The 111,589-nt window shown below is 64.9% G+C and carries 115 protein-coding genes and 3 tRNA genes (1 of these 118 only partly in view); 82 read left to right on the top strand and 36 right to left on the bottom strand.

The features are described 5' to 3' along the window. Positions 1–14: 14 nt before the first annotated feature. From pyrF to A0J57_RS10000, 7 genes are read right to left on the bottom strand one after another with little or no spacing between them, the layout of a single operon-like run. Positions 15–689, bottom strand: coding sequence for an orotidine-5'-phosphate decarboxylase (gene pyrF / locus A0J57_RS10030; RefSeq protein WP_044662571.1), 675 nt, complete (start codon positions 687–689; stop codon positions 15–17). Continuing rightward, positions 686–1,021 carry a lipopolysaccharide assembly protein LapA domain-containing protein gene (locus A0J57_RS10025; RefSeq protein WP_048575898.1) on the bottom strand — a complete coding sequence of 112 codons (336 nt, stop codon included), beginning with the start codon at positions 1,019–1,021 and terminating at the stop codon, positions 686–688. The genes pyrF and A0J57_RS10025 overlap by 4 nt, the downstream gene beginning before the upstream one ends. 30 nt (positions 1,022–1,051) lie before the next feature. Continuing rightward, entirely contained in the window at positions 1,052–1,924 is an 873-nt protein-coding gene (locus A0J57_RS10020; RefSeq protein ID WP_061935415.1) for an aldose 1-epimerase, read from the bottom strand. 14 nt (positions 1,925–1,938) lie between these two features. Beyond that, on the bottom strand, positions 1,939–3,351 hold the full coding sequence (locus tag A0J57_RS10015; RefSeq protein WP_048575896.1) for a sugar porter family MFS transporter: 1,413 nt from the start codon (positions 3,349–3,351) through the stop codon (positions 1,939–1,941). Between the two features lie 22 nt (positions 3,352–3,373). Beyond that, entirely contained in the window at positions 3,374–4,246 is an 873-nt protein-coding gene (locus A0J57_RS10010) for an SMP-30/gluconolactonase/LRE family protein (RefSeq protein WP_061935509.1), read from the bottom strand. A gap of 4 nt (positions 4,247–4,250) precedes the next feature. Then, a complete protein-coding gene (locus tag A0J57_RS10005) occupies positions 4,251–5,009 on the bottom strand; it encodes an SDR family NAD(P)-dependent oxidoreductase (protein WP_044662567.1) in 759 nt (252 codons plus the stop codon). Then, positions 5,006–6,130, bottom strand: coding sequence for a fumarylacetoacetate hydrolase family protein (locus tag A0J57_RS10000; RefSeq protein WP_061935511.1), 1,125 nt, complete (start codon positions 6,128–6,130; stop codon positions 5,006–5,008). The genes A0J57_RS10005 and A0J57_RS10000 overlap by 4 nt, the downstream gene beginning before the upstream one ends. 138 nt (positions 6,131–6,268) lie before the next feature. On the opposite strand from A0J57_RS10000, the gene A0J57_RS09995 reads away from it, so the two are divergent. The 3 genes from A0J57_RS09995 to A0J57_RS09985 all read left to right on the top strand — a co-directional run bounded on the left by A0J57_RS09995 (position 6,269) and on the right by A0J57_RS09985 (position 10,021). Continuing rightward, positions 6,269–7,171, top strand: a complete 903-nt coding sequence (locus tag A0J57_RS09995; RefSeq protein ID WP_025548903.1) for a Ku protein — start codon at positions 6,269–6,271, stop codon at positions 7,169–7,171. 3 nt (positions 7,172–7,174) lie between these two features. Next, positions 7,175–9,670: a DNA ligase D gene (gene ligD, locus A0J57_RS09990; protein WP_061935412.1), complete on the top strand. Its 2,496-nt coding sequence runs from the start codon at positions 7,175–7,177 to the stop codon at positions 9,668–9,670. Positions 9,671–9,832: 162 nt separating this feature from the next. Further along, positions 9,833–10,021: a hypothetical protein gene (locus A0J57_RS09985; RefSeq protein WP_025550946.1), complete on the top strand. Its 189-nt coding sequence runs from the start codon at positions 9,833–9,835 to the stop codon at positions 10,019–10,021. Between the two features lie 109 nt (positions 10,022–10,130). On the opposite strand, the gene A0J57_RS09980 is transcribed toward A0J57_RS09985, so the two are convergent. Further along, positions 10,131–10,520, bottom strand: a complete 390-nt coding sequence (locus A0J57_RS09980; RefSeq protein ID WP_061935507.1) for an EF-hand domain-containing protein — start codon at positions 10,518–10,520, stop codon at positions 10,131–10,133. A 255-nt stretch (positions 10,521–10,775) separates the two neighbouring features. Here A0J57_RS09980 and purB point away from each other — a divergent pair, with 255 nt between their 5' ends. Further along, the gene (purB, locus tag A0J57_RS09975) at positions 10,776–12,089 is read left to right on the top strand and encodes an adenylosuccinate lyase (RefSeq protein WP_061935409.1); all 1,314 of its coding nucleotides are present in this window, start codon (positions 10,776–10,778) and stop codon (positions 12,087–12,089) included. A 125-nt stretch (positions 12,090–12,214) separates the two neighbouring features. On the opposite strand, the gene A0J57_RS09970 is transcribed toward purB, so the two are convergent. The 4 genes from A0J57_RS09970 to A0J57_RS09955 all read right to left on the bottom strand — a co-directional run bounded on the left by A0J57_RS09970 (position 12,215) and on the right by A0J57_RS09955 (position 14,355). Beyond that, positions 12,215–13,261: a LacI family DNA-binding transcriptional regulator gene (locus tag A0J57_RS09970; protein ID WP_025550940.1), complete on the bottom strand. Its 1,047-nt coding sequence runs from the start codon at positions 13,259–13,261 to the stop codon at positions 12,215–12,217. Positions 13,262–13,327: 66 nt separating this feature from the next. Beyond that, entirely contained in the window at positions 13,328–13,822 is a 495-nt protein-coding gene (locus A0J57_RS09965) for an Lrp/AsnC family transcriptional regulator (RefSeq protein ID WP_061935406.1), read from the bottom strand. Between the two features lie 58 nt (positions 13,823–13,880). Then, a tRNA-Pro gene (locus tag A0J57_RS09960) sits at positions 13,881–13,957 on the bottom strand. Between the two features lie 104 nt (positions 13,958–14,061). Further along, positions 14,062–14,355 (bottom strand): JAB domain-containing protein, encoded by a 294-nt coding sequence (locus tag A0J57_RS09955; protein WP_048575889.1) that lies wholly within the window; start codon positions 14,353–14,355, stop codon positions 14,062–14,064. 156 nt (positions 14,356–14,511) lie between these two features. Between A0J57_RS09955 and thyA the strand changes: the two genes are divergently transcribed. From thyA to A0J57_RS09935, 4 genes are all read left to right on the top strand, one after another. Further along, the gene (gene thyA, locus A0J57_RS09950; protein WP_061935402.1) at positions 14,512–15,447 is read left to right on the top strand and encodes a thymidylate synthase; all 936 of its coding nucleotides are present in this window, start codon (positions 14,512–14,514) and stop codon (positions 15,445–15,447) included. Between the two features lie 107 nt (positions 15,448–15,554). Further along, entirely contained in the window at positions 15,555–16,850 is a 1,296-nt protein-coding gene (locus tag A0J57_RS09945) for a 3-methyl-2-oxobutanoate dehydrogenase (2-methylpropanoyl-transferring) subunit alpha (RefSeq protein ID WP_025550933.1), read from the top strand. Between the two features lie 50 nt (positions 16,851–16,900). Further along, positions 16,901–17,905, top strand: coding sequence for an alpha-ketoacid dehydrogenase subunit beta (locus A0J57_RS09940; protein WP_025550931.1), 1,005 nt, complete (start codon positions 16,901–16,903; stop codon positions 17,903–17,905). Positions 17,906–17,914: 9 nt separating this feature from the next. Beyond that, positions 17,915–19,201 (top strand): dihydrolipoamide acetyltransferase family protein, encoded by a 1,287-nt coding sequence (locus A0J57_RS09935; protein ID WP_061935399.1) that lies wholly within the window; start codon positions 17,915–17,917, stop codon positions 19,199–19,201. Positions 19,202–19,258: 57 nt separating this feature from the next. Here A0J57_RS09935 and A0J57_RS09930 read toward each other — a convergent pair whose 3' ends face one another. Next, entirely contained in the window at positions 19,259–19,954 is a 696-nt protein-coding gene (locus A0J57_RS09930) for a hypothetical protein (RefSeq protein ID WP_048575886.1), read from the bottom strand. Positions 19,955–20,114: 160 nt separating this feature from the next. Here A0J57_RS09930 and A0J57_RS09925 point away from each other — a divergent pair, with 160 nt between their 5' ends. After that, positions 20,115–20,336, top strand: a complete 222-nt coding sequence (locus A0J57_RS09925; protein ID WP_025550926.1) for a hypothetical protein — start codon at positions 20,115–20,117, stop codon at positions 20,334–20,336. Between the two features lie 41 nt (positions 20,337–20,377). After that, positions 20,378–21,244 (top strand): EamA family transporter RarD, encoded by an 867-nt coding sequence (rarD, locus tag A0J57_RS09920; RefSeq protein WP_076605722.1) that lies wholly within the window; start codon positions 20,378–20,380, stop codon positions 21,242–21,244. On the opposite strand, the gene A0J57_RS09915 is transcribed toward rarD, so the two are convergent. Further along, the gene (locus A0J57_RS09915; RefSeq protein ID WP_061935379.1) at positions 21,241–22,566 is read right to left on the bottom strand and encodes a dihydroorotase; all 1,326 of its coding nucleotides are present in this window, start codon (positions 22,564–22,566) and stop codon (positions 21,241–21,243) included. The two genes, rarD and A0J57_RS09915, sit on opposite strands and share 4 nt — an antisense overlap. Before the next feature lie 62 nt (positions 22,567–22,628). Here A0J57_RS09915 and A0J57_RS09910 point away from each other — a divergent pair, with 62 nt between their 5' ends. Both A0J57_RS09910 and A0J57_RS09905 read left to right on the top strand, forming a co-directional pair. Continuing rightward, a complete protein-coding gene (locus A0J57_RS09910; RefSeq protein WP_061935377.1) occupies positions 22,629–23,366 on the top strand; it encodes a folate-binding protein YgfZ in 738 nt (245 codons plus the stop codon). Then, on the top strand, positions 23,363–24,109 hold the full coding sequence (locus tag A0J57_RS09905) for a glutaminyl-peptide cyclotransferase (RefSeq protein WP_061935374.1): 747 nt from the start codon (positions 23,363–23,365) through the stop codon (positions 24,107–24,109). The genes A0J57_RS09910 and A0J57_RS09905 overlap by 4 nt, the downstream gene beginning before the upstream one ends. A gap of 122 nt (positions 24,110–24,231) precedes the next feature. On the opposite strand, the gene A0J57_RS09900 is transcribed toward A0J57_RS09905, so the two are convergent. The 4 genes from A0J57_RS09900 to A0J57_RS09885 form a co-directional block, all read right to left on the bottom strand. Next, positions 24,232–24,474: a DUF2842 domain-containing protein gene (locus tag A0J57_RS09900; protein ID WP_025552055.1), complete on the bottom strand. Its 243-nt coding sequence runs from the start codon at positions 24,472–24,474 to the stop codon at positions 24,232–24,234. Further along, a complete protein-coding gene (locus tag A0J57_RS09895) occupies positions 24,471–25,049 on the bottom strand; it encodes a 5-formyltetrahydrofolate cyclo-ligase (RefSeq protein WP_025552056.1) in 579 nt (192 codons plus the stop codon). Before A0J57_RS09895 ends, A0J57_RS09900 begins: the two co-directional genes overlap by 4 nt. A gap of 197 nt (positions 25,050–25,246) precedes the next feature. After that, positions 25,247–25,582 carry a cell division protein ZapA gene (locus A0J57_RS09890; protein ID WP_061935372.1) on the bottom strand — a complete coding sequence of 112 codons (336 nt, stop codon included), beginning with the start codon at positions 25,580–25,582 and terminating at the stop codon, positions 25,247–25,249. After that, positions 25,575–25,781: a hypothetical protein gene (locus A0J57_RS09885; protein ID WP_235600832.1), complete on the bottom strand. Its 207-nt coding sequence runs from the start codon at positions 25,779–25,781 to the stop codon at positions 25,575–25,577. The genes A0J57_RS09890 and A0J57_RS09885 overlap by 8 nt, the downstream gene beginning before the upstream one ends. Positions 25,782–25,954: 173 nt before the next feature. On the opposite strand from A0J57_RS09885, the gene tkt reads away from it, so the two are divergent. The 4 genes from tkt (at position 25,955) to A0J57_RS09865 (ending at position 31,261) form a co-directional block, all read left to right on the top strand. Beyond that, the gene (tkt, locus tag A0J57_RS09880; RefSeq protein ID WP_061935365.1) at positions 25,955–27,922 is read left to right on the top strand and encodes a transketolase; all 1,968 of its coding nucleotides are present in this window, start codon (positions 25,955–25,957) and stop codon (positions 27,920–27,922) included. 28 nt (positions 27,923–27,950) lie between these two features. Continuing rightward, complete coding sequence (gap, locus tag A0J57_RS09875; RefSeq protein WP_025552063.1) at positions 27,951–28,961, top strand: type I glyceraldehyde-3-phosphate dehydrogenase; 1,011 nt, start codon at positions 27,951–27,953, stop codon at positions 28,959–28,961. A gap of 75 nt (positions 28,962–29,036) precedes the next feature. After that, positions 29,037–30,239 carry a phosphoglycerate kinase gene (gene pgk, locus A0J57_RS09870; protein ID WP_061935362.1) on the top strand — a complete coding sequence of 401 codons (1,203 nt, stop codon included), beginning with the start codon at positions 29,037–29,039 and terminating at the stop codon, positions 30,237–30,239. A gap of 125 nt (positions 30,240–30,364) precedes the next feature. Further along, positions 30,365–31,261, top strand: coding sequence for a fructose bisphosphate aldolase (locus A0J57_RS09865; RefSeq protein ID WP_061935359.1), 897 nt, complete (start codon positions 30,365–30,367; stop codon positions 31,259–31,261). Between the two features lie 97 nt (positions 31,262–31,358). Here A0J57_RS09865 and A0J57_RS09860 read toward each other — a convergent pair whose 3' ends face one another. Next, positions 31,359–32,081, bottom strand: a complete 723-nt coding sequence (locus A0J57_RS09860) for a DUF72 domain-containing protein (RefSeq protein WP_061935356.1) — start codon at positions 32,079–32,081, stop codon at positions 31,359–31,361. A gap of 75 nt (positions 32,082–32,156) precedes the next feature. Here A0J57_RS09860 and thiE point away from each other — a divergent pair, with 75 nt between their 5' ends. The 23 genes from thiE (at position 32,157) to A0J57_RS09745 (ending at position 54,277) form a co-directional block, all read left to right on the top strand. Beyond that, a complete protein-coding gene (gene thiE / locus A0J57_RS09855; RefSeq protein WP_061935353.1) occupies positions 32,157–32,852 on the top strand; it encodes a thiamine phosphate synthase in 696 nt (231 codons plus the stop codon). Positions 32,853–32,922: 70 nt separating this feature from the next. After that, positions 32,923–34,002: a L,D-transpeptidase gene (locus A0J57_RS09850; RefSeq protein WP_061935350.1), complete on the top strand. Its 1,080-nt coding sequence runs from the start codon at positions 32,923–32,925 to the stop codon at positions 34,000–34,002. Next, complete coding sequence (locus tag A0J57_RS09845; protein ID WP_044662544.1) at positions 33,999–34,559, top strand: M23 family metallopeptidase; 561 nt, start codon at positions 33,999–34,001, stop codon at positions 34,557–34,559. The genes A0J57_RS09850 and A0J57_RS09845 overlap by 4 nt, the downstream gene beginning before the upstream one ends. A gap of 99 nt (positions 34,560–34,658) precedes the next feature. Beyond that, complete coding sequence (efp, locus tag A0J57_RS09840; protein WP_025549544.1) at positions 34,659–35,222, top strand: elongation factor P; 564 nt, start codon at positions 34,659–34,661, stop codon at positions 35,220–35,222. A gap of 151 nt (positions 35,223–35,373) precedes the next feature. Then, complete coding sequence (locus A0J57_RS09835) at positions 35,374–36,186, top strand: inositol monophosphatase family protein (protein WP_025549543.1); 813 nt, start codon at positions 35,374–35,376, stop codon at positions 36,184–36,186. Between the two features lie 130 nt (positions 36,187–36,316). Continuing rightward, a complete protein-coding gene (locus A0J57_RS09830) occupies positions 36,317–36,691 on the top strand; it encodes an NADH-quinone oxidoreductase subunit A (RefSeq protein ID WP_025549542.1) in 375 nt (124 codons plus the stop codon). Then, positions 36,682–37,236 (top strand): NADH-quinone oxidoreductase subunit B family protein, encoded by a 555-nt coding sequence (locus A0J57_RS09825; RefSeq protein ID WP_013847137.1) that lies wholly within the window; start codon positions 36,682–36,684, stop codon positions 37,234–37,236. The genes A0J57_RS09830 and A0J57_RS09825 overlap by 10 nt, the downstream gene beginning before the upstream one ends. Before the next feature lies 1 nt (position 37,237). Further along, the gene (locus tag A0J57_RS09820) at positions 37,238–38,074 is read left to right on the top strand and encodes an NADH-quinone oxidoreductase subunit C (protein WP_061935347.1); all 837 of its coding nucleotides are present in this window, start codon (positions 37,238–37,240) and stop codon (positions 38,072–38,074) included. Continuing rightward, positions 38,074–39,309 carry an NADH-quinone oxidoreductase subunit D gene (locus tag A0J57_RS09815; RefSeq protein WP_025549540.1) on the top strand — a complete coding sequence of 412 codons (1,236 nt, stop codon included), beginning with the start codon at positions 38,074–38,076 and terminating at the stop codon, positions 39,307–39,309. The genes A0J57_RS09820 and A0J57_RS09815 overlap by 1 nt, the downstream gene beginning before the upstream one ends. Then, a complete protein-coding gene (gene nuoE / locus A0J57_RS09810) occupies positions 39,309–39,977 on the top strand; it encodes an NADH-quinone oxidoreductase subunit NuoE (RefSeq protein ID WP_061935344.1) in 669 nt (222 codons plus the stop codon). The genes A0J57_RS09815 and nuoE overlap by 1 nt, the downstream gene beginning before the upstream one ends. Beyond that, a complete protein-coding gene (gene nuoF, locus A0J57_RS09805) occupies positions 39,974–41,290 on the top strand; it encodes an NADH-quinone oxidoreductase subunit NuoF (protein ID WP_025549538.1) in 1,317 nt (438 codons plus the stop codon). Before nuoE ends, nuoF begins: the two co-directional genes overlap by 4 nt. Before the next feature lie 2 nt (positions 41,291–41,292). Beyond that, positions 41,293–43,299, top strand: a complete 2,007-nt coding sequence (gene nuoG, locus A0J57_RS09800) for an NADH-quinone oxidoreductase subunit NuoG (RefSeq protein ID WP_061935341.1) — start codon at positions 41,293–41,295, stop codon at positions 43,297–43,299. Further along, positions 43,296–44,345 carry an NADH-quinone oxidoreductase subunit NuoH gene (gene nuoH / locus A0J57_RS09795; protein WP_025549536.1) on the top strand — a complete coding sequence of 350 codons (1,050 nt, stop codon included), beginning with the start codon at positions 43,296–43,298 and terminating at the stop codon, positions 44,343–44,345. The genes nuoG and nuoH overlap by 4 nt, the downstream gene beginning before the upstream one ends. After that, positions 44,342–44,827, top strand: a complete 486-nt coding sequence (nuoI, locus tag A0J57_RS09790) for an NADH-quinone oxidoreductase subunit NuoI (protein WP_007684868.1) — start codon at positions 44,342–44,344, stop codon at positions 44,825–44,827. Before nuoH ends, nuoI begins: the two co-directional genes overlap by 4 nt. 30 nt (positions 44,828–44,857) lie before the next feature. Further along, positions 44,858–45,469 (top strand): NADH-quinone oxidoreductase subunit J, encoded by a 612-nt coding sequence (locus tag A0J57_RS09785; RefSeq protein WP_025549535.1) that lies wholly within the window; start codon positions 44,858–44,860, stop codon positions 45,467–45,469. After that, entirely contained in the window at positions 45,466–45,771 is a 306-nt protein-coding gene (gene nuoK, locus A0J57_RS09780) for an NADH-quinone oxidoreductase subunit NuoK (protein ID WP_004211745.1), read from the top strand. Before A0J57_RS09785 ends, nuoK begins: the two co-directional genes overlap by 4 nt. A 6-nt stretch (positions 45,772–45,777) precedes the next feature. Beyond that, positions 45,778–47,877: an NADH-quinone oxidoreductase subunit L gene (gene nuoL / locus A0J57_RS09775; RefSeq protein ID WP_061935338.1), complete on the top strand. Its 2,100-nt coding sequence runs from the start codon at positions 45,778–45,780 to the stop codon at positions 47,875–47,877. Next, positions 47,877–49,433 (top strand): NADH-quinone oxidoreductase subunit M, encoded by a 1,557-nt coding sequence (locus A0J57_RS09770; protein WP_061935335.1) that lies wholly within the window; start codon positions 47,877–47,879, stop codon positions 49,431–49,433. The genes nuoL and A0J57_RS09770 overlap by 1 nt, the downstream gene beginning before the upstream one ends. Further along, complete coding sequence (gene nuoN / locus A0J57_RS09765; protein ID WP_025549532.1) at positions 49,433–50,869, top strand: NADH-quinone oxidoreductase subunit NuoN; 1,437 nt, start codon at positions 49,433–49,435, stop codon at positions 50,867–50,869. Before A0J57_RS09770 ends, nuoN begins: the two co-directional genes overlap by 1 nt. Further along, on the top strand, positions 50,866–51,573 hold the full coding sequence (locus A0J57_RS09760; RefSeq protein WP_268873884.1) for a biotin--[acetyl-CoA-carboxylase] ligase: 708 nt from the start codon (positions 50,866–50,868) through the stop codon (positions 51,571–51,573). Before nuoN ends, A0J57_RS09760 begins: the two co-directional genes overlap by 4 nt. Positions 51,574–51,588: 15 nt before the next feature. Beyond that, positions 51,589–52,371 carry a type III pantothenate kinase gene (locus tag A0J57_RS09755; RefSeq protein WP_044662537.1) on the top strand — a complete coding sequence of 261 codons (783 nt, stop codon included), beginning with the start codon at positions 51,589–51,591 and terminating at the stop codon, positions 52,369–52,371. Then, the gene (locus tag A0J57_RS09750) at positions 52,368–54,005 is read left to right on the top strand and encodes a ribonuclease J (RefSeq protein WP_061935329.1); all 1,638 of its coding nucleotides are present in this window, start codon (positions 52,368–52,370) and stop codon (positions 54,003–54,005) included. The genes A0J57_RS09755 and A0J57_RS09750 overlap by 4 nt, the downstream gene beginning before the upstream one ends. 11 nt (positions 54,006–54,016) lie before the next feature. Further along, entirely contained in the window at positions 54,017–54,277 is a 261-nt protein-coding gene (locus tag A0J57_RS09745; RefSeq protein ID WP_025549528.1) for a DUF1467 family protein, read from the top strand. A gap of 259 nt (positions 54,278–54,536) precedes the next feature. Here the strand turns inward: A0J57_RS09745 and A0J57_RS09740 are convergent, their stop codons facing one another. Then, the gene (locus A0J57_RS09740) at positions 54,537–55,217 is read right to left on the bottom strand and encodes a GNAT family N-acetyltransferase (RefSeq protein WP_061935326.1); all 681 of its coding nucleotides are present in this window, start codon (positions 55,215–55,217) and stop codon (positions 54,537–54,539) included. A gap of 215 nt (positions 55,218–55,432) precedes the next feature. On the opposite strand from A0J57_RS09740, the gene A0J57_RS09735 reads away from it, so the two are divergent. Further along, a complete protein-coding gene (locus tag A0J57_RS09735) occupies positions 55,433–57,376 on the top strand; it encodes a bifunctional diguanylate cyclase/phosphodiesterase (protein WP_025549526.1) in 1,944 nt (647 codons plus the stop codon). A 2-nt stretch (positions 57,377–57,378) separates the two neighbouring features. Here the strand turns inward: A0J57_RS09735 and A0J57_RS09730 are convergent, their stop codons facing one another. After that, on the bottom strand, positions 57,379–58,296 hold the full coding sequence (locus A0J57_RS09730) for a crotonase/enoyl-CoA hydratase family protein (protein WP_099185718.1): 918 nt from the start codon (positions 58,294–58,296) through the stop codon (positions 57,379–57,381). Between the two features lie 277 nt (positions 58,297–58,573). Here A0J57_RS09730 and A0J57_RS09725 point away from each other — a divergent pair, with 277 nt between their 5' ends. After that, on the top strand, positions 58,574–58,753 hold the full coding sequence (locus A0J57_RS09725) for a hypothetical protein (protein ID WP_025549524.1): 180 nt from the start codon (positions 58,574–58,576) through the stop codon (positions 58,751–58,753). A 53-nt stretch (positions 58,754–58,806) separates the two neighbouring features. Then, positions 58,807–59,937: a tRNA guanosine(34) transglycosylase Tgt gene (tgt, locus tag A0J57_RS09720; protein WP_061935323.1), complete on the top strand. Its 1,131-nt coding sequence runs from the start codon at positions 58,807–58,809 to the stop codon at positions 59,935–59,937. 21 nt (positions 59,938–59,958) lie between these two features. On the opposite strand, the gene A0J57_RS09715 is transcribed toward tgt, so the two are convergent. From A0J57_RS09715 to A0J57_RS25940, 3 genes are all read right to left on the bottom strand, one after another. After that, entirely contained in the window at positions 59,959–61,467 is a 1,509-nt protein-coding gene (locus A0J57_RS09715; protein WP_061935505.1) for a sensor histidine kinase, read from the bottom strand. Positions 61,468–61,697: 230 nt separating this feature from the next. Next, entirely contained in the window at positions 61,698–61,952 is a 255-nt protein-coding gene (locus A0J57_RS26855; protein ID WP_044662533.1) for a NepR family anti-sigma factor, read from the bottom strand. Positions 61,953–61,988: 36 nt separating this feature from the next. Beyond that, positions 61,989–62,210: a hypothetical protein gene (locus tag A0J57_RS25940; RefSeq protein ID WP_130030177.1), complete on the bottom strand. Its 222-nt coding sequence runs from the start codon at positions 62,208–62,210 to the stop codon at positions 61,989–61,991. A gap of 95 nt (positions 62,211–62,305) precedes the next feature. Here A0J57_RS25940 and A0J57_RS09705 point away from each other — a divergent pair, with 95 nt between their 5' ends. The 7 genes from A0J57_RS09705 to prsR all read left to right on the top strand — a co-directional run bounded on the left by A0J57_RS09705 (position 62,306) and on the right by prsR (position 69,380). Further along, complete coding sequence (locus A0J57_RS09705) at positions 62,306–63,100, top strand: response regulator (RefSeq protein ID WP_025549521.1); 795 nt, start codon at positions 62,306–62,308, stop codon at positions 63,098–63,100. Between the two features lie 92 nt (positions 63,101–63,192). Beyond that, positions 63,193–63,327, top strand: coding sequence for a hypothetical protein (locus A0J57_RS27150; RefSeq protein ID WP_025549520.1), 135 nt, complete (start codon positions 63,193–63,195; stop codon positions 63,325–63,327). Positions 63,328–63,443: 116 nt separating this feature from the next. Beyond that, positions 63,444–64,100 carry a sigma-70 family RNA polymerase sigma factor gene (locus A0J57_RS09700; protein WP_025549519.1) on the top strand — a complete coding sequence of 219 codons (657 nt, stop codon included), beginning with the start codon at positions 63,444–63,446 and terminating at the stop codon, positions 64,098–64,100. A gap of 48 nt (positions 64,101–64,148) precedes the next feature. Beyond that, a complete protein-coding gene (locus A0J57_RS09695; RefSeq protein WP_025549518.1) occupies positions 64,149–64,400 on the top strand; it encodes a hypothetical protein in 252 nt (83 codons plus the stop codon). Positions 64,401–64,561: 161 nt separating this feature from the next. Beyond that, entirely contained in the window at positions 64,562–65,950 is a 1,389-nt protein-coding gene (locus A0J57_RS09690; RefSeq protein WP_044662531.1) for a TIGR03013 family XrtA/PEP-CTERM system glycosyltransferase, read from the top strand. Next, a complete protein-coding gene (gene prsK, locus A0J57_RS09685) occupies positions 65,947–68,016 on the top strand; it encodes an XrtA/PEP-CTERM system histidine kinase PrsK (protein ID WP_061935320.1) in 2,070 nt (689 codons plus the stop codon). Before A0J57_RS09690 ends, prsK begins: the two co-directional genes overlap by 4 nt. Then, positions 68,016–69,380: a PEP-CTERM-box response regulator transcription factor gene (gene prsR / locus A0J57_RS09680; RefSeq protein WP_044662529.1), complete on the top strand. Its 1,365-nt coding sequence runs from the start codon at positions 68,016–68,018 to the stop codon at positions 69,378–69,380. Before prsK ends, prsR begins: the two co-directional genes overlap by 1 nt. Positions 69,381–69,507: 127 nt before the next feature. Here the strand turns inward: prsR and A0J57_RS09675 are convergent, their stop codons facing one another. Beyond that, positions 69,508–69,975: a hypothetical protein gene (locus A0J57_RS09675; protein ID WP_061935317.1), complete on the bottom strand. Its 468-nt coding sequence runs from the start codon at positions 69,973–69,975 to the stop codon at positions 69,508–69,510. Positions 69,976–70,148: 173 nt separating this feature from the next. On the opposite strand from A0J57_RS09675, the gene A0J57_RS09670 reads away from it, so the two are divergent. From A0J57_RS09670 to A0J57_RS09660, 3 genes are all read left to right on the top strand, one after another. Beyond that, positions 70,149–71,303, top strand: coding sequence for an AI-2E family transporter (locus tag A0J57_RS09670; protein WP_044662553.1), 1,155 nt, complete (start codon positions 70,149–70,151; stop codon positions 71,301–71,303). Positions 71,304–71,344: 41 nt separating this feature from the next. Then, positions 71,345–71,421, top strand: a tRNA-Asp gene (locus tag A0J57_RS09665). 80 nt (positions 71,422–71,501) lie between these two features. Next, positions 71,502–71,578 (top strand) — tRNA-Asp (locus tag A0J57_RS09660). 270 nt (positions 71,579–71,848) lie between these two features. Here A0J57_RS09660 and A0J57_RS09655 read toward each other — a convergent pair. Together A0J57_RS09655 and A0J57_RS09650 are read right to left on the bottom strand one after the other, a co-directional pair. Beyond that, a complete protein-coding gene (locus tag A0J57_RS09655; RefSeq protein ID WP_061935314.1) occupies positions 71,849–72,193 on the bottom strand; it encodes a GntR family transcriptional regulator in 345 nt (114 codons plus the stop codon). 72 nt (positions 72,194–72,265) lie between these two features. Further along, positions 72,266–72,844 carry a nitroreductase gene (locus A0J57_RS09650; protein WP_061935503.1) on the bottom strand — a complete coding sequence of 193 codons (579 nt, stop codon included), beginning with the start codon at positions 72,842–72,844 and terminating at the stop codon, positions 72,266–72,268. Between the two features lie 138 nt (positions 72,845–72,982). On the opposite strand from A0J57_RS09650, the gene A0J57_RS09645 reads away from it, so the two are divergent. Next, complete coding sequence (locus A0J57_RS09645; RefSeq protein WP_044662527.1) at positions 72,983–74,503, top strand: peptide MFS transporter; 1,521 nt, start codon at positions 72,983–72,985, stop codon at positions 74,501–74,503. A 6-nt stretch (positions 74,504–74,509) separates the two neighbouring features. Here the strand turns inward: A0J57_RS09645 and A0J57_RS09640 are convergent, their stop codons facing one another. Further along, the gene (locus A0J57_RS09640; protein WP_061935501.1) at positions 74,510–74,980 is read right to left on the bottom strand and encodes an SH3 domain-containing protein; all 471 of its coding nucleotides are present in this window, start codon (positions 74,978–74,980) and stop codon (positions 74,510–74,512) included. Between the two features lie 118 nt (positions 74,981–75,098). Here A0J57_RS09640 and A0J57_RS09635 point away from each other — a divergent pair, with 118 nt between their 5' ends. Then, positions 75,099–76,097 (top strand): D-glycerate dehydrogenase, encoded by a 999-nt coding sequence (locus tag A0J57_RS09635; protein WP_061935311.1) that lies wholly within the window; start codon positions 75,099–75,101, stop codon positions 76,095–76,097. 275 nt (positions 76,098–76,372) lie between these two features. On the opposite strand, the gene copD is transcribed toward A0J57_RS09635, so the two are convergent. Together copD and copC are read right to left on the bottom strand one after the other, a co-directional pair. After that, a complete protein-coding gene (gene copD, locus A0J57_RS09630) occupies positions 76,373–77,221 on the bottom strand; it encodes a copper homeostasis membrane protein CopD (protein WP_061935309.1) in 849 nt (282 codons plus the stop codon). Positions 77,222–77,226: 5 nt separating this feature from the next. Further along, entirely contained in the window at positions 77,227–77,619 is a 393-nt protein-coding gene (gene copC, locus A0J57_RS09625; RefSeq protein ID WP_044662524.1) for a copper homeostasis periplasmic binding protein CopC, read from the bottom strand. Between the two features lie 201 nt (positions 77,620–77,820). Here copC and A0J57_RS09620 point away from each other — a divergent pair, with 201 nt between their 5' ends. The 7 genes from A0J57_RS09620 (at position 77,821) to A0J57_RS09590 (ending at position 82,334) form a co-directional block, all read left to right on the top strand. Beyond that, positions 77,821–78,099 (top strand): hypothetical protein, encoded by a 279-nt coding sequence (locus A0J57_RS09620; RefSeq protein ID WP_044663174.1) that lies wholly within the window; start codon positions 77,821–77,823, stop codon positions 78,097–78,099. Between the two features lie 20 nt (positions 78,100–78,119). Continuing rightward, a complete protein-coding gene (locus A0J57_RS09615) occupies positions 78,120–78,575 on the top strand; it encodes a periplasmic heavy metal sensor (RefSeq protein ID WP_025551831.1) in 456 nt (151 codons plus the stop codon). Next, positions 78,572–79,153 carry an RNA polymerase sigma factor gene (locus A0J57_RS09610; protein ID WP_061935307.1) on the top strand — a complete coding sequence of 194 codons (582 nt, stop codon included), beginning with the start codon at positions 78,572–78,574 and terminating at the stop codon, positions 79,151–79,153. Before A0J57_RS09615 ends, A0J57_RS09610 begins: the two co-directional genes overlap by 4 nt. Before the next feature lie 30 nt (positions 79,154–79,183). Beyond that, the gene (locus tag A0J57_RS09605) at positions 79,184–80,950 is read left to right on the top strand and encodes a copper resistance system multicopper oxidase (RefSeq protein WP_061935304.1); all 1,767 of its coding nucleotides are present in this window, start codon (positions 79,184–79,186) and stop codon (positions 80,948–80,950) included. Continuing rightward, positions 80,947–81,861 (top strand): copper resistance protein B, encoded by a 915-nt coding sequence (locus A0J57_RS09600; protein WP_061935301.1) that lies wholly within the window; start codon positions 80,947–80,949, stop codon positions 81,859–81,861. The genes A0J57_RS09605 and A0J57_RS09600 overlap by 4 nt, the downstream gene beginning before the upstream one ends. A 77-nt stretch (positions 81,862–81,938) precedes the next feature. After that, complete coding sequence (locus A0J57_RS09595) at positions 81,939–82,127, top strand: DUF1328 domain-containing protein (RefSeq protein WP_025551823.1); 189 nt, start codon at positions 81,939–81,941, stop codon at positions 82,125–82,127. A gap of 3 nt (positions 82,128–82,130) precedes the next feature. Continuing rightward, complete coding sequence (locus A0J57_RS09590; RefSeq protein ID WP_044662521.1) at positions 82,131–82,334, top strand: DUF5818 domain-containing protein; 204 nt, start codon at positions 82,131–82,133, stop codon at positions 82,332–82,334. A gap of 21 nt (positions 82,335–82,355) precedes the next feature. On the opposite strand, the gene A0J57_RS09585 is transcribed toward A0J57_RS09590, so the two are convergent. Beyond that, positions 82,356–82,622, bottom strand: coding sequence for a hypothetical protein (locus tag A0J57_RS09585; protein WP_044662520.1), 267 nt, complete (start codon positions 82,620–82,622; stop codon positions 82,356–82,358). A gap of 415 nt (positions 82,623–83,037) precedes the next feature. On the opposite strand from A0J57_RS09585, the gene acnA reads away from it, so the two are divergent. From acnA to A0J57_RS09560, 5 genes are all read left to right on the top strand, one after another. Further along, entirely contained in the window at positions 83,038–85,707 is a 2,670-nt protein-coding gene (acnA, locus tag A0J57_RS09580) for an aconitate hydratase AcnA (protein ID WP_025551821.1), read from the top strand. A gap of 229 nt (positions 85,708–85,936) precedes the next feature. Beyond that, positions 85,937–86,275, top strand: coding sequence for a hypothetical protein (locus A0J57_RS09575; protein WP_025551820.1), 339 nt, complete (start codon positions 85,937–85,939; stop codon positions 86,273–86,275). 38 nt (positions 86,276–86,313) lie between these two features. After that, positions 86,314–86,979, top strand: a complete 666-nt coding sequence (locus tag A0J57_RS09570; protein ID WP_044662519.1) for a response regulator transcription factor — start codon at positions 86,314–86,316, stop codon at positions 86,977–86,979. 102 nt (positions 86,980–87,081) lie between these two features. Continuing rightward, positions 87,082–88,386: a HAMP domain-containing sensor histidine kinase gene (locus A0J57_RS09565; protein ID WP_061935298.1), complete on the top strand. Its 1,305-nt coding sequence runs from the start codon at positions 87,082–87,084 to the stop codon at positions 88,384–88,386. Beyond that, positions 88,386–88,739 (top strand): YbaN family protein, encoded by a 354-nt coding sequence (locus A0J57_RS09560; RefSeq protein ID WP_025551412.1) that lies wholly within the window; start codon positions 88,386–88,388, stop codon positions 88,737–88,739. The genes A0J57_RS09565 and A0J57_RS09560 overlap by 1 nt, the downstream gene beginning before the upstream one ends. A 213-nt stretch (positions 88,740–88,952) precedes the next feature. On the opposite strand, the gene A0J57_RS09555 is transcribed toward A0J57_RS09560, so the two are convergent. Beyond that, positions 88,953–90,218, bottom strand: a complete 1,266-nt coding sequence (locus A0J57_RS09555) for a DUF445 domain-containing protein (RefSeq protein WP_044662516.1) — start codon at positions 90,216–90,218, stop codon at positions 88,953–88,955. Between the two features lie 100 nt (positions 90,219–90,318). Continuing rightward, positions 90,319–91,059, bottom strand: coding sequence for an SIMPL domain-containing protein (locus tag A0J57_RS09550; RefSeq protein ID WP_061935295.1), 741 nt, complete (start codon positions 91,057–91,059; stop codon positions 90,319–90,321). Between the two features lie 139 nt (positions 91,060–91,198). Here A0J57_RS09550 and A0J57_RS09545 point away from each other — a divergent pair, with 139 nt between their 5' ends. Genes A0J57_RS09545 through A0J57_RS09530 form a run of 4 tightly spaced genes read left to right on the top strand, consistent with a single transcriptional unit; the run spans position 91,199 to position 94,985 of the window. Continuing rightward, positions 91,199–92,977, top strand: coding sequence for an ABC-F family ATP-binding cassette domain-containing protein (locus tag A0J57_RS09545; protein WP_061935292.1), 1,779 nt, complete (start codon positions 91,199–91,201; stop codon positions 92,975–92,977). A 58-nt stretch (positions 92,978–93,035) separates the two neighbouring features. Next, on the top strand, positions 93,036–93,761 hold the full coding sequence (locus A0J57_RS09540) for a VIT family protein (RefSeq protein ID WP_044662513.1): 726 nt from the start codon (positions 93,036–93,038) through the stop codon (positions 93,759–93,761). A gap of 35 nt (positions 93,762–93,796) precedes the next feature. Continuing rightward, positions 93,797–94,336 (top strand): glutathione peroxidase, encoded by a 540-nt coding sequence (locus A0J57_RS09535; RefSeq protein ID WP_044662512.1) that lies wholly within the window; start codon positions 93,797–93,799, stop codon positions 94,334–94,336. 16 nt (positions 94,337–94,352) lie between these two features. After that, positions 94,353–94,985 carry a trimeric intracellular cation channel family protein gene (locus A0J57_RS09530; RefSeq protein WP_044662511.1) on the top strand — a complete coding sequence of 211 codons (633 nt, stop codon included), beginning with the start codon at positions 94,353–94,355 and terminating at the stop codon, positions 94,983–94,985. Positions 94,986–95,012: 27 nt separating this feature from the next. On the opposite strand, the gene A0J57_RS09525 is transcribed toward A0J57_RS09530, so the two are convergent. After that, positions 95,013–95,318: a hypothetical protein gene (locus A0J57_RS09525; protein ID WP_048578772.1), complete on the bottom strand. Its 306-nt coding sequence runs from the start codon at positions 95,316–95,318 to the stop codon at positions 95,013–95,015. A gap of 132 nt (positions 95,319–95,450) precedes the next feature. Between A0J57_RS09525 and A0J57_RS09520 the strand changes: the two genes are divergently transcribed. The 5 genes from A0J57_RS09520 (at position 95,451) to A0J57_RS09500 (ending at position 98,887) form a co-directional block, all read left to right on the top strand. Further along, positions 95,451–95,792: a hypothetical protein gene (locus A0J57_RS09520; protein WP_048578038.1), complete on the top strand. Its 342-nt coding sequence runs from the start codon at positions 95,451–95,453 to the stop codon at positions 95,790–95,792. After that, positions 95,789–96,037: a hypothetical protein gene (locus A0J57_RS09515; protein WP_061935289.1), complete on the top strand. Its 249-nt coding sequence runs from the start codon at positions 95,789–95,791 to the stop codon at positions 96,035–96,037. The genes A0J57_RS09520 and A0J57_RS09515 overlap by 4 nt, the downstream gene beginning before the upstream one ends. Positions 96,038–96,155: 118 nt before the next feature. Next, positions 96,156–97,085, top strand: a complete 930-nt coding sequence (locus tag A0J57_RS09510) for a DUF808 domain-containing protein (RefSeq protein WP_061935287.1) — start codon at positions 96,156–96,158, stop codon at positions 97,083–97,085. A gap of 3 nt (positions 97,086–97,088) precedes the next feature. Beyond that, positions 97,089–98,465: an MATE family efflux transporter gene (locus tag A0J57_RS09505; RefSeq protein ID WP_025551397.1), complete on the top strand. Its 1,377-nt coding sequence runs from the start codon at positions 97,089–97,091 to the stop codon at positions 98,463–98,465. 101 nt (positions 98,466–98,566) lie between these two features. Beyond that, positions 98,567–98,887: a hypothetical protein gene (locus A0J57_RS09500; RefSeq protein ID WP_025551395.1), complete on the top strand. Its 321-nt coding sequence runs from the start codon at positions 98,567–98,569 to the stop codon at positions 98,885–98,887. 156 nt (positions 98,888–99,043) lie between these two features. Here the strand turns inward: A0J57_RS09500 and rnr are convergent, their stop codons facing one another. Both rnr and sppA read right to left on the bottom strand, forming a co-directional pair. Further along, a complete protein-coding gene (gene rnr, locus A0J57_RS09495) occupies positions 99,044–101,353 on the bottom strand; it encodes a ribonuclease R (RefSeq protein WP_061935284.1) in 2,310 nt (769 codons plus the stop codon). A 462-nt stretch (positions 101,354–101,815) separates the two neighbouring features. Further along, positions 101,816–103,717, bottom strand: a complete 1,902-nt coding sequence (gene sppA, locus A0J57_RS09490) for a signal peptide peptidase SppA (protein WP_061935281.1) — start codon at positions 103,715–103,717, stop codon at positions 101,816–101,818. A 155-nt stretch (positions 103,718–103,872) separates the two neighbouring features. Between sppA and gpmA the strand changes: the two genes are divergently transcribed. The 7 genes from gpmA to lspA all read left to right on the top strand — a co-directional run. After that, on the top strand, positions 103,873–104,559 hold the full coding sequence (gpmA, locus tag A0J57_RS09485) for a 2,3-diphosphoglycerate-dependent phosphoglycerate mutase (protein ID WP_048578042.1): 687 nt from the start codon (positions 103,873–103,875) through the stop codon (positions 104,557–104,559). A gap of 100 nt (positions 104,560–104,659) precedes the next feature. Continuing rightward, on the top strand, positions 104,660–105,154 hold the full coding sequence (purE, locus tag A0J57_RS09480) for a 5-(carboxyamino)imidazole ribonucleotide mutase (protein ID WP_044662505.1): 495 nt from the start codon (positions 104,660–104,662) through the stop codon (positions 105,152–105,154). 1 nt (position 105,155) lies between these two features. Further along, positions 105,156–106,226: a 5-(carboxyamino)imidazole ribonucleotide synthase gene (locus A0J57_RS09475; protein ID WP_061935279.1), complete on the top strand. Its 1,071-nt coding sequence runs from the start codon at positions 105,156–105,158 to the stop codon at positions 106,224–106,226. 122 nt (positions 106,227–106,348) lie between these two features. Further along, a complete protein-coding gene (locus A0J57_RS09470; RefSeq protein ID WP_062017073.1) occupies positions 106,349–106,999 on the top strand; it encodes a dihydrofolate reductase in 651 nt (216 codons plus the stop codon). 60 nt (positions 107,000–107,059) lie between these two features. Continuing rightward, entirely contained in the window at positions 107,060–107,998 is a 939-nt protein-coding gene (locus tag A0J57_RS09465; protein ID WP_044662502.1) for a bifunctional riboflavin kinase/FAD synthetase, read from the top strand. Positions 107,999–108,120: 122 nt separating this feature from the next. Continuing rightward, entirely contained in the window at positions 108,121–111,018 is a 2,898-nt protein-coding gene (gene ileS / locus A0J57_RS09460) for an isoleucine--tRNA ligase (RefSeq protein ID WP_061935278.1), read from the top strand. Positions 111,019–111,076: 58 nt separating this feature from the next. Further along, on the top strand, positions 111,077–111,589 hold the 5' portion of the coding sequence (lspA, locus tag A0J57_RS09455; protein WP_061935276.1) for a signal peptidase II. The gene runs 3 nt beyond the window's last position; the window shows 513 of its 516 coding nt (coding positions 1–513); it begins with the start codon at positions 111,077–111,079; its stop codon lies off the right edge, out of view.

Here is a 111,589-nt window from a genome sequence, read left to right as displayed (position 1 = left end):
CCTGAACGGGCCGCCTAAAGCGTCGCCTCTATCTCCCGCGCTGCAATATCCGGCTTTTCCGCCAGGCTGATCGGCCGTCCGACCACCAGGATCGAGGCGCCCCGGTCCAGCGCCTCGCGCGGCGTCACCGCGCGCTTCTGGTCGCCCATCGCGCCGCCTGCCGGCCGCACGCCCGGAACCACGAAGAACCCGTCAGGCCACGCCTTCTTCGCCAGCGCGACCTCCTCGCCGGAGCAGACGATCCCGTCCAGCCCCGCGCTGCGCGCCAGATCGGCCAGTCGCGCCACCTGATCCTCGGCCTTGCCGCCCACGCCGATGTCGAGCAGGTCGCCGTCGTCCAGGCTGGTCAGCACGGTCACGGCGACCACCCGGGTCTTGGCCCCTGCCGCCGCCTTCGCGTCCTCCAGCATGGCGCGCCCGCCGGCGGCATGGACGGTCAGGATCGCAGGCTCCAGCACATGCAGCGCCTGCACCGCCTTGGCGACCGTGTTGGGAATGTCGTGCAGCTTCAGATCGAGGAAGACCGGCAGCCCGAACTTCATCATTTCATGCACGCCATGATGGCCGTGGGCGCAGAAGAATTCGAGGCCCAGCTTCAGCCCGCCCACATGATGACGCACCTGCTGCGCAAGGTCCTGGGCCTTGCGCAGGTCGGGCGTATCGATGGCGACATATATGGGGCTGGTCATGCTGGTCCTGTGGTGGAGAGGGTAGGGGTCGCGGCCTTGTTGTCCGCGACGGCGAGGGATGGAGGGGCGGAAGACGAGGGGGCGGCGGTCGCCGCGACGAGCGCGCGCTCGGTGCTCTCCAGCTTGCGCTTCATGCGCCAGCGGGTTGCCCGCGCCATGATCCAGAAGGGCAGCGCACCCAGCAAATAGGCGCCGATCAGCAGGACCGGCAGTTTCGTTTCCATGACCAGGTCGCCCCAGAGATTCACTTCTACGCGCGTGTAATTGGCGACGCAGAATAGCGCGAGGGCGACGGCGATGACGACCCAGAAGGCAGTCCGCAGAAATTGCATCAACGCTCCTATAGCTGCTGAGCGGGCAGCTTAGGCGATTTTGTCGCGCTGCGGAAGCGCTTCGTCGGACGGAGGGAAGGCGATGCGCAGGGAAAGCGTCTTTTCCGCGCCCGGTTCGATGCTGTCCATGCCCGCCGGACGATTGACGGCATCGGGCATGTGGGTGACAGGTTCCAGGCAGAAATCCGGGGAAAGGGGCGGGCGATAGACATGGAACCATGACGCGCCCACGGCGCTGAGCACGACCCGCGTCCCATCCCCTCGCCGGACGGTGGCGCTGCCGTCCCAGCCGCCATAGGCATTGTCGATCAGGCTGTTTCCCCGCACCCGCGCGCCCGCCGACCAGTCGCCGAGCGCATCCGCCGCCACCTGCCGCACGGGCAGCATGTCGGCTGTCGCAAGCCACAGCCGGTCCGCCCGGAACTGGAGCGACGTGTCTTCGTCCGCCTGGAAATAGGGGTGGAAGCCAAGGCCCGCTGGCATGGCCTCATCGCTGATGTTGCGCAGCGTCAGGCTCATTTCGATGGCATGGTCGGACAGGGTGAAATGCTGCTGCGCTTCATAGGCCCATGGCCAGCCGCCATCGCCGTCATATCGGTGCGTGAGGTGCGCGCTGTCCTGCGCCGCCGCCGCGACGCTCCATGCCGAGGTCCAGCCGATGCCGTGGAGGCTGTGCGGATGGTCCCCGAAGTTGAGCGGCATCCGCACGTCGCGCCCGGCGAAACGAAAGCGGCCATGGGCGATCCGGTTGGTATAGGGCACCAACGGGAAGCTCGCCATCTGCAACGGATCGCTGCTGTCGGCCGGAGCGGTCCGCAATATGTCCGTCCCCGCGAAGCGAAGCGCCGCCAGCGATCCGCCGACGGCGGGGGCGAGCACGGCCTCCACCGCGCCCGCCTTCAGGGCGATCAGGCCGCTCAGCCGACCATGTCCTCAAGCTCGCGGCCTTTCGTCTCATGCACCAGGGCGCGAACGAAGAAGAAGGAGACGGCGGCGAAGAAGGCATAGCCGGTATAGGTGATCGCCAGGCCGGGCGACACCGCCAGCGCCGGGAAGCTGACGGAGATCAGCGCATTGGCGATCCACTGCGCGAAGCCGGACACGGCAAGCCCCGATCCCCGGATCTGGTTCGGGAACATCTCGCCCAGCATCACCCACATGATCGGACCCCAGCTCATGTTGAAGAAGATCACGTAGAGATTGGCGGCCACCAGCGCGATCACGCCGTTATTGCCGGGCAGCGATACGGAGCCGTCAGCCGCCGTGACCGCCGTGGAGAAGGCATAGGCGACGGTCGCCAGCGTCACCGCCATGCCCGCCGATCCGATCAGCAGCAGCGGCTTGCGCCCGATCCGGTCGACCAGCGCGATGGTGGCAAGGCAGGCGCCGATCGACAGCACGCCCGACAGGATGTTGGTCTGGAGCGCATAATCCTCCGAGAAGCCGACCGCTTCCCACAGGGTAGCGCCATAATAGAAGACGACGTTGATGCCGACGAGCTGCTGGAACACGGCCAGGCCGATGCCGGTCCAGACGATGGGCCGGATCTTGCCGCTGGCCTTGTCGATCAGGTCGCTGAGCTTGGGCCGGTGATGATCGGCGGCCAGACTGTTGCGGATTTCGACCACCTTGCGCGATGCGGCTTCGGCGCCGAACAGGCGGGTGAGCACGGCCTGGGCGCGCTCCTCCTGCCCGCGCGCCACCAGATAGCGGGGGCTTTCCGGGATCACCAGCAGCGCCAGGAAGTAGATCGCGGCCGGAATGGCCTGGAGCCAGAACATCCAGCGCCAGGCGGGAAAGCCCAGCCACAGCTGCGCCGTCGATCCGCCGGCATAGCGCGCCAGCACGAAATTGGCGACGAACGCGCCGGTCAGGCCGGAGATGATCATCACCTGCTGCACGCTGGAGAGACGGCCGCGCACCGCCGCCGGAGTGACTTCGGAAATATAGACCGGGGAGATCACGCTCGCCGCGCCGACCCCCAGGCCGCCGACGATGCGCGCGACGATGAAGATGACGGACGATCCCGCCGCCCCCGCCAATATCGCGCTGACGAGGAACAGCGCGGCCGACAGCATCATCACCCCGCGCCGTCCGATCAGGTCGGCCATGCGCCCCGCCAGGAACGCGCCGATGGAGGAGCCCACCAGGATGGCGCCGACATTGACGCCGATGCCCAGCTTGCCGAGGTCGAAGGCGCTTTCCAGCCCCTTTTGCGTGCCGTTGATGACGCCGCTGTCATAACCGAACATGAACCCGCCGATGGTCGCCACGGCGACGATGGCGGCGATGAAGGCCATATTGACCTTATCGGCACTCCCTTCGGACATTCCTGCTCCTCCGATTTATATTCTAGATGGCTGCAATATAGGATGTTTGCCCGCGCGCGCCGGGATCGAAAGCGAAAAGATCACCGGCACAGGGCTGCGCGAGAAGCTGGTCCCTCGTCAAGCCCTTGCGTGCGGTGGTGGCATAGGCGACCGACAGGTCCGGTCCGCCAAAGGCGATCTTGGTGACATTGGCGACGGGAAAGCGGACCTCCGTCATCAGCCCGCCCGCCGGATCGTACCGCCGCGCGGCCCAGCCGGCGAACAGCCCGGTCCACAGGCAGCCTTCCGCATCGACGGTCGGTCCATCGGGATAGCCGGCGCCATCCTCGATCTCCGCGAACAACGCCGTATCATGCAGCGTGCCGTCCGCCGCGATCCGCGTGCGCCAGATCCGCCTGCCCAGCGTGTCGGTGTGATAGAGCAGCGTGCCGTCCGGCGAGACGGCAGGACCATTGGTGATCGAGACCGGAGGCAGACCGCTTTCAGTCAGCCGGCCCTGGTGCAGCCTGTAGAAGCGCCCGCTATCGGCCTCCTCCCCATCGTCCATCGACCCGAACCACAGGCCGCCCGCCGGATCGACAGTGGCGTCGTTCAACCGGTTGCCGGGCCGGTCGGCCTCCGGCGCGTGCAGCAGCGTGAAGCCGGCGGCATCGGGATCGAAGCGGTGCACGCCGGACTGGAGCCCGACGGCGAACGATCCGTCCTGCGCCGGAACGATCCAGCCGACCTGGCCCGGCGCGTCCCAACTGCGCGCGACGCCCAGATCGGGGTCGAAGCGGTGGATGCGCTTCTCCTTGATGTCGACGAACCAGAGCGCTGCATCCCGCGCCACCCAGACGGGCCCTTCGCCCAGGGTCGCGCCGACGCTGAGGACGCTTTCCGGAACCGGGGCCATGGCCTCAGCGCCAGCCCGCATCGATGAAATAATCATGCCCCGTGCACATGCGCGCGTCGTCGGACGCCAGGAACATGGCCAGCGCGGCCACGTCCGCCGGCATGATCCGTCCGTCCAGGCATTGCGCGGCGACGATCTCCGCCTCGCCTTCGGGCGTGTACCATTTCATCTGCCGCGGCGTCTTCACATTGCCGGGGATGATCGTGTTGACGCGGATATTGTCGCGCCCCAGATCGCGGGCCAGGCTGCGCGTCAGCCCCTCGATCGCCGCCTTGGCGGTCTGGTACAGCACCAGATCGGGCAGGGCGAGGTGCCAGCTTATCGACCCGAAGTTCAGGATCACCCCGCCGCCCGCGCGCTTCATCGCCGGGGCCACCGCCTGCGCCGCGAAGAAGAGGTGGCGCAGGTTCACCGCCATGCGCTCGTCCCAATAGGCGGGCGTGACATCCTCGATGCCGTGGCGGTCGTCATTGGCCGCATTGTTGATCAATATGTCGACGCCGCCAAGCTGCGCTTCCACCGTGGCGATCATGGCCTGCACGGCTTCGATGTCCCTGAGGTCGCAGGGGTGGAAGACGGGCGCGAAATCCGCGTCCTTCAGCCGTTCCGCGACGGCCCGGCCTTCTTCCTGCGCAATGTCGCAAAAGGCGACCCTGGCTCCCTGCGCGGCAAAGGCTTCGACCAGCCCTTCACCGATTCCGCTGCCGCCGCCGCTGATGAAGACGCGCTTGCCCTTCAGGCTGGGATAGATGGCGCCGCTCATGCGAGCAGGCCCCGCTTGGCGAGATTGGCCATCAGCGCGGCAAGTCCGAATTTCCACGGCGCCGCCTGCTTCGACGTCACGACCCGGTTCACCAGCCGTCCCAGGCGCGGGGTGGAGATGGCGACGATGTCGCCCACCTTGTGGGTGAAGCCGCGTCCCGGTTCGTCGCGATCCTGGACGGGTGCGAACAGCGTGCCCAGGAACAGGGCCAGACCGTCGGGATATTGATGCTCGGAAAGCGTCTGACGCACCAGTTCCAGCGGATCGCGGCTGATCTGGTTCATGCTGCTGGTGCCTTCCAGCCTGTAGCCTTCCGGGCCGTCGATGGTGAGTTCGACCACAGCGTTGCGCACGTCATCGATGGTGAAATCATTGTCGAACAGCCGGACGAGCGGCCCCAGCGAACAGGATGCATTATTGTCCTTGGCCTTGCCCAGCAGCAGGGCGGAACGACCCTCCAGATCGCGCAGATTGACGTCGTTGCCCAACGTCGCGCCGACGGTCCGGCCGCCGGCATCGACGATCAGCACGATCTCCGGCTCCGGATTGTTCCAGTTGGAATCGGAACGGATGCCGATCTCCGCGCCCGCGCCCACCGTCGAGAGCACCGGCGCCTTGGTGAACACTTCGGCATCCGGGCCGATGGCGACCTCCAGATATTGCGACCAGAGCCCGTCTTCGATCAGCGCCTGCTTGAGCGCCGCCGCCTCGGCCGAACCCGGCACGACGGCGCGGATCGACCCGCCGACCCGCTCCTCAAGCCGCGCCCGGATTTCCGCCGCCGCGCCTGCTTCGCCGCGCGCCTGTTCCTCGATCACCCGTTCGATGGCGGAAAAGGCGAAGGTCACGCCGCAGGCCTTGACGCATTGCAGGTCGACCGGGCTCAGCAGCGGCAGGTCCAGCCTATCCAGCACGCCCAGCGCCACGCCATTGGCGGTCCTGGCGGCAGGCAGCATTTCGGCCAGTTGCGCGACAGTGGGGGCGACGCGGCTCATGTCATAGGCGATGCCGCCTTCGACCAATATGGGGGTTGGGCCCTCCGCTGTTTCCACGCGGCCAAGGAACAGGCCAGACCGCCAGTCGGCGGGAAGGCAATCGAGCAAAGTGGAGACCCCCGGCATCATCGACTCCTAAGAACGTCCGTTATTGATAGCGCTACCACCACGACTGGCGGTCGAAGTCAAGGGTGCTGGGAGTCGTAGCCGCGGAACCGCCCCATCGCCCGCGCATTTCCTCCTGAAAAAGGAGGCAGCACGCTCATGGCCGCTCGCGCATATTGGCAGGGGCAGATTCGTCTGGCGCTGGTATCCATTCCGGTGGAGATCTATGCCGCCACCAAGTCCGGCGCGCAGATCGCCTTCCACCAGATACACCAGCCCAGCGGCAAGCGCGTCCGGTATGAAAAGACCGTTCCGGGCCTGGGTCCGGTCGATCCGGAGGACATCGTCAAGGGCTATGAGCTGTCCAAGGGCGACTATGTGCTGCTTCAGCCCGACGAGATCGACGCGGTGAAGCTGGAGAGCAAGAAGACGCTCGAACTCACCCAGTTCGTCGACGCCAGCGAGATCGATGTCCTCTATTATGAGCGGCCCTATTATGTCGTGCCCGCGGACGATCTGGCGGAGGAAGCCTTCATCGTCCTGCGGGAGGCGCTGCGGCGGACGAAGAAGGTCGGGCTGGGCCAGCTTGCCATGCGGGGCCGGGAATATATCGTCTCGCTGAAGCCTTGCGGCCGGGGCATGGTTCTGGAAACGCTGCGCTATGCCGATGAGGTGAACCGCGCCCAGAGCTATTTCCGCGACATAGAGGATGCGAAGCCCGACGCGGAGCTGCTCGACCTTGCCGAGACGCTGATCGAGAAGAAGACCGCGCCCTTCAAGCCCGACAGCTTCCACGACCGCTATGTGGACGCGCTGGAAAGGCTGATCGAAAAGAAGAAGAAGTCGAAGGGCCGCCGCGTCATAGAGGAGGAAGAGGAGGGCGCGGCTCCGCGCGGCAGCAATGTGATCGACCTGATGGCGGCGCTCAAGAAGTCGGTCGGTTCCGGCGCGGCTTCTTCCGCCGCGAAACCGGCGGCGAAGAAGGCGCCTGCCGCCAAGGCGCCCGCCAAGGCCACGACGCGAAAGACCCCCGCCAAGCCGGCCAGCCGAAAACGGGCCTGACCCATGGCCGATGCCGATCCGCTCAGCACCTATAACCGCAAGCGCGATTTCACCCGCACCCGCGAGCCGGCGGGCAAGCGCGCACGCAGCCACGGCAACGGCAACGGCTTCATCGTGCAGAAGCACGATGCGACCCGCCTGCATTATGACTTCCGCCTGGAAATGGATGGCGTGCTCAAGAGCTGGGCAGTGACGCGCGGCCCCAGCATCGATCCCGCGGACAAGCGGCTGGCCGTCCGCACGGAGGATCATCCGCTGTCCTATGCGACGTTCGAGGGGACCATTCCCAAGGGGGAATATGGCGGCGGCACCGTGATGCTCTGGGACGAGGGCACATGGGAACCCGTTTCGGGCAAGAGCGCGAGCGACATCGAAAAAGGGCATCTCCATTTCATCCTGCACGGGCAGCGGATGCGGGGCGAATGGCTGCTGATCCGACTTAAGCCGCGGGGCAGGGAAAAGGGAGAAAACTGGCTGCTGCGCAAGATCGAGGATGCCCATGCCGGCAGCGCGGACGAACTGACCGCGCGTGAGCTGACGAGCATCAGGAGCGGTCGCACCATGGCGGAAATCGCCGCCGGCACGCCGCCCATGTCGCTGAAGGGAAAGAGGGGAAAAGCCTTTGACGCGGCGATGGCGCAGGCCGACCGCGCCGTCCCGGCGAAAAGGCGCGCCAGGGCAGGGACGGGCCGCATGCCGGCCTTCCAGCCGCCGCAACTGGCGACGCTGGTCGATGCCGTGCCCACGGGCAATGGCTGGATGCACGAGATCAAATATGACGGCTATCGCTGTCTGGTTTCCGTATCGGGCGGGAAGGTCAAGATCTTTACGCGGTCGGGCCTCGACTGGACGGACCGGTTTGCGCCGTTGCCGGCGGAAATCGGGGCGATGAACCTGCCCGCCGCCCTGATCGATGGGGAAATCGTCGCCCCCGGCAGCGATGGGAATCCGGATTTCTCCACGCTTCAGCAGGTGTTGAAGGGAGAGGGAAAGGCGGCGCTGCACCTGTTCGCCTTCGACCTGCTGCATCTGGACGGGCAGGATCTGACCGCCATGCCCAATATCGGCCGCAAGGAAAAGCTGGCGGGCCTGTTGGGGGAGGGTTCCGCCCATGTCCATGTCGGCGATCACGTCGTCGGCGCCGGGGAAAAGCTGTTCCACGCCATGTGCGGCGCAGGGCAGGAGGGGATTATTTCCAAGCGCGCCGACGCCGCCTATCGCGGTGCGCGCACGAAGAACTGGCTGAAGGTCAAATGCACCCGCCGTCAGGAATTCGTCATCGTCGGCTGGACCCCCAGCAGCGCCAGCGGCCGGTCCATCCGCAACCTGCTGCTTGGCCAACGGGAAGGGGATGGCCTGGTCTATGCGGGAAAGGTCGGCACGGGCTTCAACGCGGCCAACAGCGCCGGACTGATCGCCGCCCTGGGCAAGCGCGGGCGCAAGGCCGCCGCGCTCAGCGTGCCGCGCAGCGAAAGCAAAGGCGCCCAATGGGTTCGCCCCGATCTGGTCGCTGAAATCGCCTTTGCCGAATTCACGGCGGAGAATATCGTCCGCCATGCCAGCTTCCTTGGCCTGCGCGAGGACAAGGCAGCCAGCGACGTTCGACGCGAGGAAGCCATGCCGACGCCCGAAGCCCATAGCTCGATCCGGATCAGCAATCCCGACCGGCTGATCTTTCCGGAGGCGAAGATCACCAAGGGCGAACTGGCCGATTATTACGCCCGCATGGGCGCGGCGATGCTGCCCTGGATCGCCCGCCGGCCGATCAGCCTGGTCCGCTGTCCGCAGGGCCGGGCGAAGAAATGCTTCTTCCAGAAGCATGACAGCGGCAGCTTTGGCGATCATGTCAAACATGTCCCGATCCGCGAGAAGGAAGGGAATGAGGAGGATTATCTCTATATCGAGGATAGCGAGGGATTATTGGCCTGCGTCCAGATGGGCGCGATCGAATTTCATGGCTGGGGGGCCAGTGTTGCGGATGTCGAGCGGCCGGATCGCATGATCTTCGACCTCGATCCCGACGAGGGGCTGGACTTCGAGGATGTGAAGATGGCCGCGCGGGACATCCGGCGGGCGCTGGAGGATCTGGGCCTCACCAGCTTCGCCATGCTGTCCGGCGGCAAGGGCATCCACGTCGTCGTGCCGCTGACGCCGCAGGCGCAATGGCCGGAGGTCAAGGATTTCGCGGACCGCTTCGCCCGCGCCCTCGCCACCCAGGAACCGGACCGCTTCACCGCAACGATGAGCAAGGCGAAGCGCAAGGGCCGCATCTTCATCGACTGGCTGCGCAACCAGCGCGGCGCCACGGCTGTGCTGCCCTATGTGGTGCGTGCCCGCGAGCCGGCTTCCGTCGCCGCCCCCGTCACCTGGGAAGAGCTGGACGGGATCGACAGCGCCGCGCATTTCACGGTGAAGGATGCTGCCGTCCTGCTGGACCGCGCCTCTTCGCGGGACCTGCGCGGCTGGGGCGAGGCGCATCAGCCGCTGCCGGCGCATTAGGACGGCCTGCGTCAAATCCGACGGGGACCTTACGCTCCGGATTTTTGCTGTCGCATCGGTGCGAAGGGAGAGCGGGTTCCCGCGTCCCACACGGCGCTTGGGCGGATTTTTGCCGCATTCGCCTTTTCTGCGCCTGTGCTTTGTTGCATATCGGGAATCACCATGACGAAGCCGACCGAAGAAGCGCCCGATAGCGGCGCCGCCGCCCCTGCCTCCACCGCCGAGACGTCCGACATGGCCTCCGCAGCGCGCAAATCGGCGGGCAAGGCGGTCTGGATGGGAACGGCCGTCGGCATAGGATCGGCCGCCATCGTCGCGGCGTTGCTCTACGCGAACAAGAAACGGGGCTGAAGCTCCCTCCGGGAAAGCGGAAAAAAAGGAGGCGGCATGGCCTTCGCTCCATGCCGCCTCATGATGCGACCCTTCCAGGGCTCTGTCCCCGCTCGGACGGGGAATTATCCTATGCCGCGCTGCCGCTCAGATAGGCGATCAGTTCCGGCTTGCTGACCGACATGCTCTTGTCCGCGTCGGCGGTGACGAAGGCGCCGTCGGCCCAGGCGGTCACTTCGGCGGGCGGAAGGGACTGGCCCGTCGCCTTCAGCTCCTGATCCTTGAGCGCCACCATCCAGCGCGAAAATTCCGCCTTGTCGAGCTGCCCGTCATGATTCTGGTCATAGGCCGGAAATTCCGTATCGACGATGGATGCGACCGCATCGCCCGACGCGGCGGGCTGGGCCTCATTCCCCTGCGGCGAGGCCGGAGCGGCTTCCTGCGGCGCGGCTGCCCCCGCCTGCGCAAGGGCGGGCGTTGCGGCCAGGAAGGCGCCCGTCAGAAGAAATGCGCGGATCATCATCTGCTCCAGAACCGATCGTCCGTATTTCACATGGGGTAATAGCCAGATAAAACATGTGGTTCCTGACTTTTTGTTCATGCCGCTCCACTCATCTTCCGATTCGCGTCGTTTCGCCGCCCGATCCTGCCATTAATGGGATGAAGTACGGGAAAGCGGCGCTTCCTGCCCCGCTCTCGCGGTCGATTTGCCCCGGAAAGGCGGTGCTGCTAGGCGGCGCAGCGACATTCAACTCATGCACGCAGGATTCGCCCGATGGTCCCCCGTTACGCCCGCCCGCAAATGACCGCCCTCTGGGAGCCGGAAGCCCGCTTTAAAATCTGGTTCGAGATTGAGGCGCATGCGACCGAAAAGCTGGGCGAACTGGGCGTCGTGCCGGAATCCGCGGCCAAGGCGCTCTGGGACTGGTGGGCGACCGAGCCCGCGATCGACGTGCCGGCCATCGACGCGATCGAGGCCGTGACCAAGCATGACGTCATCGCCTTCCTGACCTGGGTTGCGGAGCAGGTGGGCGACGAAGCCCGCTTCATGCATCAGGGCATGACGTCCAGCGATGTGCTCGATACCTGCCTTGCCGTGCAGTTGAGCCGCGCCGCCGACCTGTTGATCGAGGATCTCGACAAGCTGCTGGAGGTCATCAAGCGCCGGGCCTATGAGCATAAGCTGACCCCGACCATCGGCCGCAGCCATGGCATCCATGCGGAGCCGGTGACCTTCGGCCTTAAAATGGCAGAGGCCTATGCGGAGTTCAGCCGCTGCAAGGCGCGCCTGATCGCCGCCCGTGCCGAAGTCGCGACCTGCGCCATTTCCGGCGCGGTCGGCACCTTCGCCAATATCGACCCCCGCGTCGAGGAACATGTCGCGGAAAAGCTGGGCCTTGCCATCGAGCCGGTGTCGACGCAGGTCATCCCGCGCGACCGCCATGCGATGTTCTTCGCCACGCTGGGCGTGATCGCCTCCTCCATCGAGCGGCTCGCCGTCGAGGTCCGCCACCTTCAGCGCACCGAGGTGCTGGAGGCGGAGGAATATTTCTCGCCCGGCCAGAAGGGCAGTTCCGCCATGCCGCACAAGCGCAATCCGGTGCTGACCGAGAATCTGACCGGCCTTGCCCGCATGGTGCGCAGCTATGCCCTGCCGGCGATGGAGAATGTGGCGCTGTGGCATGAGCGCGACATTTCGCACTCGTCGGTCGAGCGCTATATCGGTCCCGACGCCACCATCACGCTCGACTTCGCGCTGGGCCGGCTGACGGGCGTCATCGACAAGCTGCTCGTCTACCCTGAGCGGATGATGAAGAATCTCGACAAGATGGGCGGCCTGGTCCACTCGCAGCGGGTGCTGCTGGCGCTGACGCAGGCGGGCGTCTCGCGGGAGGACAGCTACCGCTATGTCCAGCGCAACGCGATGAAGGTCTGGGAATCGGACGGCCAGCTATCGCTGATGGAACTGCTGAAGGCCGACCCCGACGTTGCGGCCGCGCTTACGGCGGAGCAGATCGAAGAGAAGTTCAACCTCGACTATCACTTCCGCCAGGTCGACACGATCTTCCGCCGGGTGTTCGGGGAATAGGATCGAACAGGCCCGGCAAGCCGTGCCGGGCCTGCCCGTTCCGTGATCCTGTGAAAGCAGGAGCACGGTGCAGCCCTGGTGGATCGCTGCCGCGCTAGAACCCGGCCCTCATGACGGAAAAGCCGTCAATGCGGAACGGCGTCCGACTGCCGCCGGATCAGCTCATAATCGAGCAGCAGATGCGAAGGCTTTTCCCCCGACTTGCCCTTGCGCGCCTTGATCTGCCGCACCAGCAATTCGACGGCGGCACGTGACATGGCGCTGATCGGCTGGCGGATCGTCGTCAGTTCGGGCCAGATCGTGGTCGCCAGCGACGTATCGTCGAAGCCGCAGACGGTCAGGTCGCCCGGCACGTCCAGTCCGCTGCGATGGGCGATGGCGACGGCCGCCGCCGCCATGTCGTCATTGCTGGCGAAGATCGCGGTCGGCGGCTCGGGCAGCGCCAGAATGCGTTCCGCCGCATCCAGTCCGGAGCGATAGGTGAAATAACCCTGCTCGACCAGCGTCTCGTCCGGCTCGATACCCGCCTCCGCCAGCGCATCGCCATAGCCTTCGAACCGGCGCTGGCTGGCGCTCTGGTTCGGGTGGCCCTTGATGAAGCCGATGCGGCGATGGCCCAGCGCGATCAGATGGCGCGTCATCGCCAGCGCCGCGGCATGGTCGTCGATGCTGACGGCCGACATGTCTGCTGGCGCTTCCCCGGTGGCGACCGCGACCGCGACGATGTCCGCCGCCTTCAGCGCATCCTTCATGGCCTGATGATCGCACAATGGGGGCGGAAGGATGACTCCGTTGATCCGGCCGCGCAACAGATGGTCGACCACCGTGTCGATGGCGGTTTCCTCATCCCATTTCTCCACCACCAGATCGACCCCGCTGCGGCTGGCCTGGTCCAGGCTGCCGACCAGGAATTCGCTCAGATAGGAGGCCGACGGGTTGCTGTAGAGCAGGCCGATACGGGTTTCGTCCCCGCCCGCCAGACTGCGCGCGGCGGCGCTGGGCGAATAGTTGAGCGCCGCGATGGCCGCTTCCACCTTTTCCTTGGTGGCGCTTCTCACGATCTGTTCGCCGTTGATGACGCGGGACACCGTCATGGGCGACACACCCGCATGTTTCGCAACATCGTTGATGGTAGGGGCGTTGCGTTGCCGCCTAGAGCTTCTCGGTTCCATGGGCGTAATGGTAACGGGAAGCTCGCCCGATACTAAGCAAAATCCTCCAACCCGCTTCCGGACCGGTCAGGCGCGACCCCTGTTCCGGGGATGGCCGCCCGCATCCAGCACGGTTTCCATCGCGACATAGGTGGAGGTACTGGCGACATGGGGCAGGCTGGAGATCTTCTCCCCCAGCACGGCGCGGTAACGGCGGATATCGGCGGTCCTCACCTTCAGCAGATAATCGAAGCTGCTGGCGATCATATGGCATTCCTCGACCTCGGGAATGCGGCGGACGGCGGCATTGAACTCATCCAGCGCCTTTTCGCGCGTGTCGGACAGCTTCACCTCCGCAAAGGCGACATGGTCCATGCCCAGCTTCGCGGGATCGACGATGGCGCGAAACCCGCGGATCACCCCGGTGTCGATGAGGCGACGCAGGCGAACCTGACAGGGCGTCTTGGACAGGCCCACCGTCTGGGCAAGATCGGTGACTGTGATGCGGCCATCCTCGACCAGGGCGGCGACGATCTTCCGATCGAACTCGTCCATTTCGATCGTCGTCGGCTGATTTTTCATGGATTGCGCCGTGGGAGCAAGTTGTCGCGAAAAGCCATGCATTTTCCGACAAGGATGATGGTCGGGGAGAGAGGATTCGAACCTCCGGCCCCTGCCTCCCGAAGACAGTGCTCTACCAGGCTGAGCTACTCCCCGACCGATAGCGGGTCCGTTTCGAGGCGGTCCCGCTGGGCAGGCCGCAGCCTATAGAGGCGGCTTTTCCGGCTGGCAAGCGGCCGATGCGGTTTTTTTTGGGCAGCCTATAAAAGCCCCGCCTGGCGGAAGCTGAAACGGCCTTTTCCGGTGTGGATCACATGGTCCGCCAGCGCGATCTCGATCGGCCGCAGGCGTTTCGACAGGGTCCGGGTCAGCCGGATGTCGGCCCAGCGGGGAAGGGGGCTGCCCGGCCGTTGCTGTTCGATCGCCAGCCAATGGCTTTCCCATCGCAGCAGCGCGCCCACGGTGCAGTGCCAGTCCTGATCGGCGCGCAGCCGGTGGAGTGGGCGCCATTCCTCGTCCAGGACAAGGAGGTTTAGGGAAACGCATTCACGCATGCGCGGCAGAATGGGCTTGCGCCGCGTGAGCGGTAGGGGAAGGCTGATCCCTTTCCGACCGGATGGCGGACAATTTGATCCGTTTCGCAGCATTTGGCGTCGGCGGGCCGCTTCGCTACAGGAGGGGACATTCGCCAGAATCATGAAAGTGTCCGCATGGCATCCTTCCCGCCCCATTATGAGCAGCAATATCTGGACCTGATGCGGCAGATCTGGCGGCATGGGGATGAGCGGATCGACCGGACGGGCGTGGGCACGCGGTCGATATTGGGCGCGACGATGCGCTTCTCCCTGGCCGACGATGCGGTGCCGCTGCTCACCACCAAGCGGGTCTACTGGAAAGTCGCGGCGCGGGAGATGCTCTGGTTCCTGACCGGCGACACCAACATTCGCGAACTGGTGCGGCAGGGCGTGCATATCTGGACCGACTGGCCGCTCGACAGCTATCGCCGGGCCACGGACGAGGAGATCGACCGCGGTGCGTTCGAGGCGCGGATCGTCGAGGATGAGGCTTTCGCGGCGCGTTGGGGCGATCTCGGGCCGGTCTATGGCGCGCAATGGGTGAATTGGCCGCGCTATGAGGAGGTCGGGGATGGGCTCTACCGCCGGGCCGCGCAGGGACATAACCAGATTGCCGATCTGGTCGAGGCGATCCGGACCAGTCCCGGATCGCGGCGTTTGCTGTTCACTGGCTGGAACGTGGCGGAAGTATCGCGCATGGCGCTGCCGCCCTGCCATATGACCTATCAGTTCCAGGTGGCGAACGGGCGCCTGAACGGGCTGCTGTTCCAGCGGAGCTGCGATCTGGGGCTGGGATTCGCCTTCAATATCTTCGGCCTGTCGATGATCACCCGGATGCTGGCGCAGCAATGCGAACTGGAGGCAGGCGAGATCGTCTGGCAGGGCGGGGACGTGCATCTCTACCTCAACCATGCCGCGCTGGTGGAGGAGCAGATCGAGCGAATTCCATCGGGCAGCCCCAAATTGCGGATCAACCGTCGGCCTTCGAGCATTTTCGACTATCGGATCGAGGATTTCGAAGTGGTCGATTATGCGCCGCAAAGGCATATCGCCGCCCCGGTCGCCGTCTAGCGGAGGACGAGGCGCGGCCAAATGGGTCAGTAAGGCTTGCCTTTGCGGGTGTTGTAATATAATAATTGCACTGAGCAATATTATTGCAATGCACAAAAGGAGGCAGGATGAGCGACCGGATCGATTCGGACGCCGGAATGGAAGGGGCGGGGCGTAATCTGCCGCCGCTTCGGCTGCATGTGCCGGAGCCGAAATTCAGGCCGGGCGACACCGCCGATTTCAGCGATTTCGACATTCCGCCCGCGGGTGCGCAGCCAAGGCCGGACGAGACCGCGCAGCCGGGCGACATGCGCGACCTTGCCTATGGGCTGGTCCGGGTGCTGGACGAGGAAGGGGCGGCGGTCGGCCCCTGGGATCCGAAGCTGCCGCCCGAAACGCTGCTGAAGATGCTGCGGGCCATGGCGCTGACCCGGGCGTTCGACGCGCGCATGTTCCGCGCGCAGCGGCAGGGCAAGACCAGCTTCTACATGAAGTCGACGGGTGAGGAAGCCGTGTCGATCGGCGCCGCGGCTGCACTGGCCAGCGATGACATGTGCTTCCCCAGCTATCGCCAGCAGGGGATATTGATCGCGCGTGGCTGGCCCATCGTCGACATGATGAACCAGATCTATTCGAACAAGGGCGACAGGCTGAAGGGGCGCCAGCTTCCCATCATGTATTCAGCGCGGGAGGCGGGGTTCTTCTCCATTTCCGGCAACCTCACGACCCAATATCCGCAGGCCGTGGGCTGGGCCATGGCCAGCGCGGCGCGGGGCGACACGCGGATCGCGGCGACCTGGTGCGGGGAAGGGTCCACGGCGGAGGGCGACTTCCATTCGGCCTGCACCTTTGCCAGCGTCTATCGCGCGCCCGTGATCATGAATGTCGTGAACAACCAGTGGGCGATCAGCAGCTTTTCGGGCTTTGCGGGAGCCGAAGCGACGACCTTCGCGGCGCGGGCCATCGGCTATGGCATTGCCGGCCTCAGGGTCGACGGCAACGATGCGCTGGCGGTCTATGCCGCGACGCGCTGGGCCGCCGACAGGGCACGGGCCAATGCGGGCCCGACCCTGATCGAACATTTCACCTATCGGGTCGAAGGGCACAGCACGTCGGACGATCCCAGCGCCTATCGTTCCGCCGACGAGGCGAGCCACTGGCCGCTGGGCGACCCCATCGCACGGCTGCGGAAACATTGCATCGCGCTCGGCATCTGGGACGAGGAGCGGCATGCGGCGATGGACAGGGAACTGGCCGAAACGGTCCGCGACGCGGCGCGGGAAGCGGAGAAGAACGGCATCCTCGGCCACGGCCTGCACCACCCGATGGAATCGATGTTCGAGGATGTGTTCGAGGAAATGCCCTGGCACCTGCGCGAGCAGCAGCAGCAGATGCTCGACGAATGGAAGGCAGCCGGCCTGTGAGCGACATGATGAGCGAAGCGGTTACGGAAACCCACGGCGATACGGTGCAGATGAACATGATCCAGGCGATCAACAGCGCTCTGGACGTGATGATGGAGCGCGACCCCGACGTCGTCGTGATGGGCGAGGATGTCGGCTATTTCGGCGGCGTCTTCCGCGCAACGGCGGGCTTGCAGCAGAAATATGGCAAGAATCGCGTGTTCGATACGCCGATCACCGAATGCGGCATTATCGGCGTCGCGGTTGGCATGGGCGCCTATGGCCTGAGGCCAGTGCCGGAAATCCAGTTTGCCGACTATATCTATCCCGCGCTGGACCAGCTTGTGTCGGAAGCGGCGCGGCTCCGCTACCGATCGGCGGGGGAGTTCATCTCGCCCATGACGGTGCGCTCGCCCTTTGGCGGCGGCATATTCGGCGGGCAGACGCACAGCCAGTCGCCCGAAGGCATCTTCACCCATGTGTCGGGCGTGAAGACGGTGATCCCGTCGACGCCCTATGACGCCAAGGGCCTGTTGATCGCGGCCATAGAGGATAATGATCCCACGATCTTCTTCGAACCCAAGCGCATCTACAACGGGCCGTTCAACGGCCATTACGACGCGCCGGCCAAGAGCTGGGCGGGACATGCGCAGGCGCAGGTGCCAACGGGCTATTATCGCATAAGCCTGGGCGAGGCGCGGGTGGCGCGGGCGGGCGAGGCGCTGACCATAATCTGCTATGGCACGATGGTTCATGTGGTCGAGAATATGGTTGCCGAAATGGGCGTGGATGCGGAAATCCTCGACCTGCGCACGCTGGTGCCGCTGGACATCCAGGCGATCGAGCGGTCGGTGCGGAAAACCGGGCGTTGCCTGATCGTGCATGAAGCCACGCGGACAAGCGGCTTTGGCGCGGAGTTGATGGCGCAGGTGCAGGAGCGGTGCTTCTACCATCTCGAAGCGCCGATCGAGCGCGTCACCGGTTTCGACACGCCTTATCCGCACAGTCTGGAATGGGCCTATTTCCCCGGCCCGGTGCGAATTCGCGAGGCCATCAACAAGATTTTGAAGGATTGAGGGGCTGTCATGGCGCTTTTTACGTTCAGGTTGCCGGACATCGGTGAAGGCATTGCGGAAGCGGAGATCGTCGGCTGGCATGTGAAGGTCGGCGACCGGGTCGAGGAAGACCAGCCGATCGCCGACATGATGACCGACAAGGCGACGGTGGAAATGGAATCGCCGGTTGCCGGCACGGTGGTCCGGCTGGCCGGGGAGCCGGGACAGCAGATCGCCATCGGTTCCATGTTGGTGGAGATCGAGACGGAAGGAGAAGGCGAAGCGTCTGCTCCCAACGTCGAGGCAGCTCCGCCGCCCGCGATCACGGCGCCCCTGCCTGAAGCGGGGGGGGAGGGCGGCGAGCGGGGCGATCCTGCCCCAGCCGTTGCTGAGGAAAGGCCGGCCGCGCCCATGCCCTCCGCTAACCTCTCCCAGCAGGGGAGGACGGCTGCGAAGGCCGATGTGCTGGCTTCGCCCGCCGTTCGGGCCCGCGCCAGGGAACTGGGCATCGACCTTTCCCAGGTGAAGCCGGGCGGCGATCATATCCGCCATTCCGATCTCGACGCCTTTCTCCTTTACGGATCGGGGCAGGGCTATCGGCCGGCCGGGCGCTCAGGAAGGCGCGCCGACGAGGAGGTCAAGGTCATCGGCCTGCGCCGCCGCATCGCGGAGAACATGGCGGCCTCCAAACGCGCCATCCCGCATTTCTCCTATGTGGAGGAGATCGACGTCACCGCGCTGGAGGAAACCCGCGAGCAACTGAATGCCCATCGCGGCGACAAGCCGAAGCTCACCCTGCTGCCGCTGCTGATCGTGGCGATCTGCCGCGCCCTGCCCGAATTTCCCATGCTGAACGCGCGCTATGACGATGAGGCGGGCGTGGTGACGCGCTACGGCGCCGTGCATATGGGGATCGCGACCCAGACCGACGCTGGGCTGATGGTGCCGGTGATCCGCGATGCGCAGGACCGCAATGTCTGGCAGCTCGCGGCGGAGATAAAAAGGCTGGCCGACGCGGCCCGCACGGGCAAGGCGAAGTCGGAGGAACTGTCCGGCTCGACGCTGACCCTCACCTCGCTGGGGCCGCTGGGCGGGGTGGCGACGACGCCGGTCATCAACCGGCCGGAAGTGGCGATCATCGGACCGAATCGCATTATCGAGCGGCCGGTCTTCCGGGGCCGTGAAGTAGTGCCCGCCAAGCTCATGAACCTGTCGATCAGTTGCGACCATCGGGTAGTCGACGGTTGGGACGCGGCGAGCTTCGTCCAGGCGGTGCGGAAGTTGCTGGAAACGCCTGTCCTGCTGTTCGCGGATTAGGCTATTGGTGGTGGTGAGGGATGGCGGAACGCGGCCTTCTCCGTGCTGCCGGCCCCCTTATCGGCCGTTATCCGCCAGCACGTCCACGCTCGTCTTGCCGTCGGCCGCTTGCGTGAACAGGAGCAGGAAGGCGCTGCCGTCATCCTTGCGCGAGCCGCCCAGTACATGGTCGCCGCCCATAACCTTGTGTTCGGCATCGAAACCCGCGCGGCGCGCCTGGGTATAGTAGAAGTCCATCACGCTCTGCCATGGAACAGGGGTCACGAATGTCGCCGCGCGCAGCGTGCATCCGTCCTTTTCCGCACCCGCCGCTTCCGTCAGCTGCGCGCCCGGATAGACGGTGAACGGTTCCGGCAGACGGCTGGCCCATTGCGCACCATGGATGAGTCGCTCGCGGCAGAAGGCGTTGCCGCCCGGCTTCTTCTGCTCGCTGGCGACGGCGGCGAGCGACGATTCGGATTCCTTCGCCTCCCCTTCGGCCGGCGCAGGCGTGGCGAGCAGCGTGCCGCCGGCGAGCTTGACGGATGCCGCCAGCGCAGCCGCGGCTTCGCCCTTCAGCGCAGGGAGTTTGGCGGTACGCTGCGGCTGGCCGGCGAGCCGCGGATCGACCACGATCTGGTTGGCGAGCGCGTCCACCGCATTATTGGTGAGCTGGGCGTCGAGCGCGTTCAGATCATCCTCCTTCTTGCCGCAACCCGCCAGCGGCAGGGCGACAAGCATCGCCAGAACATAGAAAGACCGCACAGGCGCCATGGCTTCACTCCTTCGTAAACAGGGGATGAAGAGCAAAGGTTAATTTTCCGTTAGGGATATTGGTGAATCCGGAAATTCGATCTTGGGGCGGGCCAGTCTCTGCCAACTGGCCCGGCCGTCCGCCTTGCCCTGGGCTTGCCGACACGCCATTTGTGCAACCATGCTCAATATCCTGTCAGCTCTGATCGGCCTCGTCACCCTGATCCTGATGATCCCGGCGGTCTTTCCGCTGCTGGGAGCGCTCAACTGGCTGCTGGTGCCGGTCGCGCTGCTGGGCGCCTTTGTCGGCATGTTCTCGACCAGAAATGGCGGGCGCAATTTCTGTCTGGTCGTGGCGGCCTTCGGTGCGCTGCGGCTGTTCCTGGGCGGAGGCATCCTCTGAATTCCTCCCCGCCATCGGAACAGGCGGCCCGCCGCGGCCTCATCGCGGCGGTGGCCGCCTACTGCGCCTGGGGGCTGCTGCCGATCTATTTCAAGCTGCTGCATCATGTGAATGCGGTGGAGATCGTCAGCCAGCGCGTGCTCTGGTCGCTGCTGTTGATCCTGGCGCTATTGCTGATGCGGCGCAACCTTGTCGAGTTGGTTACGATATTGCGCGACCGGCGGCTTCTTTCGGCCCTCGCCGCATCGGCCGTCCTGATCGGCATGAACTGGCTGACCTATGTCTGGGCGGTGAACGCCGGGCATGTGCTCGCCGCCAGCCTGGGCTATTTCCTCAATCCGCTGGTCACCGTCGGGCTGGGCGTGCTGCTGCTCCACGAAAGACTGCGACGAGGGCAGTTGGCGGCGGTGGGAATAGCCGCGGTCGGCGTCGCCATCATGGCGGCGACCGCCCTCACGACGCTTTGGATCAGCGTGGCGCTGGCGCTGACCTTCGCCTTTTACGCGCTGATCCGGAAATTGACGCCGGTGGCGCCGATGGTGGGGCTGGGTGTCGAGACATTGCTGTTGATGCCGCCGGCCATGGCCTATCTGTTCTGGCTGTCGGGGCATGGCGGCGTCGGCTTCGGGCAGGACATGCCGACCACCATCCTGCTGATCGCCGCCGGCGCGGTAACGACAGCGCCGCTGCTGCTGTTCGCGACCGCCGCCCACCGGCTGCCCATGGCGACGCTCGGCCTGCTGCAATATCTGGCGCCTTCCCTGCAGTTCCTGTGCGGCATATTGCTGTTCGGGGAAAAGCTGACGGCGGGCCAGATGGCGAGCTTTGCGCTGATCTGGCTCAGCCTCATCCTGTTCGCGGCGGACGGCCTGACCGCTGCCCGCCGCAATCGCCTGGCTACGGTTTAGGCGAACTCGGTCGCCTCGAACCGGACAGGCTCGCCCACCGCCTGGTTGGCCAGTGCGTCCTCCCACATCACGCGATGCCCGCGGATGATGGTGCCGATGGCCTTGCCCGTCAGTTCCATGCCCCCGAAGGGCGACCAGCCGCAGCGCGAAGCCAGCCAGTCGCTGCCGATGGTCCAGCGCTTCTTCAGGTCCACCACGGTGAAGTCGGCATCATAGCCTAGGGCGATGCGGCCCTTGCCCACCAGGCCGAAGACGCGCTGGGGTCCGGAGGAGGTCAGTTCGATGAAGCGGCGCAGCGACAGCCGCCCCTCCGCCACATGGTTGAGCAGCAGCGGGACCAGCGTCTGGACGCCGGGCATGCCGCTGGGCGAGCCGGGATAGGGTTTCGCCTTCTCCTCGATCGTGTGGGGGGCATGGTCGCTGCCCAGCACGTCGGGCACGCCCTGGTTCAGCCAGTGCCACAGACCGTCGCGATGCGCGCCGGACCGGATCGGCGGGTTCATCTGCGCATAGGTGCCAAGGCGGGGATAGGCGTCCTCCGCCGCCAGGGTCAGATGCTGGGGCGTCACCTCGCAGGTCGCTATGTCCTTGTGACGGGCGATATATTCCAGTTCGGCGGGCGTCGTCACATGCAGGATATGGATGCGGCGGCGGGCCTTGCGGGCAAGGTCGATGATCCGCTTCGTCGCGATCATCGCGCTTTCATCGTCGCGCCAGACGGGGTGGGAGGACGGGTCGCCCTCCACGCGATGATCCTTGCGGGCGTTCATCCGCGCCTCATCCTCGGCATGGATGGCGACGCGGCGGGTGCCGCTGGCCAGCACGCGCGACAGGGCGTCGTCATCGTCGACCAGCAGGCTGCCGGTCGAGGCGCCCATGAAGATCTTGACCCCCGATGTGCCGGGAATCCGCTCCAGTTCCTTCAACCGCTCGGCATTGTCGGCGGTGGCGCCGACATAGAAGGCATGGTCGCACCACATGCGGTGATGGGCGCGCTTCAGCTTGTCGTGCACGCGATCGGCGGTGTCGGTATTGGGGTTGGTGTTCGGCATTTCGAACACGGCGGTGACGCCGCCCAGCACCGCGGCGCGGCTGCCCGATTCCAGGTCTTCCTTATGCTCCAGCCCCGGTTCGCGAAAATGGACCTGGCTGTCGATGCAGCCGGGCAGCACGTCCAGGCCGGTGCAGTCGATCGCCTCTCCCGCGTCGCCCAGCGCCGTGCCGATGGCGACGATCCTGCCGCCGCGCACGCCCACATCCACGCTTTCCGCCCCGCCGGGGGTGTGCACGGTGCCGTTCTTGAGGAGAAGGTCGAAAGTCATGTCGGTCTCGCCAGCTTGGGGGTGGGCTTGGATATGATGGGCGATTGTCCTACCTAAAGCCGATGACCGGCACCACCCTTACCGACCGCGCTCTCCTCAGAATTTCCGGCGAGGAGGCGAAAAGCTTCCTTCAGGGCCTGCTCACCCGCGATGTGCTGGGGCTGAAGGAGGGCGAACCGCGCTGGACCGCGCTGCTGACGCCACAGGGCAAGGCGCTGTTCGACTTCATCCTGTGGGCGGATGGCGAGGATGTGCTGATCGATTGCGAGGCGAGTCAGGCGGAAGGCTTGGCGAAGCGTCTGACGATTTACCGGCTGCGGCGCAAGGTCGCCATTGCGCGGGCCGATGAACTGGCGGTTCATTGGGCGCTGGAGGCTTCCGGCAAGCCTTTCGACCCACGTTTGTCGCAACTCGGCCATCGCTGGATCGCGCCGCCGGATGAGGGCGATGCTTCGGCGGCATTTCGGGCGCACCGGCTGTCGCTCGGCATATTCGAGGGGGTGGGCGAACTGGGACAGGACCAGATCCTATGGCTGGAAACCAATGCCGGCGAACTGGGCGGGGTCGATTATGACAAGGGATGCTATGTCGGGCAGGAAAACACCGCCCGCATGCATTATCGCAACAAGGTGAACCGGCGCCTGGTCGCGGTGCCGCTGGCGCAGGCTGACGAGAAACGGCAGAAGGCCGCGCTGGCCGATCTTGGCCTCTCCATCGAATTGCGGCGGGTGGAGGATGTCGATCCCGCGTTCCTGCCCGGCTGGCTCGCCGGCGCCGTGGCGGACCAGACCGCCGGATGAAGCGCGCGCTTTTCGCGCTGCTGGGCGCGTGGCTGCTCATCGTTCCCGCTCAGGCGGAAACGCGCTGGACGCTCGTCCGAAGCTATCCGCACGATCCCGGCGCCTTTACCGAGGGGCTCTTCTACCATGACGGCGCCCTGTACGAGAGCACGGGTCTGGAAGGCGAGTCGGAGATTCGGAAGGTCGATCCCAAAAGCGGCAAGGTGCTGAACCGCCGGATCGTTCCCCGCCCTTATTTCGGGGAAGGCATCGTCAACTGGAAGGATCGGCTGATCAGCCTGACCTGGCGGCATCGGCAGGGTTTCGTCTGGAAGCTCGATGATCTTTCGCCGGTTTCCCAGTTCCGTTATGAAGGGGAAGGCTGGGGGCTGACGCAGGATGGGCGCAGCCTCATCATGAGTGACGGCACCGCGCAATTGCGGTTCCTGGACCCCGAAGGGCTGACCGAAGAGCGCCGGATCACGGTGACATGGAACGGCCGCCCGGTGGAGCGGCTCAATGAACTGGAATATGTGAAGGGCGAGATCTGGGCCAATATCTGGTACGACACCCATATCGTCCGGATCGATCCGCGCACGGGCGCGGTGATAGACTGGCTCGACATCGCGCCGCTCCTGAAGGCGAGCGGCGCGAAGGACAGCGAGGCGGTGGCGAACGGCATCGCCTATGACGCGAAGGCCGACCGGCTGTTCGTGACAGGCAAGAACTGGGCCAGGCTGTTCGAGATCAGGATGGGGAAATGAATTGGATGGCGGGCGCTTTTACATAGGCGCGGTAAGGCTGCTATGGGAGAGAAGCGGACGTTGGCACTTCTCCTTCCCTTCAGAGGAGGGGCTTAATGGCAGCAATCCACCCGTCCCCGCCTTCAAAATCCCCGCCAGCGTCCCGTTTCCATCCAGGCGAGCAGGCGCTTCAACGGGAGCACCCAGATCCATATCAGGCCCAGAAAGACATAGACCGGCACCTGCACCATCATCGGCAGCCGTCCGATCAGCGCCGACAGGCTGCCCACAAGCACGGCCCAGAGCGCGATCAGGCCCAGGATCACGAACATGCCCACCGGCTTGCGCCAGCTCGGCTTGTAGGCGGGCCGGGGGTCCGTGCTCATGCTTCATATCCTTCGATCAGTTCGACTTCGGTCAGGATCAGGTGCAGCGGCAGATCCCATGGGTCCGCGGGCAGATCGTCATGCTCCTGCACCGACCAGCCGAGGCCGATCCTCAAGGCATCCGGATAGCGGGCGAACACCCGGTCATAATAGCCGCCGCCTTGCCCCAGCCGGTTCATCGCCCGGTCGAAGCCGATCAGCGGCGCGATGATGACGTCGGGGGTAGCCGGATCGCCCACCGGTTCGGGATGGCTGGTGCCGAACAGGCCGGGGAAAAGCTGTTCCTCCGGGTTCCAGCGCACGAAATCCATGCTGCCAAGCCGATCCAGTACGCGGGGCAGGGCCAGTGTCTTGCCCATGGCCTGCAAGGGCGCGGCCAGCCTTTGCGCGGGGGCTTCATCGTCGAGGCCCATATAGAGAGCCACCACCTCAGCGTCCGCCAGCCGATGCGCAAGGGGGGAGGGGACCACCTTGAACGCGAGCCGGTGCGCCAGCGGATCGAGCGAAGCCACGAAGGCGCGTCGCCTCTGCCGGGCGATGGCACGCAGGGTCGCCTTGTCGGTGTCGTCGCTCATCGGGGGCCTTGAATTGCGGGCGGGGGTGACGGGACCGCCTCGGCCGTGTGCTGGAAAATCCTCTGACGCCTCAACGTCAGGTGGGAACCATGTAGATCGGGCCAGAGCCCGCCCAGGGACAGTCCCCGTGGATGTGATTATCGCCTCAGGGATGTTCGCTAAAGCTCGATACCGCGCAGTGCCCGTCGCCTCTCTATTTAGGCCTGAGTAGCGGCGGCGACAAGTCTCTCGCGCAGCTTTTCTATGCGGGTGGCGAGGGATTCGAGCGCGCGGATGGCAGGCTCGTCCTCCGGCTCCAGCGCCAGGGTCTGTTGCCGCCCTATCGCCTCGCGCTTCAGGTCGTTGAGTTCGTCGGCCAGGAACAGCGCGGCGAACAGCAGCGTGCGCACCTCGGTCAGGCCCGGGGTGTTCTGCTGCGCCAGTCGCGCCTTGCGCTCGATCAGGTTGGCGAGATGCGCCAGATGCGCCTCCTCCCCGTCGCGGCAACGCAGGTCATAGACGCGCCCGGCAATGTGCAATGTGGTTTCAGCCACCGACCTGTTCCTTCACATCCTGTCCCTTCAATTCGGTGATGAGACTGTCCAGCGACCGCAGCGCCGTGCGGGCGGCGGCGGCGTCGATGCCTGGGGAGGGGCCGGAGGCGGCCGACACAAGGCCTTCCACATCCTGTTCGAGCCGGTCGATCGCGCGTTCCAGAGCGCGGATCGCCTGCATCATTCGGTCACTTGCCATGCTCCACGCATAGACAAAGTTTTCACCGCGCAAAAGCCGTCATTCGGCGGCTTGGCGCACCCTGGGGGCCACCCGTAGTTGACGCCTTGTCCCTGAGGCGACAAAGGGGGCGCAATTTCGATTCGCTGGCCTTAACAGGGGGCCATAGACAAGCCAGGAAAGACGCCGCTTCGATGACCGTTTCCGAAAAGTCCCTCGCCAACGCCATCCGGGCGCTTTCCATGGACGCGGTGCAGGCCGCGAACAGCGGCCATCCCGGCATGCCGATGGGCATGGCCGACGTCGCCACCGTGCTGTTCAAGGATTATCTGAAGTTCGATCCCAAGGCGCCGAAATGGGCGGACCGCGACCGCTTCGTGCTGTCGGCGGGCCATGGATCGATGCTGATCTACTCGCTGCTGCACCTGACCGGCTATGCGCGTCCGACCATCGAAGACATCGCGAATTTCCGCCAGCTGGGCAGCCCCTGCGCCGGCCATCCGGAGAATTTCGAGCTGGCGGGGGTGGAGGCGACCACCGGGCCGCTGGGTTCCGGCCTTGCCACCGCGGTGGGCATGGCGATTGCCGAGCGGCATCTGAATGCGCAGTTCGGCGACGATCTGGTCGATCACCGCACCTGGGTGCTGGCCGGCGACGGCTGCCTGATGGAGGGCATCAACCATGAGGCCATCGGCCTTGCCGGGCATCTGAACCTGGGCCGCCTGATCGTGCTGTGGGACGATAACAAGATCACCATCGATGGCGCGGTCGACCTTTCGAGCAGCGAGGATGTGCGCGCCCGCTACGCCGCGACCGGCTGGCATGTCGTGTCCTGCGACGGTCATGACATGGCCGATGTGCGCCGCGCCATCGACGAGGCGCTGGCCGATCCGCGCCCCTCGCTGATCGCCTGCGCCACCAAGATCGGTTATGGCGCACCCAACAAGGCGGGCACTTCGGGCGTCCACGGCTCCGCCCTTGGTGAAGCCGAAGTCGCTGCCGCCCGTGAATTCCTTGGCTGGTCGGCCGAACCTTTCGTGATCCCGGAAGACATTGCCGCCGCCTGGCACGCCATCGGCGCAAAGGGCGGCGACGCCCATGTGGCCTGGGCGGATCGTCTTGGTTCCAACGCGCAAAGGGCCGAATTCGAGCGCCGCATGGCCGGCGACCTGCCTGCCGGTTTCTCGCTTGACGCCTATATCGACACGCTGATCGCCAATCCGCAGAAGGTCGCCACCCGCAAGGCGAGCGAACTGACGCTGGGCGCGATCAACGACCTGCTGCCGGAGACGCTGGGCGGCTCGGCGGACCTCACCGGCTCCAACAACACCAAGACCAAGTCGACCGGGCCGCTCACCAAAGACGATTATTCGGGCCGTTACGTCTATTACGGCATTCGCGAGTTCGGCATGGCCTGCGCCATGAACGGCATGGCGCTTCATGGCGGCGTCATTCCCTATGGCGGCACCTTCCTGGTCTTTTCCGACTATATGCGCGCGGGCATCCGTCTGGCGGCGCTCCAGCAGATCCGCGCCATCCATGTGCTGACCCATGACTCCATCGGTCTGGGCGAGGACGGCCCGACCCACCAGCCGATCGAACATGTCATGTCGCTGCGCATGATCCCGAACCTGGACGTCTATCGCCCGGCCGACATTGTGGAGACGGCCGAGTGCTGGGAACTGGCGCTGAAGGATGCCGACGGCCCGTCGGTGCTGGCGCTGACCCGCCAGAACCTGCCGCAGCTTCGCACCGAGAAGGCGGGTGAAAACCTGTCGGCCAAGGGCGCCTATCGCCTGAGGGCGGCCACGGCCGAGCGCAAGGTGGTGCTGGTCGCCACCGGGTCCGAGGTCGAGATCGCCGTCGCCACCGCCGCGCTGCTGGAAGAGCAGGGCATCGGCGCGGACGTCGTCTCCATGCCGAGCTGGGCGCATTTCGATGCGCAGCCGCAGGCGTATAAGGATGATCTCCTTCCGCACCATGTCCTGCGCGCCTCGATTGAGGCAGGCACCCCTTTCGGATGGGAGCGTTATGTCGGCATCGCCGGCCTGCGTTTCGGCATCGACACGTTCGGCGCCTCGGCTCCGGCGGAAGTGCTTTACGATCATTTCGGCCTGACCGCCGCCAAGATCGCGCCGCAGATCGTGGCCGCGCTCGACTGAAATTCAAACCAACCGGGAGACAAGTGCAGTGGCAACGAAGGTAGCAATCAACGGTTTCGGCCGCATCGGTCGTCTGGTCGCCCGTGCGATCCTCTCGCGCACCGACCATGATCTGGAACTGGTGAGCATCAACGACCTGGGCGACGCCAAGTCGAATGCCCTGCTGTTCAAGCGTGATTCCGTGCACGGCAACTGGGCCGGCGAAGTGAGCGTCGACGGCAATTTCCTGGTCATCGACGGCAAGCGTATCGCCGTGACCGCCGAACGCGACCCCGCCAAGCTGCCCCATGCCGCCCAGGGCGTGGACGTCGCGCTGGAGTGCACCGGCATTTTCGCGGACAAGGAAAAGGCCAGCGCGCACCTGACCGCGGGCGCCAAGCGCGTCGTCATCTCTGCTCCCGCCACCGGCGTCGACAAGACCGTGGTTTTCGGCGTCAATCATGAGACGCTGAGCGCCGGCGACGTCGTCATCTCGAATGCGAGCTGCACCACCAACTGCCTCGCGCCGCTGGCGAAGGTCCTGCATGACGCCATCGGCATCGAAAAGGGCTTCATGACCACGATCCACAGCTACACCAACGACCAGAACACGCTGGATCAGCTTCACAAGGACATGCGCCGCGCCCGCGCCGCTGCCCTGTCGATGATCCCGACCACCACCGGCGCCGCTCGCGCTGTCGGGGAGGTGATGCCGGAACTGAAGGGCAAGCTGGACGGTTCGTCGGTGCGCGTGCCGACCCCGAACGTTTCGGTCGTCGACCTGAAGTTCATCGCCAAGCGCGCCACCACCGTCCAGGAAGTCAACGAACTGCTGAAGGCCGCTTCGGAATCCGGCCCGCTGAAGGGCATTCTTGGCTATTCGGAGGAGCCGCTGGTGTCCATCGACTATAATGGCGATCCGCGCAGCTCGACCGTCGACAGCCTGGAAACGGCGGTGATCGACGGCACGCTGGTCCGCGTGCTGAGCTGGTACGACAATGAATGGGGCTTCTCGAACCGCATGATCGACACCACCGGGGTCGTGGCGAAGTTCCTCTAAAAAGACCATCAGCCCCGCCGGACCGTCCGGCGGGGTTTTTCATCACCATCCTTATTTTCGCAGCAGGGAGCGATCATGGCAAAGCCGTTCAAGACACTCGACGACATGGGAGACATCACGGGCAAGGTGGTGCTTGTGCGCGAGGATCTGAACGTGCCGATGCAGGATGGTTCCGTCTCCGACGACACCCGCCTGCGCGCCGCGATGCCCACCGTGCTGGAACTGGCCGATCGGGGCGCCAAGGTTCTGATCCTTGCCCATTTCGGCCGTCCCAGGGGCCAGAAGAACCCCGAATTCTCGCTCTCCAAGATCACTCGCCCGCTGACCGCCGTGCTGGGCCGCGACGTGCAGTTCATCCCCGACTGTCAGGGCGAGGCGGCTGTCGACGGCATCAAGGTGATGCGCAACGGCGACATCGCGATCCTGGAGAACACCCGCTTCCATGCCGGCGAGGAAAAGAACGATCCCGCGCTGGTGGAGGCGATGGCGGCGATTGGCGACCTGTATGTCAACGACGCCTTTTCCGCCGCGCATCGCGCCCATGCCTCGACCGAGGGGCTGGCGCACAAGCTGCCCGCCTTTGCCGGCCGATCGATGGAGAAGGAACTGGATGCGCTGCAGGCCGCGCTGGGCGAACCGGTGAAGCCGGTCGCGGCGGTCGTCGGCGGGGCGAAGGTGTCGACCAAGCTCGACGTGCTCAACAACCTCGTCGCCAAGGTCGATCATCTGATCATCGGCGGCGGCATGGCCAATACCTTCCTGTTCGCGCGCGGCGTGGATGTCGGCAAGTCGCTGTGCGAGAAGGATCTGGCGGGGACCGCGGAGGCGATCTTCGACAAGGCGGAAGCGGCGGGCTGCACCATCCATCTGCCCTATGACGTCGTCGTGGCGAAGGAATTTGCCGCCAACCCGCCCTCCTTGCGCACATGCAACGTGCATGAGGTGGCAGAGGATGAGATGATCCTCGACGTCGGCCCAGCGGCGGTCGAGGCGTTGGGCGATGCGCTTAAGAACTGCCGGACTTTGGTATGGAACGGCCCGCTCGGCGCATTCGAGATCGCGCCCTTCGACAAGGCGACCGTGGCGCTGGCCAAGACCGCGTCGGCGCTCACCAAGGAAGGCGGGCTGACATCCGTCGCGGGTGGCGGCGATACCGTCGCGGCGCTGAACCATGCGGGCGTGGCGGGCGATTTCAGCTTCGTCTCGACCGCTGGCGGTGCGTTCCTGGAGTGGATGGAAGGCAAGGAGCTGCCCGGCGTCAAGGCGCTGATGGCCTGATTCAGATTGCGGCGCGCGCCTTGGAGAGTGGCGCGCTCCGCTCGACCATGGACGCCGTGCAAGGGCGTCCGACCCCTAGACGCGCTGCCGGGAGGGCGGCGCATCCAACCAAGAGGTATGTGCAGATGCAGTTCGAGGACATGAAGGCGAAGATCGAGGGCGGCAACGGCTTCATCGCGGCGCTCGACCAGAGCGGCGGTTCGACGCCCAAGGCGCTGAAGGGCTATGGCATCGAGGAAGACGCCTGGTCCACCGAAGAGGAAATGTTCGGGCTGATCCACGATATGCGCAGCCGCATCATCACCTCGCCGGTCTTTTCGGGCGAGAAGGTGCTGGGCGCGATCCTGTTCGAGCGCACCATGGACGGCGAAGCGGGCGGCAAGTCGGTTCCGCAGGCGCTGATCGAGCGTGGCGTCGTGCCCTTCATCAAGATCGACAAGGGGCTGGAGGATGAAGCGAACGGCGTTCAGTTGATGAAGCCGAACCCCGGCCTCGATACCTTGCTGCACCGCGCCAAGGCGCTGGGCGTGTTCGGCACCAAGGAGCGTTCGGTCATCAACCTCGCCAACCGCGAGGGCATCGCCGCCGTCGTCAGGCAGCAGTTCGAGGTCGGTCGGCAGGTGCTGGCCGCAGGGCTCGTTCCGATCATCGAGCCGGAAGTCAACATCAAGAGCCCGGAACGCGCAGAGGCCGACCAGATCCTGCTGGAGGAAATCCTCAAGAATCTCGACGCGCTGCCGGGCGACGACAAGGTGATGCTGAAGCTGTCGCTGCCGACAAAGGCCGGTCTGTTCGATCCGCTGGTCGACCATCCCCGCGTGCTGCGCGTCGTCGCCTTGTCCGGTGGTTTCTCGCGGTCCGAAGCCTGCGTCGAGCTGGCCAGGAATCGCGGCATCATCGCCAGCTTCAGCCGGGCGCTGCTGAACGACCTGCGCCACCAGATGAGCGACGAGGAGTTCAACGCCTCGCTGGGCGAAGCAATCGACGAGATTCACGGCGCTTCCACCAGCAAGGCGGCCTGATCTGCGGTGACGGTCGTGAGCGCCCGGAAGGCGCTCGCGGCCGGTCTGCCGTGCTCCCGCCTTCGCAGGAGCACGGTTCGGTTCTGACGGGGTGAAACTAGCCTTTCTCCGTCAGCGCCTTCAATATCCGGGCGTCGGCAATTGCCTGCGCGTCATAGTCATTGTTGAAATAGGCCCAGACGGTCCGGCCGTCGCTGCTCTGCGCTTTCATCCATTCGGCCCAGTCCGCCAGCCTTTCACGCGAATAGCCGCCGCGATATTTCCCCGTCGTGCCATGGAAGCGGACATAGGCGGTCGAGCCGACACCCAGCCGGGGACTGGCCGAGCCGGGCATGTCATGCACGCAGAAAGCCGCTCCGTACCGCTCCAGCAACGCAAAAAGTTCATCCACATACCAGCTTGAATGGCGGAATTCGAAGACCGGCACGGGATCGCGCGGCGCGATGCGGAGGAATGCCTCCAGCCTTGGCAGGTCGAGCGAGAAATGCGGCGGGAGTTGATAGAGGACCGGCCCCAGCGTCGGGCCGAAATGCGCGAAGGACTCCATCATCCTCGCCAGCGGTTCCTCGCAATCCTTGAGCTTCTTCATCTGCGTCAGATAGCGGTTCGCCTTGGCCGCATAGCAAAAGCCCCCGGGCGCCTGTTCGCGCCATTTGTCGACGGTTTCCGGCCGGGGCAGGCGATAGAAGCTGTTGTTGATCTCTACCGTGTCGAACTGCTGGGCATAGTAAGCGAACCAGTTTTTCGCCGCCAGCTTCTCCGGATAGAAGCGCCCGCGCCAATCTCGGTAATTCCATCCCGAACATCCGATCCTGATCATGCAGGAGGAACGCGGGTGAGGGCCGATCGGCTCCGCCCTTTTCCAACGCTATCAAAAGCGGCTAAGGCGGGACCCATGACCGAATTTACCGATGAAGAATTGGCTCTCGACCCGAATTTCGCAGCCCGGTTCGACAGCGATGAACGGCGGCCGCCCTGTCAGCTCTACCTGATTTCCCCGCCGGCGATCGATGCGGGCTTTGTCGACAGTCTCGCCGCCGCCTTCGATGGGGGCGATGTCGCGGCGTTCCAATTGCGGTTGAAGGGCGTGGGCGACGACGCAATCGCCCAAGCCGCCGCGCCGCTGCAAAAGCTCTGCGCGGACCGGGATGTCGCGTTCATCATCAACGACAGCATGAGCCTGGCGAAGCGCCTGGGGGCCGACGGCGTTCATCTGGGGCAGGGCGACGGCGATCCTCGCGAGGCGCGCAAGCTGCTCGGTCCTTCGGTGCAGATCGGCGTCACCTGCCATGACAGCCGCCATCTGGCGATGGAAGCCGGGGAAGCAGGGGCGGACTATGTCGCGTTCGGGGCCTTTTACCCCACGACCACCAAGGAAACGATCCATCGCCCCGACCCATCGATCCTGGGCTGGTGGACGGCATTGTTCGAACTGCCCTGCGTGGCGATTGGCGGGATAACCCCCGGCAATGCCGCGCCGCTGGTGAAGGCCGGGGCGGATTTCCTGGCGGTGAGCGGGGCGGTATGGGGCCATTCGGAGGGGCCGCAAGCCGGCGTGGCGGCATTCCGGGCGGTGTTGGCGCAGGAATAACGGTATAAGGCGGCAGGCAGCTTTCCTGCACTTCAGGCGTTTTCCCTTCCACAAATGGGAGAGTATCGCCTTGAAAACCAATCCGCTGATCCTGACGCTGCTCTGTGCGGCCTGCAACATGACGGTGACGGAAGCCAATGAGAGCGCACCGTCGAACCAGGCGACCGGGCAGGCTGCGCGGCCTGCCGGCGATCCCTACGCCTTCACCGTGGTGCCCGAGCCGACAGGCGCGCCTGCGCGGGTGGAATCGGTGCTGCAGGCGCAGGTGGCGCTGGACCGGGCCGGCTTCTCGCCCGGCGTATTGGACGGGAAGGAAGGCATGTCCTTCACCACCGCGCTCAGGGGTTTCCAGGAGGCGAAGGGCCTGCCGACCACCGGGGAATATGATGAGGCGACGGCCAGGGCGCTGCTGGGCGACCGGCCGCAGCCCGCGACCTGGCTGGTGAAGATACCGGCGGATTTCGCCAGGGGACCGTTCTTTGCGGTGCCCAGGGAACTCAACGATCAGGCGAAGCTGCCCGCCCTTGGCTATCGCAACCTGCTGGAGAAGCTGGCCGAACGTTTCCACACCCGGCCGGAGGCGCTGCTCGCGCTCAACCCTCCGAACACGAAGCTCGGCGCGGGAGCCACGATCCGCGTACCTGCCATCGCCAACCAGCCGGTTGCCCGGATCGAAGGCGACGAGCGCGGCTGGGGCGAGACGCTTGCCGGCCTGGGCGTGGCCAAGGAACAGCCGCAGGCCGACCATATCGTCGTGGACAAGTCGGACGGGGTGCTCCGGGCCTATGACGCGCAGAACCGGCTGATCGCGCAATTTCCAGCCACCATGGGGTCGCAGCATGATCCCCTGCCGATCGGAACGTGGGAAATCAAGGGGTTGAGCCGCAATCCCGACTTCCACTATAATCCGGACCTGTTCTGGGATGCGTCCTCCACCGACCAGAAGGCGGTGCTGAAGCCCGGTCCCAACGGCCCGGTCGGCGTGGTGTGGATCGACCTGTCGAAGCCGCATTACGGCATTCACGGCACGCCGGAGCCGCAGACCATTGGCCGGACGGAAAGCCATGGTTGCATCCGGCTCACCAATTGGGACGCGGCGCGGCTCGCCCAGATGGTGAAGTCCGGCGTGAAGGCGGTGTTCCAGCCATGAGGGCGCGCGGTTGGGCCGGCATCGGCCTGGCCGTCCTGATCGGCGCGGCCCTCCTGCGCACCTTCGTGCGGATCGTGCCGGCGGACGCGCCTGAGCCTTCCCGGCCCGCGGCGGCGGAAGCCGGTGCCCTGCTGATCCCGGTCGAGGGCGTGCCGCCCTCCGCGTTGAGCGATACATTCGCCCAGGCGCGGGCGAGCGGCGCGCGCGCCCATGACGCCATCGACATCATGGCGGCGCGGGGCAGGGCGGTGCTGGCGGCGGCGGACGGACGGATCGAAAAGCTGTTCTGGAGCGAGGAAGGCGGGCGCACGATCTATGAACGCTCGCCCGATGGACGGCGCATCTATTATTATGCGCATCTGGACGGCTATGCGCCGGGCCTTGCGGAAGGGCAGGCGGTTCGGCGCGGACAGCGCATCGCGACCGTCGGCAGCACCGGCAATGCCGATCCGGCAGCGCCGCACCTGCACTTCGCGGTGCATGAACTGCGTCCGGGAGAGCCCTGGCATGGCGGGCGGGCGATCAATCCCTATCCCTTGCTGGCGAAACCGCGATAGGCGCCGCCTCTTGCCCTTTCGCCCTCATCCATGTAAGGGCGCGGCCAGCCTCCAGAGGCCGGCTCTTTTCACCTTCAGACATATAGGCAGGCTCTTCCCATGAAGATCAGCGGCGTCGAGATTCGTCCCGGCAACAACATCGAATATGACGGCAGCCTGTGGCGCGCCGTGAAGATCCAGCATACCCAGCCCGGCAAGGGCGGCGCCTATATGCAGGTGGAACTGAAGAACCTGATCGACGGGCGCAAGAACAACGTCCGCTTCCGGTCGGCCGAGACGGTGGAGCGCATCCGCCTCGACACCAAGGATTTCCAATATCTCTATGCAGAGGGCGACATGCTCGTCTTCATGGACACGGAAACCTATGAGCAGATCAACCTGCCGCAGGATCTGGTGGGCGATGCGTCGGCCTTCCTGCAGGACGGCATGATGGTCATGCTGGAAATGTATGAGGAACGCCCGATCTCCGTGCAGCTTCCCGAAACGGTGGAAGCGACCGTGGTGGAAGCCGATGCCGTGGTGAAGGGCCAGACCGCTTCGGCGAGCTACAAGCCCGCCATCCTCGACAATGGCGTGCGCGTCATGGTGCCGCCGCACATCGTCACTGGCACGCGCATCGTCGTCGACGTGTATGAGCGCGAATATGTGAAGCGCGCGGATTGATATTCGATCCCCCTTCCCGCAGGCGGAAGGGGTTTAGGGGGTGGGTGGCGAGCATGAGCGAGCTTCCTGCCCTTTCCCTTTTTAGAGTGCCGCTATTGCGGCATGCCCACCCCCGGTCCCTCCCGTTTGCGGGAGGGGGGAGACAAGAAAAATGGTATCGCACTCGGGCCTTTTGACCGTCATGGAACGCGCCGCGCGCAAGGCTGGCTCCAAGCTGCGCCGCGACTTTGGCGAGGTCGAACATCTGCAGGTGTCCCGAAAGGGGCCGGCGGACTTCGTGTCCAAGGCCGACCAGCAGGCGGAAAAGACGCTGGTCGAGGAATTGCAGAAGGCGCGGCCCGATTGGGGTTTCCTGCTGGAGGAAGGCGGCGAGATCGCGGGCGATCCGGGCAAGCCGCGCTGGATCATCGATCCGCTCGACGGCACCAGCAATTTCCTGCACGGCATCCCGCACTTCGCGATCTCCATCGCGGTCGAGGAGCCGCTCTACGGCGGCAAGCGGGAGGTGACGACCGGCCTCATCTACCAGCCGGTGACCGACGAAAGCTATTGGGCGGAAAAGAGCCGGGGCGCCTGGCGGCATGACCAGCGGCTGCGCGTTTCGGCGCGGCGCGATCTGGGCGACTGCCTGATCGCCACGGGCATCCCCTTCCTGGGGCATGGCGATTTCGCGCAATGGACGCGCATCTTCGGGGCCGTAGGGCCCTCGGTGGCCGGAATCCGGCGCTTCGGCGCGGCCTCGCTGGACCTCGCCCACGTCGCCTCCGGCCGCTATGACGGCTTCTGGGAAAGCGGCCTGCAACCCTGGGACGTGGCGGCAGGCCTGCTGATGGTGCGGGAAGCGGGCGGCTTCGTGTCGGATTTCCGCGGCGGCGACCAGCCGATCGAGCGCAAGGAAGTCATCGCGGGCAATGATGCGATCCACAGCAAATTACATAAGTTGGTGGCTGGAGCGCTGCGCTGACGGCTTGCTTTTGGTAGCGTGATCAGGTCGCCGCCATTGTTGCGAATCATTCTCATGCCTCCGGGCCTTGCTTCGCATATGCAGCGGGCCTAAAGCGCGCCCGTAAATCATTTTCGCCCAGGGGATTCCGTTGGTCGATCTAGCCCAATATCTGCCGATCCTGATCTTTCTCGGGATCGCCTTGCTGCTTTCGAGCGCATTCGTGTTCCTGCCGATGCTGGTGGGGCGCCTGACCGGCGCGCATCAGCCCGATCCGGCCAAGCTCAGCGAATATGAATGCGGCTTTCCTGCGTTCGAAGAACCGCGCAGCCAGTTCGACGTGCGATTCTACCTCGTCGCGATCCTGTTCATCATCTTCGACCTGGAAGCGGCGTTCCTCTACCCCTGGGCGGTCAGCCTCGACCAGATCGGCTGGGCCGGCTGGGCGACGATGATGATCTTCATAGCGGAGCTGGTGCTCGGCCTCGTCTATGCGTGGAAGAAGGGAGCACTCGATTGGGAGTAGAACTTGAGCGGCCCGCGCCCGGCACCTTGTTGCCCGCGGGGACCCAGCCCGACCAGGATTTCTTCAACGCGCTGAACAGCGAGGTCAGTGACAAGGGCTTCCTCGTCACCTCGACGGAGGAACTGTTCCAGTGGGCCCGCACCGGCTCGCTCTGGTGGATGACCTTCGGCCTGGCCTGCTGCGCGGTGGAGATGATCCACGTCAACATGCCCCGTTATGACATGGAACGCTTCGGCGCCGCGCCGCGCGCCTCGCCGCGCCAGTCCGACGTGATGATCGTCGCGGGGACGCTGTGCAACAAGATGGCTCCGGCGTTGCGCAAGGTTTACGACCAGATGTCCAATCCGAAATATGTGATTTCGATGGGCAGCTGCGCGAATGGCGGTGGCTATTATCACTACAGCTATTCGGTCGTGCGTGGCTGCGACCGCATCGTGCCGGTCGACATCTATGTGCCGGGTTGCCCGCCGACAGCGGAAGCCCTGCTTTATGGCGTGATGCAGTTGCAGCGGAAGATCCGCCGCATCGGAACGGTTGAGCGCTGATATGGGTCATTCTGCTCCTAGGATCGCGGCCATCGATGGGATCGCGCAGGAAATCGCCGGTCTGCTGGGACCGATGCTGGTCGAAACCGTCGACCATGCCGATGAACTGAGCTTCACCGTCGTCCGGGAAAAGCTGGCCGACGCGATGGTGCTGCTGCGGGATCGCGCGCAATATCAGCAGCTCATGGAAATTGCGGGCGTCGATTATCCGGATCGTCCGGAGCGCTTCGAGGTCTGCTACCATCTGCTCAGCGTCACGCGGAACCACCGCGTCCGCGTGAAGGTGCAGACCGACGAGGACATGCCCGTTCCCACCGTCACGCACATCTGGCCGGTCGCCGGCTGGCTGGAGCGGGAGGTGTTCGACATGTACGGCGTCATCTTCGAGGGGAACGCCGATCTGCGCCGCATCCTGACCGACTATGGTTTCAAGGGCCATCCGCAGCGCAAGGACTTCCCGCTGACCGGCTATGTCGAGATGTGGTATTCCGAAGAGGACAAGCGCGTCGTCTACAAGCCGGTGAAGCTGGCGCAGGATTTCCGGCAGTTCGACTTCATGAGCCCATGGGAAGGCGCGCAATATGTGCTGCCGGGCGACGAGAAGGCGCCGCAGGCGCCGGGAGCGCCGACACCTGTCACAGCCTCGTTGCCGGCCGCTGCGGCTCCCAAGGGCGAACCGGCCGGCGCCACGCCCAAGGTCACGGAAAAGTCCGAGGATACCGGCGCAGGTGAACCCGCCAACAGCAAGGGTGCGGAAAAGTCGCCCAACGCTCCGGTAAAGCCCGAAGAGCACACAGACGAAGGCAAAGGCGCTGCCAAGCCTGAGGATAAGGCCTGATGTCCGACTATCTGGAAAAGCTGGACCATGTGACCGACGCGGCGGACCCGTCCTACGGCGACACGGAAATCCAGAACTACACGATCAACTTCGGTCCGCAGCACCCTGCCGCGCACGGCGTTCTGCGCCTGGTCATGGAACTGGACGGCGAGATCGTCGAGCGCTGCGACCCGCATGTCGGCCTGCTGCATCGCGGCACCGAGAAGCTGATCGAGCACAAGACCTATTTGCAGGCGCTGCCCTATTTCGACCGGCTGGACTATTGCTCGCCGCTCGGCATGGAGCACAGCTATGTGCTGGCGATCGAGAAGCTGCTGAACCTGGAAGTGCCGTTGCGCGCGCAATATCTGCGCGTGTTCTTCGCGGAACTGACCCGCATCTGCAATCACATGCTGAATCTCGGCTCGCACGTGATGGACGTGGGTGCGATGACGCCGAACCTGTGGCTGTTCGAAATCCGGGAGGATTGCCTCAACTTCTTTGAACGGGCATCGGGCGCCCGCATGCATGCGGCCTGGTTCCGGCCGGGCGGCGTGCATCAGGACGTGCCGCTGAAGCTGTTGACCGACATTGGCGACTGGCTCGACACCCGTTTGCCGCGCCTGTTCGAGGATGCGATGAGCCTGGTGGTCGACAACCGCATCTTCAAGCAGCGCAATGTGGACATCGCGGTCGTCAGCAAGGAAGACGCGCTGAAATGGGGCTTCTCCGGCCCCATGATCCGGGGATCGGGCATCCCCTGGGACATCCGCAAGGCGCAACCCTATGACGTCTATGACCGGATGGAATTCGACGTTCCGGTGGGCACCAATTTCGACTGCTATGATCGCTTCATGGTCCGCGTCGAGGAAGTCCGCCAGTCCGCGCGGATCATGAAGCAGTGCCTCAGCGAAATGCCGGAAGGCCCGGTGGCGAGCTTCGACCGCAAGGTGGTGCCGCCCAAGCGCGGCGAGATGAAGCGCTCGATGGAAGCGCTGATCCACCACTTCAAGCTTTATACCGAGGGCTTCCATGTCCCGGCGGGCGAAGTCTATGTCGCGACCGAAAGCCCCAAGGGCGAATTCGGCGTCTATCTGGTCGCGGACGGCTCCAACAAGCCCTATCGCTGCAAGATCCGCCCGACCGCCTTTAGCCACCTTCAGGCGATGGATTTCATGATGAAAGGCCACATGCTGGCCGACACCACCGCTGTCCTGGGCGCCATGGACATCGTGTTTGGAGAATGTGACCGCTAATGGCTGACGCAGTTCATATCCCGGACGAGGCCGAAACGCGTGCGCGCTGGGGCAATTTCTCCTGGACCGCCGAGAACGCCGAACAGGCGAAGAAGGTCATCGCCCGCTATCCCGCAGGACGTCAGCAGTCCGCGGTGATGCCGCTGCTGGACCTCGCCCAGCGTCAGGTGGGAGCGGAAACGCAGACCCAGGGCTGGCTGCCGGTGCCGGTGATGGAATATATCGCCAACCAACTCGAAATGCCGTATATGCGCGTGTACGAGGTCGCGACCTTCTACACCATGTACAACCTCGCGCCCGTGGGCCGCTATCATGTGCAGGTCTGCGGCACGACGCCCTGCATGCTGCGCGGCTCCGACGATGTGTTCTCGGCCTGCAAGAACAAGGGACTGGTGAAGGGCGGCACGACGCCCGACGGCCTGTTCACCCTGACCGAGGTCGAATGTCTGGGCGCCTGCGCCAACGCGCCGATGGTCCAGATCAACGACGATAATTTCGAAGACCTGACCTATGACAGCATGAGCGCGATCCTCGACGATCTCGCCGCTGGCAAGCAGCCCAAGATCGGGCCGCAGATCGATCGCCAGACCAGCTGTCCCGAGGGTGGTCCGACCACGCTCAAGGATATGGTCAACGAAAATCACGACTATCGGGGCGAATGGGCATGAGCGACGTGATCGCGCCTCTCAGCGACAAGGATCGCATCTTCACCAACGTCTATGGCTTCCAGGATTGGGGCATCGACGCGGCGATGAAACGCGGCGATTGGGATAACACCAAGGCCCTGCTGGAAATCGGCCAGGACGACATCATAGAGCGCATCAAGGCCAGCGGCCTGCGCGGCCGTGGCGGCGCCGGCTTCCCGACCGGCATGAAGTGGAGCTTCATGCCCAAGGAAAGCAGGGACGGCCGTCCGAGCTTCCTCGTCATCAACGCCGACGAATCCGAGCCGGGCTCGTGCAAGGACCGCGAGATCATCCGCCACGATCCGCACAAGCTGATCGAGGGCGCGCTGGTCGCCGGTTTCGCGATGCGGGCGCGCGCCGCCTACATCTATATCCGTGGCGAGTTCATCTATGAGGCGAAGGTGCTCTTCGCCGCCGTCGAGCAGGCCTATGAAAAGGGCTTCCTCGGCAAGAATGCCTGCGGGTCCGGCTATGATTTCGACGTCTTCGTCCATCGCGGCGCGGGCGCCTATATCTGCGGGGAGGAAACCGCCCAGATCGAAAGCCTGGAGGGCAAGAAGGGCCAGCCGCGCCTGAAGCCGCCTTTCCCGGCGGGTGCGGGCCTTTATGGCTGCCCCACCACGGTGAACAACGTCGAATCCATCGCGGTTGCCCCTACCATCCTGCGGCGCGGGTCCGAATGGTTCTCCAGCTTCGGCCGGGAGAACAACAAGGGCACGAAGCTCTTCCAGATCAGCGGCCATGTGAACAAGCCCTGCGTCGTCGAAGAATCGATGGGCATCAGCTTCAAGGAACTGATCGACCGGCACTGCGGCGGCATTCGCGGCGGCTGGGACAATCTGCTGGCGGTCATCCCCGGCGGTTCGTCGGTGCCTCTGGTCCCGGCGAAGGAGATCATGGACGCGCCCATGGATTTCGATGGGCTGCGTGCGCTCGGCTCGGGCCTTGGCACCGCCGCCGTCATCGTGATGGACAAGTCGACCGACATCGTCCGCGCCATTTCGCGCCTCTCCTATTTCTACAAGCATGAGAGCTGCGGCCAATGCACGCCCTGCCGCGAAGGCACCGGCTGGATGTGGCGCGTGATGGAGCGGCTGCGCACCGGCGACGCCGACCAGAGCGAGATCGACATGCTGTTCCAGGTGACCAAGCAGGTCGAAGGTCACACCATCTGCGCGCTTGGCGACGCGGCGGCCTGGCCGATCCAGGGCCTGATCCGGCACTTCCGTCCGGAAATCGAACGCCGGATCAACGAAAACAAGGGTAGCGCCCCGGTCATGGAGGCAGCGGAGTAACCATGCCGAAGGTCAAAGTAGACGGCGTAGAACTGGAAGTCCCGGCGGGCGCCACGGTCCTCCAGGCCTGCGAACTGGCGGGGAAGGAAATCCCCCGTTTCTGCTATCATGAGCGGCTGAGCATTGCCGGCAATTGCCGCATGTGCCTGGTCGAGGTGAAGCCCGGACCGCCCAAGCCGCAGGCTTCCTGTGCGCTGCCGGCCGCGGAGAATCAGGAAATCTTCACCCAGACCGAGATGGTCAAGAAGGCGCGCGAAGGGGTGATGGAGTTCCTGCTCATCAACCACCCGCTCGACTGCCCGATCTGCGACCAGGGCGGCGAATGCGACCTTCAGGACCAATCGGTCGCCTATGGCAAGGGCAGCAGCCGCTTCGACGAGAATAAGCGCGCCGTCACCGAGAAATATATGGGTCCGATCGTCAAGACGGTCATGACCCGCTGCATCCAGTGCACCCGCTGCGTGCGCTTTGCCGAGGAAGTCGCGGGCGTGCCGGAAATCGGCGCCATCTATCGCGGCGAGAACATGCAGATCACCACCTATCTCGAACATGCCGCCAAGAGCGAGCTGTCGGGCAATGTGGTCGATCTTTGCCCGGTCGGCGCGCTGACGTCCAAGCCCTATGCGTTCGAGGCGCGGCCCTGGGAACTCAAGAAGACCCACGCGATCGACGTGATGGACGCGGTCGGCACCAACATCCGCCTCGACAGCCGTGGCCGTCAGGTGCTGCGCGCCGTGCCGCGCATCAATGACGACGTGAACGAGGAATGGGCCAGCGACAAGACCCGGCACAATGTCGACGGTCTGGTCCGCAAGCGGCTCGACAAACCTTATGTCCGCAAGGACGGCAAGCTGGTTCCGGCAACCTGGAACGAGGCGTTCGCGGCGATTGCCGCCGTCAAGCATGGTGGATCGGTGGCTGCGCTGGCCGGTGATCTGCTCGATTGCGAGACGATGTTCGCGGGCAAGGTGCTGGTCGAGAAGCTGGGCGGCTCGTTGCTCGAAGGCCGTCAGACCGGGCTCGCCTATGACGTGTCGAGCCTGAGCGCGGTCAACTTCAACACCACGCTCAACGGTCTTGAAACCGCTGACGCGATCCTGCTGGTGGGCACCAATCTGCGCTGGGAAGCGCCGCTGGTGAACACCCGCATCCGCAAGGCGATCAAGAAGGGCGCGAAGGTCTTTGCGCTCGGTCCGCAGGTCGACCTCACCTACAAGGTCGAGTGGCTGGGCAATGACGCGTCGCTGCTCGCCAAGCTGCCGGGAGCGGTGGTCGAGGCGTTCGGCAAGGCCGCGCATCCGGCGATGATTGTCGGCGGCGGCGTGCTGGCGAAGGACGGCGCCCATGGCGATACGCTGGCGCTGGTCGAGACGCTGGGTCTCGTGAAAGAAGGCTGGAACGGCTATAATGTCCTGCATTTCGCGGCGGCGCGCATGGGCGGGCTGATGCTCGGCTATGCGACGCAGGGCGGCATCAAGGCGGTGGCTGCGGCGAAGCCCAAGCTGCTCTTCTCGCTGGGCGCGGACGAAGTCGATTATTCGGCCTTCCAGCACAGCTTCAAGGTCTATGTCGGCCACCATGGCGACAAGGGCGCGCATGCGGCGGACGTGATCCTGCCGGGCGCAAGCTATGCCGAGAAGGCCGGCACCTACGTCAATCTGGAAGGCCGGGTGCAGCGCGGGGAAAAGGCCGTATTCGCGCCGGGCGACGCCCGTGAGGATTGGTCGATCCTGCGCGCTCTGTCGGAAGTGCTGGGCGCGACGCTCCCCTTCGACAGCTTCGAGCAGCTTCGCGCCGAAATGGCCAGGGCGGTTCCGGCGCTGGGCGTCGAGGGTCTGGCCGATTATGGCTGGTCCGTTCCGTCGCTGCCGACCGGCGCCAGCGGTGAGTTCGGCTCTCCGATCAAGGATTTCTACCTGACCAACGCCATCTGCCGCGCCAGTCCGACGATGCAGCAATGCTCGGCCGAACTGATCCACGGTGAGACGTATGCGGAGGCCGCAGAGTGACCGCTTTCTTCCAAAATCTCGGCCTGCCGTTCGAGGGCGCCTGGCTGCTTTCGACGATCATCGGCATTCTGGTGATTGCCCTGCCGCTGATGCTGGCGGTGGCGATGATCATCTACGCCGACCGCAAGATCTGGGCGGCGATGGCGCTGCGCCGCGGCCCGAACGTCGTCGGTCCCTTCGGTCTGCTCCAGTCCTTCGCGGACGGCGCCAAGGTCTTCCTGCAGGAAACCATCATCCCTTCGGCGGCCAACCGCACGCTTTTCCTGATCGCCCCGATCATCACCTTCACCGTCGCTCTGATGGCCTGGGCGGTGATTCCGTTCCAGGTGGGCGTGGTGCTGGCCAACATCAATGTTGGCCTGCTCTACATCCTCGCCATCTCGTCGCTCGGCGTCTATGGCGTGGTGCTGTCGGGCTGGGCGTCCAACTCCAAATATCCCTTCTATTCGGCGATCCGCGCCAGCGCGCAGATGATCAGCTATGAAGTCTCCATCGGCTTCATCCTGATCACCGTGGTGCTCTGGGCCGGCAGCTTCAACATCTCGGCCATCGTCGAGAGCCAGAAGGGCTATTATGGCTTCCTGAACGGCAACGGCTTCAACCCGCTGCTCTTCCCGATGGCGATCATGTTCCTGATCTCGGCCATGGCGGAAACGGCGCGTGCGCCCTTCGACCTGACCGAAGCGGAATCGGAACTGGTCGCGGGGTATCAGACCGAATATTCTTCCATGGCCTTCGCTCTGTTCTGGCTGGGCGAATATGCGAACGTGATCCTGATGTGCGCCCTGAACGCCATCCTGTTCTGGGGCGGCTATCTGCCGCCGATCGACTGGGCGCCGCTTTATTATGTGCCCGGCATCATCTGGCTGTTCGCCAAGATATTCTTCTTCTTCTTCGTCTTCTCCTGGGTGAAGGCGACGGTGCCCCGCTATCGCTATGACCAGCTTATGCGGCTGGGCTGGAAGATATTCCTGCCGACCTCGCTGCTGTTCGTCTTCCTGGTGTCGGGCTTCCTCATGTTCACGCGTTACGGAGGCGCTCAATGAGCCTCGGCTATTATGTCAAATCCTTCACCCTCTGGGAGTTTGTGAAGGCGCACGCCCTGACCTTGAAATATTTCTTCAAGCCCAAGGCGACGATCAACTACCCCTATGAGAAGAACCCGATTTCGCCGCGGTTCCGGGGGGAGCATGCGTTGCGCCGCTATCCCAATGGGGAAGAACGCTGCATCGCGTGCAAGCTGTGCGAGGCAATCTGCCCCGCCCAGGCGATCACCATCGAAGCGCAGCCGCGCGATGACGGCAGCCGCCGCACGACGCGCTACGACATCGACATGACGAAGTGCATCTATTGCGGCTTCTGCCAGGAAGCGTGCCCGGTGGACGCCATCGTCGAGGGCCCGAATTTCGAGTTCTCCACCGAAACGCGCGAGGAGCTGATCTACGACAAGGCCAAGCTCCTTGAAAATGGGGACAAGTGGGAGCGGGCGATTGCCGCGAACCTTGCCGCCGATGCGCCCTACCGTTAAGCCGCAGCCGCCGAAGGGGAACATGATCCTGTGATTCACGTGCTTGCCTTTTACCTGTTCGCCGCGATCGTGGTGTGCAGCGGCGCGCTTACGATCCTGTCGCGCAATCCGGTTCATTCGGTGCTGTGGCTGATCCTTGCCTTTTTCAACGCGGCGGGGCTGATGGTCCTGCTGGGCGCCGAATTCATCGCGATGCTCCTTGTCATCGTCTATGTCGGCGCCGTTGCCGTGCTGTTCCTGTTCGTCGTGATGATGCTCGACATCGATTTCGCCGAACTGCGCGCCGGTTTCGTCGATTACCTCCCCTTCGGGCTGCTGATTGCGCTGGTGCTGCTGGCGGAGATCGTGCTGGGCATCGGCCTGTGGAGCGCGGGCCCCATAGAATTGGCGCAGCGCGCGGCTCCGGTGAACCCGGAACTCAGCAATATCCAGGCGATCGGCGCGCTGCTCTACACCCGCTACATCTTCCTGTTCGAAGCGGCGGGCATCGTCCTGCTGGTCGCGATGATCGGCGCCATCGTGCTGACCCATCGTGCCCGTGGCGGCGTGCGCGGCCAGAACATCGCCCGCCAGAACCGCCGCCGTCCCGAAGACGCGGTGCGCAACGTCAATCAGCCCGTCGGGCAGGGGGTGGAGCTGTGATCGGCCTTCAGCATTATATGGTGGTCAGCGCGATCCTCTTCGTGATGGGCGTGCTGGGCATCTTCATCAATCGCAAGAACGTCATCATCATCCTGATGGCGATCGAGCTGATCCTGCTCAGCGTGAACATCAACCTTGTCGCCTTCAGCGCCTTCCTGGGCGATCTGGTGGGTCAGGTGTTCAGCATGTTCGTGCTGACCGTCGCGGCGGGTGAGGCGGCCATCGGCCTTGCCATCCTCGTCATCTACTTCCGCGGTCGCGGCACCATCGCCGTCGACGATGTCAACCGGATGAAGGGCTAAAGCTCGATGATCCAGCTTATCGTCCTTCTCCCGTTGCTGGCTGCTGCCATCGCCGGTCTTGGCAACAAGGCCCTTGGCAAGCTGCCCGCGAAGATCGTCACCACCGGCGCGCTGTTCGCATCCTGTGCGATGAGCTGGCCGATCTTCATCAGCTTCCTGACCGGCCATGCCGAACCCTATGTGGTCCCGGCCTTCACCTGGATCCAGTCGGGCAGCTTCGATGCGCAATGGGCGCTGCGCGTCGACACCATGACGGCGGTCATGCTGGTGGTCATCACCAGCGTGTCGAGCCTCGTCCATCTCTATAGCTGGGGCTATATGGAGGAGGAGCCGGACCAGCCGCGCTTCTTCGCCTATCTGTCGCTCTTCACCTTCGCGATGCTGATGCTCGTGACGGCGAACAACCTGCTGCAGATGTTCTTCGGCTGGGAAGGCGTGGGGCTCGCCTCTTACCTGCTGATCGGCTTCTGGTTCCGGAAGCCGAGCGCAAACGCCGCCGCGATCAAGGCCTTCGTCGTCAACCGCGTCGGCGACCTTGGCTTCATGATGGGCATTTTCGGCACCTATCTGGTGTTCAACACCATCTCGATCCCGGAAATCCTGGCGGCCGCGCCTTCAATGGCCGGTTCGACCATCGGCTTTCTCGGCCATCGTTTCGACACCATGACCGTGCTCTGCCTGCTGCTGTTCATCGGCGCGATGGGCAAGTCGGCGCAGCTTGGCCTCCACACCTGGCTGCCGGACGCGATGGAGGGTCCGACCCCGGTGTCGGCGCTGATCCACGCGGCGACCATGGTGACCGCGGGCGTGTTCATGGTGTGCCGCCTGTCGCCGATGTTCGAAACCTCACCGACGGCGCTTGGCTTCGTGACCTTCATCGGCGCGGCCACCTGCCTTTTCGCGGCGACCGTGGGCACGGTGCAGAACGACATCAAGCGCGTCATCGCCTATTCGACCTGTTCGCAGCTCGGCTACATGTTCTTCGCGGCGGGCGTCGGCGCCTATGGCGCGGCGATGTTCCACCTCTTCACCCACGCTTTCTTCAAGGCGCTGCTGTTCCTGGGCGCCGGCTCGGTCATCCATGCGATGCACCATGAGCAGGACATGCGTTACTATGGCGCGCTTCGGAAGGAGATTCCGATCACCTTCTGGACGATGACGCTGGGCACGCTGGCCATCACCGGTGTCGGCATTCCGCTGGTCGGCTATGGCTTTGCAGGCTTCTATTCGAAGGACGGCATTCTCGAAGCGGCCTATGCTTCGGGCGGCGCAGGCGTCGGCGCCTATCTGGTCGGCGTATTCGCGGCGCTGCTCACCAGCTTCTACAGCTGGCGCCTGGTGTTCCTGACCTTCTTCGGCAAGCCGCGCTGGGCCGCTTCGGAGCATATCCAGCATGCCGTCCACGACGCGCATGGCCATGGTCATGACGAACATGCCACCCATGGCCATGGCGCGGAGGACGACAACGCACCGGCGCAGGAGCATGCGGGTCACGATCCGCACGGGCATGAAGCCGATGCCCATGCCCTGCCGACCGGCACTGGCGGCTATCATCCGCATGAAAGCGGCTGGGTGATGCTGATCCCGCTGGTGGTGCTGAGCCTGGGTGCGGTGTTTGCCGGCTTCCTCTTCCATGACCAGTTCATCGGGCCGGAAGGCGGCATAGAGTTCTGGAAGGGCGCGCTGGCGTTCGACAGTCATCTGATGCACGCCGCGCATGAAGTGCCGACCTGGGTCAAGTTCGGACCGTTCACGGTGATGCTGACCGGCTTGGTCATAGCCTGGCTGGCCTATATCAAGCACACCGACTGGCCGCGGCGCTTCGTCGCCACCTTCGGCGTGCTGTACCAGTTCCTGCTCAACAAATGGTATTTCGACGAGCTGTATCATTTCATCTTCGTCAAGCCTGCCTTCGCCATCGGCCGCTTCTTCTGGAAGTTCGGTGACGTGGGCTTGATCGACCGCTTCGGGCCTAACGGTCTGGCTGCGCTGGTCGTGCAGGGCAACAAAGTCACCCGTCGGCTTCAGTCCGGCTACCTCTACACTTACGCGCTGGTGATGCTGATCGGCCTCGCCGCGGCTGCAACCTGGGCGATGACACGATAATGAGCGGCTTCCCCATCCTTTCCCTGATGATGGCAGTGCCGATGGCGGGGGCCATCGCCTGTCTGTTCGCAGGCGCCAATCAGGCCCGCTGGATCGCGTTGGTCGCAACGCTGGTCGATCTCGTGCTGGGCGTCATCCTCTGGATGAATTTCGACCAGTCGGGGACCGCTGCCCAATGGCAGTTCCAGGAATATGCGCCGATCTTCGGCCGTTTCGCCTGGGCGCTCGGGATCGACGGCATCGCGCTGCTGCTGATCGCGCTCACCGTATTCCTGATGCCGATCTGCATCGGCGCGAGCTGGATCGCGATCGAGAAGCGCGTGCCGGAATATATGGCGGCCTTCCTGTTCATGGAGGTGCTGATGATCGGCGTCTTCACGGCGCAGGATCTCTACCTCTTCTACATCATGTTCGAAGCCGGCCTGATCCCGATGTACCTGATCATCGGCATCTGGGGCGGCGCGGATCGCATCTACGCTTCGTACAAATTCTTCCTCTACACGCTGCTCGGATCGGTGCTGATGCTGATCGCGATGATGTGGATGGTGCATGAAGCGGGCACGACCGACATCCCGACGCTGATGGCCTATCATTTCGATCCGCATATCCAGACATGGCTGTGGCTCGCCTTCTTCGCCAGCTTTGCCGTCAAGATGCCGATGTGGCCGGTCCACACCTGGCTCCCCGATGCGCACGTTCAGGCGCCGACCGCCGGTTCGGTCATCCTGGCGGGCGTGCTGCTGAAGATGGGCGGCTACGGCTTCATCCGCTTCTCGCTGCCGATGTTCCCGGAGGCGTCCGCGCAATTGGCGCCGCTGGTCTGGGGCCTGTCGATGGTCGCGGTGGTCTATACCAGCCTCGTCGCGCTGGTTCAGTCGGACATGAAGAAGCTGATCGCCTATTCGTCGGTTGCGCACATGGCCATCGTCACCGTCGGCCTGTTCGCCTTCAACCAGGCGGGCATCGAAGGCGCGATGATGGTGATGCTGGGCCATGGCTTGGTGTCGGGCGCTCTCTTCCTCTGTGTCGGCGTCATTTATGATCGGCTCCATACCCGCGAGATTAGCCGTTATGGCGGCCTCAGCATCAACATGCCGAAATATGCGGTGCTGTTCCTGCTGTTCACCATGGCGTCGGTCGGCCTGCCGGGCACCAGCAACTTCGTGGGTGAATTCCTGTCGCTGATGGGCATCTACCAGGCGTCGAGCTGGGTGGCGCTGGTCTGCACCACCGGCATCATCCTGGGCGCGGCCTATATGCTCTATCTCTACCGCCGGATCGCCTATGGCGAGCAGAAGAATGCCGATGCGGCCGCGATGCCGGACCTGTCCGCGCGCGAAATCTGGCTGCTGGCGCCGATCGCGGCGGCGGTGCTGTGGATGGGCGTCTATCCGGAGAGCTTCCTGGCGCCCATGCGTTCCGATATCCGCGCGCTCGAAGCGCGCGTCGCCTCCGCCAGGCCGGCGGGCGATTCCCAGATCAAGATGGGGGCGGCCGTTCCGGCTGCCGAGGCTGCCCATCATGAAGAAGCCCCTGCGCACGGGGAGGCGCACTGATGATTGACTCCGCTTCCCTTCTGGCGGTCCTGCCGGAACTGATCCTGACGGCCGGCGGCCTGATCCTGATGCTGATCGCAGCTTATGGCGGCGATGCGACGGCGCGGCTGGTGAACTGGCTGTCGGTGCTGACGCTGGCTATCGCAGGCCTGGCGCTGTCCACTTCGCTGGCGCATGGGCCCGATGCCTTTGACGGGCTGGTGCGCGCGGATGCCTTCTCCGTCTTCGCCAAGGCGCTGATTTATGGCGCGGCGGCGGCGGCCATCCTGCTTGCGCCGCGCTATTTCCTGGTGGGTGGCGCGCTGCGGGCCGAATATCCGGTGCTGATCCTCTTCTCCTCGATCGGCATGGGCATGATGGTGTCGGCGGGCGACCTGCTGACGCTCTATGTCGGCCTCGAAATGCAGAGCCTTGCCGCCTATGTGCTGGCAAGCTTCATGCGGCAGGACGAGCGGTCGTCCGAAGCGGGCCTTAAATATTTCGTCCTGGGTTCGCTGGCGAGCGGCATCCTGCTCTATGGTTCGGCGCTTCTCTATGGCTTTACCGGCGGCACCAGCTTCGACGGCATCGCGGTCGCGCTGAGCGACGGTGTGTCGAAGGGCGAGCTTTTCGGCCTGGTGTTCGTGCTTGCCGGTCTCGCCTTCAAGATCAGCGCCGTGCCGTTCCACATGTGGACGCCGGACGTCTATGAAGGTGCGCCCACCCCGGTCACGACTTTCTTCGCCAGCGCGCCCAAGGTGGCGGCCATCGGCCTTACCGTCCGCGTCGCGATAGAGGCGCTCGGTCCGGCAGGCCTCGACTGGCAGCAGGTCGTGATCTTCGTTGCGCTCGCCTCGATCCTCTTCGGCGCGGTGGCGGCCATCGGCCAGACCAACATCAAGCGGCTGATGGCCTATTCGTCGATCAACAATGTCGGCTTCGCGTTGATCGGCCTTGCCACCGGCACGCCCGCGGGCGCGGCGGCGACGATGAGCTACATGGCGATCTATGTCGTCATGACCATCGGCGGTTTCGCCTGCATCCTGCAGATGCGCGATGCGGAGGGGCGTCCGGTCGAGACCATCGCCAGCCTTGCAGGCCTGTCGCGCTCGCGCCAGGGTCTGGCGGCGGCGTTGGCGATCTTCATGTTCTCCATGGCCGGCATTCCGCCGCTCTTCGGCTTCTGGGCGAAGTTCCTGGTGTTCGACGCGGCCGTCGCGGCGGGCCTGACGGCGCTGGCGGCCTTCGGTATCGCCATGTCGGTGATCGGCGCCTTCTATTATCTGAAGATCATCAAGACGATGTATTTCGACGAGCCGGCGGCGCCCTATGAAGCGCGCGGCGGTGCGGTTGAGAATATCATCCTGACGGCCTGTGCCGTGGTGATCGTCTTCGGCTATTTCCTCAATCCCGTCCTCGACAAGGCGAGCGCGGCGGCCGCGGCGTCGCTGTTCTGACCGAGCTTCGCTTCGTCGAGGAGACTGGCTCCACCAATGCCGACATGCTGGCGTTGGTGGAGCAAGGCGTTTCTGAAGGCTGCTGGTTGCGCGCGGGGCGGCAGACCGGCGGACGCGGGCGCATGGGGCGCAGCTGGGAAAGTCCCGACGGCAATCTCTATTGTTCGACGCTGATCCGGTTGCGGGGGGGCGACCCGTTGCCGCATACGCTGGCCCTGGTCGCGGGCAACGCCGTGCATGCGCTGGTGGCGCCGCTTTGCAAGGGGCGGGCGCGGATCAAATGGCCCAATGACGTGCTGGTGGACGGCGCGAAGATTGCCGGCATCCTGCTGGAGCGGGCCGGCGATGCCATTGTTGCGGGGATCGGCGTCAATGTGACCGGGCATCCGACCGGGCTCGACCGGCCGGTGACGAGCCTCTTCTCGCAGGGCGCGCCAGAGGCCGACGCGGCTGCTCTGCAGGTGCGGCTTGCGCAATTGTTCGCCCATTGGCTGGCGATCTGGCGCGCGCAGGGGCTGGAGCCGGTGCGGACGCATTGGCTGCTCAACGCCCATCCTACGGGCACGCCGATGCGCGTGGTGCAGCCCGATGGCGACACGGTGGAAGGCACATTCGACACGCTCGACCGCCATGGGATGCTGATCCTGCGCTTGGCGAATGGCGAGAGCCGTGCCATTCATGCCGGCGACATCCTTCTCATCTGACATCGGGGATCGGCCATGCTTCTCGCGATCGACGCGGGTAACACCAATGTGGTTTTTGCGCTGCTCGAAGGGCGGGAGATTCGCGCCCGCTGGCGGATCGCGACCGATCCGCGGCGCACCGCCGACGAATATGCGGTGTGGCTGAACCAGCTCCTGATGCTGGAGGGTTATAAGATTGCCGATGTGGAGGCGGTCATCATCGCGACCGTCGTGCCGCGCGCCCTGCACAATCTTCAGGTGCTGGCCGATAAATATTTCAGGACCACCGCGCTCATCGCCGGTCAGGCGCCGGTGGAGTGGGGCATCGAACTCGACGTGGCCGAACCGGCCTCGGTCGGAGCGGACCGGGTTGTAAACGCCATCGGCGCGCACCATCTTTACCGCGAGGATTTGATCGTCATCGATTTCGGCACGGCGACGACCTTCGACGTCATCGACTATCACGGCGCTTACAAGGGCGGCATCATCGCGCCGGGCATCAACCTGTCGCTGGATGCGCTGGTCGCGGCGGCGGCGAAGCTGCCCAAGATCGCGATCGCGCCGCCGGAGAACCGGTCGGTTATCGGCCGCACCACCGAAGCGCAGATGCATATCGGCGTCTTCTGGGGCTATGTGGCGATGATGGAGGGGCTGGTCGCCCGCATACGTGCGGAAATCGGCCGTCCCGCCAAGGTGATTGCAACGGGGGGCCTGGCGGTCCTCTTCGACGACAATAGCGATATTTTCGATGCGATCGCGCCCGATCTCACGATCCAGGGCCTCGCATTGCTGTATGAACGGAGTTTGAAAACAGAATGATACCCGGAAATGAGCTGATCTTCCTGGCCCTTGGCGGCTCGGGGGAGATCGGCATGAATGTCAATCTCTACGGTTGCCAGGGCAAATGGGTGATGGTCGACTTGGGCCTGACCTTTGCCGATCCCGCCTATCCCGGCGTGGAGCTGGTGCTGCCGGACCTGAGCTTCATCGAGGATCGCAAGGACGATCTGCTGGGCATCGTGCTGACCCACGGGCATGAGGACCATATCGGCGCCATTCCCTATCTCGCGGCCGATCTGGGCGTGCCGCTCTATGCGACGCCCTTCACCGCGGGGCTGATCCGGCTGAAGCTGGAGGAAGAGGGGCTGACCCAGGATGTCGAGCTCAACGTGATCGACAATGAGGGCAGCTTCGCCCTGGGGCCCTTCGGCTTCCGCTATGTGCCGCTGGCGCATTCGATTCCCGAAGGCAATGCGGTGCTGATCGACACGCCCTATGGCAAAATCTTCCATACCGGCGACTGGAAGCTGGACGAAACGCCGCTGCTCGGCCAGCCCTCCACGCCCGAGGAACTGGCGGCCATTGGCGATGAGGGGGTGCTGGCGCTGGTGTGCGACAGCACCAACGTCTTCAATCCCGAAGCCAGCGGCTCCGAAGGCGATGTGCGCGTGGGGCTTATGCAGACCATCGAGGGCGCTAAAGGGCGCGTGCTGGTCACGACTTTCGCGTCCAATGCCGCGCGGTTGCAGACCTTGGGGGAGGTTGCCAATGCCATGGGGCGCAAGCTCTGCGTGGCGGGGCGGTCGCTCGACCGGATCATCTCGACGGCGCGGGCGGCGGGTTATCTCAGGGATTTCCCGCCGACCATCGATTGGGACGATGCGATGGCCTTGCCGCATAATGAGGTGATGATCATCGCCACTGGCGGGCAGGGGGAGGCGCGGGCCGCCCTGTCGCGCATCGCCTTCGACAGCCACCCCATCAAGTTGGACGAGGGCGATCTGGTCGTCTTCTCCTCGAAGCAGATTCCGGGCAATGAGATCGCCATCGGCCGCATCCAGAACGCGCTGGCGGCCAAGGGCGTGCTGATGGTGACGGATCGTCAGGCGGAGGTGCATGTTTCCGGCCATCCGGGTCGTCCCGAGCTGGAAGCCATGTATCGCTGGGTACGGCCGCAAATCCTGCTGCCGGTCCATGGCGAGCGGCGGCATATGGCCGAGCAGGCGCGGCTGGGTCTGGCGAGCGGCGTTCCCCATGCGGTGGTGCAGTCCAATGGCGATGTGCTGCGGCTGGCGCCCAACGGGCCGGAGGTCATCGGCAACGAAACGACGGGACGGCTGGTGCTGGATGGCGACGTCATCCTGCCCGCTGACGGAGCGACGATGAACGAGCGGCGCAAGGTTGCGCTGCATGGCCAGATCAGCGTCGCGGTGGCGCTGGATGGCAAGGGCAGGGTGATCGGTTCCCCCGCCTTGCGCACCCAGGGCGTGCCGGTGGAAGAGGACAAGGCCGCCTTTCTGGAGGAGGCGGCCGAGGAGGCTGCGGGCGCTGTACCCAAAGGATCGCAGGAGGAAGAGGCGCTGCGTGAACGGGTCAGGCTGGCGGTACGGCGCACGGCCACCCGCTGGACGGGCAAGAAGCCGGTGGTGGACGTGCTGCTCATTCGCGCCTAAGCCCTTTGCGCATGAACTGGTATGCGATCTTTGCCATTTACGTGCTGTTCTGGGTGATCAGCGCCTTCATAGTGCTGCCCTTCGGCATTCGCACGCCCGATGAAACGGGCGAGGCGCTGCGGCCGGGGCAGGCGGACAGCGCGCCCAGCAATTTTCGTCCAGGGGTCGTTGCCTTTCGGGCGACGGTCCTGTCGGCGGTTCTGTTCGGCCTCTATTATGCCAATTATGTGGAAGGCTGGATCACGCTGGAGCGGTTGACGCATATCGGCTGAGTGTCTGGCCGGAACCGACGGGCAACGCTGTTGCGTAAGCTTGAGTAGGGGCTTCACGACAGAGTTTTGATGTTCGTCCCAGGCCGCATCATGCTCCTGCTAAGGCACTCGAACGAGGCGCGCGACTCGTTCCGACGTAGCGTACTTCAATATGTGAGCACCGGAGGCGCAGAAAGCCGCCATTTGCAGCCCGCCATGGGCCGAATCCCCGCATATCCTGAGCGGGCGAACCCTCGGGCAGGCTCCGCAGCGAGATGGCTCAGATCCGGGCGACCACCATCATGTGCATCCGCGCCCTTATCCGAAAGCCGAGCGTTTCGTAGAGCGCCACCGTCGCCTCATGTGCGGCATAGGCATGCAGGAACGGCATTTCTCCGCGTTCGAGCATGGCCCTGGCAACGATCTGCATCAGGCCCTTCGCATAGCCCCGCCCGCGATGGTCAGGATGAGTGCAGACACCGCTGACCTCGGCAAAGCCCGGCATACGCATCCGCTCTCCCGCCATGGCGATCAGCCTGCCCCGCTCCTTGATGCCGATGAAGCGACCGAGCCGATGGGTCAGCGGCAGGAAGGGACCAGGCTTCGTCATCAATGCAAGAGCACGCATTTCCGTCGCATCATCATCTGTCAGCACGACGGGTTCCAAGGACGGCGCATTGCCCGGAATCTCCTCCGCCACCATCTGCGCAAGCATCGCTTCGCGGACCAGGCGCGTGCCGGCCGGCGGCGTTTGCGCATCGGGTTCGACGATCCACAGCTCCCCCTGTTCGGGCACAAGCGCAGCCAGCGCCGATCGAGCCGCCGGACTGCCGTCCGCCGCAGCGGCAAAGGGCCCGTAGCGAGGATCGATCCGCAGCGCGAGCGCATCCCCTTCGGCCAAGGGCTTCCAGCCGCTGTTGAGGGCGTTCCAGACCGGGCGATGCAGAGGATGATATGACACGATGACGCTATTTTCCGGCTGCGACCGGGGAAAGCAAGCCCCTCTTGCCCTGCCTTGCGAGCATAGGTCTCGATGGCCGGTCGATTCCGTAACAATCCGCTAATTCCCGGTTCTTTTGGACGGCGCGATTTACCAAATGGAAATCATGTTTCGGCAATGGTGGCGATGACGTGTCACGCCCTGAACGAAACTTGCTCGCATCCCTGCGAGGGCGCATGACGCCGGACACCCAGCAAAGCGCTGAAGTGCAGGCGAATCTCGTCAAATCCCTTTATGCCTCTCCCGCCTCGCTGATGATCGGTGCGGTTGCCGGCGGCGCGCTGGGGCTGGTGATCGCATGGCATGCGCGGCTGCCCGCCATCACCGCGATTGCGGTCCTGATCTGTCTCGTCGGGCTCAGCCGGTCGATCTCGGCCGTCTATTTCGAGCGACAGCTTGCCCATCAGAACGGTGTAACCCAGCCTATTTGGGGACTGGCTTATGAATTGGGCGCCTGGGCCTATGCCGCGCTCCTCGGAATATTGACCTTCGCGACTCTCCTGCTTTCGGAGGACGCGACGCTCCACGTATTGGCCGTTTGCCTGGTGGCGTCCTATTCCGGCGGTATTTCAGGTCGTAATGCTGGCCGCATTCACGTCGCGGTGGGACAGACATGTCTATCCCTGCTGCCTACCTCGCTGGGCCTCGTCCTCGCGGGTGGGCTGAGTTATACGGTTCTGGGAATTCTCTGCTTCCTGATGATCTTCGCCATGGCGGACATTACCAAGACGACGCATCGCATCGTCTTGGAGGCATTGCAGGGCAAATATGAAAAGACGCAGCTCGCCACCAAGTTCGAGCGTTTGGCCCGCTTCGACAGCCTGACGGGTGTCGAAAACCGCATGGCGATGCAGATGCGGCTGCGCGAGATGTTCGATGGACGACGATCCGATCAGGATCCGATGGCGGTGTTCTGGATGGATCTGGACCGCTTCAAGGAAATCAACGACTCCCTGGGACATATGATCGGCGACCAGCTTCTATGCAGGGTCGCTGAAAGGCTGTCTCGCGCGCTGGATGGGCGCGGCCATGTCGCGCGATTCGGAGGAGATGAGTTCGTGCTGATCTGCCCCGGCGCCAGCCGGGCGGAAGCGGAGCGGATCGCGGACGATGTAATGGCCGAATTCACGCATGATTTCGACGTTGGCGGCTATAGTCTCGGCGTGACCGCGTCCATGGGGATCGCGGTTGCGCCGGGGGACGGACAGGACAGCGACGAACTGCTCCAGCATGCCGACATGGCGCTGTATCAGGCGAAGCATGCGGGCCGAAACCGCCATGCGCAATTCGCCTGGTCTATGAAGGAGCGGCAGAACCGCACCTACGATCTGGAAATGGGCCTGCGCGGCGCCATGGCGAATAATGAGCTGGTGCTGCACTACCAGCCGATCTTCGACACGAAAACCGGCAAGATCACGATTTGCGAGGCCCTGATGCGATGGGATCATCCGACGCTCGGCCGCATTTCCCCTGCGGAGTTCATCCCCATCGCGGAGAGCTGCTCGATGATCGAACCGATCACGGCCTGGGCGCTGGAGCAGGCCTGCCAGGATGCGATGGAATGGGATGAGAATGTCCGCGTCGCGGTCAATATCTCCCCGGTGTTGATCAAGAGCGACAGCCTGCCCCGCGCGGTCATCGCGGCGCTGATGCAATCGGGACTGAGGGCGCGTCGGCTGGAACTGGAGGTGACCGAGTCGATCTTCCTGGAGGATAGCGGCCGGACCAACCTGATCCTGTCCGATCTCCAGCGGATCGGCCTGCGGCTGGCGCTGGACGATTTCGGGACCGGCTATTCCTCGCTGGGTTATCTGCGCGACTATGCCTTCGACACGATCAAGGTCGACCAGAGCTTCATGCGTGGCGTCGAGGAGAATTCACGCCACAGGGCGATTGCCCAGTCGGTCGCCTATCTGGCCCACGCGCTGGATGTCGAAACCGTGGCGGAGGGGATTGAAACCGACGATCAACTGCGTTGCGCCCGCGAAATGGGCTTCACCAATGTGCAGGGTTTCGTGCTTAGCCGGCCAGTCCCCGCGGTGCAGGTGTTGGAGATGATGCGGCAGATGGATGACGATAGCGGCAGCGTCGCCATGCTCCAGGACCGGCGGCGCGCCTGATCCTATCTATGCAGACGGGTTTGGGCCGAGGCCAGGCGGCGCATCATCCGCACGTCCTTCAGATCGAGCTTGAGTGCAGTGGCCGCCCAATTCTCGACGATGTCCTTCAGTTCCTCATACTCCAGCGGATCGACGCGTCGACCTGCCTGGAACACCCCGACATGACCGGCATGATGGGGCAGGCTGGCCGCGATATAGTCGCGGACGGCCTGCTCACCCTCGCCATCCTCCACCAGCGTGTGGATAATGCCCATGTCGTGCATCTCCTGCGCGGTATAGACCTTGCCGGACAGGATCATCCGTTCGGCCGCCAGCCGACCCAGCTTGCGCGCGAGGATGGAATAAGCCCCCATGCCGGGGAAAAGGCCGAACAGCATTTCGGGCAGACCGAAACGCGCACTGCGTTCGGCAATCACGACATCGAAGCAAAGCAAGGCTTCGAAGCCGCCACCCAACGCATCGCCCTGTGCCAGCGCAATGGAAATAACGGGAAGGTCGCCATTGCGCCAGGTGCGATGAACCACGTCGATACAGGCGTGGCCATAGTCGACGAGACCGGGCAGGTCGCCACGCTCGATGCAGCCGGCGAACAGTTCCAGATCGCCGCCCAGATTGAAAACGCCGGGAAACCGCGATCCGGCCACCATATATTTGACCGGCAGCTTGCCCGCATCGAACAGTCGCTTGGTCTCCACATACCAATAGCGGACGTCACGCAACATGGCGGGGCTGAAATTCGGTCGATTCGATGGCGTCATGAACGCCCAGAGCGTAGCGGCATCCGCCTCCCAGCTTATGTCGATCTGGCCGAGGTCGAACATGGTCGAGGTGCCGACATCCGGCGTCGAGGCCATGCTTTCCGTAACGGCAGCCACGACATCTTCCTCCGCCGGAAGAGGGGCGGGAGTCAGATCGTCCATATGTTCACGGCCGGAATTAAATCGTCCGGAATCAACCATCTGAGCCCCCAAACTGCAACAGATGTTAAGCAGAACAGGGTTGCCGCGCTTATGCAATCGCGCCGAAAGGCATTGCCCCGGAATTAACCATTTTTAATAGCAACTGTTGCAGGGATGTCGCCCAAAAACCGGCCAATCGCGGAGATTTGTTGTATTTATACAACAAATAGCTTCTTTGAAAACTTGTCGCAAATCGGGTGCAGGCCTTTGTTAACCTTTATTAATTACGATCATCGTCATGAACACGCCCCGAACCGACAGGCAGCTTGTGACCCTGCTGCTGCACGACCTGCAAGGTGAGTCATGGCAGCTCAGCCTGGCTGCGGATTGTCTTTGTTTCATCGGCAATTACCGCCGGGTCGAAGGGTTCGATGTCGACGCGATCGTTGCGCTTGACGGGCTGCGCAAGAAGGGCTGAAGCGCGGCTTTGCGGCCTTGTCTGGCGCCTCTTTCGACCGTACAGCGCGCGCTGTGACAAATCCCCGCTTCTCCTTTTCGATCGCCGCGACCGACGGCAAGGCCCGCACGGGCGCCATCCAGATGCGCCGGGGCGAGATTCGCACGCCTGCCTTCATGCCGGTCGGCACCGCCGCCACGGTGAAGGCGATGCGTCCGGCCGAAGTGCGTGCAGCCGGCGCAGACATCATTCTTGGCAACACCTATCATCTGATGCTTCGTCCGGGGGCGGAGCGCGTCGCGCGACTGGGCGGCCTGCACGCCTTCATGGGCTGGGACAGGCCGATCCTGACCGATAGCGGCGGTTATCAGGTGATGAGCCTCAGCGCGCTGACGAAGATGAGCGAGGAGGGGGTCGCCTTTTCCAGCCATATCGACGGCTCCAGGCATATGCTGACGCCCGAGCGTTCGATGGAGATCCAGCGGTTGCTGGACAGCGACATCGTCATGGCTTTTGACGAGTGCACCAGGAACGGCTGCACCCATGACGAGGCGGCGAAGTCCATGGAGCGTTCCATGCGTTGGGCGAAACGCTCCCGAGACGGGTTCGATGCAGGGGCGGAACATGCGGAGCGGGCGGCGCTGTTCGGTATCCAGCAGGGATCGCTGGACGAGGGCCTGCGGCGGATTTCGGCGGAAAAGCTGATCGACATCAGCTTCGACGGCTATGCCGTCGGCGGGCTGGCCGTGGGCGAGGGGCAGGAGGCGATGTTCGCCACGCTCGATTTCGCGCCCGGCATGCTGCCGGCGGACAAGCCGCGCTACCTGATGGGAGTGGGCAAGCCGGACGACATTGTCGGCGCGGTGGAACGGGGGATCGACATGTTCGACTGCGTATTGCCCACCCGCAGCGGGCGCAACGGTCAGGCCTTCACCTGGGCCGGGCCGCTCAACATCCGCAATGCGCGCTTTGCGGAGGACAAGGGGCCGCTCGATCCGCGCTGCGGTTGCCCGGTCTGCACGACCTGGAGCCGCGCCTATCTGCACCATCTGGTCAAGGCCGGCGAGATGCTGGGCGCGATGCTGATGACGCAGCATAATATCCATTTCTACCAGGCGCTGATGCAGGGGATTCGGGACAGCATCGCCATCGGGCGCTTTCAAGGCTTCGCAGCGGATTTCCGGCGGGATTATCAGCGGGCCTGAGGGGGCAAGCTCCCCGAACGCCTACTCCAGCACCGTAATGACGATCGCATAGTCGCCCGTCTCCGGATCATGGTCCAGCGGTGCGCGCAACTGGCGTGACAGGCCGGTGAGCACCCGTCCGTAGCGCTCCTCCAGCCGGGCGGTCATGTCCGGCGATCCGCGCAGCGCCGGCGAGAGGATGTGGAGCACCGCCCGGTCGGTGCGGCCCGGTTCCAGTTGCACGGATATCCGCATCGCCGTGCGCGGATTGGACAGCATGGCAAGTTCCACCAGCTCGGTTAGCAGGAAGGCGATGGGTACGGCGACGTCCTGGCTGATGTGCAGATTGTCGCTGTCGATCTGAATGCCGAAGCGGCGCGCCTCGGCCGGGGCGGTGCCGCGCAGGCTGGCCGACAGTTCGCTGATCAGCGACCGCACGCCGACGCCGCGATGTTCCTCCAGCTCGGCATAATGGTTGCGGTGGACGACCGACAGCGCATCGACCCGCCGCTGGATCGTCGCATAGGCCTCGACCGCCTCGGCGTCATGGGCGGATCGCGCGTGCAGGTTGATCAGGCTCGCAATGATCTGGAGGTTGTTCTTGACCCGGTGATGGACCTCCCGCGTCAGCTTTCGCTGGGTTTCCAGGCCCTCCGCCATCTCCGCCTCATGGGTGGCGACATCCTCGCTGATTTCGCGGAAGGTGTCGCCCAGCGCCACGATCTCCTGCGCCGGGGTGCGGATGCGGCGCATCGGTTCCAGCACCTGACCGGGTTCATAGGCCGCCACCGTGCGGCGCAGCAGCACCAGCGGCCGGATCAGAAGGCGGTTGACGACCAACCAGCCAATGGCCGCCGCGGCGAACCACATGACCAGCGGCAGGAACAGCGACAACATGCGCGCGATCGTGACCGGGGGATCGCGCACCGTCATGGTGAGGACGATGTCGGGCGGGTCGAGCCGGGCGGAAAGCGTGGTGCTATGCCCGCCCGAAAGGCCGGCAGGCCGGGTGATGAGCAGGCTGCGGCCGCCCTCATTCAAGGTGATCTGCCGGTTCTGCAACGTGCCCGCCGGGTTGGTCATCGCCTCCAGATAACCGCGCGGATAATAAGCGATGGCGACCACCGCGCCGTTGGCGCTCCTCGCCCGGCTGATGAGATAGGGCGAATCCGTCAACAACTGCGCGGCGGCATCGCCGAAACGTTCCGACCGGGGAAGGCCCGGCGGTTCAGGCAGGGTGGAACCGCAAAGCCGCCGGCCCGAGCGGTCGTAGATATAATAGCGGCCGCCGCCACGGTCATGAGAGGTCAGGAAGGCGGAAAGGCGCGCGCACATCGCCGGATCGGGGCCGGATGTCGCAAAGGCATTGGCCGTCAGCATCAGCGCCGTTCGGTCGGACGCGAGATCGGCGGACAATTTGCGCGCACTTTGCGTCACCGCCACGCGCAGCAGCGCTTCCTTTTCCAGGTCGGTGGTGCGGATCGCCTGAAGCGAGGCGACCAGGGCGATCAGGCCCAGCGGCAGCAGGGCCAGCGTCAGGATGAGGAACATCTTGACGCCGGTGGAATGGGAAACCGCGTTCAATCTCTGAATGAAGGAAGCGGCCGGGGGAAGCATGCCTTCGGCCGGCGGCGGTGGGGATATTCTGTCCATTTACCTGACGCTGAACATCGAACGCCGATTCTTCGGGGAGAGCGTCGCTCGCCGGCCGGATTTTACCAGATGCGCCATGTCCCCTCCGCTTGTTTCCGGCTCCCCCCGGTCCGGCCGATCAGGGAGAGTCAGTCGAGCTTGCTGAGAAGGTCAAGCATTTCCGCGGGAATATCCTCGTCAACCGCGCGCTGATAGACGGATCGCAGGGCATTGGCGACCTGGCCGTCGTCCTTCGCGGCCGATGTGCGTTTCTTGCGGGCGACACTGCCCTTCACGCCAGAATCCGGAGTGTTGGTGCCGACATCTTTCTTGTCCCCTCCCGTCACATCCCGTTCCGTCGTTGAAGCAACCAAAACACGCCCCTCTGCAGCCATCAATGTCATGCCAGCCTGCTCTTTTTGCGGCTTTCCCCTATGACGTCAATTCGGCGTCAGGGAAATCAAAACACAAAATTCCAAAGATTTTCGAAAAAACCGAACGGCAGTGAAACAAATCCGTTGGTCGTTGGTTCCCTTGGCGAAGCATTTTTTGCCCGCCGCACGAGGTCGGTGGCGAGAATGGAAGGCGACGCGGGCGGTCATGCCCGAAGCATTTCCATTCTGAAAGGGGGTAAGGGGGCTTGCCACATCGGCATCGTCCATCCATCCTCCCATTCCGGCGAATGTTTCGGCATTTTGGTTAAGGCGTGGCTTTAACATAGGACAAGGCGCCCGATGGGCTGGGAGAATTTTTACAGATGTCGCTTGGTCAGCAACTGCACCCCCACCTTCCTTTCCTGCGGCGCTACGCGCGTGCATTGACGGGCAGCCAGGCGCATGGCGATGCCTATGTGCGCGCCACGCTGGAGGCGATCGTGGCGGCGCCCGACGAATTTCCGTCGAATGTCGATCCGCGCCTTGGCCTCTACAAGACTTTCCATGCGATCTGGTCCTCGTCCCATCTGGAAGACGGGCCGGTGCTGACCGGCGCCGACGGGCAGGAGGCGATCGCGCAGGCACGACTCGCCCGCCTGACGCCGCTGCCGCGCCAGGCGCTGCTGCTGACGGCGCTGGAGGGATTCACCGTCGATGACGTCGGCTATCTGATCGGCCTGGACAGCGACGATGTGGAAGCGCTGGTCAAGGAAGCGCTGAGCGAGATCGAGGCGCAGACCCGCGCCAAGGTGCTGATCATCGAGGATGAGCCGATCATCGCGATGGATATAGAGACCATCGTTCGCGACCTGGGGCATGAAGTCACCGCCATCGCCGTCACGCGCGAGGATGCTGTGCGCGAAGCCATGGCGGAACGGCCCGGGCTGGTGCTGGCGGACATCCAGCTTGCCGACGATTCGAGCGGCATCGATGCGGTGAAGGACATCCTCGCCGAATTCTCCGTTCCGGTGATCTTCATCACCGCCTTCCCCGAACGCCTGCTGACGGGCGAACGGCCGGAGCCGACCTTCCTCATCACCAAGCCTTTCCAGCGTTCGACCGTCAAGGCCGCGATTTCTCAGGCGCTGTTCTTCGACGAAGCGACCGCGCCGGCCTGACGTTGCGCGCGGCTTTCTGAAATTAGGCTGGAAAGAAGGGGAACCCCGGTCCGCGACCCGCGTTATTGATGCGTAACGATCGGGAGCGACCCATGGTCGAACAGGAGCAGCATATTGCGACGGAAGAAGCCAGGGCGGGCTCGACGCCGCATATCGTGCGTTACGTGCTCGGCGTTTCACTGACACTCGCGATCATCGTGATGATTGTGATATTGTGGGGCCATTGAACGCGGTTGCGGCAATTGGTCCTTGAGAAGAAAAAGATTGGGATGCGGACGCACATATGGCTTTGACGACTTCCGTTCATGCAGCGAGGGCGACAGCCGGTGAAGGGGTTGTTACCATGAGCGACGGCGTGGGCCAGGATGTTGAGCGCGAAACGCTTTCAGACACCGATTTCAAGCGGGAACTGGCGGCGGTCATCCCCCATCTGCGCGCCTTTGGACGGTCCCTGTCCGGCAATCGCGATGTCGCGGACGATCTGGTGCAGGAAACGCTGCTGAAGGCCTGGGCCGCGCGCAGCCGCTTCCAGGCGGGCACCAACATGCGTGCCTGGACCTTCATCATCCTGCGCAATCATTATCTGTCGCAGATGCGCCGTTCCCGCTTCCGGGGCGATTGGGACGATCTGGCGGCCGACCGCCTGCTTGCCGCGCCTGCCGGGCAGGACAAGCATGTCGAACTGTCCGACATGCAGCGCGCCTTGCTGCAATTGCCGCAGCCCCAGCGAGAGGCGCTGATCCTGGTCGGCGCGGGCGGCTTCGCCTATGAGGAAGCCGCCGAAATCTGCGGCGTCGCCGTGGGCACCATCAAGAGCCGCGTCGCCCGCGGCCGCGCCGCGCTGGAGCAGATATTGGAAAATGGCGAACTGCCATCCCGCCGCAGCCAGGAAAGCAGCGACGCCGCGGTGCTGGACGAGATCATGGACGATGTCGACCGGTTGAGCCGGGGCCGGGAATCCAGGGAAACAGGTGAAGATACCGACTCCGACGTGGAGTGATCTGTGCTATACTCTCCGCCTCGGTATGCGAGGATCGGGAGAAGGAGAATGGACGAAGGTCGTAAGGACGAACCCTTCGAACCGGCTTCCTTGCCGGGCCGGTCGCGGGGAAGCCTGATCATATTCCTTCTGGTCGCCCTGGCGCTGGTGCTGGCGATCGGCTTTTTCTACATGACGAAGGAACGCGACGACCGCCGTGCCGACGCCCTTATGAAGGCAGCCGGTTCCGTCGACAGCGCCGCCCATGTGGTGGGCCACGCGGCGAAGAACGCCGCGGATGCGCTTCGCAACCAGAATTGATTGCCCCTGCCGGTCCGCTTCGCCGGCATGGCCGGCGGTCCCGTTCAGAAAATCTTTGTGATTGTCGTGCATTGTCCCTGACAGTGTCGGATTTCCTTACAGCGCCTGTAAGCTGATCCGGCTGTCACCTGCCCGCCGGGCGCAGCGGGAACGCGCGACGAATGATAAGATTGTTCAAACATTATGTGCCGCATGCGGTCCTGCTGCTCGGCCTTCTGGACTTCATGCTGCTGATGGCGGCGGCTGAAGGCGGGTGGATTCTGCGGGCCCGTCAGATCGGCATGGAGGTCGATCATGTGTCGACCCGCATCGCGCCGCTGCTCAGTTTCGGCCTGGCCATCCAGACAGCGATGATCGCGGTCGGCGTCTATGGGCCGGAGGCGCTGCAATCCATCCGCTACGCGCTGGCGCGGCTGCTGGTCGCGATTTCGCTGGGCGTGTTGTTCCTGTCGGTCATGCATTTCCTGCTGCCGGACATCACGCTCTGGCGGTCCAATTCGCTTTACGCCATGGGGCTCGCCATTGCCCTGCTGCTGGCGATCCGCGTCCTTTTGGGATCGATGCTCGGCGGCGAAGCGTTCAAGCGGCGGCTGGTCGTGCTGGGCGCGGGCAATCGCGCCGACCGCATCCGGGAGATCGAGCAGCGCAAGGGATCTGGCTTCCTCGTCGTCGGCTACATTGCGATGAATGACGGCGCGCAGGTGATCCCGGAGGCGATCAACCGCAGCGCCATCTACAATCTCGCCGATTTCGTCGTCCGCCTGGCCGCGAGCGAGGTGGTGCTGGCGCTGGAGGAACGGCGCAACGCCTTGCCGCTGAGCGACCTGCTGCGCATCAAGACCACCGGCGTCCATGTGAACGAAATCTCCACCTTCCTGGAGCGGGAAACCGGCCGCGTCGACCTGGACAGCGTCAATCCGAGCTGGCTGATCTTCTCCGACGGCTTTTCCGCCGGCCGCCGCCTGTCCAGCATCGCCAAGCGGCTGTTCGACGTCCTCGCCAGTTCGATCCTGCTGCTGCTGACCGGCCCCATCATCCTGCTGGCCGCCCTGTTGGTGAAGCTCGACAGCAAGGGGCCCGCCTTCTACCGCCAGCAGCGCGTCGGCCTTTACGGCGAGGAATTCTGGATCGTGAAGCTGCGCACCATGCGACAGGACGCGGAACTGTCCGGCCAGGCGGTCTGGGCGGAAAAGGACGATCCGCGCATCACCCGCCTCGGCTATTGGCTGCGCAAGCTGCGCATCGACGAACTGCCGCAGACATGGACGGTGCTGAAGGGCGAGATGAGCTTCGTCGGCCCGCGCCCCGAACGCCGCCAGTTCGTAGAGGATCTGGAACAGCATCTGCGCTATTATGCGGAGCGGCACATGGTGAAGCCCGGCATCACCGGCTGGGCGCAGATCAACTATCCCTATGGCGCGTCGATAGAGGATGCGCGGAACAAGCTGGAATATGATCTTTATTACGCCAAGAACTACACGCCTTTCCTCGATCTGCTGATCCTCATCCAGACGCTGCGCGTCATCCTCTGGCCGGAGGGGGCGCGGTGAGCGGCCTGCTGCAATTCGTCGGGGACTGGGGCCATGCGCTGGCCGCCGTGCTGTTCGCGGCGCTCGGCATTTTCGTCCTGCGCCGCCGGGAAGAAGCCGCCGAACAGCGCCTGCTGGCCGCCGCGCTGCTGCTGACCGCCTGCTGGTCGCTCTATGTCTCCTTCGGCGGGGTGGGCAAGCCGCTGACCGGCATCGGAGAAAATATCCGAAACGCGGCCTGGTTGCTGCTGCTGTTCGCGATGCTGCGGCGGAACGGCGCGGTGCGGGGAGAATCCCTGCTGGCGATCGGATCGGTCTATGCCGCCGTGGCGGGAATCATCCTGCTTCAGACCTTCACCGACCTCATCTGGCGGCAATTGCCGGAGCCTAGCGACCTGCACCGCGCGCTTCTTCACGCCTCGCTGGTGCTGCACCTGATGACCGCCATTGGCAGCCTGATGCTGGTCCATCATCTCTATATCAGTTGGCCGGTCCGGGAACGGGAGCGGGTGGCGCTGCTGCTGGGGGCGCTGGCGGCGATGTGGACATATGACCTCAATCTCTATGCCATCGCCACCTTCGCCATCGACCGGGCAAGCGATCTCTACGCGCTGCGCGGGCCGATGATGGCGCTGCTGGCCCCGGTGATCGCGGCGGGAATGCGCGCCGACATGGCCGGACGGCTGCAACTGTCCCGCACCCTGACATTCCAGTCGCTATCCCTCGCGGCCATCGCGCTCTACATCGTGGTGCTGGCGGCGGCGGCGGTGCTGGTGGAACTGGTCGCCGGGCCCTATGCCCGCGCGGTCGAGATCGGCTGCGTCTTCTTCCTGGCGGTAAGCGCGCTCGTGCTGCTGCCTTCCCGCCGGCTCCGCGCCTTCTGGAAGGTGCAGGTGGCCAAGCATTTCTTCCAGCACCGCTACGACTATCGCACCGAATGGATGCGCTTCGGCGACACCATAGGCCGCCCCGGCGACAATGCCCTGCCTTTGGGGGAGCGCGTGGCGAAGGCGGTGGCCGACATCACCGATTCTCCCGCCGCCCTGCTGATGCTGCGCGCGGACGACGGCGCGTTGGCGTTCGAAACGCACTGGAACTGGCAGGGGGACAGGCCGGACGGATCGGTCGTGCCCGCCCCGCTCGCCGCCCTCATCGAACAGAGCGGCTGGATCATCGACATCGACCGCCCGCCTTCCGGGGCCGGGGAAATCAGTGCGCCGGGTTGGATGAGCCTGGACCGCCGCGCCTGGGCGCTGGTGCCGCTGATCCATTTCGGCCGGCTGATCGGCGCGATTCTGCTTGCCCGCCCGCCGATCGACCGCCGGCTCGACTGGGAGGATTTCGACATGCTGCGCGCCGCCGGACGGCAGGCGGCCAGCTATCTGAGCGAGGCGCAGGGCCAGCAGGCGCTGGACGACGCCCAGCGTTTCGAGGAGTTCAACCGCCGCTTCGCCTTCATCATCCATGACGTCAAGAATCTGGTGAGCCAGCTTTCGCTGCTCGCCCGCAATGCGGAGCGGCACGCCGACAATCCGGATTTCCGCACCGACATGGTGCTGACGCTGAAGGAATCGGTGGGCAAGATGAACGACATGCTCGCCCGCCTGTCGCAGCATAACAAGGGCCGGGCGGAGGAACCCCGGCCCATGGCGCTGCGCGAAGTGGCGGAGCAGGTCGCGCGCACCCGCTCGCGCCAGCACGAAATAGGCGTGACCGGCGACGCGCCGCCCGTGCTGGCCGATCCCGCCAGGGTCGAGCAGATCGTCACCCACCTGCTCCAGAACGCCATCGACGCCAGCCGGCCGGACAGCCCCGTGGAATTGCGCTTGTCCGCCGAGGACGGCTGCGCCCTGCTGGATGTCGTCGATCAGGGCCGGGGGATGACCGCGGAATTCATCCGCCGCGAATTGTTCAAGCCCTTCTCCTCCAGCAAGGCGGGGGGCTTTGGCATCGGCGCGTTCGAGGCGCGGGCGCTGGCCCAGGCGATGGGCGGGCGGATCGATGTGGAAAGCAAGCCCGGCGTGGGGAGCCGGTTCACGCTGCGCCTGCCTTTGGCGCAACAGGATCTTAGGGGGAAGGCCGCCTGATGAGCGACATGCGACCGAAACTGCTGATCGTCGAGGACGATCCGGGCCTGCAACGGCAATTGCGTTGGGCCTATGAGGAATATCAGCTCTTCATCGCGGGCGACCGGGAGGAAGCGATAGAGATGCTGCGCGAGCAGGCGCCCGATGTGGTGACGCTGGACCTGGGCCTGCCGCCCGATCCCGACGGCACCAGCGAAGGGTTCGCGACGCTGGCGGAAATGCTGCGGATCAAGCCGGACACGAAGGTCATCGTCGCGTCCGGCCATGGGGCGCGGGAAAGCGCGCTGCAGGCCATTTCCGGCGGCGCCTATGATTTCTACCAGAAGCCGGTCGACATCGATGAGCTGGGGCTGATCGTCCGCCGCGCCTTCCACGTTCATGCGCTGGAGCGGGAAAATGCCCGGCTGGCCGAAACCGCGCCGGAGGGCGGGCGCGTGCTGGGCCGGCTGATCACCGCCGCGCCGGAAATGATGAAGGTCGCCCGCACCATAGAACGGGTGGCGGCCGCGGACGTCTCCGTCCTGCTGCTGGGCGCAAGCGGCACCGGCAAGGAATTGCTGGCGCAGGGCCTGCACGATGCCAGCCCGCGCCGGGACGGGGCCTTCGTCGCGATCAACTGCGCAGCGATTCCCGAAACATTGCTGGAGGCCGAACTGTTCGGCCATGAGAAGGGCGCCTTCACCGGGGCGATCAAGACCACGCCCGGCAAGATCGAGCAGGCGCAGGGCGGCACGCTCTTCCTGGACGAAGTGGGCGACATACCGCTGGCCTTGCAGGTGAAGCTGCTGCGCTTCCTGCAGGAGCGGGTGATCGAACGGATCGGCGGACGCCAGCCCATATCGGTCAACACGCGGATCGTCTGCGCCACGCATCAGGATCTGGAAGCCATGATCGCGGCAGGCACTTTCCGGGAGGACCTCTATTATCGCCTGGCGGAGATCGTCGTGCGCATTCCCGCTCTCCGGGAGCGGCCGGGTGATCCGGCGCTGCTGGCGCGGCATTTCCTCCACCGCTTCGCCAAGGAGATGAATCCGCAGGTCAAGGGGCTCGCGCCCGATGCGCTGGCGGCGCTCGACGCCTGGGGCTGGCCGGGCAATGTGCGAGAGCTGGAAAACCGCATGAAGCGCGCCGTCATCATGGCCGACGGCAAGCATGTGACCGCGGCCGATCTCGATCTGGACGGGGATCGCGCCGAAGGCGGTGATGTGGTGAACCTGAAGGCGGCGCGGGAAATGGCCGACCGCCGCGCGATCCGCCGGGCGATTGCGCGGACGGACGGGAATATCTCCGGCGCGGCGAAGATGCTGGGGATCAGCCGGCCGACGCTCTACGATCTGCTGAAGCAATATCGGATGCAGAATTGAAGGCCCCGATTGTACCAAAGCGCGCCGCATCCATGCGAAGGCAGGAGCCGAGGTCCAGAGTCAGGGCTGGACCGGTCGCATAATTGGAATGTCACAAATGGCCATTACCCTTCAGATCGCCGTACCGTTAACGAACAGTAGCCCGATAGCTTAGCCGGCCGCTCTCCCCCGGTGAAATCTCGTCCAGCACGGTCCAGCGGACATGGGTGATGTCGGCAGGCACGGCCCGACGGGTTCCGCCCAGCGGCGTTGGCAGCCAGAGGTCGGCAAGGCGCCCCCAATGAGCACCCCCATCCACCGAAACCTGCATGGCCGGATCGCTGAGGTCGAGTTGCGTACCGCGCGGCACGGCATTGGTGACGGCCAGGCCGCGCACCGGACGGTTGCCCTCATTGCGCCAGTTGACGACGAAGATAAGCTGGTCGCCCGATCCTGCGCGGTCGGCGCTTTCCAGCACGCGGCGGGCGCGGCCGTTGACGTCGGTGCTGACCCGCTCCACGAACATCTGCCGTTCCAAACGGATCTCCTGCCGTGCCGACGCAAGCTGCGGCGCCGCCATGCAGGCGAGAGCGACGAGCCAAGCCCCCAATTTCATCCCAGTCCCCCATGCTGTTTCCCGGCCGAATGTGGCAGCAGGTGCCGAAGATTTGGTTAAGGTCTTGTTTCCCTTGCTATCGGCCTGTTTCGCTGATGTAAATCGTCGGGCCTAAATTGACGGACCGGTGCCGCCGGTGCAGAAAAAGGGCGGCGGGCAAGGACATTTCAGGCGTGACACCCCAGGAACAGCAGGAGATCAACCGGCGGCGGGACCGCTTGCTGGCGTCGATTGCGCTGACGACCGGGATCGGGCTCGTCCTGGCGCTGCCCTTTGCGTTGAGGGAGGGGGCGGAGTTCTTCCTGCCGCTGACCGCCGCGCTGGTGATCGCCATTGCGCTGGTTCCGTTCCTGGAATGGATGGAGCGGCGGCGCGTCCCTTCCGCACTGGCGGCGCTGATGGCGGTGATCGCCTTCCTGCTGGTGGCGAATACCGCCCTCGTGCTGATCGTCGTCCCGGCGGCTGACTGGTTCCGGCTGTTGCCCGAGCGCCTTCCCCAGATACAGAATAATCTCGCCCCGTTGATCGATTTCTATTCGCAGCTTCAGCGCTTCGTCGACGAAACGGTGCAGATGCTGGCGACCGGGCCGGTGGCGGCGGCGCAGACGGCGGCGGTGGATGCGCCCCGATCGCTCCTGCAGTTCGCGGCTACCTCCGCCCCAGCGGCGATCATCCAGATGGTGTTCGCGTTGCTCATCATCTATTTCTTCCTTGCCGGCTGGACGCGACTGCGGCGGCGGACGATCAACAGCCGGGGCAGTTTCGATGGCGCAATGGCGGTGGCGCGGGTGATCCAGAATGTGGTCGACGCGACATCCGCCTATGTCCTCACCATCGCGACGATCAACCTGTGCCTTGGCCTGGCGGTGGCGTTGGCGTTGTGGCTGATCGGCATGCCTTCGCCGCTGATGTGGGGCGGAATTGTCGCGCTGCTGAATTTCGTTCCCTATTTCGGGCCGATGCTGGCGGCCGCCTTGCTGGCGCTCGGCGGGCTCATGGTGTTCGACGATGTGTGGAAGGCGCTGCTCCCCGCGGCCTTGCAGGTCGGATTCCATCTGGTGGAGGCCAATGTCATCACGCCGACGATATTGGGACGGCGGCTCACCATGAACCCCCTGCTGATTCTGGTGTCGCTGACCTTCTGGGGTTGGGTGTGGGGAACGCCGGGCGCCTTGCTGGGCGTGCCGTTGCTGATCATCATCCAGACAGTCGTGTCGGCGGCCGGAACACCGGACATCGCCGGTTTCCTGTTCGAGCGCGGTACACTGACGGTCGACCCGCGCAAAGAAAATGACGAAAGCCGTGAAACTGATGTTGCAGGCAGTTGACAGGGGGAACGGGGCCGCATAGATGCCCGCCCACACCGAACGCGGGTGTAGCTCAGTTGGTTAGAGCGCCGGCCTGTCACGCCGGAGGTCGCGGGTTCGAGCCCCGTCACTCGCGCCATTTTCCTCAAGGGGGAAGTGGAAGGTTTTCCAGATCAGCATCGTCTGGTGGCCATTGAGGTCATGAAGATGCCGCCCTGCGCGGGTGTAGCTCAGTTGGTTAGAGCGCCGGCCTGTCACGCCGGAGGTCGCGGGTTCGAGCCCCGTCACTCGCGCCACTTTCCGTCATGATGGATATGGTTGGTTTTGGCCAATCCAGGACATTCCCCTCCCGCAAGCGGGAGGGGTAAGGGGTGGGTGCGAGCGCAGCGAGCTTCCAGCTTAGCCGTTGAAAATTCCCGCTGATGTCGCGCTAGCCCACCCCCTAGCCCCCTCCCGCCTGCGGGAGGAGGAATGTCCTGATTCCACCCAAATCAGCCAGCCAGGCGGCTCACGAACTTATCACGTCACCCGCACCCTCTGCGCTCATGGAAAAACGCAGCGCGATCCTAGGCTCGTTGCAAATCCAGATCCGCCGCGTTGATTCCCAGCCTCCTGATCTGCTCCGCCACAGGCGGCCATACGGTCTCCATGAAGCGCGCCCGTTCCATTTCCCGCAACCGCCGCGTCGCGCCGTCGGCGACGAACATGCCGACGCCGCGCTTCACCACGATCAGCCCATCGTCCTGAAAGCATTGATAGGCCTTCGCTACCGTCAGCGGATTGGCGCCCTGCTGCGCGGCCAGGGCGCGCACGGAAGGCAGCATGTCCCCGTCGCGAAATTCCCCGTCCAGAATAGAAGCGGCGATGATCTCCCGAAGGCGGAGATAGACGGGTTTTGAGTCGTCGGCCATGGTGCATCAGTGCCATAATACAGCGTGGCAGGTCAAGCGACGCCCTTGCGCCATATCCGGTTGAGCGTGTAACTATCTGTCCCAGACAGAAACTATATTGTCATATTCTGGCCGAGGACGCTCTTCCTGTTCCCGTCCCGCAGTGCCGATGAAGACGAAGCCCGCGATCCGCTCCCCGGCCTTCGCAAAGGCGGCGCGCACATCCTCATTATAGCTGGGCCAGCCCGTCAGCCAGCCCCCCGCAAAGCCCAGCGCATGCGCTGCATGGAGCAGATTCATGATCGCCGCGCCCGCCGACAGTTCCTGTTCCCACACTGGAATCTTGCTACCCTCCACCGGCGCGGACAGCGCGACGACCAGCGTGGGCGCCTGATGCGCGAACTGGCGCATTGACTCCATCTCCAGCCGCCCGGCATCGGGCCTTTCGGCGCGATACGCCGTCTCGAGCAATGCCGCGAGAGCGTCCCGCTTCTCCAGCGGCACGATCACGAAGCGCCAGGGCGCCAGCTTGCCATGATCGGGCGTGCGCTGCGCCACCTCCAATATCGTGCGGAGCTGGCCTTCGTCCGGTCCCGGCGCGATCAGGTCGCGGGGCTTGCCCGATCGGCGGGTCTGGAGAAGCGAGAGCGGAGAACTGCGGTCGTTGAACATGGCCGTCCAGATGGCCCGGCGGCGGGCAGGACGCAAGGGCAGGGCCGCTCTTTGACAGACGAATAATTTCGGTTCTAGGCTGGCGGCGACAAGGGATGCGTTTCGCAGGGCCCGCAACAAGATAGGATAAGGGGCCGGATGGCGACCTCCATTTCAACGCCCGCCGGGGCAGGAGCGGGCAGGACCTGGCTCGGCCATCCGCGTGGGCTGTTCCTGCTGTTCTTCGTGGAGATGTGGGAACGATTCTCCTTCTACGGCATGCGTGCGCTGCTGATCTTCTACCTGACGCAGCATTTCCTCTTTTCCGATCGCGACGCCAGCTACGCCTATGGCGCCTATATGTCGCTGATCTACATCTCGCCACTGATGGGCGGCTATCTGGCGGACCGCTATCTCGGCCAGCGCAAGGCCGTGCTGTTCGGCGGTGTCGTCATCGCCGCCGGGCACATCATTTTGGGCATGGAAAGCGACGATGCGGGGGCCATGGGCCTTGGCCTGTTCTGGCTGGGCCTGGCGACGGTGATCACGGGTACGGGCTTCCTCAAATCCAGCGTTTCGGCACTGGTGGGGCAGCTCTATCCGCGCGACGACATGCGACGCGACCCGGCCTATACGATCTTCTACATGGGCATCAACCTGGGTGCGACAATAGGCCCGGTCATCTGCGGCTATCTGGGCCAGACATGGGGCTGGCACTGGGGCTTCGGCGCGGCGTCGGTCGGCATGATCGCGGGCGTGATCGGCTTCATGCTGTGCAGGCCGCTGCTTCAGGGCAAGGGCGAGCCGCGCGATCCCGAACGCCTCAGGCAGCGTGTCGGCGGCATCCTCAGCCGCGAATGGCTGGTCTATCTTTCCAGCCTGGCGTTCATCGCGCTGTGCTGGTTCCTGATCCAGAATCATGTGATCGTCGGCTGGATGCTGGCCGCGGCAAGCGTCGCCGTCGTGCTGTACATCCTCTGGGAAGCGTTCGGCCGGATGGAGCGGATCGGCCGCGACCGGATGCTGGCGGCGCTGTTCCTGCTGGTCATCAACCCGCTCTTCTGGGGCCTGTACGAACAGACGGGATCGTCGCTCAGCCTGTTCACGGATCGCTATACGGACCGGAACATCTGGGGCTTCAACGTGCCCGCCTCGATGTTCCAGTCCGTCAACGCCGCCTATATATTGATGTTCGGACCGGTGATGGCGGGCTTGTGGATCTGGCTGGCGAAGCGGGGTTGGGAACCCTCCACTCCTGCCAAGTTCGGCATTGCGCTGGCGCTGGTGGGCGCGGGCTTCCTGATCCTGGTGGCGGGGACCGGCGCGCCCGGCACGCTGACGCCGGTGCTGTTCATCTTCCTGCTCTATCTTTGCCACACGCTGGGCGAACTCTGCCTGTCCCCTGTCGGCCTGTCCGCCATGTCGAAACTGGCGCCGTCGCGGATGATCGGCCTGATGATGGGCATCTGGTTCCTGGCCATGGCGCTGGGCGAATATGCCGCCGGGCTGATTGCGGCGGCGACGGGCGGAGAGGGCGGCGCGGCCTCCCGCGGCGATGTGCTGGCGGTCTATGGCAGGATCGGCTGGTGGTCGGTCGGCGCGGGGCTGGTCGTCATGGCGCTGGCGCCGCTGGTGAAGCGGCTGATGCACGCCGACCGGTTCGACGAAGAGGGCGAGTGAGCGGCGCTACCCCGTCGCGCCCCATATGTCGCTGGCGCGGATGAAGCCCTTCTGCCCCCCTACGTCGAAGGCGCACCAGCCCTTGCCGCAGGAAGAAAGCCGCCCCACCACGCCCTTCTGCGCGCGGAACAGGGCGCGGGCGTCCTCGCTGGGGGAATCGCGCATCGGAGCGATGTCCGCTGTGACGATGGCGGTGGGGGTGTCGCTCAGCAGGCGGACATGCATCCACCCCTGCGTGCCGGTCGAATCCTCCACCTTGCGCCACAGGCCCAGCACCTGCACCACCTTCACCGGCAGGTCGCGGCGGCGATAGACCCAGTTGGATGGGTAATCCAGGCTGGGGCCCACGCGCATGCGTGCCTCGGCCTGGGTCAGCGACGCCCAATAGGGCACCGGCTTCGCAGGCGCGGCCCATGCCCCGCCCGCCCAGCACAGCGCCGCGACCATGCCCGCGCCCAGATAGCCCTTCATGCCCATATCGTCCCCATTGCCTGACTGCCGGACCATAGCCGCTCGCGGCCATGACCGACAACCGCTCTCTTGCGGATATGGATAAGCGCTTGACCATCGTCCTCACGGGGAATAGCGGCCAGACATGGCCAAGAAACCGCGCCCCGCCACGCCGCGCGTCATCGTTACGCGCCGCCTGCCTCCCAATGTCGAGGCGCGCATGGCCGATCTGTTCGATACGGTCTTCAACATCGGTGACGTGCCGATGGATCGCGCCGCGCTGACCCGCGCCATGGCGCAATGCGACGTGCTGGTGCCGTCCGTCACCGACCAGATCGACGCCACGCTGATCGAGGCCGCGCCGGAGAGGCTGCAACTCATCGCCAGCTTCGGCAGCGGCGTCGACCATATCGACCTCAATGCCGCGCGGCAGAAGGGGATCATCGTCACCAACACGCCCGGCGTGCTGACCGAAGACACCGCCGACATGACGATGGCGTTGATCCTGTCGGTGCCGCGCCGCCTGGCGGAGGGGGAGAAGCTGGTGCGCTCTGGCGCGTGGACCGGCTGGAGCCCGTCGGGCATGCTGGGGCACCGCATCGGCGGCAAGAAGCTGGGCATCATCGGCATGGGCCGCATCGGCCGTGCGGTCGCGCGCCGCGCGGCGGCCTTCGGCCTTTCCATCGCCTATCACAACCGCCACCGCCTTCCCTTCGAAGTGGAGCAGGAATTGCAGGCGCACTGGCATGGCGATCTGGAGTCTCTGCTGGCGGGCAGCGACATCGTGTCGATCCACTGCCCGCTCAACGCCGACAGCCGCGGGATGATCGACGCCCGGCGGATCGCGCTGATGCGGTCCGACGCCTATCTGATCAACACCTCGCGAGCCGAGATCACGGATGAACCGGCCTTGATCGGGGCGCTTGCGGAAGGACGGATCGCAGGGGCGGGGCTGGACGTCTATACGCATGAACCGGCGGTCGACGCCCGGTTGCTGGACCTCTCCAATGTGGTGCTGCTGCCGCATATGGGGTCCGCGACAATCGAGGGGCGCGACGCCACCGGGGCACGGGTGATCGCCAATATCCGCAGTTGGGTCGACGGCCACCGGCCGCCCAATCAGGTGCTGGAAGGTTGGGTCTGAAGCGATCGCCGGTCCGATGGGGAAATGGGTGGTAATCTGACGCCCACTTATCCCTCTCCCTTGAAGGAGAGGGCTGCGCAGACTTGGCAGCTTGCTGCCTTAGTCGCAGCTGGGTGAGGGGGGTGCGATCCAACGGATCGCGCGGACCGCAGGCCCGCTTCCCTCCTCTAAATCAGCCCAGGCTCCTTCGTCGCCAAGGCTTCCCATCCTACTCCCTCAAGGAGAAGGAAGGTCTTGAAATCGCCAATCCCAATCCTCCCCTCATCACCCACATTTCAAGCCAGTGGATCCAGGGTCCCAAGCGCCGCGACCAGTCCCAGGATGAGGACCGCCAGGCTGGTTTCCGCCAGCAGCGACAGGCGCAGATGGGCAACGCCTCCATTCCTCTCCAGCATCGGCGTCAACCACCAGCGATTGGCGGCGGCGAGCAGCAGCATGCCGGCGAACAGCGCCAGCTTGGTGAGAAGCAGCCAGCCATAGAGGCCATGCAGAAGCGCGGGCAGTTGGGCTATACCGACGATCATCACTGCGTTGAATGCGCCGGTCAGGATCAGCGTCGCGACGAAGATCGTGCCGAACAGGGAGAAACGCTCCAGCATATGGGCGGTTCGTCCGCTCTCCCTTCCCGACAGCACGGCATGCAGCAAGGCCAGCAGCGCACCGAACCATCCGGCGGCGGCCAGCATATGCAGCGCGTCCGCGATGCGGTGGGCGCTGCCGGCAAGGCCTTCGCTGGCGGCGGCATGGCCCGACCAGGCCAGGGTCGCGGCGGCGATGGCGGCGGGCAGGGCCAGGGCGGCGTTCCATCCGGCGCCCTGCCGGAGCAGCAGCGGCAGGATCGACAGCAGCGCGACGGCCCGGACCGCCAGCACCATGCCAAGCGGCGTTTCCTTGAGCAATATCCCGACGACGCCCCAGTCGGGGGGCAGGAACGGGGTTCCCGCCATGGCCGCCGCGCTGGCGAGCAGCCACAGGGCGGAGAGCGCAAGTCCGGCCACCGCCAGCGCGCCGATCGCCCCGCGCCGCGCGCCTCCGCCCATGCTCCACCAGAACAGCGGCAGGCCGGCGAGCGCTGCAAGATCGGCGTACAGGGCGAAACGGGCAGTGACGAGAAGCCAGTCCATCGACCTTACTTGACCGAGAAGCTGTATTTGCCCGCGATCTTGTGCTGGTCGGCGCCGACGATGTGCCAGTTTAGGTCGTAGCTGCCGGCCGGCAGCGCCCGGGGCAGGGTGACGATCATGGTCTTCCCGTCCCCGTCGACCGCGGTCTTGAAGCCCTTGATCGGCATCGGCGCATGATCGGCCATGCCCGGCATGCCGGTCATGGTCAGGTCCACGCCGCTCAAGGGCGCGAGCAGCTTTTCGGAAAAGCTGAGCGTCAGCCGGGTGGGTTTGGAGACGGTGGCGTCCGCCGCCGGGCTGGAGGAAAGCAGCTTCGGATGCGCCAGCGCTGCGGAGGGGAGGGCGGCAAGGCCGAAGGCGGCGGCCAGCATGGCGGGGGTGAACAGGTTGCGACGCATGATGATAGGCTCCCGATCGATTGCGGTTACGGACCATTACGCATTGCGCTTTCCGACCCCTCGACCGGAGCGCAGGAATTTTTGCATGAGGGGTCGGTAAGCGCCCTGCGTATTGCAGGCGACAGGACATGGTGTTTGTGGTGATTTCCGGCGTGGCGGATGATGCCCGCCGGCTTGAAGCCGCTATGTGGAGTGAGAGTGATGAGCGACCTCGATCAGCTATTGGGCCAGGTGGCCGCCCAGATGCGGAACGCCCCCGCCGATCCGCGTCTGGAAAGGCTGGAGGACGCCGTGATGGCAGGCGTCGTCTCGCGCCGCGAACGGGCCGTGGCGCGGCGCAGCCTCGCGCTGGCGGGGATCGTCGCGGTCGGCATCGGGTGGATCGGCAGCGTGGTGCCCGGCAGCCCGGCGCAGGCGGCGTCCCGGCCCGCCATCATCGGCATGTCGGATTACGCACCCTCCCGCCTGCTGGGGCAGTGAGTCATGCGGGTGGCAAGGGCATGAGGGGAACCGCACGCTATGGGCTGGTCGCGCTGGTCGCCTTTGCAGCGGCGCTGGCGGCGGTGCTGGTGGCGCGGGCCTGGATCGCGCCGGAACCGCGCGTCGAAAGCGAGGTTCATGCCCTGATCCACCAGAAGCTGGAACTGGATGCGGCGCAGGAACGGCGCATTCACGCGCTGGAGGCCGATTTCGCGAGGCGGCGCGAGGCCATGGAGGCGGAGATGCGCGCCGACAATGCGCGACTGGCGCAGGCGATCGCGGCGGAGCATGGCTATGGCCCGAAAGTGGCCGAGGCCGTCGACCGGTCGCATCACGTCATGGGCATGCTTCAGAAGGAGACGCTGAAGCATATCTTCGCGATGCGCGCCGTGCTGCGGCCGGATCAGGCGGCGCAGTTCGACGCCGCCATCGTCAAGGCGCTGACCCGGCCAGCCCCCGTCCCGCCGGAGCGGTGAGCCCGTCGCTCACCGAACGCGGCGATGCAGAGCTGGCCGCGCTGGCGCTCGCTGGGCAGCAGAGCGCCTATGGCGAGCTGATGCGCCGCCATCGCGACGCCGTGTTCCGTCTGGCGCGGGGACATGCGGGCGATGCGACGGAGGCGCTCGACATCACGCAGGAGACGTTCATCTCCGCCTTCGCCGCGCTTGCCCGCTATGATGGCGCGCGGCCCTTCCGGCTGTGGATCGCGCGGATCGCGGTGAATAAATGCCGTGACTGGGCGCGGCGGCGGGCGGTGCGGCGCTTCTTCACCTTCGCCCGGCCGATAGAGGAAGCAGGCGCCGTGGCGGACGGCATGCCGACGCCGGAGGAGGCCGTCCAGTCCCGGGCGGAGCTGGCGCATATCCATGCAGCCATCGCCGCATTGCCCGGCAATCTCAGGGACGTGCTGGTTCTGCGCGCCATCGAGGGAATGAGCCAGGCGGAGGCGGCGCAGATATTGGGCATCAGCGAGAAAGCCGTCGAAACACGCCTCTACAGGGCGCGCAACAAATTGGCCGAAGGATTGAGGGATGGGGCGACGGGCCGCGTATAGGGGGAAACCGTCCTTATTGCAGAGCTGTCCATGGCCTTCACCCTTCCCGATGTCGATCGCCGCACCCTCGTCCGCAATCTTGGCGGCCTGGGCGGCGCGCTGGCGCTGAGCCGGCTTTTCCCCGCCTGGGCGCGGAGCGGAACGGCCGGCCTGACCCCGGCCCCGGCCCCAGCCCCGGAAGTGCTGAGCGGCGAGGCCATCGCCCTGACCGTGGCGGAGGGGCATTTTTCGACCGGCGGGCGTTCGGCGCACGCGGTGATGATCAACGGCACGCTGCCCGCGCCGCTCATCCGCCTCAAGGAAGGGCAGAATGTCCGCCTGTCCGTCACCAACCGGCTGCGGGAGGATACGTCGATCCACTGGCACGGCCTGATCGTGCCCTTCCAGATGGACGGGGTGCCGGGGGTCAGCTTTCCCGGCATCCGCCCCGGCGAGACCTTCACCTATGAATTCCCCATCCGGCAGTCCGGCACCTACTGGTATCACAGCCATTCCGGCATGCAGGAGGCCGTCGGCCATTATGGGCCGATCGTGATCGATCCGGCGGGCGTCGATCCGGTGGAAGCCACGCGCGAGCATGTCCTCATCCTGTCCGACTGGAGCCCGGTCCACCCGCACGTCCTGCTGAAGCGCCTCAAACAGATGGGCGGCTATTTCAACATGCAGAAGCAGACCTTGGCGGGGCTGCTGGCCGGGAAGGACCAGAACGCGAAGGAGCGCATGGAATGGGGCGCCATGCGGATGGACCCGACCGACATATCCGACATCACCGGATCGACCTACAGCTTTCTGGTGAACGGCCATGGCACGGCGGAGAACTGGACTGGCCTCTTCACGCCGGGCGAGCGGGTGCGGCTGCGCATCATCAATGCGGCGGCCATGACCAACTTCAACCTGCGGCTGCCGGGCCTGCCGATGACCGTGGTGCAGTGCGACGGCCAGCATGTGCAGCCGGTCGAGACCGACGAGTTCCAGATCGGCATCGCGGAAACCTATGATGTGGTGGTGCAGCCCGGGGAAGCGAAGCCCTACGCCCTGATCGCGGAAGCGATAGACCGATCGGGCCTCGTTCGGGCGACCCTGGCGCCGCGCATGGGCCTTGCGGCGGAGGTGCCGCCGCTGCGCGCCCGACCGCTGCTGGGCATGAAGGACATGGGCATGGACATGTCCGGAATGGACATGGGGCAGGGCGGAGTCATCGATCTCAGCCAGCCCGCCAATGAAGGCATGGCCGGCCATTCGATGAAGATGCGCGACAGGTCGGTGGCGCCGCAGGTGAAGATGGGACCGGGCGTCGCGACGCTCTCGCCCATGCCGGCCGACAGGACCGCCGACCGCCCGACGGGGCTGAAGACCGTCGACCATCGCGTGCTGACCTATGCCGATCTCAAATCGCTGACGCCCCATGCGGACAGGCGTCCGCCGACCCGGACGCTCGACATCCACCTCACCGCGAACATGGAGCGCTATATGTGGTCCTTCGACGGGGTGAAGCTGTCGGATGGGGCGGACCCCATTCCCTTCCGCCATGGGGAGCGGGTGCGCGTCAACCTGATCAACGACACGATGATGCCGCACCCGATCCATCTGCATGGCCATTTCTTCGAACTGGTGACTGGTGCGGGCGACCATAATCCGCTCAAGCACACGGTGAACGTGCTGCCGGGGGGAAAGGTGAGTTTCGACCTTACCGCCGACGCGCTGGGCGATTGGGCCTTTCACTGTCATATGCTGATGCACATGCACACGGGGATGATGCGCGTCGTGACCGTGCGGCACGCGGGGGACGCGGCATGAAGGCGCCGGTTTGCCTGGCCGCGCTGCTGCTCGCTTCCGCCGCCTTGCCGGTCTGGGCGCAGGATCATGGCGGGATGGACCACGGCGCCATGCGGCAGGAGGATCATTCCGACCATCCGCCTGCCGGGGACGCCCATGCCGGTCACGGCCAGCCCGCGCCCGATGACGGCGTGCCCGAAGGGGTGGCCCCTCCCATGCCGTCCAATCATGCCTCGGAAGCCTTTTACAACCCCGCCGAAATGGCGCGCGCCCGTGCCGCCATGCTCAAGGAAAGCGGCGGCATGACCTTCTCCCGGCTGATGCTCGACCGGCTCGAATATCGCATGGGCAGGGGCGCCGACGGCTATCATTGGGAAGGGGAGGGCTGGATAGGCGGCGACATCGACCGTTTCGCCTTCAAGACCGAAGGAGAGGGCGAATTCGGCGGCCCGCTGGAAAGCGCGGAGGTGCAGGCGCTTTACAGCCGCGCCATCGATCCCTGGTTCAACCTGGAAGCCGGCGTCCGCCACGACATTCGCCCCGATCCGCAGCGGACCTATGCGGTGGTGGGGATAGAGGGCCTCGCCCCCTATTGGTTCGAGGTCGGCGCGCAGGCCTTTCTGTCCGACAAGGGCGGCGCGCATCTGCGGCTGGAGGGCAGCTACGACCAGCGCATTACCCAGCGCCTGATCCTGCAACCGGCGGCGGAGATCAACCTCGCGGCGCAGGACGTGCCGGAACTGGGCATCGGTTCGGGTCTTTCCGACATCGAGTTGGGATTGCGCCTGCGCTATGAATTCGCGCGTGAATTCGCGCCCTATGTCGGGGTCAACTGGGAACGCAAGCTGGGCGACACCGCCCGCTTCACCCGACGGGATGGAGAGCGGGCTGCAACGACGAGCCTGGTGATGGGCGTGCGCTTCTGGTTCTGATCGCCCGACCGCGGTCAGGAACCGGCGGTCCCGCCATCCGTTGGAAGGAGCAGGTCTTTCACCGGAAGGAGTGTCGCATGATCCGTCTGGCCATTATTTCGCTCGTGATCGCCGCCGTGCTCGCCATATTGGGCTTCGGCGGCGCGGCGGGTGCCTTCGTGGGTATCGCGAAGTTCCTGTTCGTGCTGGCGATCGCACTGTTCGTCATCTTCCTCGTCCTTGGCCTGATGGCTGGCAAGGGGATCAAGAACGCGATAGACCGATGACCCATGACGGAGATCGGTGCTGGAGTGGATGAAACCGGGCGGCTGGTCCGCGACGAGGCGGGTTTTCTGCTCCAGCGCGATCTGGGCGGCAGTTTCCGCCTGGTGTTGCTGCGGGTACCCGTCGACCATGTGGAAAAGCGGGTGCGGGTTCAGGGCTATTATGCCGGCGACGGCATAGTGGAGGTGGAGGGGGTGGCCGCGGCCTGACGGCGCGCAGCCCACCTCCGATCAGGGATTGATCGAGTCGCGCGGATCGCCGGACGCCATGACGTCATGCGTGCTGACGAAACGGGCGCAGGCTCCGAAACCACGGTTGTTCTCCAGGGGCAGGGCGGTTTCGCAATAGGCGCATTCGGCCATCAGCCGGCCGACCATCCACTGGCTGCGGCCGCAACTGGGGCAGTGATTGGCTTCCCCCGGATGATAGTGGATGATGTAACCCCTTAAGGCCGGGTCGAAAGACTTGCCGGTCGCGAGGCTGGAAACTGGGCGCATCGTCTCTTCCTCCTCAGACATATATCTCGGCATCGACGTAAAATTCGGAAATTTCCCCCGAGCTTCACATCAGCATTGATGCAACGACGAACGTCAGAGCGAGCGACCCTTTATCATCTCTGCAAAGCCCGCTCCTTGCACCAGAACGCGGCTGCAACCCAATGTATCCCGCCCCGGAGGACCGCGTCTACAAGAAAGATTATCAAGGACCGTCCCATTTTCGCGCCTTCGCATTTGACTTGAGGCGCGCAGGCGCTATGGCGGCGCGCATCGGGACATATCCGCTTCGGCCGTGAGTTGGGGCGCATCCCGCCACCTTGCCGTCCGGTCTTTTTTCGCCGTCCGGCGAGCCTCTGGTGGAATAGCGTCATCCTGCCTGCTCCTGGCCGGGCAACTGCGAGGAGACGCACGACTCATGACCGCCATCGGACAGGACACACTCGGCACGCGCGACACTTTGAAGGTCGGCGGCAAGGACATCGCCTATTATTCGCTGAAGAAGGCGGCCGCGAAGCTTGGAGACGTTTCGCGCCTGCCTTTCTCGATGAAGGTGCTGCTGGAGAACCTGCTCCGTTTCGAGGACGGCGTCACCGTCACCACCGACGACATCCAGGCGATCGTCGACTGGCAGAATGACAAGGGCAAGGCGGAGCGGGAGATCCAGTATCGCCCCGCCCGCGTGCTGATGCAGGACTTCACCGGCGTCCCCTGCGTGGTCGACCTGGCCGCCATGCGCGACGCGATGACCGCGCTGGGCGCCGACGCCGGCAAGATCAACCCGCAGGTGCCCGTCCACCTCGTCATCGACCACTCGGTCATGGTTGACGAATTCGGCACGCCCAAGGCGTTCGAACAGAATGTGGAAATCGAATATCAGCGCAATATGGAGCGCTACGACTTCCTGAAATGGGGTTCGAAGTCGCTCGCCAACTTCTACGCCGTGCCGCCGGGCACCGGCATCTGCCATCAGGTGAATCTGGAAAATATCGCGCAGGCCGTCTGGTCGAGCGAAGGCCCCGACGGCGTCACCGTCGCCTATCCCGACACCTGCGTCGGCACCGACAGCCACACCACCATGATCAACGGCCTGGGCGTGCTGGGCTGGGGCGTGGGCGGCATCGAGGCTGAGGCCGCGATGCTGGGCCAGCCCGTCTCCATGCTCATTCCCGAAGTCGTCGGCTTCCGCTTCACCGGCGAACTGAAGGAAGGCGTCACCGCCACCGACCTTGTCCTCACCTGCACCCAGATGCTGCGCGCCCGTGGCGTGGTCGGCCGCTTCGTCGAATATTTCGGCCCCGGCCTTGCCACCCTGTCGCTGGCCGACCGCGCGACGCTCGCCAACATGGCGCCGGAATATGGCGCGACCTGCGGCTTCTTCGGCATTGACGACAAGACGCTCGACTATATGCGCCTGACCGGCCGCACCGAAGAGAATATCGCCCTGGTCGAAGCCTATGCCAAGGAGCAGGGCTTCTGGATCGATCCGTCGGTCGAACCGGTCTTCACCGACACGCTGGAACTGGACCTCGGCACCGTCGTCCCCAGCCTCGCAGGACCGAAGCGCCCGCAGGACCGCGTTTCGCTGCCGGAAGTGGACGATGTGTTCAACGCCGACATGGAAAAGGTCTACAAGAAGGCCCAGGCGCGCGTTCCGGTCGAGGGCAAGGATTTCGACATTGGCGACGGCGACGTCACCATCGCCGCGATCACCAGCTGCACCAACACCTCGAACCCCGGCGTCCTGGTCGCCGCGGGTCTCGTCGCCAAGAAGGCGAACGAACTGGGCCTGAAGCCCAAGCCCTGGGTCAAGACCTCGCTGGCGCCCGGCTCGCAGGTGGTCACCGACTATCTGGAAAAGGCAGGGCTCCAGTCGCATCTCGACGCCGTCGGCTTCAACCTCGTCGGCTATGGCTGCACCACCTGCATCGGCAACTCCGGCCCGCTGGCCGAGCCGATCAGCAAGGCGATCAACGAAAACGGCCTGGTCGCCGCCGCCGTCATCTCCGGCAACCGCAATTTCGAGGGCCGCGTGTCGCCCGACGTGCGCGCCAACTTCCTGGCCTCGCCGCCGCTGGTCGTCGCCTATGCGCTGAAGGGCACGGTGGTCGAAGACTTCATCACCACGCCGATCGGGACTGGCAAGGACGGTCAGCAGGTGTTCCTGAAGGACATCTGGCCGACCAACGATGAAGTGGCCTCGACCATGGCGGGCTGCATGGACCGCCAGATGTTCCAGGCGCGCTATGCCAATGTCTACAAGGGCGACGCCCACTGGCAGGCGATCGACGTCACCGGTTCGGACACCTATAGCTGGCGCGCCGGCTCTACCTATGTCGCCAACCCGCCCTATTTCGAGGGTCTGACCATGACCCCGAAGCCGGTCACCGACATCGTGGAGGCCAAGCCGCTGGCGATCTTCGGCGACTCGATCACCACCGACCACATCTCCCCGGCCGGTTCGATCAAGGCGACCAGCCCGGCGGGCAAGTGGCTGCAGGAGCGTCAGGTGGCGCAGGCCGACTTCAACAGCTACGGCGCGCGCCGCGGCCATCACGAGGTCATGATGCGCGGCACCTTCGCCAATATCCGCATCAAGAACCTGATGCTGGACGGTGTGGAAGGCGGCATGACCCGCTATGAAGGCGAAGTCATGCCGATCTACGACGCGGCGATGAAGCACAAGGCCGACGGCACCCCGCTGGTCGTCATCGGCGGCAAGGAATATGGCACCGGTTCGTCGCGCGACTGGGCGGCGAAGGGCACCAACCTGCTGGGCGTGCGCGCCGTCATCGTCGAGAGCTTCGAACGTATCCACCGTTCGAACCTGGTCGGCATGGGCGTGCTGCCGCTCCAGTTCAAGGACGGCCAGAACAAGGACACGTTCGGTCTGACCGGCGACGAAACCTTCACCATCCAGAATGTCGCCGGCCTGAAGCCGCGCCAGGATGTCGAAGTGATCGTGAAGCGCGCGGACGGTTCCACCTTCACCTTCACCGCGCTTTGCCGCATCGATACCGTCAACGAACTGGATTATTTCCTGAACGGCGGCATCCTCCAATATGTGCTGCGCAAGCTCGCCGCCTGACCGGCCAACGCATAAGGATGATGAAAAGGGCTCCCTCCATGAGGAGGGAGCCCTTTTCCTTTGGAGGCAAGGCCGAGATCGCAAAAGCCACGGCATGGCCGCTTTCAGGTCAATCCCCATCATCGACCGTGTCGGGCTCCTGCGCGGGCAGGGCAGGGTGCGCCCCAGGAAGAGGGCGGCAGGCGGAACGCGCGCTACCCACCCTTCATCGTCATTCACCACCTGTTCAATGGCTCCCGGCTATGCCAAGGTCATGGAAATGAAGCGGTTCAGACTGATAGCAGGCCTGGGGGCCATGGCGGTGCTTTTCGCCGCGAATCCTTCCGCTTATGCCAGCAGCCAGCGCGATGAGCAGGATGCCGCGCGCCGCGCGATGCTGGACGGGCAGGTCATGCCATTTTCCGTCATCAAGCGCCGGGTGGATGCCGCCATGGGCGGCGCCACCTATCTGGGCAGCGAATTCAACCCGTCCACCAATCGATACCGCCTGAAATATGTGAAGGACGGCAAGGTGCTATGGGTTGATGCGGACGGTCGCACGGGCGATATAATCGGCTGGGCGCGCTGACAGGCGCGCGTCGGGCATAACAACAGAAACGGGGCCATATGCGTCTGCTGATCGTCGAAGATGAACCTAGCCTCGGGCAACAGCTCCGCAACACGCTGGAAGGCGCGGGCTATGCCGTGGATCTGGCCGACGATGGCGAGGACGGGCATTTTCTGGGTGCGACCGAAAGCTATGACGCGGTCGTTCTGGATCTCGGCCTGCCCACCATCGACGGCCTTACCGTGCTGGACCGCTGGCGCAAGGAGGGACGCAGCTTCCCGGTGCTGGTGCTGACGGCGCGCGACAGCTGGTCAGACAAGGTGGCCGGGCTGGACGCGGGCGCCGACGATTATCTTGCCAAGCCTTTCCAGAGCGAGGAACTGATCGCCCGCCTGCGCGCGCTGATCCGCCGCGCATCGGGCAATGCGTCGAGCGAACTGACGGCGGGCGACGTAAGGCTGGATACGCGCTCGGGCAAGGTGACGCTGAAGGGCGAGCCGGTGAAGCTCACCGCGCAGGAATATAAGCTGCTGTCCTACCTCCTCCACCACAAGGGCAAGGTGGTGAGCCGCACCGAATTGATCGAGCATATCTACGATCAGGATTTCGACCGCGATTCCAACACGATCGAAGTGTTCGTGACCCGCATCCGCAAGAAGTTGGGCGCGGACGTCATCACGACGATCCGGGGCCTAGGCTACAGCCTGGATGAACCGGGGCGGTAATCGCTCATCTTCCGTTCGGGCTTCGGGCGAACGGAAACAAAGGCTTTTGCGTCTTTGACTGACCAGCCGCAAGTTAGCTCGACCGGATCGCTCAGCCGCCGCATGATCGGCATCGCGGCGCTGTGGATCAGCCTGCTGCTGCTGGGCGGCGGGCTGGCGCTGGATCGGGTGCTGTCCGACGCGATCACGCGCAATTTCGACGATGGCATGAACTATGTCCTGACCGCCATGATCGCGTCGGCCGAGATCGGGCCGGACGGAGAGGTGCTGTTCAACCGCGAGCCTGCCGACCAGCGTTTCCTGGAGCCCAATAGCGGCATCTACTACCAGATCAGCGGCAAGGGGCATGAGGATTGGCGGTCGCGTTCGCTGTGGGACCGGGCGCTGAAGGTCAATCCGGAGCATCATGACGACGCCCCGCACATCTACGACAGCAACCAGTTTCCGGGCGAAGACCTGCGCGTGATGGAGCGCAGCATCATCCTGCCCGGATCGGACACGCGCTGGATGTTCATGGTGGCGCAGGCGCGCGAGGGACTGGACGCGCAGATCAAGACGCTGCGATCGACCCTGTTCGAGAGCTTTGCCCTGCTGGCGCTGGGGTTGATCGTGCTGGCGACGTTGCAGACCATTTACGGGCTGCGGCCGCTGCGCAAGGTGCGGCATGAAATCGTGCGGATGCGCGCGGGCGAAAAGAACCGCGTGACCGAGCCGATGCCCGCCGAGGTGCTGCCCATGGTCGAGGAACTGAATGCCCTGCTCGCCCATAATGAGCGGCAGGCGGAGGAAGCGCGGACCCATGCGGGCAATCTCGCCCATGCACTCAAGACGCCGCTGACCGTGATCATGAACGCCGCGACCGCGCAATCGCCCGATCTGGGCGATACGGTCAGCCGGGAAGCGACGACGATGCGGCGGCAGGTCGACCACCATCTGGCGCGGGCGCGCGCGGTCGGACGGCGCGGCGCGGCGCAGAGCCGGGCGGAAGTATGGGCCAGCCTGGACGCGGTGGAAAGGGCCGTCCAGCGGCTCTATCCCGAAGTCCGCATCGACATGGATGGCGACAAGGAAGCCGCCGTGCGGGTCGAACGGCAGGACCTGGACGAGATGCTGGGCAACCTGATCGAGAACGCCGCCAAATATGGCGGGGGCAGCGTGTTCGCGACCGTAGGGCGCAAGGGGGCGATGGTCGAAATCCTGGTGGAGGATGACGGCACGGGCATTCCGCAGGCAGACCGCACGCGCATTTTCGACCGGGGCGTAAGGCTGGATTCGGGGAAGCCGGGAACAGGCCTTGGCCTCGCCATCGTGCGGGACGTCGCGGAAATCTATGGCGGGTCCGTTGCGCTGGAGGAAAGCGACGATCTGGGCGGAGTTCTGGTCCGGCTGCGGCTGCCCGCGGCCTGATGCGGCGGCATCTCTATCTTGCCTGCGGTTTCCTGTCGCTTGGGCTGGGGGCGGTCGGAGCCTTCCTGCCGCTCCTGCCGACGGTGCCGTTCATGATCCTGGCGGCCTTCTGCTTCGCGCGGTCGAGCCCGGCGCTGGAGTCGCGCCTGCTGGAGCACCGCCATTTCGGTCCGCATATCCGGCATTGGCGGGAAAAGGGCGCGATCAGCCGGCGAGGAAAGAAGGCGGCGCTGGCGGCTTTTGCTTTCAGCATGGTGCTGGCGCTCATATTTTCGCCATTTCCGTGGTTCTTGGTCCCTGCGGCGGCCGCTGCGATCGGCGGGACATGGATATGGACGCGGCCCGAAGCTTGAAGCGCGACCTTTTCTGCGCAGAAAGCGGGCAGGCCGTTTTTCTTCCCCCGTTCGCCCTGAGCCCGTCGAACCTGTCCTGAGCGCCGGCCTTGCACGCAGTCGAAGGGCGCTTCAGCTCTTCTTGAGAGAGGTCATTTCAGGAGAAAGGCGAAGGGCTTCCGACAGGCTCGGCCCGAACCGTGCTCTTGTGTCCGTCCCTGGCTCATCCGCATTCTACAGCAGCGTATCGATGCTATGGATGGCAAGTCCCACCAGCCCGCCCACCAGCGTGCCGTTGACCCGGATATATTGCAGGTCGCGGCCGACCGCATGCTCAAGCCGGCTGGTGACGGTCCCCGCATCCCATCCGCGCACCGTCTCGCTGACCAGCTTGACGATGGCATCGCCATAGGCTGCCGTCGCCCCCACGGCGGCACGCCGCACGAAGCGGTTGATAAGGAACCGTAGCCGCGCGTCCTGTTGCAAGGTCGCGCCAAGCTGATGGAGCGCTTCGCCCAGACGCCCCGCCATCGCCTTGCCGGGATCGCGCACCGCGCGCAACAGCCCGCCGCGCGCCTGTTCCCACAGGCCATCGATCCAGCGCTGCATTGCCGGATTGTCGACAACTTCGTCACGGATGCGCGCCACGCGCGCCTGCATCTCCAGATCGAATTGCAGGTCGGCGGCGAGCTTCGTCAGGCCCTCCTCGGCCTTCAGGCGCAGGCTGTGGGCCGGGTCCTGCGCCATGTCGGCCAGCAGCTTGCGCAGCCCGTCGATGATCGCATTGGACAGATTTTCGTCAAGGCCGGTCCAGCGCATTATCTTGCCCGACCGGTCATGCACCATCTGCCGGATCAAATGGTCGTTCGCCTCCAGCGTGCGATCCGCCCATAGGATGATGCCGTCCATCACCGGGGCGTGGCGCCCGTCCCGCATTGCGGCTTCCAGCGCCTGCCCGATCAGGGGGGCAAGGTTCATGGCGCGCAGGCGCTGGGCGATGGCGCCCTTCACCATGCCGCCCAGCCGTTCCTGGTCCAGCGCTTCCAATATATCGGCGGCGAGCCGGGACGCGCCCTCGCGCAGCCTGCCGTCGCCGCTGGAGGGACTCGACAGGAAGCGTCCCGCGGCGGCCGCCATGTCCAGCCGCTGCATCCGCCGCGCCACCACGGCGGGGGTAAGGAAATTGTCGCGCAGGAACAAAGCGAGCGTATCCCCGATCCGATCCTTGTTGCGCGGGATGATCGCGGTATGCGGGATCGGCAGGCCCAGCGGGTGGCGGAACAGGGCGGTGACGGCGAACCAGTCGGCCAGTCCGCCGACCATCGCCGCCTCGGCAAAGGCCTGGACGAAGCCGATGGCGGGGTGGAGGTGCGCCGTCGCCCGCGCCGCCAGGAACAGCGCCGCCATGACCAGCAGCATGCCCGTCGCCACCGTCCGCATGCGCCGCGCCGGATGGACAGGGCTGGCGACGGCGGGCCGGGGCGGAGCAAGCATCTTCATGACCAGCTAACGGTTACGCCGCCGTTTCGTTCAGGCAAGCGCTTCTTTTCCGGGGAAGGGGATGGAAGGCCGGCAACTGGCCGAAGGGCGCCCCGCCACCTTATTTTTCCAGCGCATATTGCACCGTCAGCGTCACCGAGGACCCGACCTGTCCCGGCTCCACCGGCGTCGCAGGCGCTGAGTCCGCCTTGAACCGGGCCGCTGCCATCACCGGCATGGGCGGCTGCCCGCCGCTGTTGCTCTCCGCCAGCGAGACGAGCCTTGCCGAGCGATAACCCGCCGCCTGGGCATAGAAATCGGCCTGCGCCCTGGCGGTCTTCAACGCCGCCGCCCGGGCCTGCGCCAGCATCGGCGCGGGATCGCTGATCGAGAAGCTCGGCCCGTTCACATTGGTCGCTCCGGCCTCCACCATCGTGTCGAGCAGGGTTCCCACCTTCCTGATGTCGCGCAGCTTCACCGATAGCTGGTTCGAAGCCTCATAGCCGATGAAACGCGGCCCGGCGGGCTGGCCGTCGCGGTTGCTATAGTCATATTGCGCGCTCAGATTGATGCCGCTGGTCTGGACGTCCTTCTTCGGAATGCCCGCCTTCACCAGCGCGGCGACCAGCCTGTCCATCTGCACCGCATTGTCGCGCATCGCCTGCGCGGCGGTCTGGGCGCGCGTCTGGACCCCGGTACCCACCGTCGCCATGTCGGGCGCCGCCTCCACGGTCTCGGTGACGTTCAACGTCACGACCGGCGCGGTTTCTGCGATGGTCACGCTGGTCTGCGCAGCGGCCGCGATGGGCAGAGCGGCGGCGGCAACGACAGCGGATGCCATCAGGGCGAACGTGGATTTCACAGGGCTTTCTCCTCAAGAAGCGATGCAGCGACATTGTGACGGCTGCGATGAATGGACGCTGACATGCGTTGAAAGCCGTCAGACAGCTTCCGGTTCCCCCCCCTTGCCCCAAGCGCGCCAAAGCCCTAGCTGCACGGCCATGGCGGCTCCCATTCTCTCCTTCGAAAATCTTGGCCTGTCCCAGGGCACCCATTGGCTTTTCCGCAATCTCGATATTTTCGTCGGGGATCGGGACCGGCTGGCGCTGATCGGCCGCAACGGCGCGGGAAAGACCACGCTGCTGAAACTGATCGCCGGCCAGATCGAACCGGACGAGGGCACGCGCTCCGTCCGTCCGGGCGCCCGCGTCATCATGCTGGAGCAGGACCCTGACGTTTCCGGCTTCGCCACGCTGCGCGACTTCGCGCTAGCGGGCCAGTTCGCGCCGCCCGCGCATGAGGTGGACGCCATCGCCAGCCAGCTCGGTACGGACCTCAACCGAGAGGCCGCGACCGCTTCGGGAGGCGAACGCCGCCGCGCCGCCATCGCCCGCGCCCTCGCCAGCGAACCCGATCTGCTGCTGCTGGACGAACCGACCAACCATCTCGACATCGACGCCATCGACTGGCTGGAGGGCTGGCTCGGCCGCTATAATGGCGCGTTCATCGTCATCAGCCATGACCGCGCCTTCCTGACGCGCCTCACGCGCCAGACGCTGTGGCTGGACCGTGGCGGCATCCGCCGCAACGAGATCGGCTTCGGCGGTTTCGAGCAGTGGATGGAAGCGGTCTATGCCGAGGAAACCCGCGCCGCAGAGAAGCTGGACGCCCGGCTCAAGATCGAGGCGCACTGGCTGGAACGCGGCGTCACCGCCCGGCGCAAGCGCAACCAGGGCCGCCTTGCCAAGCTCCACGAAATGCGGGCCCAGCGCGCCGCCATGGTGGGGCCGCAGGGTGTCGCGAAAATCGCCGTCGCCAGCGACGACAACAAGACGAAAAGCGTCATCACCGCTGAGCATGTCACGAAGAATTTCGGCGACCGCACCGTCATCAGGGATTTCTCGCTGCGCATCCAGCGCGGCGACCGGATCGGCATCGTCGGCGGCAATGGCGCGGGCAAGACCACGCTCCTCAAACTGCTGACCGGTGAACTCGCGCCCGACAGCGGACAGGTCCGTCAGGCCAAATCGCTCGACATGATCTTCATCGACCAGCAGCGCAGCCTGATGCAGGCCGACAGGCGCGTGCGCGACGTTCTGGCCGAAGGCGGCGACTGGATCGACGTGCGCGGCACGCGCAAGCATGTCCACGGCTATCTGAAGGAATTCCTCTTCGACCCCTCGCTGGCGGAGGCGCGCGTCGGCACCCTGTCGGGCGGCGAGCGCTCACGGCTGCTGTTCGCCCGCGAATTCGCCCGCGAATCGAACCTGCTGGTGCTGGACGAGCCGACCAACGACCTGGACCTCGAAACGCTCGACCTGCTTCAGGAAGTCATTGCCGATTATGAGGGCACCGTCCTGATCGTCAGCCACGACCGCGACTTCCTCGACCGCACGGTGACGGTCACGCTTGGCCTCGACGGCTCCGGCACCGTCGACGTGATCGTCGGCGGCTATGCGGATTGGGTCGCCAAGCGCCAGCCGAGGAACGCGCCCAGGCAAGAGAAGAAGGCTGCGGCGCCGCCCCCGCCGAAAAGCGCGTCGACCAAGCTCAGCTACAAGGACCAGCGCGATTTCGACCTGCTGCCCAAGCGGATAGAGGAGATGGAGGCGGCCATTGCCCGCAATGAGGAAGCGCTGGCCGATCCCGATCTCTACAGCCGCGATCCCGGCAGGTTCGACCTGCTCAGCAAGGCGATCGAAAAGGCTCGCGCCGAAAAGGAAGCCGCGGAGGAACGCTGGCTGGAACTGGCGGAAAAGGCGGAAGGGCTGGGTGCCTAGAATGCCTTGCGCCATCCTCCTCATCTGGTAGCCAGATAGCGGAAAAGGGGACAGGCGCATGGAACAATCCGCGACGATGCAGGACAATGACATGATCGACGGCCATCATGCGGTCCATTATGTCAACCGCGTCGGCTGGCTGCGCGCGGCCGTTCTGGGCGCCAATGACGGCATCGTCTCCACCGCCAGCCTGCTCACCGGCATCGCTGCGTCGGGGGCGTCGCGGGATACCATCCTTCTGTCGGGCATCGCCGCGCTGGTGGCGGGCGCCATGTCGATGGCCGCGGGCGAATATGTGTCCGTCAGCGCCCAGTCCGATACGGAGCGCGCCGATCTGGCCAAGGAAAAGAAGGCGCTCGCCCAACAGCCCCATGTGGAATGGGAGGAATTGCGCGACATCTACGTCGATCGCGGCCTGACGGCTGACCTCGCGGGCCAGGTGGCGACGCAGTTGATGAATGTCGACGCGCTCGCCGCCCATGCGCGGGACGAACTGGGCATTTCCGACATCAGCACCGCGCGGCCCGTCCAGGCGGCGCTGACCTCCGCCGCGACCTTCTCCGCAGGCGCGGTCGCCCCTGTGCTGGCCGCCGTCGCCAATCCGTCGCACGCCATAGCGGCCGTCGCCGTCACGTCGCTGCTGTGCCTTGCGGTGCTTGGCTATGTCGGCGCCCGCCTGGGTGGCGGCGGGGTAGCGCGGGCGGTGGCTCGCGTCGTCTTCTGGGGCGTTTTCGCGATGCTTGCGACCTCCGGGGTAGGCAAGCTCTTCGGCGCCGCCATATGATGGGGGAAGCCGTCCATTCGCAAGGAGAGCATGCCATGATCCAGCAAATCCCGCTCAAGACCATCAAGGGCGCCGACGCCAGCCTGGCCGACTATGCGGGCAAGGTGGTTCTGGTGGTCAACGTCGCCTCCCGATGCGGCCTGACCCCGCAATATGAGGGGCTGGAAAAGCTCTATCGCGACTATAGGGACAAGGGGCTGGTCGTCGCCGGCTTCCCCGCCAACGACTTCGGTGCGCAGGAACCGGGCAGCAATGAAGAGATCGCGACCTTCTGCACGACCAATTTCGGCGTGGATTTCCCGATGTTCGAGAAGATCGTCGTCACCGGGCCGGAAAAGCACCCGCTCTACGCAGCGCTGACCGGCGCGCAGCCGAGTTCGCAGGGGGAGGGGGCCGAGTTCCGCGAAAAGCTGATCGGCTATGGCATCACGCCCAATCCCGAACCCGAAGTGCTCTGGAATTTCGAGAAGTTCCTGATCGCGAAGGATGGCAGCGTGGCCGCCCGCTTCGCACCCTCGACCGCGCCCGACGATGCCGGGCTGATCGCGGCCATAGAGGCGGAACTGGCGAAATAGCGCCCAGCGCCGCCCCATGAACCAGACGCTGCTGCCGCAAATCGGCCCGGTGCTGGAGACGCTCGGCATCGTCGGCACCTTCGTCTTCGCCGCGTCCGGGGCGCTGGCGGCCGCGCGCCTGCGCCAGACGCTCGTCACCTTCGCCTTCTTCGCGCTGGTGACGGGGGTAGGCGGCGGGACTGTCCGAGACCTGCTGATCGGCGCGCCGGTCTTCTGGGTCCGCGACGCCGTGCCCGCCATCGCCTGCATGATGGCGGCGCTGCTCGTCTGGTTCACCCCACGCCGTTTGTGGAGCGACAGCGCTCTCGACTGGCTGGATGCGGTGGGGCTCGCCGCCTTCGCCGTCTATGGCGCGGCCAAGGCGATGAGCTATGGCGTGCCGCCGCTGGTGGCGGCGATGATGGGCGTCGTCACCGGCTGCGTCGGCGGCATCATGCGCGACCTGCTGGCGGGGGAGCCGTCCATATTGTTGCGGCCGGAACTGTACGTGACGGCGGCGGCGCTCGCGGCGGGCCTGTTCGTCGTCCTGCGCTGGATCGGGCTGGACGTCCCCGTCGCGGGCGTCATCGCCGCGCTGCTCGGTTTCCTGCTGCGGGCCGTCGCGATGCGAAAAGGGCTCGGGCTGCCGCACTACCAGACGGAAGACTGAACCGGCGTCCGCGGATAGCGTCCGCCGTCACCCATGCGCCTTTTTCCGCCGGGTTTCCCAACCCTTTCTGGCGGCGGCGGACCGATCGGCGGCCGGACGCCGGGCCGACGCCGCGCCGCCCTTCTTCCCGCCCTTGCGCGAGGAGGCATGGCTGTCCGGCTTGCCCCGGCCGGAGCCGGATTTGTTGCCGCCGCCCGATTCCTTGTTGACGGTCGCCCAGGCGCGCCGTTCCGCTTCCTTGCGGGACACGCCGCGATCCTCATAACCCTGCTCGATATGCTCCGCCTTGCGCTTCTGCTTGTCGGTGTAGCTGCTCTTGTCGCCCTGGGGCATGATCGTCTCCTTTTCCTTGCATTCCAGGCTAACGATCGAACCGGCGGGCCGTTCACATCGCTGCACAGGCGTTACGACGCGGGAACCGAACGACGGGGGGAACAGGGCGGTCCGGCCCGCGTTCACCAGCGCATGGAGCAGCGCATTCTTCTCGAACGGCTGGCGCGGCATCTGGCCGCCGGCAATCCCGACCTGGGTCCGGATCGCTGGCAGGAACAGGTGGAAACCGCGGCAGGCCTGCTCGCCATCATCAAGGACCCCGACGATGCCATGCGGCAGGCGGGTGACGAACGGGTCTGGCAGGCGATGATCGACGCCGCGCTGCGCCAGCGCTGGGCCGTCGCCTCCGCGCCGTCCGTGGAACCGCCGGGCGGCACCGACGAGGAAGGCGACATCCCGCTGACGCCGGACACCGTCAGCGGCAACCGGGCCGAATGGGTCCATCTGCACCGAACACAGGAGAAGCCGAAATGAAGGGGTTGTTGAAACTCGCATTCCTCACCGGACTGGGCGCCGTGGCGTGGAGGGGATGGAAGGAGTGGCAGGCGCAGCGCGACGCGGGCGACTATCGCAGGACTGGCTTCTCCTCCGGCCCGGTGCGCGATGCCGGGCCGGACGAGCAGCATATCGACGCGCGCGACTGGGACATGGTGGACGAGCAGGTCGATGAAAGCTTCCCCGCCAGCGACCCGCCGGGCAATTATCGCGGGCTGCATTGAGCCGCCGGCGCGCCCCCTTATCGATCCGATCGCTTCCCAATCCATTGCACCGCTTGTGCCCCGCCTCTATTGAGGCGGCTGCCGGTCCCATGCCGGGGCCAACAGGGGAATAACATCAATGCCTTCGGGTCTGATCGCGCTGCTCGACGACGTGGCGGGGATTGCCAAGCTTACCGCCAGTTCGCTGGACGATGTCGCCGCCGCCGCGGGCAAGGCGGGCTCGAAGGCGGCCGGGGTCGTGATCGACGACACCGCCGTCACGCCGCGCTATGTCATGGGCCTGACACCGGACCGCGAACTCCCCATCATCTGGAAGATCGCCAAGGGATCGCTGCGCAACAAGCTGCTGTTCCTGCTCCCCGCCGCGCTGGTTCTGAGCGCCCTCGCGCCCTGGCTTCTGCCCCCCTTGCTGATGCTGGGCGGCGCTTTTCTCTGTTTCGAAGCCGCCGAAAAGCTGCTGGAGGCAGTGCAGGGCGGCCATGATCTGGCGGAGGAGGCGCTGGAAACGCACAGTTCGAAGGAACTGGAGGACCAGAAGGTCTCCGGCGCGATCCGCACCGACTTCATCCTCTCGGGCGAGATCATGGCGATCGCGCTCGGCACCGTGGCGGCGGAACCGATCTGGGAGCAGGCGATCGTCCTGATCGTCGTCGCCTTCCTGATCACCGCCGGCGTCTATGGCGTCGTCGGCTTCATCGTGAAGATGGACGATATCGGCCTGCATCTGGCGGAGCGGCGTTCGGCCGGCGCACGGGTGATGGGCCGGGCGATGGTGAAGGCCATGCCGGTGCTGATGCGGATATTGGGCGTCGTCGGCACGGCGGCCATGCTCTGGGTCGGCGGGGGCCTGATCGTCCACGGGCTGCACGAATTTCACTGGGATCTCATCCCCGGCGCCATCCATCATGTCGCGGAAGCCGCGGGCCGGGGGCTGCCCGCCATCGCGCCGGCGGTGGAATGGGTCGTGAACGCGGCGGGCGCGGCTATCGTCGGGCTGGTCGTCGGCGGCATCGTCGTGGCGGTGCTGCACCTCTTCAAAAAGCACTGATCGATGCGTTCACCCTGGCGTTTGGAGGCCGGGGCGCTGACCGCGCTCGCGCTGCCGATGATCGCGGGCAATATCGCCTGGGCCGGCATCGCGGCGACCGACCTGCTGCTGCTGGGCCGGCTCGGCGCGGGCGCGGTGGCTTCGGGGGCGCTGGCGATCAACCTGTTCAACGCGCTGCTGATCTTCGGCATGGGGCTTGTCACCGCCGCCGCGCCGCTGATCGCCACGGAGCGGGGGCGTCGGCGGCATTCGGTGCGCGACGTCAGGCGGACGGTGCACCAGACACTGCGCGCGGCGACCCTGTTCGTACTGCCCGCCTGGGCGCTGCTCTGGGAAAGCGAATCCATCCTGCTGCTGATGGGGCAGGAGGCGGACCTGGCGGCGCAGGCGGGCGAACTGATGCGCGGCCTGCAATGGGCGCTGCTGCCCTTTCTGGGCTTCACCACGCTGCGCAACTTCATTTCCGCGCTGGAACGGCCGGTCTGGGGCCTGATCATCATGGTCTGCGCCATCCCGTTCAACCTGCTGGCGGGCTGGACCCTGATCTTCGGGCATCTGGGTTTTCCCGCGCTGGGGATTTTCGGCGCGGGCATCGCCAGCACGCTGTCCTCTTCCTTCCTGTTCCTCGGGCTGCTGTCGGTCATCCTGATCGACCGGCGGTTCCGCCGCTATCGTCTGCTGGGACGATTCTGGACCCGTGATCGCGAACGGCACCGGGCCGTATGGGCGCTGGGCCTGCCGATCGCGATCACCCTGGGGCTGGAAACCACCGTGTTCAACGCCTCCGCCTTCCTGATGGGGCTGATCGACCGCGACTCGCTGGCGGCGCACGCCGTCGCGATCCAGATCGCCGCGCTCGTCTTCATGGTGCCGATGGGCATCGGCCAGGCGGCGACCGTGCGCGTGGGCCTCGCCTATGGAAAGGGCGATCTGGCGGCGGTCGGCCGTGCGGGCTGGCTGGCGCTGGCGATCGGGACCGGATTCGCGCTGATCGCCGCGACGATGCTCATCGCCTTTCCGCGCATGCTGATCTCCGCTTTCCTGAACCTTGCCGATCCCGCCAATGCGCGGACCGCGATGCTGGCGGTCGGTTTCCTGGGCGTCGCGGCGCTGTTCCAGTTGGTGGACGCCGCGCAGGCGGTGGGGGCAGGGGTATTGAGGGGCATACAGGATACCCGCGTGCCGATGATCTTCGCCCTGATCGGCTATTGGGTGATCGGCATCGGAATCGGCATCGTCCTGGCCTTTCCGCTGGGGTTGCAGGGCCTTGGCATCTGGCTGGGACTCGCGAGCGGGCTGGGCGTCGTCGCGCTGCTGCTGGTGGCGCGCTGGGCCTTGCGTGAGCGGCTGCATCTTCTATCGCGCAGGCGAAACGCCTGAATCCATTTGTCGCGGGCATGGGCCGGGTTGCGTCGCCGTGCGATGGTGCGACGCACAAAGCAATTGAACCGGCGCGTCAAATCGGTAATGAAAAACGCATTATGAACGCTCCTACCATGTTCTTCGAGGCGATAGCGCTTCAGAAATGTCTGATGGCGACCTACAACAAGATGGTCGTGAAGCTCGCGCCGCACATCCTCTACACGCGCCATGACGAAATGTTCATCGACGCAGTGACGATAGAGCGCGACGGCCGCCCGCCGCGGGAGCTGAAGCTCGGCACCTTCAAGCTGGCGGGACTGAACGACGTCAGCCTGGTCGATGAAAAGTTCGAGGCGATGCACGGCCTCTATGATCAGGGCGACAGCAAATATAAGGGCGTGACCCTGTTCGCGGTCGAGCCGGAGAGCGCGGCAGCCTGAAGCCGCATTGCCGGTTGAAGAGGAAAAAGGGGCGGTCCTGCGGGGCCGCCCCTTTTCGTTCATGGTCACGCCGTGGAGATTGCAGCGCCATCTGCTCCTGCAAGGACAGGAACTCGCGTCAACCCGCGCCGTGGAAGCTTCATCGCAAAGGGGCTCTCACCGCCGATGCTTGCCCCGCTTCGATCCGATGTGCCGGATATTGGTCGGCCGCCCGCGCCTGACGCTGCCGGGCCGCACGCGGTCCTTCTTGAAGCTCGGCCGCTGGGGCAGGGCGTCGGGCAGTTCGAAGCGCAACGAGCCGTTGATCGGGTCCGCTTCGGCCAGCCGCAATTGCAGCCGCTGCCCGACCGTATAGCGGTCCCCGCTCTCCACGCCTTCCAGCGCCCGCCCGGCTTCGTCGAAGAAGAAACGCTCGTCGCCCAGCGTCGACACCGGCACCAGCCCGTCGCCGCCCAGCCCCTCGATCGTGGCGAAGAAGCCGAAGCTCTGCACCCCGGTGATCCGCGCCTCCACCAGATCGCCCACATGCGCCGCCAGGAACGCCGCGACATAGCGGTCGATGGTCTCCCGCTCCGCCTCCATGGCGCGGCGCTCATGCTGGCTGATCATCTCGCCCACGCGGCCCATATTCTCCATATCCTCGCCGCTCAGCGAAGACCGGTCGGGAATATCCCCCTTGGGCGCGGGCAGTTCCAGCCCATAGGCGCCCACCAGCGCCCGATGCACCAGCAGGTCCGCATAGCGCCGGATCGGCGACGTGAAATGCGCGTAGGACCCCAGCGCCAGCCCGAAATGCCCCATATTGGACGGCGCATAATAGGCCTGCGTCTGGCTGCGCAGGATCTGCTCCATGATCTGGGGCTTCTCCTCCGCTTCCCCGATCCGGGCGATCAGCCGGTTGAAGGTGGCGGGCTTCACCACCTGCCCCAGGGCGAATTCGATGTCGAAGGTCGCCAGATAATCCTTCAGCGCCACCAGCTTGTCCCGACTCGGCGGCTCATGGACACGGTACATGACCGGCGCCTTCTTGGCCTCCAGCGCCTTTGCCGCCGCGACATTGGCGGCGATCATATAATCCTCGATCAGCATATGCGCGTCCAGCCGCTCGCGCACCGCCACGCTGACGATCTTGCCATATTCGTCCAGCACCACCCGCCGCTCCGGCAGGTCCAGCGCCAGCGGCTCCCGCTTGTCCCGCGCCTTGCGCAGCAGCGCCCAGCAGGCCCAGAGGGGCTTCAATGCCGGTTCCAACAGGTCAAGGGGCTTTTCGCCGTCGATCGCCGCCTGCGCATCCTCATAGGCCAGCACCGCCGCTACCCGGATCACCGCGCGGGAAAAGCGCCAGCTCTTCACCTTGCCCGCCGCATCCAGCACGAGGTGACAGGCCATGGCCGCACGATCCTCGCCCGCCCGCAGCGAACACATGTCGGACGAAAGCTGGTGGGGCAGCATCGGCACGACCAGATCGGGGAAATAGACGCTGTTCCCGCGCTTCCTCGCCTCGCGGTCCAGCGCGCTGCCCGGACGCACATAATAGCTGACGTCCGCGATCGCGACGATCGCCTTGTAGCCGCCCTCATTGGCCGGATCATCATCCGGCGCGGCCCAGACCGCATCGTCATGGTCCCGCGCATCGACCGGATCGATGGCGACGATGGGCAGGTGCCGCAAATCCTCCCGCTTCTCCTCATGCAAGGCGAGGCTGGAAGCCGTCACCGCCTCCTCCTCGACCCGCTCGGAAAAGACGTGGGGAATGCCATGCTTGTGGATGGCGATCAGGCTGAAACTGCGCGGCGCGAAGGGATCGCCCAATATGTCCGTCACCCGCGCCGTGATCCGGGGCGGGCGCCCCACCGGCTCGGCCAGCACCAGATCGCCCTTCTTCGCCGTGCCGGCGTCCGAAATCGGGGTATCCCGCCGGATGCGCTTGTCGACCGGCCGCAGCCACAGCTTGCCGCCATCCGCTTCCTCGACCACGCCCAGCAATTCCTCGCTCGCCTTGGCAAGCTTCTTCATCGGATGCGCGACCCAGCCGCGCCCCGCTTCCTCCGTCCGCGCCAATATGCGGTCGCCAATCGTCAGCGCGCCGCGCTTGCCCCGCTCCATGACGCGCAGCCGGGGTGCGGGCTGCCCCTCCGCCTCCCAGCGTTCCGGCGTGGCGATCAGGGTGGTGTCGTCGACATCCACGATCCGCAGCACCGTGACCTTGGGCACGCCGCCCATCTTGTGGAAGGCCCGCGCTGGGCCGATGTCGATCAGCCCTTCGTCCGCCATGTCCTTGAGCAGCGCCTTGAGCGCGATCTTCTCCTGCCCCTTGAGACCGAAGGCCTTCGCGATCTCCCGCTTTCCGGCCGGCTGGTCGGACGTGGCGATGAAATCCATCACCTGCTCGCGCGTCGGGAAACCTGCGGGCCGCACCTTGGTCCGGGTGGAGTCGGATTTCTTCTTCTTTTCGGTGGATGCCATGGACCAGCTATAGGGAGAGGGGCTCCCCCGCGCCAGTGTTCCATGGCGAAGGGTTGATGCGAAAAGATAGCGGCTGCGGGGAAGGGCCTTTGTGGCGTCTGGGCTGGGTGAATAAGCGGACACCCATTTTATCCCTCTCCCTCGAGGGAGAGGGCTGCGCAGACTTGGCAGCTTGCTGCCTAGTCGTAGCTGGGTGAGGGGGTTGCGATCCAACGGATCGCGCGGGCCNATCCCTCTCCCTCGAGGGAGAGGGCTGCGCAGACTTGGCAGCTTGCTGCCTAGTCGTAGCTGGGTGAGGGGGTTGCGATCCAACGGATCGCGCGGGCCTCAGGCCCGCCCCTTCCTCATCCAACCCCGCCCACACTCCTTCGCCGCCAGGGCTTCCCATCCCCCTCCCTCAAGGGAGAAGGAATGTCCGCCACTGCCCATCAATCCCCATGCCACATCAAGCAGCACCGCACATCACCGCCACAGCCCAAGCAGCAGCGCCACCATCCCCCGTTCATCCGCCGCTGTCGCCACCCGCGGCGCGCCATAGCCCCGGCACTCCAGGCAATCGGCCCGCACGCCCGCGCCGCTCACCAGCGCGCGCACATCGGCGACGGCCTGCAAAGCCCAGTTCCGCTGAACGATCGCCTGCCGCCCCAGCAGGTCGCGCCCGACCATGGCTGACGGGGCCCCGGCATCGTCCTCATCCTCCCGATCCATGATCGATTGGACGAATTCGGCGAACTTGTCCGGTTCCTTGGCAATGCGATAGGGCCTGGCCTTGGCCGGATCGATCTTCGCCAGCCTCGCCGCCTCGGCAATCGCCTCTTCCAGCCCACCGAAGCGATCCACCAGGCCGATCTGCCGCGCCGTGCCGCCGTCCCAGACGCGGCCCTGCGCAATGGCATCGATCTGCTGGGGGGTCTTGCGGCGCGATTGCGCGACCAGCCCGACGAAGCGGCCGTAAATATCCTCGACCCCCATCTGCATGATCCGGTCGAACTCCGGCGTGGTGCCCCCGGCAATGTCCGGCTGGCCCGACAGCGGCGTCGTCTTCACGCCGTCGGTGGTGACGCCCATCTTCGCCAGAGTGCCCTCGAAGCTGGGTATGATGCCGAACACGCCGATCGATCCGGTGATCGTATCCGGCTCCGCGAAGATCACATCGGCCGGCGTCGATACCCAATAGCCGCCGCTGGCCGCCACATTGCCCATGGACACCACCACCGGCAGACCTTCGGACTTCGCTTCCATGATGGCGCTGCGGATCTTCTCCGACGCCATCACCGATCCGCCCGGCGAATCGACCCGGACCACCAGCGCCTTCAGGTCCTTGTCCGCCAACGCCTTGCGCAGCAGCGCCGAAATCGTGTCGCCCGCCGCCGTGCCCGGCCCGGCCTCGCCATCGACGATGTCGCCCGCAATGGTCAGCACGCCGATCTCGCCGTCATTGGCGGGCTTGTGCGCCCTCATATAGTTTTTAAGATCGATGGCGGCGAAATTCCCGGCCCTGTCGTCCGGCGCATCGCCCGCAACCTCTGCCACCCGCGCGCCGAAGGCCGCTTCGTCGCCCACCCGGTCGACCAGCCCAGCGCCCAAGGCCGCCTTCGCCAGATTGCCGCCAGCCGCCTCCGCCAGAGCCGCCGGATTGCCGACATAGGCCGCCAGCCGCGCCCTGGGCCGCGCCTTGGCCACTTCCTGCCGCCAATCCTCCCACAGCGCATCGGCGAGCGCCTGATTGGCCTGCTTCGCTTCCGGCGACTGGCCGGTCCGCGTGAAGGGCTCGACGAAGCTCTTGTAGGTGCCGACGCGATAGACATGGGTGTTGACCCCCAGCTTGTCGATCAGCCCCTTGTAATACAGCCCCGATCCGCCGCGCCCGGTGATCGCCACGCCGCCCAGCGGGTCCACCCAGCTTTCGCTCGCATGCGCGGCCAGTTGATAGCTGTCGTCGCTGTAGATGGCCGCATAGGCGAAGACCGGCTTCTTCGCCGCGCGCACCGCGTCCAGCGCCTTGCCCACCCGCGCCAGCGCCACCTGACCGCCGCCCATGAAACCGTCCAGGTTCAGCACGACGGCCTTCACCTTCCTGTCGTCCCTGGCGGCATCCAGTGCGGCAACGATGTCGGCCAGCCCATATTCCTTCGCCCGGTCGCTCCCGCCCGACAGCAGCGCCATCGGATCGATTTCCGACGGCTGTTCAACGATGGTCCCGTCCAGTTTCAGCAGCAGCGCGCCGCTGCCGACGCTCTGCGCGGGCTTGGGCGACCAGGACAGGGCGGCATAGAGCGCCCCGAAGAACATCAGCAGGAACAACAGCACCAGCCCGTCCTTGATGGCCACCAATATGCGCCACACGCCCTTCACAAATGCCAAGTTGCCGGTTCCTTCCTTCAGCTTCTGCGTGGGCTATCCCATCGACGGACCGACTGCAATGTGGGGGCAGGCCGGGGCCGCGCAAGCTTGCGTCGGATATTTCCCGCGCTATGGGAGGGCGCAATTCTTGGTTTCTCGTGCAGGAGACACGCTTCATGCCCACGCTCGTCCTCATCCGCCACGGCCAGTCGGCCTGGAACCTCGAAAACCGCTTCACCGGCTGGTGGGACGTCGATGTGACCGAAAAGGGCGCGGAGGAAGCCCGCGCCGCCGGCCGCCTGCTCAGGGAAAAGGGGCTGGACTTCGACCAGTGCTACACCTCCGTCCAGACCCGCGCGATCAAGACGCTGAACCTGGTGCTGGAGGAAATGGGCCGCCTGTGGCTGCCGGTCGAAAAGGACTGGCGCCTGAACGAACGCCATTATGGCGGCCTTACCGGCCTCAACAAGGCGGAGACGGCGGCCAGGCATGGCGACGCGCAGGTGAAGATCTGGCGCCGCAGCTTCGATACGCCGCCGCCGCCGCTGGAGGCGGGCAGCGAGTTCGACCTGTCGAAGGACCGCCGCTATGCCGGCATTCCGATCCCCTCGACGGAATCGCTGAAGGACACGATCGCCCGCGTGCTGCCTTATTGGGAAGAGCGGATCGCCCCCGACCTCAAGGCCGGCAAGCGCGTCGTCATCTCCGCCCACGGCAATTCCCTCCGCGCGCTGGTGAAGCATCTCTCGAACATTCCCGACGACGAGATCACCGAACTGGAAATCCCGACCGGTCAGCCCATCGTCTATGAACTCGCCGACGACCTGACCGCCAGGGACCGCTACTACCTGTCGGAACGCTAGAAAGGCCCCTCCCGCAGGGGAAGAAAGAAGCATTGCCCCTCCGCGAACCTCCCGCTAAGGGGCTTTGCTTTCCGCATGATCAGGGAAAGTGCGAAGCGAAATGACCGGGGCACTCGAAGCCGTGCAAGTCGGCATCATCATGGGCAGCCGATCCGACTGGGAAACGATGCGCCACGCGGCGGACACGCTGGAGGCCCTCGGCGTCGCCCATGAATGCAAGGTCGTCTCCGCCCACCGCACCCCTCAGCGCCTCTACGACTATGCCACCGGCGCGGTCGGGCGGGGCCTGAAAGTCATCATCGCCGGAGCCGGTGGCGCCGCGCACCTTCCCGGCATGGCCGCCTCCATGACGCGCCTGCCAGTGCTGGGCGTGCCCGTGGAATCCAAGGCGCTGAAGGGCATGGACAGCCTGCTTTCCATCGTCCAGATGCCCGGCGGCGTTCCGGTCGGCACGCTCGCCATCGGCAAGCCCGGCGCGATCAACGCCGCGCTCTTCGCCGCCTCGATCCTCGCCACCACCGACGAAGCGCTGGCGCAGCGCCTCGACGCCTGGCGCGAAAAGCAGACCAACGACGTAGCGGACACCCCCGAATAAGATGACCATCATCCCGCCCGGCTCCACCATCGGCATATTAGGCGGCGGCCAGTTGGGCCGGATGATCGCCATCGCCGCCGCGCAGCTTGGCTATCGCACGCACATCTACGCTCCGGAATCGAGCGGTCCCGCCGCCGACGTGTCTCCCCGCTGGACGCAGGGCGCCTATGAGGATGCCGACGCGCTCGCGGCCTTCGCCGACAGTGTCGACGTCGTCACCTATGAGTTCGAGAATATCGATCCCTCGGCGGTCGAAGTCCTCGCCACCCACGGTCTCGTCCGCCCCGGCGCGGAGGCGCTCCGCGTAGCTCAGGACCGCCTCGCGGAAAAGCGCTTCGTCTGCGACCTTGGCGGCCTCACCGCGCCCTTCGCCCCGGTCGAAAGCCTGGACGATCTCGAAGAGGCGCTGGACCAGATCGGCAGCAGGGCGATCCTCAAGACCAACCGCATGGGCTATGACGGAAAGGGGCAGGCGCGCCTCTCCGATCCCGGCGATGCGGTCGGCGCGTGGAACGCCATTGGCCGCCAGAGCGCCATCCTCGAAGGCTTCGTTACCTTTGCGGAGGAATTCTCCGTCATCCTCGTGCGCGGCGCCCATGGCGACATCCGCTTCTGGGACAGCGCCGCCAATGTCCACAGGGACGGCATTCTCGACAGTTCGACGGTTCCCGCCGGCGCGCGGATCGAAGGCCAGCTTGCCGAAGCCCGCGCCCTGGCGTCGAAAGTCGCAGACGCGCTCGACTATGTCGGCGTCCTGACGCTGGAATATTTCGCCAGCGCCGATGGCCCGGTCTTCAACGAAATGGCCCCGCGCGTCCACAATAGCGGCCACTGGACCATCGAAGGAGCGGTGACGAGCCAGTTCGAAAATCATGTCCGCGCGATCTGCGGCCTGCCGCTGGGCGACACCGGCCTCGCCGCGACGAAGGTGGAGATGCGCAACCTGATCGGCGTCGAGGCCAATGACTGGCTGCAGATCCTGTCCGATCCTGCCAATCATCTGCACCTCTACGGCAAGCATGAAGCCCGCCCCGGGCGCAAGATGGGCCATGTCACTCGTTTGGTATTGTGAGAAAAGTTATCCCCAACTCCTCCACAGCAAATTGACTCGGTTACGACGAATGTAAGGCGAGTGGGCTATCCGAGTAAGCCCAACTTTCATACGCTCATTCAAGATTCGGGAATAGGGGCACAATGAAGCGTTTAACTTCTATCGTCGCGGTTAACAGCGAAGGTGCCATTGGTTGCAACAATGAATTGCCATGGCGCCTGAAAACTGACCTTCGCTTTTTTAGGGATCAAACTCTAGATCAGGTCGTGATCATGGGGCGGAAAACGCTGGATTCTATGAGAAAGCCGCTTCCCAAGCGACACAATATCGTTTTATCTCATAACGCAGTCCTTTTCCCAAAGACCGACAATAGTGAAGTGGCAACTAGCGTTGCTGAGGCGCTTGTCGATGCGGATAAATGGAAAGGCAGAGAGGTTTTTGTTGTAGGAGGTGCTGCCACTTACAAGCAATTTGCGCCGTTTGTGGACCGGTATCTGATTACTATGGTCGATAAATATGTTCCAAATGCAGATGCCTTTTTCGATCAAAAAATATTTGACGATGAATCTAATTGGGAACTGAATTTGCTGGATGAGGTGCCGCTTTCATCTGAGGAAGATGAAGCCCCGTTTAAAATTTTTGAGATGTTGCATAAGCGTCCTCTCGAAGTGCAAGCACGGCGGGCGGAGGTGATTAAGGTATATAAATCAAAGTTTTTAAACAAAGCGAAAAAAGGCGTGGATCGATTGGCAGAGTTGCTGCCAACGCAAAGCCTCCGGGTTCAATATCGCTAATTTTTTTACGATATTGGCCGCGCATTGCCAGCGGCCGGACGCATCCCTATAGCGCCCCTCATGGAGCGGCTGCACAGCGGCGCCCCGATGCCCGCGCATCTGCGCGGCAGCATCATGGCGCTGGGGAATTTCGACGGATTTCATGCCGGGCATCAGGCCGTGGCCCGCCGCGCCATAGAGCTTGCCCGCGCGCAGGGCAGGCCCGCTGTCATCGCCACATTCGACCCGCATCCGATGCGGCTCTTTCGCCCGGAAACCCCCTGGTTCCGCCTGACCACCCTCGACCAGCGGGAACGCCTCTTCGCCCGCGCGGGCGCCGACGCGATGCTGGTGTTCGATTTCACCCGCGAACTGGCCGCGCTGGACCCGCTCTCCTTCGTTCGCCTGCTGGTCGACTGGGGCGTAGCCGGAGTCGTGACGGGGGAGGATTTCACCTTCGGCAAGGACCGCGCGGGCTCCACCCGGAGCCTTGCGCAACTGGGCGCACCGCTCGGCCTTGCCGCCGAAGCCGTACCCCCGGTCACCGGCGCGGATGGGGAGATCATCTCCTCCACCCGCATCCGCAAGGCGCTCCAGTCCGGCGACTGCGCAACCGCCACCCGCCTGCTGACCCGCCCCTTCGCCATTGAAGGCGTGGTCCAGCATGGCGACAAGCTCGGCCGCACCATCGGCTTTCCAACGGCCAATATCGATCTTGGCCATTATCTGCGCCCGGCCTATGGGATCTACGCCGTGCGCGGGCTGCTGGCCGACGGGCGCGTGCTGGACGGCGCGGCCAATCTTGGCATCCGTCCCAGCTTCGATCCGCCCAAGGAATTGCTGGAGCCACATTTCCTCGACTTCGCCGAAAATCTCTACGACCAGCGGATCGAGGTTCAACTGATCCACTATCTTCGTCCTGAAGCGAAATATGACGGCCTCGACGCGTTGATGGCCGCCATCGCGAAGGATTGCGACGATGCGCGGCAAATCCTTGCGGGAACGCCGCACCTCGCCTAATGCACCGGGCATATTTCTCACCCGTTCGGGCTGAGCCTGTCGAAGCCCTTTTCTTTCCTTGAGGAAGAGCGCGATCGTTCGGCAGGCCGGAACGAACGGATTATTTCACCGCCGGACCCAAAATGACCGATCAGCCTCGCCAAGAAACCCAGGATTACAAGAGCACCGTCTTCCTGCCCGTCACCGACTTTCCGATGAAGGCGGGCCTCGCGCAGAAGGAACCGGCGATCCTGGCCCGCTGGGAGGAAATGGACCTCTACGGCAAGCTGCGGGAGCGGCGTAAGGGCCGCAGGCGCTTCATCCTCCACGACGGCCCGCCCTATGCCAATGGCGACATTCATATGGGCCATGCGATGAACAAGGTGCTGAAGGACATCATCGTCCGCAGCCAGTCGCTGCTGGGCTATGACGCGCCCTATATCCCCGGCTGGGACTGCCACGGCCTTCCCATCGAATGGAAGATCGAGGAGGAATATCGCAAGAAGAAGCAGAACAAGGACGAGGTTCCGGCCCAGGAATTCCGCGCCGAATGCCGCGCCTATGCCGACAGGTGGGTGGGCGTGCAGAAGGAACAGTTCAAGCGCCTTGGCGTCATGGGCGACTGGGACGATCCCTATCTCACCATGAAGTTCGACGCCGAAGCCACCATCGTGGGCGAACTGCTGAAATTCGCGGAAAGCGGCCAGCTCTATCGCGGCGCGAAGCCCGTCATGTGGTCCCCGGTCGAAAAGACCGCGCTGGCCGAGGCGGAGGTCGAATATGAGGACATCGTGTCGACCCAGGTCGACGTGGCGTTCGAGATCGTCGAAGCCCCGAACGCGCCCGAACTGGTCGGCGCCCATGCGGTGATCTGGACGACCACGCCCTGGACGATCCCGGTCAATCAGGCTTTGGCCTATGGCCCCGAAGTCGATTATGTCCTCGTGGAAAGCAATGGCCGCAAATTATTGCTGGCCGAAGCCCTCGTCCCCTCCGTCCTCCTGCGTCATTCCCGCGAAGGCGGGAACCCATCTCCCGACGCCGCCTCCACCGCGACGCCTGAGGCAGAAATCCTCTGGCGCGGCAAAGGCGCCGACCTCGCCGGAGCCGTCGCCCGCCACCCGATGCACGCCCTTGGCGGCTTTTTCGCCAAACCCCGCCCGTTCCTCGCGGGCGATTTCGTCACCACCGACGCGGGCACCGGCCTCGTCCACATGGCCCCCGATCATGGCGAGGACGACTTCGCGCTCTGCAAGGCGAACGGCATCAACCCGGTCTTCGCCGTCGAGAATGACGGCAAATATCGCGAAGACTGGCTCTGGCTGGGCGGCCAGGGCAGCGTCATCAACCCGAAATTCGTCGGCAGGGAAGGGCCCATCTGCACCGACCTGCGCGAAGCAGGCGGGCTTCTGGCTGCGTCCGATGACTTCAAACACAGCTATCCCCATAGCTGGCGCTCCAAGGCGAAGATCATCTTCCGCTGCACCCCGCAATGGTTCATCCCCATGGACCAGAATCCCTCTCCCCTTGCGGGAGAGGGAAGGGGCCCGCTCGCGCAAGCGAGTGGGAAGGGTGAGGGCGACAACGCCGCCACCCTGCGCGAACTCGCCCTCAACTCCATCGAACACACCCGCTGGGTGCCGGAACGCTCGATCAACCGGATCCGCTCGATGGTGGAGGGACGCCCGGATTGGGTGATCAGCCGCCAGCGCGCATGGGGCGTCCCGATCGCCCTCTACGTCCATCGCAAGACCGGCGACTATCTGGTTGATAAATCAGTCAATGCCCGCATCCTCGAAGCGTTCAGGGGCGCGGGCGCCGATGCGTGGTTCGGCGCCGACCACCAGGCGCTGCTTGGCCCCGATTACGACCTCAACGACTATGAGGTGGTGAACGACATTCTCGACGTCTGGTTCGACAGCGGCTCGACCCACAGCTTCGTGGTGGAGGGCCGATACGGCGAAGGCGTCCGCGCCGACCTCTATCTGGAAGGCTCCGACCAGCATCGCGGCTGGTTCCAGTCCTCGCTGCTGGAAAGCAGCGGCACGCGCGGCCGCGCGCCCTATGACGCCGTCCTCACCCACGGCTTCGCGCTGGACGGGCAGGGCCGCAAAATGTCGAAGAGCCTCGGCAATGTCGTCGATCCGCTGAAGGTCATTGCCGAAAGCGGCTCCGACATCCTGCGCGTCTGGGTCGCCAGCACCGACTATTTCGACGACGTCCGCATCGGCAAGGAAGTGCTGGCCGGTTCGTCCGACGCCTATCGCAAACTCCGTAATACTTTCCGTTACTTGCTGGGCGCGCTTTCCGACTTTTCCGAAGAGGAAAGGCTGCCCGTCGCTGAAATGCCGGAACTGGAGCGCTACATGCTCCATCTGCTGGCAAGGCTGGACGCCGATCTCCGCAGCGTGGTCGACAAGGCGGCCGGCAGCGAGAACTGGCTGGAATTCAGCCGCTACACCCGCGCACTGATGGATTTCGCGAACAGCGACCTTTCGGCCTTCTTCTTCGACATCCGCAAGGACTGCCTCTATTGCGATGCGAAGTCGGACCCGAAGCGCCGCGCCTACCGCACCGTGCTCGACACGCTGTTCCACGCGCTGGTCCGCTACGCCGCGCCGATCATCCCCTTCACCGCTGAGGAAGTGTGGCAAAGCCGCTATCCAAATGCCGAAGAAAGCGTGCATTTCCTGGAATGGCCGACCGTCGATGCGGCATGGCTCGACCAGAGCCTGGATGACAAATGGGCGGAGATCCGCAACCAGCGCGATCAGGTCAACGAAGCCATCGAACCGCTCCGCCGCGAAAAGGTCATCCGCTCCAGTCTGGAAGCCGATGTCACCATGGGTGAACTGGTCCCCAGTGACGGTGTGAACTTCGCTGAAATCGCCATCGTCGCCCGCATCGAAATGGGCAAGGGCGACGGCATCGTCGTCAAGCCCAGCGACTGGCACAAATGCGGCCGCTGTTGGCGCCTGCTGCCGGAGGTCGAGGAAGACGGCGCGCTCTGCAACCGCTGCGAAGAGGTTTTGTCGGCGTGAGCATGAAGCGCTTGCCAGTGCACGGGGGGACCAAGTTATGCAGGTTGAGCACTAATTGATGCCAAATTCCGTCCACCATCGCCCTCTGGGCCTGATCGTCGCGACCGTCACGCTCGGGCTTGACCAGCTCGTCAAATATACCGTCACCTATCCGCTGGCGCTGAAAAGCCGGATGGACGACGGCATTGAAATCCTGCCGATCTTCCGCCTGCGCTGGCTGGAAAATCGCGGCGTTTCCATGGGCTTCTTCCACGCTGACACGAACATGATGCGCTGGATACTGGTCGGCATGACCATGCTGATCGCGGGTTTCGTGGCCGTGTGGATGTGGCGCGAAAAGGCGCGTCAGGACGTCGCGGCGCTCGGCCTCGTCCTGGGTGGCGCCATCGGCAACATCATCGACCGCATGCGCCTGGGCTATGTGGTCGACTATGCCGACCTGCATTTCGGGGAGTGGCGGCCTTTCCTGATTTTCAACCTGGCCGATGCAGCCATCACTTTCGGCGTGCTGATCCTGCTTGCGCGCGCGCTTCTGCTGCGCGAGAAGGGCGCAAAGACGGAGTCAATGAAC

Source organism: Sphingobium sp. 22B (genome assembly GCF_001580035.1).
Classification (GTDB): domain Bacteria; phylum Pseudomonadota; class Alphaproteobacteria; order Sphingomonadales; family Sphingomonadaceae; genus Sphingobium; species Sphingobium fuliginis.
Note: the sequence above shows the minus strand (reverse complement) of the source record. Positions and strands in the feature narration are given on the sequence as shown.

What these genes read in the sequence shown, in the direction of transcription:
- pyrF (WP_044662571.1), bottom strand. Translation starts at nt 689, where the DNA reads ATGACCAGCCCCATATATGTCGCCATCGATACGCCCGACCTGCGCAAG.
- A0J57_RS10025 (WP_048575898.1), bottom strand. Translation starts at nt 1,021, where the DNA reads ATGCAATTTCTGCGGACTGCCTTCTGGGTCGTCATCGCCGTCGCCCTC.
- A0J57_RS10015 (WP_048575896.1), bottom strand. Translation starts at nt 3,351, where the DNA reads ATGTCCGAAGGGAGTGCCGATAAGGTCAATATGGCCTTCATCGCCGCC.
- A0J57_RS10010 (WP_061935509.1), bottom strand. Translation starts at nt 4,246, where the DNA reads ATGGCCCCGGTTCCGGAAAGCGTCCTCAGCGTCGGCGCGACCCTGGGC.
- A0J57_RS10005 (WP_044662567.1), bottom strand. Translation starts at nt 5,009, where the DNA reads ATGAGCGGCGCCATCTATCCCAGCCTGAAGGGCAAGCGCGTCTTCATC.
- A0J57_RS10000 (WP_061935511.1), bottom strand. Translation starts at nt 6,130, where the DNA reads ATGCCGGGGGTCTCCACTTTGCTCGATTGCCTTCCCGCCGACTGGCGG.
- A0J57_RS09995 (WP_025548903.1), top strand. Translation starts at nt 6,269, where the DNA reads ATGGCCGCTCGCGCATATTGGCAGGGGCAGATTCGTCTGGCGCTGGTA.
- ligD (WP_061935412.1), top strand. Translation starts at nt 7,175, where the DNA reads ATGGCCGATGCCGATCCGCTCAGCACCTATAACCGCAAGCGCGATTTC.
- A0J57_RS09985 (WP_025550946.1), top strand. Translation starts at nt 9,833, where the DNA reads ATGACGAAGCCGACCGAAGAAGCGCCCGATAGCGGCGCCGCCGCCCCT.
- A0J57_RS09980 (WP_061935507.1), bottom strand. Translation starts at nt 10,520, where the DNA reads ATGATCCGCGCATTTCTTCTGACGGGCGCCTTCCTGGCCGCAACGCCC.
- purB (WP_061935409.1), top strand. Translation starts at nt 10,776, where the DNA reads ATGGTCCCCCGTTACGCCCGCCCGCAAATGACCGCCCTCTGGGAGCCG.
- A0J57_RS09970 (WP_025550940.1), bottom strand. Translation starts at nt 13,261, where the DNA reads ATGGAACCGAGAAGCTCTAGGCGGCAACGCAACGCCCCTACCATCAAC.
- A0J57_RS09965 (WP_061935406.1), bottom strand. Translation starts at nt 13,822, where the DNA reads ATGAAAAATCAGCCGACGACGATCGAAATGGACGAGTTCGATCGGAAG.
- A0J57_RS09955 (WP_048575889.1), bottom strand. Translation starts at nt 14,355, where the DNA reads ATGCGTGAATGCGTTTCCCTAAACCTCCTTGTCCTGGACGAGGAATGG.
- thyA (WP_061935402.1), top strand. Translation starts at nt 14,512, where the DNA reads ATGGCATCCTTCCCGCCCCATTATGAGCAGCAATATCTGGACCTGATG.
- A0J57_RS09945 (WP_025550933.1), top strand. Translation starts at nt 15,555, where the DNA reads ATGAGCGACCGGATCGATTCGGACGCCGGAATGGAAGGGGCGGGGCGT.
- A0J57_RS09940 (WP_025550931.1), top strand. Translation starts at nt 16,901, where the DNA reads ATGAACATGATCCAGGCGATCAACAGCGCTCTGGACGTGATGATGGAG.
- A0J57_RS09935 (WP_061935399.1), top strand. Translation starts at nt 17,915, where the DNA reads ATGGCGCTTTTTACGTTCAGGTTGCCGGACATCGGTGAAGGCATTGCG.
- A0J57_RS09930 (WP_048575886.1), bottom strand. Translation starts at nt 19,954, where the DNA reads ATGGCGCCTGTGCGGTCTTTCTATGTTCTGGCGATGCTTGTCGCCCTG.
- A0J57_RS09925 (WP_025550926.1), top strand. Translation starts at nt 20,115, where the DNA reads ATGCTCAATATCCTGTCAGCTCTGATCGGCCTCGTCACCCTGATCCTG.
- A0J57_RS09915 (WP_061935379.1), bottom strand. Translation starts at nt 22,566, where the DNA reads ATGACTTTCGACCTTCTCCTCAAGAACGGCACCGTGCACACCCCCGGC.
- A0J57_RS09910 (WP_061935377.1), top strand. Translation starts at nt 22,629, where the DNA reads ATGACCGGCACCACCCTTACCGACCGCGCTCTCCTCAGAATTTCCGGC.
- A0J57_RS09905 (WP_061935374.1), top strand. Translation starts at nt 23,363, where the DNA reads ATGAAGCGCGCGCTTTTCGCGCTGCTGGGCGCGTGGCTGCTCATCGTT.
- A0J57_RS09900 (WP_025552055.1), bottom strand. Translation starts at nt 24,474, where the DNA reads ATGAGCACGGACCCCCGGCCCGCCTACAAGCCGAGCTGGCGCAAGCCG.
- A0J57_RS09895 (WP_025552056.1), bottom strand. Translation starts at nt 25,049, where the DNA reads ATGAGCGACGACACCGACAAGGCGACCCTGCGTGCCATCGCCCGGCAG.
- A0J57_RS09885 (WP_235600832.1), bottom strand. Translation starts at nt 25,781, where the DNA reads ATGGCAAGTGACCGAATGATGCAGGCGATCCGCGCTCTGGAACGCGCG.
- tkt (WP_061935365.1), top strand. Translation starts at nt 25,955, where the DNA reads ATGACCGTTTCCGAAAAGTCCCTCGCCAACGCCATCCGGGCGCTTTCC.
- pgk (WP_061935362.1), top strand. Translation starts at nt 29,037, where the DNA reads ATGGCAAAGCCGTTCAAGACACTCGACGACATGGGAGACATCACGGGC.
- A0J57_RS09865 (WP_061935359.1), top strand. Translation starts at nt 30,365, where the DNA reads ATGCAGTTCGAGGACATGAAGGCGAAGATCGAGGGCGGCAACGGCTTC.
- A0J57_RS09860 (WP_061935356.1), bottom strand. Translation starts at nt 32,081, where the DNA reads ATGATCAGGATCGGATGTTCGGGATGGAATTACCGAGATTGGCGCGGG.
- thiE (WP_061935353.1), top strand. Translation starts at nt 32,157, where the DNA reads ATGACCGAATTTACCGATGAAGAATTGGCTCTCGACCCGAATTTCGCA.
- A0J57_RS09845 (WP_044662544.1), top strand. Translation starts at nt 33,999, where the DNA reads ATGAGGGCGCGCGGTTGGGCCGGCATCGGCCTGGCCGTCCTGATCGGC.
- efp (WP_025549544.1), top strand. Translation starts at nt 34,659, where the DNA reads ATGAAGATCAGCGGCGTCGAGATTCGTCCCGGCAACAACATCGAATAT.
- A0J57_RS09835 (WP_025549543.1), top strand. Translation starts at nt 35,374, where the DNA reads ATGGTATCGCACTCGGGCCTTTTGACCGTCATGGAACGCGCCGCGCGC.
- A0J57_RS09820 (WP_061935347.1), top strand. Translation starts at nt 37,238, where the DNA reads ATGGGTCATTCTGCTCCTAGGATCGCGGCCATCGATGGGATCGCGCAG.
- A0J57_RS09815 (WP_025549540.1), top strand. Translation starts at nt 38,074, where the DNA reads ATGTCCGACTATCTGGAAAAGCTGGACCATGTGACCGACGCGGCGGAC.
- nuoE (WP_061935344.1), top strand. Translation starts at nt 39,309, where the DNA reads ATGGCTGACGCAGTTCATATCCCGGACGAGGCCGAAACGCGTGCGCGC.
- nuoF (WP_025549538.1), top strand. Translation starts at nt 39,974, where the DNA reads ATGAGCGACGTGATCGCGCCTCTCAGCGACAAGGATCGCATCTTCACC.
- nuoG (WP_061935341.1), top strand. Translation starts at nt 41,293, where the DNA reads ATGCCGAAGGTCAAAGTAGACGGCGTAGAACTGGAAGTCCCGGCGGGC.
- nuoI (WP_007684868.1), top strand. Translation starts at nt 44,342, where the DNA reads ATGAGCCTCGGCTATTATGTCAAATCCTTCACCCTCTGGGAGTTTGTG.
- nuoL (WP_061935338.1), top strand. Translation starts at nt 45,778, where the DNA reads ATGATCCAGCTTATCGTCCTTCTCCCGTTGCTGGCTGCTGCCATCGCC.
- A0J57_RS09770 (WP_061935335.1), top strand. Translation starts at nt 47,877, where the DNA reads ATGAGCGGCTTCCCCATCCTTTCCCTGATGATGGCAGTGCCGATGGCG.
- nuoN (WP_025549532.1), top strand. Translation starts at nt 49,433, where the DNA reads ATGATTGACTCCGCTTCCCTTCTGGCGGTCCTGCCGGAACTGATCCTG.
- A0J57_RS09755 (WP_044662537.1), top strand. Translation starts at nt 51,589, where the DNA reads ATGCTTCTCGCGATCGACGCGGGTAACACCAATGTGGTTTTTGCGCTG.
- A0J57_RS09750 (WP_061935329.1), top strand. Translation starts at nt 52,368, where the DNA reads ATGATACCCGGAAATGAGCTGATCTTCCTGGCCCTTGGCGGCTCGGGG.
- A0J57_RS09745 (WP_025549528.1), top strand. Translation starts at nt 54,017, where the DNA reads ATGAACTGGTATGCGATCTTTGCCATTTACGTGCTGTTCTGGGTGATC.
- A0J57_RS09735 (WP_025549526.1), top strand. Translation starts at nt 55,433, where the DNA reads ATGACGCCGGACACCCAGCAAAGCGCTGAAGTGCAGGCGAATCTCGTC.
- A0J57_RS09730 (WP_099185718.1), bottom strand. Translation starts at nt 58,296, where the DNA reads ATGGACGATCTGACTCCCGCCCCTCTTCCGGCGGAGGAAGATGTCGTG.
- A0J57_RS09725 (WP_025549524.1), top strand. Translation starts at nt 58,574, where the DNA reads ATGAACACGCCCCGAACCGACAGGCAGCTTGTGACCCTGCTGCTGCAC.
- A0J57_RS09715 (WP_061935505.1), bottom strand. Translation starts at nt 61,467, where the DNA reads ATGTTCCTCATCCTGACGCTGGCCCTGCTGCCGCTGGGCCTGATCGCC.
- A0J57_RS26855 (WP_044662533.1), bottom strand. Translation starts at nt 61,952, where the DNA reads ATGACATTGATGGCTGCAGAGGGGCGTGTTTTGGTTGCTTCAACGACG.
- A0J57_RS25940 (WP_130030177.1), bottom strand. Translation starts at nt 62,210, where the DNA reads ATGGACGATGCCGATGTGGCAAGCCCCCTTACCCCCTTTCAGAATGGA.
- A0J57_RS09705 (WP_025549521.1), top strand. Translation starts at nt 62,306, where the DNA reads ATGTCGCTTGGTCAGCAACTGCACCCCCACCTTCCTTTCCTGCGGCGC.
- A0J57_RS27150 (WP_025549520.1), top strand. Translation starts at nt 63,193, where the DNA reads ATGGTCGAACAGGAGCAGCATATTGCGACGGAAGAAGCCAGGGCGGGC.
- A0J57_RS09700 (WP_025549519.1), top strand. Translation starts at nt 63,444, where the DNA reads ATGAGCGACGGCGTGGGCCAGGATGTTGAGCGCGAAACGCTTTCAGAC.
- A0J57_RS09695 (WP_025549518.1), top strand. Translation starts at nt 64,149, where the DNA reads ATGGACGAAGGTCGTAAGGACGAACCCTTCGAACCGGCTTCCTTGCCG.
- A0J57_RS09690 (WP_044662531.1), top strand. Translation starts at nt 64,562, where the DNA reads ATGATAAGATTGTTCAAACATTATGTGCCGCATGCGGTCCTGCTGCTC.
- prsR (WP_044662529.1), top strand. Translation starts at nt 68,016, where the DNA reads ATGAGCGACATGCGACCGAAACTGCTGATCGTCGAGGACGATCCGGGC.
- A0J57_RS09675 (WP_061935317.1), bottom strand. Translation starts at nt 69,975, where the DNA reads ATGAAATTGGGGGCTTGGCTCGTCGCTCTCGCCTGCATGGCGGCGCCG.
- A0J57_RS09655 (WP_061935314.1), bottom strand. Translation starts at nt 72,193, where the DNA reads ATGGCCGACGACTCAAAACCCGTCTATCTCCGCCTTCGGGAGATCATC.
- A0J57_RS09650 (WP_061935503.1), bottom strand. Translation starts at nt 72,844, where the DNA reads ATGTTCAACGACCGCAGTTCTCCGCTCTCGCTTCTCCAGACCCGCCGA.
- A0J57_RS09645 (WP_044662527.1), top strand. Translation starts at nt 72,983, where the DNA reads ATGGCGACCTCCATTTCAACGCCCGCCGGGGCAGGAGCGGGCAGGACC.
- A0J57_RS09640 (WP_061935501.1), bottom strand. Translation starts at nt 74,980, where the DNA reads ATGGGCATGAAGGGCTATCTGGGCGCGGGCATGGTCGCGGCGCTGTGC.
- A0J57_RS09635 (WP_061935311.1), top strand. Translation starts at nt 75,099, where the DNA reads ATGGCCAAGAAACCGCGCCCCGCCACGCCGCGCGTCATCGTTACGCGC.
- copD (WP_061935309.1), bottom strand. Translation starts at nt 77,221, where the DNA reads ATGGACTGGCTTCTCGTCACTGCCCGTTTCGCCCTGTACGCCGATCTT.
- copC (WP_044662524.1), bottom strand. Translation starts at nt 77,619, where the DNA reads ATGCGTCGCAACCTGTTCACCCCCGCCATGCTGGCCGCCGCCTTCGGC.
- A0J57_RS09620 (WP_044663174.1), top strand. Translation starts at nt 77,821, where the DNA reads ATGAGCGACCTCGATCAGCTATTGGGCCAGGTGGCCGCCCAGATGCGG.
- A0J57_RS09615 (WP_025551831.1), top strand. Translation starts at nt 78,120, where the DNA reads ATGAGGGGAACCGCACGCTATGGGCTGGTCGCGCTGGTCGCCTTTGCA.
- A0J57_RS09605 (WP_061935304.1), top strand. Translation starts at nt 79,184, where the DNA reads ATGGCCTTCACCCTTCCCGATGTCGATCGCCGCACCCTCGTCCGCAAT.
- A0J57_RS09600 (WP_061935301.1), top strand. Translation starts at nt 80,947, where the DNA reads ATGAAGGCGCCGGTTTGCCTGGCCGCGCTGCTGCTCGCTTCCGCCGCC.
- A0J57_RS09595 (WP_025551823.1), top strand. Translation starts at nt 81,939, where the DNA reads ATGATCCGTCTGGCCATTATTTCGCTCGTGATCGCCGCCGTGCTCGCC.
- A0J57_RS09590 (WP_044662521.1), top strand. Translation starts at nt 82,131, where the DNA reads ATGACGGAGATCGGTGCTGGAGTGGATGAAACCGGGCGGCTGGTCCGC.
- A0J57_RS09585 (WP_044662520.1), bottom strand. Translation starts at nt 82,622, where the DNA reads ATGCGCCCAGTTTCCAGCCTCGCGACCGGCAAGTCTTTCGACCCGGCC.
- acnA (WP_025551821.1), top strand. Translation starts at nt 83,038, where the DNA reads ATGACCGCCATCGGACAGGACACACTCGGCACGCGCGACACTTTGAAG.
- A0J57_RS09575 (WP_025551820.1), top strand. Translation starts at nt 85,937, where the DNA reads ATGGCTCCCGGCTATGCCAAGGTCATGGAAATGAAGCGGTTCAGACTG.
- A0J57_RS09570 (WP_044662519.1), top strand. Translation starts at nt 86,314, where the DNA reads ATGCGTCTGCTGATCGTCGAAGATGAACCTAGCCTCGGGCAACAGCTC.
- A0J57_RS09565 (WP_061935298.1), top strand. Translation starts at nt 87,082, where the DNA reads ATGATCGGCATCGCGGCGCTGTGGATCAGCCTGCTGCTGCTGGGCGGC.
- A0J57_RS09560 (WP_025551412.1), top strand. Translation starts at nt 88,386, where the DNA reads ATGCGGCGGCATCTCTATCTTGCCTGCGGTTTCCTGTCGCTTGGGCTG.
- A0J57_RS09555 (WP_044662516.1), bottom strand. Translation starts at nt 90,218, where the DNA reads ATGAAGATGCTTGCTCCGCCCCGGCCCGCCGTCGCCAGCCCTGTCCAT.
- A0J57_RS09545 (WP_061935292.1), top strand. Translation starts at nt 91,199, where the DNA reads ATGGCGGCTCCCATTCTCTCCTTCGAAAATCTTGGCCTGTCCCAGGGC.
- A0J57_RS09540 (WP_044662513.1), top strand. Translation starts at nt 93,036, where the DNA reads ATGGAACAATCCGCGACGATGCAGGACAATGACATGATCGACGGCCAT.
- A0J57_RS09535 (WP_044662512.1), top strand. Translation starts at nt 93,797, where the DNA reads ATGATCCAGCAAATCCCGCTCAAGACCATCAAGGGCGCCGACGCCAGC.
- A0J57_RS09530 (WP_044662511.1), top strand. Translation starts at nt 94,353, where the DNA reads ATGAACCAGACGCTGCTGCCGCAAATCGGCCCGGTGCTGGAGACGCTC.
- A0J57_RS09525 (WP_048578772.1), bottom strand. Translation starts at nt 95,318, where the DNA reads ATGCCCCAGGGCGACAAGAGCAGCTACACCGACAAGCAGAAGCGCAAG.
- A0J57_RS09520 (WP_048578038.1), top strand. Translation starts at nt 95,451, where the DNA reads ATGGAGCAGCGCATTCTTCTCGAACGGCTGGCGCGGCATCTGGCCGCC.
- A0J57_RS09515 (WP_061935289.1), top strand. Translation starts at nt 95,789, where the DNA reads ATGAAGGGGTTGTTGAAACTCGCATTCCTCACCGGACTGGGCGCCGTG.
- A0J57_RS09510 (WP_061935287.1), top strand. Translation starts at nt 96,156, where the DNA reads ATGCCTTCGGGTCTGATCGCGCTGCTCGACGACGTGGCGGGGATTGCC.
- A0J57_RS09505 (WP_025551397.1), top strand. Translation starts at nt 97,089, where the DNA reads ATGCGTTCACCCTGGCGTTTGGAGGCCGGGGCGCTGACCGCGCTCGCG.
- A0J57_RS09500 (WP_025551395.1), top strand. Translation starts at nt 98,567, where the DNA reads ATGAACGCTCCTACCATGTTCTTCGAGGCGATAGCGCTTCAGAAATGT.
- rnr (WP_061935284.1), bottom strand. Translation starts at nt 101,353, where the DNA reads ATGGCATCCACCGAAAAGAAGAAGAAATCCGACTCCACCCGGACCAAG.
- gpmA (WP_048578042.1), top strand. Translation starts at nt 103,873, where the DNA reads ATGCCCACGCTCGTCCTCATCCGCCACGGCCAGTCGGCCTGGAACCTC.
- purE (WP_044662505.1), top strand. Translation starts at nt 104,660, where the DNA reads ATGACCGGGGCACTCGAAGCCGTGCAAGTCGGCATCATCATGGGCAGC.
- A0J57_RS09475 (WP_061935279.1), top strand. Translation starts at nt 105,156, where the DNA reads ATGACCATCATCCCGCCCGGCTCCACCATCGGCATATTAGGCGGCGGC.
- A0J57_RS09470 (WP_062017073.1), top strand. Translation starts at nt 106,349, where the DNA reads ATGAAGCGTTTAACTTCTATCGTCGCGGTTAACAGCGAAGGTGCCATT.
- A0J57_RS09465 (WP_044662502.1), top strand. Translation starts at nt 107,060, where the DNA reads ATGGAGCGGCTGCACAGCGGCGCCCCGATGCCCGCGCATCTGCGCGGC.
- ileS (WP_061935278.1), top strand. Translation starts at nt 108,121, where the DNA reads ATGACCGATCAGCCTCGCCAAGAAACCCAGGATTACAAGAGCACCGTC.